The 115,343-nt window shown below is 73.3% G+C and carries 20 protein-coding genes (2 of these 20 cut by a window edge); 4 read left to right on the top strand and 16 right to left on the bottom strand.

The annotated features are described in order from the left end of the window. The 9 genes from AC07B0_RS07480 to AC07B0_RS07440 form a co-directional block, all read right to left on the bottom strand. Positions 1–9,868, bottom strand: partial view of a type I polyketide synthase gene (locus AC07B0_RS07480; protein ID WP_478897220.1) — the 5' portion only. Its footprint begins 6,320 nt before the window's first position; 9,868 of the gene's 16,188 nt are visible here — the first part of the coding sequence; it begins with the start codon at positions 9,866–9,868; its stop codon lies off the left edge, out of view. Between the two features lie 97 nt (positions 9,869–9,965). Further along, the gene (locus AC07B0_RS07475) at positions 9,966–25,616 is read right to left on the bottom strand and encodes a type I polyketide synthase (RefSeq protein WP_478897218.1); all 15,651 of its coding nucleotides are present in this window, start codon (positions 25,614–25,616) and stop codon (positions 9,966–9,968) included. A 243-nt stretch (positions 25,617–25,859) separates the two neighbouring features. Next, positions 25,860–30,830: a type I polyketide synthase gene (locus AC07B0_RS07470; RefSeq protein ID WP_478897216.1), complete on the bottom strand. Its 4,971-nt coding sequence runs from the start codon at positions 30,828–30,830 to the stop codon at positions 25,860–25,862. Positions 30,831–30,996: 166 nt separating this feature from the next. Beyond that, positions 30,997–51,156: a type I polyketide synthase gene (locus AC07B0_RS07465; protein WP_478897214.1), complete on the bottom strand. Its 20,160-nt coding sequence runs from the start codon at positions 51,154–51,156 to the stop codon at positions 30,997–30,999. 24 nt (positions 51,157–51,180) lie between these two features. Beyond that, entirely contained in the window at positions 51,181–61,608 is a 10,428-nt protein-coding gene (locus tag AC07B0_RS07460; protein WP_478897212.1) for a type I polyketide synthase, read from the bottom strand. Positions 61,609–61,712: 104 nt separating this feature from the next. After that, positions 61,713–96,035, bottom strand: a complete 34,323-nt coding sequence (locus tag AC07B0_RS07455) for a type I polyketide synthase (RefSeq protein WP_478897210.1) — start codon at positions 96,033–96,035, stop codon at positions 61,713–61,715. Positions 96,036–96,364: 329 nt separating this feature from the next. Next, on the bottom strand, positions 96,365–97,924 hold the full coding sequence (locus AC07B0_RS07450) for a PH domain-containing protein (protein WP_478897208.1): 1,560 nt from the start codon (positions 97,922–97,924) through the stop codon (positions 96,365–96,367). Next, positions 97,921–98,421 carry a PH domain-containing protein gene (locus tag AC07B0_RS07445; protein WP_478897206.1) on the bottom strand — a complete coding sequence of 167 codons (501 nt, stop codon included), beginning with the start codon at positions 98,419–98,421 and terminating at the stop codon, positions 97,921–97,923. The genes AC07B0_RS07450 and AC07B0_RS07445 overlap by 4 nt, the downstream gene beginning before the upstream one ends. A 67-nt stretch (positions 98,422–98,488) precedes the next feature. Further along, entirely contained in the window at positions 98,489–99,109 is a 621-nt protein-coding gene (locus AC07B0_RS07440) for a hypothetical protein (protein WP_478897204.1), read from the bottom strand. 167 nt (positions 99,110–99,276) lie between these two features. On the opposite strand from AC07B0_RS07440, the gene AC07B0_RS07435 reads away from it, so the two are divergent. Both AC07B0_RS07435 and AC07B0_RS07430 read left to right on the top strand, forming a co-directional pair. After that, entirely contained in the window at positions 99,277–100,575 is a 1,299-nt protein-coding gene (locus AC07B0_RS07435) for a sensor histidine kinase (protein ID WP_478897202.1), read from the top strand. Between the two features lie 19 nt (positions 100,576–100,594). After that, a complete protein-coding gene (locus AC07B0_RS07430; protein ID WP_478897256.1) occupies positions 100,595–101,200 on the top strand; it encodes a response regulator in 606 nt (201 codons plus the stop codon). Between the two features lie 54 nt (positions 101,201–101,254). Here the strand turns inward: AC07B0_RS07430 and AC07B0_RS07425 are convergent, their stop codons facing one another. The 4 genes from AC07B0_RS07425 to AC07B0_RS07410 all read right to left on the bottom strand — a co-directional run bounded on the left by AC07B0_RS07425 (position 101,255) and on the right by AC07B0_RS07410 (position 107,468). Next, complete coding sequence (locus AC07B0_RS07425) at positions 101,255–104,146, bottom strand: helix-turn-helix transcriptional regulator (RefSeq protein ID WP_469378056.1); 2,892 nt, start codon at positions 104,144–104,146, stop codon at positions 101,255–101,257. 249 nt (positions 104,147–104,395) lie between these two features. After that, positions 104,396–105,154, bottom strand: coding sequence for a thioesterase II family protein (locus tag AC07B0_RS07420; RefSeq protein ID WP_356876491.1), 759 nt, complete (start codon positions 105,152–105,154; stop codon positions 104,396–104,398). A gap of 471 nt (positions 105,155–105,625) precedes the next feature. Beyond that, positions 105,626–106,405 (bottom strand): crotonase/enoyl-CoA hydratase family protein, encoded by a 780-nt coding sequence (locus AC07B0_RS07415; RefSeq protein ID WP_478897199.1) that lies wholly within the window; start codon positions 106,403–106,405, stop codon positions 105,626–105,628. A 142-nt stretch (positions 106,406–106,547) separates the two neighbouring features. Continuing rightward, positions 106,548–107,468, bottom strand: a complete 921-nt coding sequence (locus AC07B0_RS07410; RefSeq protein ID WP_478897196.1) for a LysR family transcriptional regulator — start codon at positions 107,466–107,468, stop codon at positions 106,548–106,550. 73 nt (positions 107,469–107,541) lie between these two features. Between AC07B0_RS07410 and AC07B0_RS07405 the strand changes: the two genes are divergently transcribed. Beyond that, positions 107,542–109,041 carry an aminotransferase class I/II-fold pyridoxal phosphate-dependent enzyme gene (locus tag AC07B0_RS07405; protein WP_478897194.1) on the top strand — a complete coding sequence of 500 codons (1,500 nt, stop codon included), beginning with the start codon at positions 107,542–107,544 and terminating at the stop codon, positions 109,039–109,041. 78 nt (positions 109,042–109,119) lie between these two features. Next, positions 109,120–110,043 carry a class A beta-lactamase gene (bla, locus tag AC07B0_RS07400; protein WP_469378050.1) on the top strand — a complete coding sequence of 308 codons (924 nt, stop codon included), beginning with the start codon at positions 109,120–109,122 and terminating at the stop codon, positions 110,041–110,043. Here the strand turns inward: bla and AC07B0_RS07395 are convergent. The 3 genes from AC07B0_RS07395 to AC07B0_RS07385 all read right to left on the bottom strand — a co-directional run. Beyond that, positions 110,040–114,281, bottom strand: coding sequence for a molybdopterin-dependent oxidoreductase (locus tag AC07B0_RS07395; protein WP_478897192.1), 4,242 nt, complete (start codon positions 114,279–114,281; stop codon positions 110,040–110,042). The two genes, bla and AC07B0_RS07395, sit on opposite strands and share 4 nt — an antisense overlap. Before the next feature lie 275 nt (positions 114,282–114,556). After that, positions 114,557–114,973, bottom strand: a complete 417-nt coding sequence (locus tag AC07B0_RS07390) for a TOBE domain-containing protein (RefSeq protein WP_478897190.1) — start codon at positions 114,971–114,973, stop codon at positions 114,557–114,559. 151 nt (positions 114,974–115,124) lie between these two features. Further along, a protein-coding gene (locus tag AC07B0_RS07385; RefSeq protein WP_478897188.1) for an HAD hydrolase family protein crosses the window boundary here: on the bottom strand, positions 115,125–115,343 show its 3' end. Its footprint extends 639 nt past the window's final position; 219 of the gene's 858 nt are visible here — the last part of the coding sequence; the start codon falls outside the window, past its right edge; its stop codon occupies positions 115,125–115,127.

Genomic DNA, 115,343 nt, shown 5'->3' with positions numbered 1-115,343 from the left:
AGGCCGCGTCCACCTTCGGACGCAGGACTGTCGACAACCGCTCGGCGGTGAGCGAACCGACCACACCGTCATCCAGCACACCGGCCGTGTGCACCACGGCAGACAGCGGACGGTCAGCGGGAACGTTCGCCAGTACGGCCTTCAAGGATTCCCTGTCGGCCACATCACACGCCGCCCACGACACCTCGGCACCCAGGGCCGAAAGCTCAGCCGTCAGAACCGACGCGCCCTCCGCGCCAGAGCCACGACGGCTCACCAGCAGCAGACGCCGCACACCGTGCTCGGTCACCAGATGACGCGCGAACAGCCCACCCAGCGAACCACTCGCACCCGTCACCAACACCGTGCCGTCGGCATCCCAGGCGGCAGCCGGCTCATCAGCCGCGAGCACGGCACGTGCCAGCCTCGGCACCAGAGCCGAACCGCCCCGGACCGCCACCTCGGACTCACCCGAAGCCAACGCAACCGACAGACCCGACTCCAGCTCACCCTCGATGTCGACCAGGACGAACCGGCCCGGATTCTCCGACTGCGCCGACCGCACCAGGCCCCACACCGCAGCATGCACCAGATCCGAGACGCCCTCGCCCGGCCGGGCGGCAACCGCACCCCGCGTCAAGAACACCAAACGCGCATCCACGAACCGGTCATCCGCCAACCACCCCTGGACCAGCTCCAGCACACGAGCCGTAGCCCCATGCACCGCACCCGCCACGTCATCAACAGCCGGCCGGACACACGGCACCACCACCACCGGCGGCACCACACCAGGCACATCCGCCAGCGACGACACGTCCTCCCCGAGCATCAGCCAGTCATCGAAGGACTCCCCCGACGCCGCCGACGCCAACTCGGTCCACTCCACACGGAACAAGGAGTCACGAAGACCACCCGCCTGCTGACCGAGCTGCTCGGGCGAGAACGCGCGCAGGGCCAGCGATGCGACCGAGGCGAGCGGGAGGCCCGCCGGGTCGGCGAGCTCCAGCGATACGGCGCCGCGGCCGGCTGCGGCCAGGCGGACCCGGGCGGCCGAGGCGCCGGTCGCGTGCAGCCGTACGCCGTTCCACGCGAAGGGCAGCCGCGCCGTGCCGGCCTCGGTGTCCGGGGCCGCCAGGAGGTCCGCTCCGAGCGCGAGGGTGTGCAGTGCGGAGTCGAGCAGCGCGGGGTGGAGGCCGAACGCCTCGGCGTCCGATTGTGCGCGTCCGGTCAGGGCGAGCTCGGCGAACAGTTCGCCGTCGCGCCGCCAGGCGGCCCGCAGCCCCTGGAACAGGGGGCCGTAGGAGAGCCCCGAGGCGCCGAGCAGTTCGTATGCCTGGTCCACCGGGACGGGGGTCGTGCCGGTCGGCGGCCACACGCCGAGGTCGGCGGTCGCGGCCCGTACCTCGTGCGTCAGCAGTCCGGCGGCGTGCTGGACCCACGGCTCGTCGTCGGCGTCGGCCGCGCGGGAGTACACGGCGACCGTGCGGCGCCCCGAGGGGTCCGGTGCTCCGACGGTGACCTGGACCTGTACGGCGGTGCCGTCTTCCGGCAGGACCAGTGGTGTCCGGAGGGTGAGTTCGTCGAGGGCCGGGGCTCCGACCCGGACGCCGGCGTGCAGGGCCAGTTCGACGAAGGCCGTTCCGGGGACCAAGGCGGAGCCCATGACGGTGTGGTCCGCGAGCCAGGGATGGGTGTGCAGCGAGAGCCGGCCGGTGAGGACGCAGCCGTCGGCGTCCGCGAGGGACACGGCCGCGCCCAGGAGCGGGTGTCCGGCGGCGGCGAGGCCGAGGCCGGTGGCGTCGCCGGGCAGGGGGGTGCCGGTCTCCGGCCAGTAGCGCTGGCGCTGGAAGGCGTACGTGGGCAGGTCGACGCGTCGTACGGCCGTTCCGGCGAAGTAGGCGTGCCAGTCGGCTTCGGCGCCGTGGACGTGGGCCAGGCCGAGCGCGGTGGCGACGGTCTCGGCCTCCGGGCGGTCCGCGCGCAGCGTCGGGGCGAACGCGGTGGTGGACGTGTCGGTGACGCAGTCCTGGGCGAGGGTGGACAGGGTGCCGTCGGGGCCGAGTTCGAGGTAGGTGGTGGCTCCGGCGGCTTCGAGGGCGCGGACGCCGTCGAGGAAGCGCACGGTCTCGCGGACGTGGCGTACCCAGAAGTCCGGCGAGCCCATCTCGTCCGAGACCAGGGCGCCGGTGAGGTTCGAGACGACCGGGATGCGCGGGGCCTCGAACGAGAGCCGTTCGGCCACCCGGCGGAAGTCGTCGAGCATGCCGTCCATGTGCGGGGAGTGGAAGGCGTGGCTGACGGTGAGGCGCTTGCTCTTGCGGTCGGGGAAGGACTCCACGACCGCCATCGCCGCGTCCTCGTCTCCGGCGATGACCACCGAACGCGGGCCGTTGACCGCGGCGATGCTCACCCGGGTCGTGAGCAGGGGCAGGACCTCGGCCTCCGCGGCCTGGAGGGCGATCATCACGCCGCCGGCCGGGAGGGCTTGCATCAACCGGCCGCGCGCGGCGACGAGTTCGCAGGCGTCGGCCAGGGTCAGCACTCCGGCCGCGTGCGCGGCGGCCAGTTCGCCGATGGAGTGACCGGACAGGAAGTCCGGTGTCACGCCCCAGCTCTCCAGCAGCCGGAAGAGGGCCACTTCGACGGCGAACAGCGCGGGCTGCGCGTATTCCGTCCGGTCGAGCGCTTCCCGGTCGGCTCCGAACATGACGTCGCGCAGCGGGAGTTCGAGGCGCGCGTCGAGTTCGGCGCAGACGGCGTCCAGGGCCGACACGAAGGCCGGGTGGGTGTCGTACAGTTCGCGGCCAGCGCCCGGGCGCTGGGTGCCCTGTCCGGTGAACAGGAACGCGGTGCGGCCCCCCTTGGCCACCGTGCCCCGGGTCAGGCCGGGGGCCGTCCGTCCGGCGGCGAGGGCGTCGAGGGCGGTGGCGGCCGTGTCGCGGTCCTTCGCCACGATCACCGCGCGGTGGTCGAAACCGGCGCGGGTCGTGGCCAGGGAGTGGGCGAGGTCCGCGAGCGGGAGGCCGGGCCGGGCGTCCAGGTGGGCGCCGAGGGCGCGGGCCTGCGCGGCGAGCGCGTCTCCGGTGCGGGCCGAGAGGCGGAGCGGGAACGCCCCCGGCGCCGTACCGGTGCCGGGACCGGCCGGATCGACGTCGGCATCGGCATCGGCATCGGCTCCGGCATCGGCGGGTGCCTGTTCGATGATCGTGTGGGCGTTGGTGCCGCTGATGCCGAACGACGACACGCCCGCGCGCCGCGGCCTGCCCGTCTCGGGCCAGGGAACCGGGTCCGTCAGGAGGGTGACGGCGCCCGTCGACCAGTCCACGTGGGGCGACGGCCGCTGCGCGTGCAGGGTGCGGGGCAGCGTTCCGTGCTGGATGGCCAGCACCATCTTGATGACTCCGGCGACACCGGCCGCGGCCTGCGTGTGGCCGAGGTTCGATTTGACGGAGCCGAGCAGCAGCGGCTGGTCGGCCGGCCGGTCCTGGCCGTACGTGGCCAGCAGGGCCTGCGCCTCGATGGGGTCGCCCAGGGTCGTGCCGGTGCCGTGGGCCTCCACGGCGTCCACGTCCGCGGCGGAGAGTCCGGCGCTCGCGAGGGCGGCCCGGATGACGCGCTGCTGCGAGGGTCCGTTGGGGGCGGTGAGCCCGTTGCTCGCACCGTCCTGGTTGATCGCCGAGCCGCGGACGACGGCGAGGACCGGGTGTCCGTTGCGGCGGGCGTCGGAGAGCCGCTCCACGAGGAGCATGCCGACGCCCTCGCCCCAGCCCGTTCCGTCGGCGTCGGCCGAGAAGGCGCGGCAGCGGCCGTCGGCGGAGAGGCCGCGCTGGCGGCTGAAGCCCACGAACGTGCCCGGGGTGGCCATGACGGTGACGCCGCCGGCGAGGGCGAGGTCGCATTCGCGGGTGCGCAGGGCCTGGATGGCCATGTGGAGGGCGACCAGCGAGGACGAGCAGGCCGTGTCGATGGTGACGGCGGGGCCCTCGAGGCCGAAGGTGTACGAGACGCGTCCCGAGGCGATGCTGCCGGTGCTGCCGGAGCCGAGCGAGCCGTCGGCTCCGTCGGCCGAGCGTTCCAGCAGGGTGGCGTAGTCGTGGTACATGACGCCGGCGAAGACGCCGGTCCGGCTGCCGCGCACGGTGGCGGGGTCGATGCCGGCCCGTTCGAAGGCCTCCCAGGTGGTCTCCAGCAGGAGCCGCTGCTGGGGGTCGGTGCCGACCGCCTCGCGCGGGCTGATGCCGAAGAACGTCGGGTCGAAGCCTGCGGCGTCGTGGAGGAAGCCGCCGTGGCGGGTGTACGAGGTTCCGGCGTGGTCGGGGTCGGGGTGGTAGAGCGACGCGACGTCCCAGCCCCGGTCGGACGGGAAGCCGGTGATGGCGTCGCCGCCGCTCTCCAGGAGCCGCCACAGCTCCTCGGGGGTGGTCACTCCGCCCGGGTAGCGGCAGCTCATCGCCACGATCGCGATCGGGTCGTCGTCACCGCCCGCCGGGGCGCCGGAGGCGGGGCCGTGGGACGTGCGGGGGGCCTGGTCGCCGCCGAGTTCGGCGGCGAGGTGGCGGGCCAGGGTGAGGGAGGTCGGGTGGTCGAAGACGAGCGTGGCGGGCAGGCGGCGGCCGACGGCCGCGCCGAGCCGGTTGCGGAGTTCGACCGCGGTGAGGGAGTCGAAGCCCAGCTCGTTGAAGGCCTGTCCGGGTTCGACGGCGTCGGGGGTGCCGTGGCCGAGCACCTCGGCGACGTGGCTTCGGACGAGGTCGAGGAGCAGGCGTTCCCGTGCGGGGGCGTCGAGCCCGAGGAGGCGCTGTTCGAGGGCGGACGGCTCCGTCCCGCTGCCGGCGGCCGCAGCGGTGCGGCGTACGGGGGTGCGGACCAGCCCGCGCAGCAGCGGCGGCACGTCCGTGCCGGCGGCGGGCGGGGTCAGCCGCATCGGCACGAGCAGGGCCCGGCGCACACCGCCGTCATCACCGTCGCCGCCATCGGCGTCGGCGAGGTCGAGGAGGGCGAGGCCGTCGGAGGCGGTGAGCCCCAGTACGCCGCCGCGCTTCATCCGGTCGAGGTCGGCGCGGTCCAGGGCGCCGGCCATGCCGTCGGCTTCCTCCCACAGGCCCCAGGCCAGGGAGACGGCCGGGAGGCCCTGGGCGCGGCGGTGCTGGGCGAGGGCGTCCAGGAAGGAGTTGGCCGCAGCGTAGTTGCCCTGGCCCGGTGCGCCGAACACGCCGGCGGCCGAGGAGAAGAGGACGAACGCCGACAGGTCGAGGTCGCGGGTCAGCTCGTGGAGGTGGAGGGCGGCGTCGGCCTTGGGGCGCAGGACGGTGTCGATGCGTCCGGGCGTGAGCGATTCGATGACGCCGTCGTCGAGGACACCGGCGGTGTGGACGACCGCGCGGAGCGGGTGGGCGGCGGGTACGGCTGCCAGGGCGGCGGCGAGCGCCTCCCGGTCGGCGGCGTCGCACGCCGCCCAGGTGACGTCGGCGCCGAGGGCGTGCAGGTCGCGGGTCAGTTCCGCGGCTCCGGGTGCCGTGCCGCCGCGGCGGCCCAGCAGCAGCAGGTGGCGTACGCCGCGTTCGGCGACGAGGTGGCGTGCGACGAGCCGGCCGAGGGTGCCGGCGGCTCCGGTGACGAGGACGGTGCCGTCGGCGTCGTACGGGGGCGCCCCGGCCGGGGTTCCGGCGTGGGCGGGGAGCCGGGCGAGCCGGGGGGCGTGCGCGGCGCCCCCGCGCAGGGCGAGTTGCGGTTCCCGGGTGGCGAGTACCGCGTCGAGGGCGGCCTCGGGGAGCTCGTCCAGGGGTGTGTCGGTGTCGACGAGGACGAAGCGGCCCGGGTGCTCGGACTGCGCGGAGCGCACCAGGCCCCAGACGGCGGCGTGGACGGGGTCGGGCAGCCGGTCGCCGGTACGGACGGCCACCGAGCCCCGGGTCAGGAGGACGAGCCGGCTGTCAGTGAGGCGGTCGTCGGCGAGCCAGTGCCGCAGCAGGCCGAGGGCGTCGTGGGCGGCGGTGCGGACGGCCCCGGGAGTGGGCTGCGGTGGGGCGGGGAGGCGTACGAGGACGGTGTCCGGTACGGGGGCGTCGGTGTCGAGGGCCGCGCGCAGCGCCCCGGTGGCGGACGGCCCGTCGAGGACCAGCCGGGGCGCGTCGGGGGTACCGGGGGTGCGGGGCGTGTCGGGGAGGGTCAGCGGGGTCCACGTCACCTGGAACAGCGAGTCGTGGGGAGCTGCGGCGGCGGTGTCCGGGTGGTCGACGTAGAGGGTGCGGAGCGTGAGCGCGGCGATGTCGGCGACGGGCTGTCCGGTGCCGTCGGCGAGCGCGAGGGACACGGTGTCCGGTCCGGTCCGGGTCAGGCGTACGCGCAGCGTGGAGGCGCCCGTGGCGTGCAGGGCGACGCCGGTCCAGGAGAACGGCAGCCGGCCGCGGCCGGTGTCGTCGACGAGTCCGGCGATGCCGATGGTGTGCAGGGCGGCGTCGAGGAGTGCGGGGTGCAGCCCGAACGGGGTGGTGTCGGTCCGCTGTCCGTCGGCGGCGTCGAGGGCGATGTCGACGTAGGTGGCCTCGCCGGTCACCCAGGCGGCTCGGACGCCCCGGAAGGCGGGCCCGTAGTCGAGGCCCGCTTCCGCCAGTCCGGCGTACAGGGTGTCGACGGGCAGGGGGGTGGCGTCGGCCGGGGGCCAGGTGTGGGGGGTGAACGTCGGCCGGGGGGCGCCGACGGCGAGGACGCCGTCGGCGTGCCGGGTCCACGGCAGCTCGGCCGGTTCGGTGTCGGGTCCGGGGGTGTCGGTGGGGGGCTCGGGCCGGGAGTGCACGCCGAGGGTGCGGCGGCCGGTGGCGTCGGGGGCGCCGACCCACAGCTGGAGCTGGACGCCGCCGTGCGGGGGCAGGACGAGCGGGGCGTGGAGGGTGAGTTCCTCCAGGAGGTCGCAGCCGACCTGGTCGCCGGCGCGTATCGCCAGTTCCACGAAGGCGCTGCCGGGCAGGACGACGGAGCCCGCGACGGTGTGGTCGGCGAGCCAGGGGTGGGTGTCCAGCGAGAGCCGGCCGGTGTAGAGGAACCCGTCGAGGTCGGCCAGGGCGACGGCGGCACCGAGCAACGGGTGGCCCGCGGTTCCCAGGCCGGCGGCGGAGACGTCACCCGGAGGGCGTCCGGCGTCGAGCCAGTACGGCTCGCGCTGGAAGGCGTAGGTGGGCAGGTCGACGCGCTGTGCGCCGGTGCCGGCGTGGTAGGCGTTCCAGTCGACGGGCGTGCCGCGGACGTGGAGCCGTGCGAGGGCTGCGGCCAGGGTCTCGGTCTCCGGGCGGCCGGTGCGCAGTACGGGCACGAAGGCGGTGTCGGCCGTGTCGCCGGTGTCGTCCGTCAGGCAGTCCTGGGCGAGGGCGGACAGGACGGCGTCCGGGCCGACCTCCAGGAAGTGGACGACGTTGCGGGCGGCGAGGGCGCGGACCCCGTCGAGGAAGCGGACGGCTTCGCGGACGTGCCGGACCCAGAAGTCCGCCGAGCCCATCTCGTCGGTGACGGGGGCGCCGGTCAGGTTGGAGACGACGGGGATGCGCGGGGCGGCGAAGGACAGCCCCTCCACCACCCGCCGGAAGTCGTCCAGCATGCCGTCCATGTGCGGCGAGTGGAAGGCGTGGCTGACGGTGAGGCGCTTGCTCTTGCGGTCGGGGAAGGACCCCGCGACCGCCATCGCCGCGTCCTCGTCACCGGCGATGACCACCGCACGCGGGCCGTTGACCGCGGCCACGCTCACCCGGGCCGTCAGCAGGGGCAGGACCTCGGCCTCCGAAGCCTGGAGGGCGATCATCGCGCCGCCGGCCGGGAGCGCCTGCATCAGACGGCCGCGGGCGGCCACGAGGGTGCACGCGTCCTCCAGCGAGAACACTCCGGCCACGTGCGCGGCGGTGATCTCGCCGAGGGAGTGCCCGGACAGGAAGTCCGGTGTCACGCCCCAGTGTTCCAGTAGCCGGAACAGCGCGACCTCGATGGCGAACAGGGCGGGCTGGGCGTACTCGGTGCGGTCCAGCGGATCGGCGTCGGCGCCGAACAGCACGCTCTTCAGTGGGAGTTCGAGGAGGCCGTCGAAGTGTGCGCACACCTCGTCCAGGGCGGCGGCGAACACCGGGTGGGCGGCGTACAGTTCGCGGCCCGCGCCCGGGCGCTGGCTGCCCTGTCCGGTGAACAGGAACGCCAGCTTGCCCGCCACGGGACGGCCCCGGGTGATGCCCGGCGCCGGCTGCTCCGGGTCGGCTGTGGCGAGCCGTTCCAGCGCGTGCAGGAGTCCGGGCCGGTCGGGGGCCGTGAGGACGGCCCGGTGCTCGAAGTCGGTGCGTCCGTGCGCGAGCGAGTGGGCGATGTCCCGTGGGCGCGGGGCCGGGTGGGCGGTCAGGTGCGCGTGCAGCTTCCCGGCCTGGGCGCGCAGGGCGGCCGGGGATTTGGCCGAGAGGGTCCACAGGGGCGGCGCCACCGGGTCCGCCGGCGGGTCCGCCGCGGGGGCGGACGGTTCGGTGTCGGCCGGTTCCGGGGCCTGTTCGACGATGGTGTGGGCGTTGGTGCCGCTGATGCCGAACGAGGAGACGCCCGCGCGGCGGGGTGCGCCGGTCTCGGGCCAGGGTACGGACTCGGTGAGCAGCCGGACGGCGCCCTCGGACCAGTCGACGTTCGGGGTGGGTTCGTCGACGTGCAGGGTTTTGGGCAGTACGCCGTGGCGCATGGCCATGACCATCTTGATGATCCCGGCGACGCCGGCGGCGGCCTGCGTGTGTCCGAGGTTCGACTTGACGGAGCCGAGGAGCAGCGGGCGGTCGTCCGGCCGGTCCTGGCCGTACGTGGCCAGCAGGGCCTGGGCTTCGATGGGGTCGCCGAGGGTCGTGCCGGTGCCGTGGGCCTCGACGGCGTCGATCTGGGTGGGTGAGAGGCGGGCCGCGGCGAGGGCCTCGCGGATGACGCGCTGCTGGGAGGGCCCGTTGGGGGCGGTCAGGCCGCTGCTGGCGCCGTCCTGGTTGACGGCGGTGCCCCGGATGACGGCGAGGACGGGGTGGCCGTTCGCGCGGGCGGCGGAGAGCCGTTCCAGGACGAGCATGCCGGCGCCCTCGCCCCAGCCGGTGCCGTCGGCGGCGGCGGCGAAGGACTTGCAACGGCCGTCGCCGGCGAGGCCGCGGTGGCGGCTGAACTCGGTGAACGTGCCGGGTGTCGACATGACGGTGACGCCGCCGGCGAGGGCGAGGGTGCACTCGCCGCCGCGCAGGGCCTGGGCGGCGAGGTGGACGGCGACGAGGGAGGAGGAGCAGGCCGTGTCGACGGTGACGGCGGGGCCCTCCAGGCCGAGCGTGTAGGCGATGCGGCCGGAGGCGATGCTGCCGGAGCTGCCGTTGCCGAGGAAGCCCTCGATCTCCTCGGGGACGCTGAACAGCCGTGCCGCGTAGTCGTGGTACATGAGGCCGGCGAAGACGCCGGTGCGGCTGCCGCGCAGGGCGGTCGGGTCGATGCCGGCGCGTTCGAAGGCCTCCCAGGAGGTTTCGAGGAGGAGCCGCTGCTGCGGGTCCATGGCGAGGGCCTCGCGCGGGGAGATCCCGAAGAACGCGGGGTCGAAGTGGTGGGCGTCGTGCAGGAATCCGCCGACCTGCTCGTACGCCTCGATGCCGCTGTCGGGATCGGGGTCGAAGAGGACCTCGGCGGGCCATCCCCGGTCGGCGGGGTACGGGGTGACGGCGTCGGCGCCGCTCGCGACGAGCTCCCAAAGGCGTTCGGGGGTGTCGATGCCTCCGGGGTAGCGGCAGCTCATCGCCACGACCGCGATCGGCTCCTGGTCCCGCTCCTCCACCTCGCGCAGCCGGCGCCGTGCCTCGCGGAGATCTGCCGTCGCCCGCTTGAGGTAATCGAGGTACTTCTCCTCGTTCACCATTCTTTACGCCATCCCCGTGCTCGAATTGATCAAAGTGGTCAAGGTGGCCGGAGCCGTCAGGGCCGTGGGGCCCGTCGCCGGCGGCCGCGTCCGGTGGTCAGGACAGGCCGAGTTCGTCGTCGAGGAGGTCGAAGAGTTCGTCGGCCGTGGCGGACTGGATGTCGCGCTCTTCGGCGGCGCCTTCGCTGGTGTCCTGTGCACTGTGCGTGTCGTTCCACTTCGCCAGAAGGTCGCGCAGCCGGGCGGTGATGCCCGCGCGTTCGGCGTCGTCGGGGGCGACGGCCGAGAGGATCGTTTCGAGCTTGTCGAGTTCCGCGTGGACGGGCGGCCGGCTGTTCCCGCCCTGGCCGAGCCGTTCCCCGACGTACGCGGCGAGCGCCGCGGGCGACGGGTAGTCGAAGATCAGCGTGACGGGCAGTCGCAGCCCGGAGGCGGCGGTGAGCCGGTTGCGCAGGTCGACGGCGGTGAGGGAGTCGAAGCCCAGGTCGAGGAAGCCCCGGCCGGCGTCGACGTCGTCGGGGGTGCCGTGGCCGAGGACGGCCGCGACCTGGGTGCGGACCAGGTCCCGCAGTGTCCGCTCGCGTTCGGTGGCCGGGAGGCCGGCCAGCCGCTCCCGGAGGGAGTCCGCGGGTTCGGCGGCGGTCCGGGCGGCGGTCCGGGCCGTGGTGTCCGCGGCCCGGCGGGCGGGGGTGCGTACGAGGGAGCGCAGCAGCGGTGGCAGCGTTCCGTCGGCGGCCTGGGCGCGCAGTACGGCCGGTTCGATCCGCATGGGGACGAGGACGGCCTCGTCCAGGGTGCGGGAGGTGTCGAAGAGGGCGAGTCCCTCGGCGGGGGTGAGCGCGCCGACTCCGGAGCGGGCCATGCGGGTCAGGTCGGCCGCGTCGAGGGCTCCGGCCATGCCGTCGTCGGTGGCCCACAGGCCCCAGGCGAGGGAGCTGCCGGCCAGGCCGCGGGCCGTGCGGTGCTGGGCGAGGGCGTCCAGGAAGGCGTTCGCGGCGGCGTAGTTGGCCTGTCCGGCGGCGCCGAAGCAGCCGGCGACCGAGGAGAACAGCACGAACGCGGAGAGGGCGCTGCCCTCGGTCAGTTCGTGCAGGTTCCAGGCCGCGTCGACCTTGGGCCGCAGGACGGTGTCGAGGCGTTCGGGCGTGAGGGAGTCGATGATCCCGTCGTCCAGGACGCCCGCGGTGTGGACGACCGCGGTCAGCGGCCGGTCGGCGGGTACCGCGGCCAGTACGGCGGCCAGGGCGTCCCGGTCGGCGGCGTCGCACGCCGCCCAGGTGACGTCCGTGCCGGACGCGCGCAGGGCGCGCGTCAGGCGGGCCGCGCCGGGTGCCGCGTCGCCGCGGCGGCTGAGCAGCAGCAGGTTCCGTACGCCGTGCGCTTCGGCCAGGTGGCGGGCGAAGAGCCCGCCGAGGGTACCGCTCGCTCCGGTGACGAGGACCGTGCCCGTGGGGTCGATCGCCGGGTGTTCGCGGCCGGGGTCGGTACCGGCGGTGCCGTCCGGGTCCGGTGCGGAGGCGGTGCGGGTGATGCGGCGCAGGCGGAAGGCGTACGCCTCACCGGCCCGCAGGGCCAGCTGCGGTTCGTCGCCCGCCAGGGCGGCGGCCAGCGCTCCGAGGGAGGCGTCGGAGCCGTCGGTGTCGGCGAGGACGAACCGGCCGGGGTTCTCCGACTGCGCCGACCGCACCAGTCCCCACACGGGGGCGTGGGCCAGGTCGGTGACGTGTTCGCCGGGTACGGCGGCCACCGTGCCCTCGGTGAGGAGGACCAGCCGGGACGCGTCGAGGTGTTCGTCGGCCAGCCACTCCTTGACGAGGGCGAGCGCGTGGTGGGCCGCGGTCCTGGCGGCGGCCGCCCGGCCGCCCGCGGTGGCCACCGCGGACAGCGGGACGATCACGACGTCCGGGGCCGGGGCCCCGGCGGCGAGTGCCCCGCGCAGCGCGGCCAGGCCGGGGTGGACGTCGAGGGGGGCGCCCGCGATGCGGAAGCCCGCCTGGTCCTCGCCCAGTACCGCCCACCGCTCGCCGGCCGGAAGGGCGCCCGGGGCGAGGGGCAGCTTCGCCCATTCCACACCGAACAGGGACTCGTGGTGGGCGGTACGGTCGGCGCCGAGCTGCGCGGCGGAGACCGGGCGCAGGATCAGGGAGTCGACCGAGGCCACCGGGGCGCCGGTGGAGTCCGCGACGTCCAGGGCGACCCCGCCGGACCCCGCGCTGGTGATCCGGACGCGCAGGCCGGTCGCTCCGGCGGCGTACAGGCGTACGCCGGTCCAGGCGAAGGGCAGTCGAGCCCCTTCCGCGGAGTCGCCGCCGGGGGTGGCGGGCAGACCGAGGCCGATGGCGTGCAGGGCGGCGTCCAGGAGCGCCGGGTGCAGTCCGTAGGCGTCGGCGTCGCCCGAGGAGGCTTCGTCGAGGGCGACCTCGGCGAACAGTTCGCCGTCGCGCCGCCAGGCCGCGCGCAGCCCCTGGAACACCGGCCCGTAGCCGAGGCCCGCCGCGGCCGCGGCCGGGTAGAAGCCTTCGGTGGGTACGGGTTCGGCGCCGGCCGGCGGCCACTGGGCCAGGTCGAAGGTACGGGGAGGTGCGGCGGGGGCGAGCACTCCGGTGGCGTGGCGCGTCCACGGCTCTTCCGCGGGGGCGTCGGCCGGGCGGGAGTGCAGGGCCAGGGGGCGCCGGCCCGTCCCGTCGGCGGCGTCGACGGCCAGCTGGAGCTGGACTCCGCCCTGCTCGGCGAGGGTGAGCGGGGCCTCGATGGCCAGTTCCTCGACGGTGTCGCAGCCGACCTCCGCGCCGGCCCGCAGGGCCAGTTCGACGAAGGCGGTGCCGGGCAGCAGGACGGTGTCCATGACCGTGTGGTCGGCCAGCCAGGGGTGGGTGGTGAGGGCGAGGCGCCCGGTGAGGACGAGGCCGTCGGAGGCGGGCAGGGGGAGGGTGGCGCCGAGGAGCGGGTGGCCGGGCGTGTCGAGGCCGGCCGCGAGCACGTCCTCGACGGAGACGCCGACGTCGAGCCAGTAGCGCTTGCGCTGGAAGGCGTAGGTGGGCAGGTCGACGCGGCGGGCGCCGGTGCCGGCGAAGTACGCCGGCCAGTCGGGGGTGACGCCGTGGACGTGTGCCCGGGCGAGGGCGGCCGTGAGCGCTTCCGTTTCGGGGCGGCCCTTGCGGAGCAGGGGCACGCACACGGCCGGCTCGGCCGGCTCGGCGGGTGCCGCGGGGTCGGCGGGGTCGGTCAGGCAGTCCTGGACGAGTGCGGACAGGGTGCCGTCGGGGCCGAGTTCGACGTACGTGGTCACGCCGGTGGCGTCGAGGGCGCGCACTCCGTCGAGGAAGCGGACGGGCTCGCGGACGTGGCGGACCCAGAAGTCGGCGGAGCCCATCTCGTCGGTGACGAGGGCGCCGGTGAGGTTCGAGACGACGGGGATGCTCGGGGCGGCGTAGAGGAGGCCCTCGGCGACCTTGCGGAAGTCGGCCAGCATGCCGTCCATGTGCGGCGAGTGGAAGGCGTGACTGACCGTGAGCCTCTTGGTCTTGCGGCCCCGCGCTTCGAAGGCCGCGGCGATGGCGGCCACGGCGTCCTCGTCGCCGGCCACCACGACCGAGCGGGGGCCGTTGACCGCGGCGATGCCCACCCGGTCGGTGAGCAGCGGCAGGACCTCCTCCTCCGTGGCCTGGAGTGCGGTCATCGCGCCGCCGGCGGGGAGCTCCTGCATCAACCGGCCGCGGGCTGCGACCAGTTCGGCGGCGTCCTGGAGGGAGAGGACTCCCGCGACGTGGGCGGCGGCGATCTCGCCGACGGAGTGTCCGGCCAGGACGTCGGGCCGCAGCCCCCAGCTCGTGAGGAGCCGGAACAGGGCCACTTCCAGTGCGAAGAGGGCGGGCTGGGTGTGGGCGGTCCGGTCCAGGAGGGCCGGATCGGAGCCGAACACCACGTCCTTCAGGGGACGTTCGAGGTGGCGGTCCAGTTCGGCGCAGACCTCGTCGAAGGCGTCCGCGAACGCGGGGTGGGTGTCGTGGAGTTCACGTCCCATGCCGAGGCGCTGACTGCCCTGCCCGGTGAACAGGAACGCGACCTGGCCCTCGCGTGCGGTCCCCCGGACCAGTGCGGGGGCGTCCTCGCCACGGGCGAGCGCGTCCAGCGCGCGGAGCAGTTCCGTACGGTCCGCCGCCACCAGCGCGGCGCGCTGTTCGAGGGCGGAGCGGGTCGTCGCCAGGGAGAGCGCGACGTCGGCGGTGCGCAGGTCCGCGTCGGCGTGGACGCGGGTGTGGAGCCGGCGGGCCTGGGCGCGCAGCGCGTCCCCGTCCCGGGCCGACAGCACGACGGGGACGAACGGTGCCCCTGCCACAGCCGGTTCGGGCCGCGGGGCCTGCTGCGGGGCCAGTTGGCGGGCCTCCTCCGGGGCCTGTTCGATGACGGCGTGCGCGTTCGTCCCGCTGATGCCGAAGGAGGAGACGCCCGCGCGGCGCGGCCGGCCGGTGTCGGGCCAGTCCACCTGCTCGGTGAGGAGGGACACCGCGCCCGCCGACCAGTCGACGTGCGGGGTCGGCTCGTCGACGTGGAGGGTCTTGGGCAGGACTCCGTGGCGCATCGCCATGACCATCTTGATGACGCCTGCGACGCCGGCGGCGGCCTGGGTGTGGCCGAGGTTGGACTTGACGGAGCCGAGCAGCAGCGGCCGGTCGCCGGTGTGCTCGCGGCCGTACGTGGCCAGCAGCGCCTGGGCTTCGATGGGGTCGCCGAGCGTCGTGCCGGTGCCGTGGGCCTCGACGGCGTCGACGTCGGCGGCGGTCAGGCCGGCGTTGGCGAGGGCCTGCCGGATGACGCGCTGCTGCGAGGGCCCGTTCGGGGCGGTGAGGCCGTTGCTGGCGCCGTCCTGGTTGACGGCGGAGCCGCGGAGCACGGCCAGGACCTGGTGGCCGTTGCGGCGGGCGTCGGAGAGCCGCTCCAGGAGCAGCATGCCCGCGCCCTCGCCCCAGCCCGTGCCGTCGGCGGCCGCCGCGAAGGACTTGCAGCGGCCGTCCGCGGCGAGCCCGCGCTGGCGGCTGAACTCGATGAAGGTACCGGGCGTGAACATCACGGTGACTCCGCCCGCGAGGGCGAGGGAGCATTCGCCGCCGCGCAGGGCCTGGGCGGCGAGGTGCAGGGCGACGAGCGAGGAGGAGCAGGCCGTGTCGACGGTGACCGCCGGGCCCTCCAGACCGAAGGTGTAGGCGACGCGGCCCGACACGATGCTGCTGGAGCTGCCGGTGCCGAGGTAGCCCTCGACCCCGTCGGGTACGGCGTGCAGGCGGGCGCCGTAGTCGTGGTACATGACGCCCGCGAAGACGCCCGTACGACTGCCGCGCACCGATGACGGTGCGATGCCGGCCCGTTCGAAGACCTCCCAGGTGGTCTCCAGCAGGAGGCGCTGCTGGGGGTCCATGGCGAGGGCCTCGCGCGGGGAGATCCCGAAGAACGAGGCGTCGAATTCGGCGGCGTCGTGGAGGAAGCCGCCCTCGCGGGCGTACGAGGTGCCCGGGTGCTCGGGGTCGGGGTGGTAGAGGGCGTCGGTGTCCCAGCCGCGGTTCTCGGGGAGGCGGGTGATGCCGTCCTCGCCGGCGGTCAGGAGCTGCCAGAGGTCCTCGGGGGTGCGGAGGTCGCCGGGGTAGCGGCAGCTCATGGCGACGATGGCGATGGGCTCGTCGTCGGCTCCGGCGGTGGGCGCCGCGGGTCCGGCGGCGGCCGCGTCGGGTTCCGGCTCGCCGTCGCCGGTCAGCTCGGTGCGCAGGTGCCGGGCGAGGACGGTCGGGTCCGGGTAGTCGAAGATCAGGGTGGCGGGCAGGCGCAGCGCGGTGGCGGCGGCCAGCCGGTTGCGCAGTTCAACGGCGGTGAGGGAGTCGAAGCCCAGTTCCTTGAAGGCCCGGCCCGACTCGACGGCGCCGGGGCCGGCGTGTCCGAGTACGGCCGCTACCTGCGTACGGACCAGATCCAGCAGGGTGCGGTCCCGTTCGGCGGCGGACAGTCCGGCCAGGCGGGCCCGCAGCTCGGACTCGGTGCCGGCGGCGGCGGTGGCCGCGGACCGGCGGGCGACGCCCCGTACGAGGCCGCGGAGCAGCGGAGCGATGGTGCCCGCGGCCGCCTGGGGGCGGAGGGCTTCGGTGTCGACGCGCATGAGGGCCACGGCGGCCTCGTCGAGGCGGACCGCGGTGTCGAACAGGCCGAGGCCGTCGGCGGCGGTCAGCGGGGGCAGTCCGGCCCGGCGCATGCGGTTGACGTCGGCGGCGTCCAGGGCGCCGGCCATGCCGTCGGCCACGGACCACAGGCCCCAGGCGAGGGCCGAGGCCGGGAGGCCCCGGGCGCGCCGGTGCTGGGCGAGGGCGTCCAGGAAGGAGTTCGCGGCGGCGTAGTTACCCTGGCCGGGGCCTCCGAACAGGCCGGAGGTGGAGGAGAACAGCACGAACGCGGAGAGGTCCCGGTCCCGGGTGAGTTCGTGCAGGTTCCAGGCCGCGTCGACCTTGGGGCGCAGGACCGCGGAGAGCCGGTCGGGGGTCAGCGAGGAGAGGATCCCGTCGTCGAGGATCCCGGCGGTGTGGACGACCGCGGTGAGCGGCTGCTCCGCGGGGATCGCGGCGAGGACGGCGGCGAGGGCGTCCCGGTCGGCGACGTCGCAGGCCGCCCAGGTGGCCGTGGCGCCGGACTCGGCGAGTGCGGCGGTGAGTTCGGCGGCGCCGGGGGCTTCGGCGCCGCGCCGGCCGACGAGGAGCAGGCGGCGCACGCCGTGGCCGGCGGCGAGGTGCCGGGCGACGAGCCCGCCCAGGGCGCCGGTGGCGCCGGTGACCAGTACCGTGCCGTCGGGCCCGAAGGCCGGGGCGGTTGCTTCCCGTCCGGTCTCGACGCGGGCGAGGCGGGGGACGAGTACGGCGCCTTCGCGCAGGGCGAAGCGTTCCTCCTCGTCGGAGGTGAGCGCGGCGGGCAGCGCGGGACCGTTCCCGGTGGCCGGGTCGGTGTCGATCAGGACGATCCGGCCGGGGTTCTCGGTCTGCGCGGACCGCAGCAGGCCCCACACGGTGGCGGCGGCGAGGTCGTTCACGTCCTCGTCCGGCGCGGCGGCCACGGCGCCACGGGTGACGTACACCAGCCGGGCGGCGGCGAACCGTTCGTCGGCGAGCCATGCCCGGGCCAGGGCGAGGGCGTCGTGCGCGGCCCCGTGCACGGCGGCGGCGGTCAGGGGGGCGGCCGTCTGGGTGAGGTGGACGAGGACCTCGTCCGGTACGGGCTCTCCCCCGTCGACGGCGGCGGCCAGCGCGGCCAGGTCCGGGTAGTGGGCGGCGTCGGCCCAGGGGGTCGCGTCCGCGGTGCCGGGCGGTTGCGCTGCGGTGTCGCCGAGGAGCGCGTACCGGGTCGTGGGCGCCGGGTCCGGGATGCCGAGGCCGGTGAGTTCGGTCCACTGCTGCCGGAACACGGACTCGTGGTAGGTGGCGCGTGCCGCGCGCAGCTGGTCGGCGGAGACCGGGCGCAGCCCGAGCGACTCGACGGCCGCGACGGGGGCGCCGGAGGCGTCGCAGATCTCCAGTCGGACCCCTTCGGCGCCGGCCGGGGTGAGGCGGACGCGCAGCTCGCTCGCCCCGCCCGCGTACAGCGACACCCCGGACCAGGCGAAGGGCAGTCGGCCCCGGCCGTCGTCGGCTCCGATGCCGTCCAGGCCGATGGCGTGCAGGGCCGAGTCGAGCAGTGCGGGGTGCAGGCCGAAGCCGCCCGCCCGGTCCCCGGCGCCCTCGGGGAGTGCGACTTCGGCGTACACCGCGCCGTCGAGCTGCCATGCGCTGCGCAGGCCGCGGAAGGTGGGTCCGTAGGCGAATCCGATGTCGTCGAGGGCGTCGTAGCGGCCGTCGAGCGGGATGTCGGTGGCGCCGGCCGGGGGCCAGGCGGTCAGGTCGAAGTCGGCTGCGGGGCGGGCGCCTTCGGCCAGCACGCCGGCGGCGTGCCGCGTCCAGGGTTCCTCGGCTGCCAGGCCGTCGGCCCGGGAGTGCAGGGCGAACGGCCGGCGGCCGGTTCCGTCGGCGGCGCCGACCCATACGCGCAGTCGTACGCCGCCCCGTTCGGGGAGTACGAGGGGTGCTTCGAGGGTGAGTTCCTCGAGGTGGTCGCAGCCGACCTGGTCGCCGGCGCGGGTAGCGAGTTCCACGAAGGCGGTGCCGGGGAGCAGGACGCTGCCGAGGATGGCGTGGTCGGCGAGCCAGGGGTGGGTGGACAGGGCGAGGCGTCCGGCGAACACCATGGCGTCGGACTCGGGGAGGGCGACGCCGGCGCTGAGGAGCGGGTGGGCGGTGTCGTCGAGGCCCAGAGCCTCGACGTCCCCGAGGTAGAGGGAGGAGATCGCCGGCCAGTAGCGCTGCCGTTGGAAGGGGTAGGTGGGCAGGTCGACGCGGCGGGTGCCGGTCCCGGCGAAGAATCCATGCCAGTCGACACGGACACCGTGCACATGAGCCCGCGCGAGCGCGGCGACGACCGCCTCCGCCTCAGGACGCCCCTTGCGGAGCAACGGCACGAACACGGCGCCGTCCTGCTCGACACAGCCCTGAGCCAGCGCGGACAGCACCCCGTCCGGACCCAGCTCGACGAACGCACTGACTCCGGCCGCCTCCAGAACACGAACACCATCAAGGAACCGGACCGCCTCGCGGACGTGCCGGACCCAGAACTCCGCCGAACCCATCTCGTCCGACACCAGGCCACCGGTCAGGTTCGACACCACCGGAACGTGCGGCGCCGAGAACGAAAGTCCCTCCACGACCTGGCGGAAGTCGTCCAACATGCCGTCCATGTGCGGCGAATGGAACGCGTGGCTGACCGTCAGCTTCTTGGTCTTGCGGCCGGGGAAGGACTCCGCGACCGCGGTCACCGCGTCCTCGTCACCCGCGACGACCACCGACCGCGGTCCGTTGACCGCCGCGATGCTCACCCGGTCCGTCAGCAGCGGCAGGACCTCGTCCTCCGACGCCTCCACCGCGACCATCACACCACCGGACGGCAACGCCTGCATCAGCCGACCGCGCGCCGCCACCAGCGTGCACGCGTCCTCCAGCGTCAGCACACCCGCGACGTGCGCGGCTGCGATCTCACCGATGGAGTGCCCCGACAGGAAGTCCGGCCGCACACCCCACGACTCGAGCAGACGGAACAGCGCCACCTCGACGGCGAACAGCGCGGGCTGCGCATACTCCGTCCGGTCCAGCAGACCGGCGTCCGCGCCGAACAGCACCTCCTTCAGCGGAAGTTCTAGCCCGCTGTCCATCCGGGCACAGACCGCGTCGAGCGCGTCCGCGAACACCGACTGGGTGTCGTACAGTTCCCGCCCCGTCCCGAGGCGCTGGCTGCCCTGCCCGGTGAACAGGAAGGCGGTCTTGCCCCCGGTCGGGGTACCTTCCACGAGTCCAGCGGCCGATCCCCCGGCGGCCAGCGTTTCCAGTGCCGCGAGGAGCACGGTACGGTCCGCGGCCACTACGGCGGCGCGGTGCTCGAAGGCGGCGCGGCCGACGGCGAGGGAGAAGCCGATTTCGGCGGGGCGCAGTTCGGGGTGCCGGGCGGCGTGGGCGTGCAGGCGGCGGGCCTGGTCGCGGAGGGCATCCGGGTTCTTGGCGGAGAGGATCCAGGGCAGCGGGGCGGTGTCCGGGGATGCGGGCGGTGCGGGCGGTGCGGTGTCCGGTGCCTGTTCGATGATGGTGTGGGCGTTGGTGCCGCTAATGCCGAACGAGGAGACGCCCGCCCGGCGCGGGCGTCCGGTCTCGGGCCATTCCACCCGTTCGGTGAGCAGGGCGACGTCACCGGCCGTCCAGTCGACGTGCGGGGTCGGCCCGTCGACGTGCAGGGTCCGCGGCAGCAGCCCGTGCTGCATGGCGAGCACCATCTTCATCACGCCGGCGACACCGGCGGCGGCCTGCGTGTGGCCCATGTTCGACTTGATGGAGCCGAGCAGCAGGGGCCGCCCGTCGGGGCGGTTCTGCCCGTACGTGGCGAGCAGTGCCTGCGCTTCGATGGGGTCGCCGAGCCGGGTGCCGGTGCCGTGGGCCTCGACGGCGTCCACGTCGGCGGCGGACAGGCCCGCGCTGTGGAGGGCCTGCCGGATGACGCGCTGCTGCGAGGGGCCGTTCGGGGCGGTGAGGCCGTTGCTGGCGCCGTCCTGGTTGACCGCGGAGCCCCGTACCAGGGCGAGGACGGGGTGGCCATTGCGGCGGGCGTCGGAGAGCCGTTCGACGAGGAGCATGCCGAGGCCCTCGCCCCAGCCGGTGCCGTCGGCGGCCGCGGCGAACGCCTTGATGCGGCCGTCCTCCGCCAGTCCGCGCTGGCGGCTGAAGTCGATGAACGAGGCGGGTGTGGACATGACGGTCACGCCGCCGGCGAGGGCCATGGTGCATTCGCCCTGCCGCAGTGCCTGGATCGCCCAGTGCAGGGCGACCAGCGAGGACGAGCAGGCGGTGTCGACGGTGACCGCCGGGCCCTCCAGGCCGAGGACGTAGCTGACGCGGCCGGAGACTACGCTCGCGGCGTTGCCGGTGCCCAGGAAGCCCTCGGTGCCGTCGGGGGCGGCGAGGATGACGTCGAGGTAGTCCTGCCCGTTGGTGCCGGTGAACACGCCGATGCGTTCGCCGCGGACGGTGGCGGGGTCGATGCCCGCCCGTTCGAACGCCTCCCAGGAGGTTTCCAGCAGCAGGCGCTGCTGCGGGTCCATGGCGAGGGCCTCGCGCGGCGAGATCCCGAAGAAGCCGGGGTCGAAGGTGGTGGCGTCGGTGAGGAAGCCGCCCTCGCGGACGTAGGTGGTGTTCGCGGTGACGGACTCGGGGTCGTACAGGCCGTCGAGGTCCCAGCCGCGGTCGGCGGGGAAGCCGGATATCGCGTCCCGGCCGTCGGCGAGGAGCTGCCACAGGTCCTCGGGGGTGCGCACCCCTCCGGGGAAGCGGCAGCTCATGGCGACGATCGCGATGGGGTCGTCGTCGGTCGCGGCGCCGCCGGCCGGGCCGGTGCCGGTGGTCCCGGCCGGTTCGGCGGCCCGGGCCCCGAGGAGTTCGTCCTGGAGGAAGGCGGCCAGGGACAGGGAGTTGGGGTAGTCGAAGATCAGGGTGGCGGGCAGGCGCAGGCCGGTCCGGGCGGTGAGGAGGTTGCGGATCTCCACCGCGGTCAGGGAGTCGAAGCCGAGGTCCCGGAAGGCGGTGGCCGGGTCCACGGAGCCGGGGCCCGGGTAGCCGAGTACGAGGGCCGTCTGGGTGCGGACGAACTCCAGGGCCAGCGCGTCGCGTTCGGCGGCCGGGGCCTGCGCGAGCTGCCGGGCGAGGGTGTCGGTGGCCCCGGCGGCCGTGTCCGGTGCGGTGGCGGTGGCGAGGGCGTGCGCGGCCTCGGGGAGGTCGGAGATCAGCGGGCAGGGGCGTACGGCGGTGAGGCCGGGTGCGAGGACGTCCCAGTCGATGTCGGCGACGACGGAGGAGGTTTCGTCCAGCGTGAGCGCCGTGTGCAGGGCCGACAGGGCGAGTTCGGGGGCGAGGGCCGGCAGTCCGGCGGCCCGCAGGCGTTCGGCGACGAGTCCGTCGGCGGCCATGCCGCCCTCGGCCCAGGCGCCCCAGGAGATGACGGTGGCGGGCAGGCCGTCGGCGCGGCGCTGCTCGGCGAGGGCGTCCAGGGAGGCGTTCGCGGCGGCGTAGTTGGCCTGTCCGGCGGCGCCGAAGGCGGCGGCGAGGGAGGAGAACAGGACGAACGCGGAGAGGTCCTGGTCGCGGGTCAGCTCGTGCAGGACGTTCGCCGCGTGCGCCTTGGGGCGCAGGACGTGTGCCAGACGGCGGGGCGTCTGCGCGTCGAGGACGCCGTCGTCGAGGATTCCCGCGGCGTGGATGACGGTGGTCAGGGGGAGTTCGGCCGGGACGGTGGCGAGGAGTTCGGCCATGGCGTCGCGGTCGGCGGCGTCGCATGCCGCGAGGGTGACCAGGACGCCCGTCTCGCGGAGTTCGGCGACGAGTTCGGCGGCGCCGTCGGCGTCGGGGCCGCTCCTGCTCACCAGCAGCAGGTGCTCGGCTCCGGTCCGGACGAGCCAGCGGGCCACGTGGCGGCCGAGCGCTCCGGTGGCGCCGGTGACCAGGGCCGTGCCGGAGGTGGTCCATTCCCCCGCGGGGGCCTGTTCCCGGGGGGCGCGGGTGAGCCTGCGGACGAAGACGCCGGTGGAGCGCACGGCGAGGTGGTCCTCGGTGCCGATGCCGCCGAGGACGTCGGCGAGACGGCCTGCGGCGCGCTCGTCGGGCGCCGGGGGCAGGTCGACGAGGCCGCCCCAGCGGCCGGGCAGTTCGAGGGCGACCGTACGGCCGAGGCCCCACAGCGGTGCCTGGGCGGGGCTGGTGAGCCGGTCGGTCCGGCCGGTGGACACCGCGCCCCGGGTGGCGGCCCACAGGGGGGCGTCCACGTCCGCGTCGCCCAGTGCCTGGACGAGGGCGAGGGTGGCGGCCAGTCCGGAGGTCAGTGCCGGGTCCTCGGGGTGCGGCCGCTCGTCGAGGGCGAGCAGCGAGAGCACCCCGGCGACCGTCCCTGCCGCGGCCGGACCGGTGAGGGTGTCGGTGATGCGGTGGGCGAGGGCGGCCCGGTCGTCGAGCGCCCCGTCGACCGTCAGCGTGGTGAGGGTGACTCCGCGCGCGGTCAGGGCCCGGGCGGCCGCGAGGGTCCAGGGGGCGTCGGTGTGACCGGTGGGCACGGCGAGGAGCCAGTGCCCGGCCGGGGGTGCGGGCGCGGGGTCGGTGGGGGGCTTCCAGGTGATGCGGTAGCGCCAGCCGCCCACGGTGTCGCGGTCGCGGTGGCGGCGGTGCCAGGCGGAGAGCGCGGGCAGCACGCCGCTGAGGGGTTCTTCGCCGTCGACGCCGAGGGTCTCGGCGAGCGCGGCCAGGTCCTCGCTGTCGACGACCTCCCAGAACTTGGCGTCGGTGACGCCCAGTTCGCGGCCGTCGGCGGGTCCGCCCAGGTCGGTGAAGGGGTCGCGGGGCCAGTACAGGTCACGCTGGAAGGCGTACGTCGGCAGCTCGACGGTACGCGCGCCGGCGGCGGTGGCGGCGAAGCGGGTGGCCCAGTCCGGGGAGAGCCCGCGGACGTGGGCGCCGGCGACGGCGGCGGTCAGGGAGCGTGCTTCGGGCCGTCCGGTGCGCAGCGCGGGCAGGAAGGCGGCGGCGCGGGGTCCGGTCGCGGTCTGGCAGTCCTGGCCGAGGGCGGAGAGGACGCCGCCGGGGCCGATCTCCACGTACGCGGTGACGCCGCGGCTCTCCAGCCAGCGGATGCCGTCGAGGTAGCGGACGGTGTCGCGGACGTGCCGGACCCAGTAGTCGGCGGAGCCCATCTCGTCGGTGACGAGGGCGCCGGTCAGGTTGGAGACGACGGGGATGCGGGGGGCGGCGAAGGACAGCCCCTCCACGACCCGGCGGAAGCCGTCCAGCATCCCGTCCATGTGCGGGGAGTGGAAGGCGTGGCTGACGGTCAGTCGCTTGGTCTTGCGGCCCTGCGCCTCGAAGGCCCGCGCGACGGCGGTCGCGGCGTCCTCGTCGCCGGCGATGACGACGGCCCGCGGACCGTTGACGGCGGCGATGCCCACCCGGTCGGTGAGCAGCGGCAGGACCTCGTCCTCCGACGCCTCCACGGCGATCATCACGCCACCGGCGGGCAGTGCCTGCATCAGCCGGCCGCGCGCCGCGACCAGCGTGCACGCGTCGTCCAGCGAGAACACCCCCGCGACGTGCGCGGCGGCGATCTCACCGATCGAGTGCCCGGACAGGAAGTCCGGCGTGAGGCCCCAGCTCTCCACCAGCCGGTACAGCGCCACCTCGACGGCGAACAGTGCGGGCTGGGTGTACTCGGTCCGGTCCAGCGGTCCGGCGTCCGCCCCGAACAGGACGTCCTTCAGCGGCAGTTCGAGGTGGAGGCGTGCGCACACCGCGTCCAGGGCGGCGGCGAACACCGGGTAGGTGTCGTACAGTTCACGGCCCATGCCGAGGCGCTGGCTGCCCTGTCCGGTGAACAGGAACGCCAGCTTGCCCTCCGTGGCCGTCCCTTCGACCACGTCGGCCGAGGGGAGGCCTCCGGCGAGCGCCGCGAGCCCGGCCAGCAGCTCGTCGCGGTCTTCCGCGACGACCGCCGCACGACGGTCCAGGGCGGCGCGGGTGAGTGCCTGGGCGGGAGCGACGTCTTCGACGCGGAGACCGGGCCGGGCCGTGAGGTGGACGTGCAGTGCGGCCGCCTGCGCGCGCAGCGCGGCCTCGGTCTTGCCGGACAGTACGACCGGCAGGACGGCCGGCTCGGTCGCGGGGCCGCCGTCGGGGGCCCCTTGGTCGGCGGCGGGCTCGTCGGCGCCCTCCAGGATGACGTGCGCGTTGGTGCCGCTCATGCCGAAGGAGGAGACGCCGATCCGGCGGGGTCCGGCGTGCGGCGGCCAGGGCTGCGCCTCGGTGAGCAGGGACACCTCGCCCGCCGACCAGTCGACGTGCGGGGTCGGCTCGTCCACGTGCAGGGTCCGCGGCAGGATGCCGTGCCGCATCGCCATGACGCTCTTGATGACGCCCGCGACACCGGCGGCGGCCTGCGCGTGGCCGATGTTGGTCTTGAGGGAGCCCAGCCACAGCGGCCGCCCGTCGGGCCGGTCCTGACCGTACGTGGCGATGATGGCCTGCGCCTCGATGGGGTCGCCGAGGCCGGTGCCCGTGCCGTGCGCCTCGACGGCGTCGACCTGGTCGGGCGCGAGGCGGGCGTTGGACAGTGCCTGGAGGATGACGCGCTGCTGCGAGGGGCCGTTGGGTGCGGTCAGACCGTTGCTGGCGCCGTCCTGGTTGACGGCGGTGCCACGGATGACGGCGAGGACGGGGTGGCCCTTGCGGCGGGCGTCGGAGAGCCGCTCCACGAGGAGGACGCCGACGCCTTCGGAGAGGCTGAAACCGTCGGCGTCGGGCGAGAACGCCTTGCAGCGGCCGTCGGTCGCCAGGCCCCGCTGCTTGCTGTAGTCGATGAACGTGCCGGGCGCCGACATCAGGGTGGCGCCGCCGGCGAGGGCGAGCGAGCACTCGCCGTTGCGCAGTGCCTGAACGGCCAGGTGCAGGGCGACGAGGGAGGACGAGCAGGCGGTGTCGACGGTGACGGCGGGGCCTTCGAGTCCGAAGGTGTACGACAGGCGGCCGGAGGCGACGCTCGCCGCGTTTCCGGTGCCGAGGTAGCCCTCCACGTTCTCGGAGGAACTCAGCAGCGCCGTCAGGTAGTCGTGGTTGCTGGTGCCGACGAACACGCCGACCTGCTTGCCGCGCATCGAGGTCGGGTCCATGCCCGCGCGCTCGAACGCCTCCCACGTGGTCTCCAGGAGGAGCCGCTGCTGCGGGTCCATCGCCAGGGCCTCGCGCGGCGAGATCCCGAAGAGCGAGGGGTCGAAGCGTGCGAAGTCCTGGACGAAGCCGCCCTGGTTGGCGTAACTGGTGCCCGGGTGCTCGGGGTCCGGGTGGTAGACGGTCTCCATGTCCCAGCCGCGCTCGGCGGGGAACCCGGTGATGGCGTCGACGCCGTCGGCCACCAGCTGCCACAGCTCCTCCGGGGAGGTCGCACCCCCGGGGTAGCGGCAGCCCATGCCCACGATGGCGATGGGGTCCTGGTTCTTCGCCTCGATCTCGCGAAGCCGCTGACGCGTCTGCTGCAGATCCGCTGTCGCCAGCTTCAGGTAGTCCCGCAGCGTCTCTTCATTCGCCATGTAACGCAACCACCCATTTGCAGCAGACGGCATCGGAAAACTGTGTGCAGAGCCGAGAGATTTCTCGGAAGGGCAGCCGCCGCACATCCGGATCCACTTGTCGGATCACATGCCGGGCGAAGCGACTGCTCGGCGGCAGGCTATTTCTCGTGCAATCTTCCCGACAACCCCTAACTGCCCCCTATGCACCCCTGGGTGGTGGGGCGCATAGGGGGCAGTATCCCCCGGGGGAATTGCTCAGGGGCTGGCCATCTTCACCAATGGAACGGCAAGCCGTCAATAACGCCCGAGGCCGTCATTGATAAACGCGAACAGCTCTTCGTCGCTCGCGTCCTGGAGCTGCCCGGCTCCGTCGGCGGCGGCGTCCGGAGTCCCGGCGCCGCCGTCGGGCCCGGGGGCCGCCGCGGAGCCGTCCAGGGCGGCCGGGCCCGGCTGCCTGACGGCCGGGTCCTCGCTGTCGTTCCACTTCGCCAGCAGCGACTGGAGCCGCATCGTCACCCGGGCCCGGACCACGTTGTCGGCGGTACCCCGTTCGAGTACGGCCTCCAGCTTGTCGATCTCCTCCAGCAGCGGTGCCCCGCCCGCCGCCGCGTCGGGCACGATCCCGGCGCGCAGGTACGCGGCGACGGCGGCGGGGGTGGGGTGGTCGAAGACCAGGCTGGCGGGCAGTTTCAGGCCGCTGACCGCGCCGAGGCGGTTGCGGAGCTCGACGGAGGTGAGGGAGTCGAACCCGAGCTCCTTGAAGGCCCGGCCGGCCTCGACGGCCGTGAGGTCGGGATGGCCGAGGACGGCGGCGACGGCCGTACGGACCAGGTCCAGCAGCAGACGTTCCTGCTCGACGTCGGGGAGCCCGGCGAGCTGCCGGCCGAGCGGTACTCCCCCGGCGAGGTCCTCCGCGGACTCCCGTTCCGCGCTGTCGATGATCCGCCGGGCTTCGGGGAGCTCCAGCAGCAGGGGTCGCGGCCGGTCGGCGGTGAAGGCGAGCGTGAACCGCTTCCAGTCCATGTCGACGACGGTCAGGGTGCTCTCGTCACGGTCCAGGGCGTGCTGGAGCGCGGCCAGGGCCCGCCGCGGCGGCATCGCGAGGATGCCGTGACGGCGCATCCGGTCCCCCGCCGCGCTGTCGTCCCCGTCGGCGCTGCCCCAGGGCCCCCAGGCGAGGGAGGTCGCGGGCAGACCGGCGGCGCGCCGGTACTCGGCGAACGCGTCGAGGAACGCGTTCCCGGGCGCCTGGTTCCCCTGGCCGGGGGCGCCGAAGGTGGCGGCGAAGGAGGAGAACAGCACGAACGCGGACAGGCCGAGGTCGCGGGTCAGCTCGTGCAGGTGGCGGGTCGCGTCGACCTTGACCCGTAGGACGTCGGCGACCTGCTCGGGGGCGAGCGTCTCGATGACCCCGTCGTCGAGGACGGCCGCGGTGTGGACGACGGCGGTGAGGGGCTGGTCGGCGGGAATGGTGGCGAGGAGCGCGGCGAGGGCGTCGCGGTCGGCGACGTCGCAGGCGGCGAGGGTGACCCGGGTCCCGAGCGCGGTGAGTTCCTCCCGCAGCGCCTCGGCGCCGGGCGCGTCGGGCCCGCGGCGGCTGGTCAGAACCAGGTGCTCGGCGCCGTTCTCGGCGAGCCAGCGGGCCACGTGTGCGCCCAGCGCCCCCGTACCCCCGGTGACCAGCGTCGTCCCGCCGGGCCGCCAGTCCCGTACGGCCGGCGTCTCGGCGAGCCGGGCCCGCACGAGACGCCGTACGAACAACCCCGAGGACCGAACGGCGACCTGGTCCTCGGCGGCGTCACCGGCCAGGACGCCCGCGAGGCGTTCCAGGGCCCGGTCGTCGGCCTGCGCGGGCAGGTCGATCAGACCGCCCCAACGGCCCCCCTGCTCCATGGAGGCGACGCGTCCGAGGCCCCAGAGGAGCGCCTGGTCCGGGTCCGCGATCCGGTCGGACCGGCCGGCGGCGACCGCGCCCCGGGTGACGCACCACAGCGGGGCGGCCACATCGGCGTCCCCGAGGGCCTGGGACAGCGCGAGCCCGGCGGTGTAGGCGTCCGCGCCGCCGAGGGAGAGGAGGGAGAGGACTCCGGCGGGGTCGTCCTGACCGTCGGTGGCGGCCTTGAGGGTGGCGGCGACCGCGTCCCGGCCGGCCGCGTCGGCGGCCACGGTGACGGTACGGACCTCGGCGCCGCGGTCGGCGAGTGTACGCAGGATCCCGTCCGCGGAGTCGCAGGCCGGCCCGGCGAGGGCCGCGGGCACGACGACCAGCCAGGCCCCGGAGAGCCGGGAGACGGCGGGCTCGGGGGCCGGCTTCCAGGTGACCCGGTAGCGCCAGCCGTCGACGGTGGACTGCTCTCGGCTCTGCTTCCGCCAGGAGGACAGGCCGGGCAGGACGGTGCCGAGGGAGTGGATCGCGTCGGGGGCGTCGAGGGCCAGCGCCTCGGCCAGGGCGGTGACGTCCTCGCGTTCGACGGCTTCCCAGAAGCGTGCGTCGACGGCGCTCTCCGCGGCCGGAGCCTCCGCCCCGACGGGCGCGGCCTCCGGCCAGAACCGCTGCGACTGGAACGCGTAGGTCGGCAGGTCGACCCGGCGGGCACCCGTCCCCGCGAACACGGCCTCCCAGTCCACGGTGACGCCGCGTACATAGGCCTCGCCCAGGGACAGCCAGAACCGCTCCAGACCCCCCTCGTTACGGCGGAGCGAACCGAGCACCGCCGCCTCACGGCCCGCGTCCTCCACCGTCTCCTGCATGCCGACGGTGAGGACGGGGTGGGGGCTGGACTCGATGAACACGCCGAAGCCCTGACCGAGGAGCGTCCGAGTGGCGTCCTCCAGCTCCACCGTCCGGCGAAGGTTCCGGAACCAGTAGGCGCCGTCCAGCTCCGGCCCCTTCACCCACTCGCCCGTGACGGTCGAGAGGAACGGCACCTCGGCCGCCCGGGGGGTGACGGGTGCCAGCAGTTCGTCGAGCTCCTCACGGAGCAGCTCGACCTGCGCGGAGTGCGAGGCGTAGTCCACCGCGATCCGCTTGGCACGTATCCCGTCCGCCTCGCAGGCGGCCAGAAGTTCTTCCAGGGCCTCCACCTCGCCCGATACGACCACGGAAGATGGGCCGTTGACGGCGGCGACGGAGATCCGCTCCTCACCCCAGGGCGCGATCCGCTCCCGGACTTCGGCGGCCGGCAGGGGCACGGAGACCATGCCGCCGAGACCGGCCAGGACCCTGCCGATCGCCTGACTCCGCAGAGCCACCACCCGGGCCGCGTCCTCCAACGACAGGATCCCGGCGACACACGCGGCAGCGATCTCACCCTGCGAATGCCCGATCACCGCACCCGGACGCACACCCGCCGCACGCCACACCTCGGCCAGGGACACCATCACCGCGAACAGCGCAGGCTGCACCACATCCACCCGGTCCAACGACGGCGCACCCTCGGCGCCGCGCAGCACCTCAACCAACGACCAGTCGGTGAAGGGCTCCAGGGCCTTCGCGCACTCATCGATCCGCGACGCGAACACGGGCGAGGTGTCCAGCAGCCCGGCCGCCATACCCACCCACTGCGAACCCTGCCCCGGGAACACGAACACCGTCTTGCCACCCACGACCGACCCGGTCACCACACCCGCAGCCAGCGCACCCGACGCCACCGCACCCACACCAGCAGCATGGTCACCCAGCACCACCGCCCGGTGATCCAGCCCCGCCCGAGTCGACGCCAAAGACCAGCCCACATCCAACGGATCAACCGACGGCACACCCGCCAGCCACCCCGACAACCGCTCCGCCTGCGCCCGCAACGCCCCCGCACTCTTACCCGACAGCACCCACGGCACCACCGGCAACGCCACATCCCCGGCCGCCTCAGCCACCTCACGCTCGGGCGCCTGCTCCACGATCACGTGCGCGTTCGTCCCGCTGAACCCGAACGACGACACCCCCGCACGACGGGGATGCGTCGTCTCGGGCCAGGCCGTCCGCTCGGTGAGCAGTTCGACGCCGCCGGACGTCCAGTCCACGTGCGGCGAAGGCTCGTCGATGTGGAGGCTCTTCGGCAGGACGCCGTGCCGCATGGCCAGCACCATCTTGATCACCCCGGCGACGCCGGCCGCGGCCTGGGTGTGGCCGATGTTCGACTTGACCGAGCCCAGGAGCAGGGGCCGGTCGGCCGGTCGGTCGTTCCCGTACGTCGCCAGCAGCGCCTGGGCCTCGATCGGGTCGCCCAGCGAGGTGCCGGTGCCGTGGGCCTCGACCACGTCCACCTGGTCGGTGGAGAGCCGGGCGTTGGCGAGGGCCTGTCGGATGACGCGCTGCTGCGAGGGACCGTTCGGGGCGGTCAGGCCGTTGCTCGCGCCGTCCTGGTTGATCGCCGAGCCCCGGACGACGGCCAGGACCGGGCGTCCGTTCTTGCGTGCGTCGGAGAGCCGCTCCAGGAGCAGGACGCCGACGCCTTCCGCCGGACCGAAGCCGTCGGCTGCCGCCGCGAAGGCCTTGCAGCGCCCGTCGGAGGACAGTCCGCGCTGCTTGCTGAACTCCACGAACAGCCCGGGGGTGGACATCACGTGTACGCCGCCGGCGACGGCCAGCGAGCATTCCCCGGCCCGCAGGGCCTGGACCGCCAGGTGGAGGGCGACGAGTGACGCCGAGCAGGCGGTGTCGACGGTGACGGCGGGGCCTTCGAGGCCGAAGGTGTAGGAGAGGCGGCCGGACAGGACGCTGGAGGCGTTGCCGGTGCCGAGGTGCCCGGCGTAGTCCTCGGGCGCTTCGAGGAGCGGGGTGAGGTAGTCCGAGCCGTTCATGCCGACGAACACGCCGCACTGGCTGCCGCGGAGGGTGTGCGGGTCCACGCCGGCCCGTTCGAAGGCCTCCCAAGTGGTCTCCAGGAGGAGCCGCTGCTGCGGGTCCATCGCCATGGCCTCACGCGGGGAGATCCCGAAGAAATGGGCGTCGAACGCGGAGGCGCCGCTGAGGAAGCCGCCCTCACGGGTGGTCGACGTGCCCTGGCCGTCGGGGTCGTCCGAGAACAGGTGCTCCAGGTCCCATCCCCGGTCCGTGGGGAATTCAGTGAGGGCGTCCCCGCCGGAACCGAGCAGTTCCCACAGTTCTTCCGGGGACCTCACGCCGCCCGGGAACCGGCAACTCATGGCCGTGATGGCGATGGGTTCGTGGGCCTGGCTCTCGATGTCCCGCAGACGTCCGTACGCCTCGTCGAGATCCGTCGTGACCTTCTTGAGGTATTCGCGGAGCTTTGCTTCGTTCGCCACTGGCGCTTCACCTATTCGCGTGGTCGAGATCTTGGCGGGAATTCTAGGGAATCCACCGGGACCCGGAGTACGGGGAATGTCCTGGATAGGGGTCCGTACCGCCGGAAACGGGTTCCGGCGGTACGGTCCTTGGGGCCTAGGGGTTCGCGGTCCTAGGGGGTGGGGTTCAGCCCTGGCCGAACTTCTTGTCGATGAGCGCGAACAGTTCGTCGTCGCTCGCGTCCTCGATCTCGTCGGCGGCGGTTTCCCCGTCCGGCTGTCGGACCTCGTTCCACTGGGCCAGCAGCGTCTGGAGGCGCACCGCGACGCGTGCGTGCGCCGCGTCGTCGCCGGCCGCGGCGGACAGCTCCGCCGGGTCCAGCGAGGAGAAGCTGCTTTCGAGGCGGTCGAGTTCCTCCAGTACGGACAGCTTGCGGTCCGCGGCGCCGTCCGGGGCCACCTCGCTCAGCAGGTGCCGGGCGAGGGCGGCCGGGGTCGGGTAGTCGTAGACCAGCGTGGCCGGCAGTCGGAGTCCGGCGGCCGCGCCGAGCCGGTTGCGCAGTTCGACCGCGGTCAGCGAGTCGAAGCCCAGCTCCTTGAACGCCTGCTCCTCACCGATGTGTTCGGCCGACTTGTAGCCGAGTACGGCGGCCACCTCGCCCCGCACCAGGTCCAGTACGGTCCGCTCGCGCTCCGCGGCCGACAGTTCGGCGAGCCGCTGCGCCAGCGTCACCCGACCCGCCCCGGTGGGCCCGGCCGTGGCCGTGTCCTCCGGGCGGTCGGCGCCGGACGCCGTGGCCGCCGTCCGCCGCCCCTGCTGCGCCGACGTGCGCACCAGTCCGCGGAACACGGGCAGGAGTCCGCCGTCCGCGGCCCGCGCCCGCAGGGTCGGCAGGTCGACGGCGACGGGCAGCAGGACCGGCTCGTCCTCCGCCGCGAGGGCCAGGTCGAACAGCGCCAGGCCGTCCGCCGCCGACAGGGGGGCGACCCCGCCGCGCGCGGCGCGTTCCCGCTCCGCCCCGGTGAGCCGGCCCGCCATTCCGCGTTCCTCGCCCCACATGCCCCACACCAGGGAGAGTGCGGTGAGACCCGCGGCCCGCCGGTGCCGGGCGAGTGCGTCGAGGAAGACGTTCGCCGCCGCGTAGTTGGCCTGGCCGGCGCCACCGAGGGCACCGGCGGCGGCGGAGAACAGGACGAACGCCGACAGGTCCAGGTGACGCGTCAACTCGTGCAGATGGAGCGCCCCTTCGACCTTGGGCCGCATCACGCGGTCGACGCGCTCGGGGGTGAGCAGGTCCACGACACCGTCGTCGAGCACGGCCGCGGTGTGGACGACCGCCGTCAGCGGGCGGTCGGCGGGCACGGACTCCAGGACCGCGGCCAGCGCGTCCCGGTCGGCGACGTCACAGGCCGCCCAGGTGACCTCGGCGCCCAACGCGACCAACTGCGCCGTGAGTTCGGCTGCCGTGTCCGTGTCGGCTCCCCTGCGGCCGGTGAGCAGCAGGTGCCGTACGCCGTGTTCGGCGACCAGGTGACGGGTGAGGAGGCCGGCGAGGCCGCCGCCCGCCCCCGTGACCAGGACCGTTCCGCGCGTGTCGATCCGGCTCTTCGTGTCAGCGCCCGCCACCGGCGCGGCGACGGCCGCCCTCGCGAGTCGGGGTGCGTACAGCGCCCCTGCGCGTACGGCCAGTTCGGGTTCGGCGGACGCGAGGGCGCGCGGGAGGGCCCGTCCGGAGGCGTCGGTGTCGTCGAGGTCGACGAGGACGAACCGGTCGGGGTTCTCCGTCTGCGCGGACCGCACCAGACCCCACACGGGGGTGTGGACGAGGTCGGCCGGCTCGGTGTCCGTGTGGGCCGCCACCGCGCCCCGGGTGACGACGGCGAGGCGCGCACCGGCGAAGCGGCCGTCGTCCAGCCAGCTCTGCACGGTCGCGAGCGCCCGGTGCGTCACCTCGCGGGTTTCCTGCGCGAGGCGAGTGGCCCCGTACGCGGTGGTGGTACCCGTGGCCGCCATGAACGGCACGACCACGGTGTCCGGTACCGGCTGCCGGCCGGCCGTGACGGCCGCGTCCAGCGCCGCGAGGTCGTCGTACGCCGTGACCGGGACTCCCGCGCGGCCCAGGGCCGCCGTGAGGAGCGCATGGCCGTCGGTGGCTCCGCCGATGACGACGAGGTTCGCGGCATCCGGCCGGGCCGGGACCGCGGTGCGCACCCAGTCGAGCCGGAACAGCGAGTCGTGCACCCCCTCAGGAGCCACCGAGAACTTCTCGGTGTCCCACTCCCTCGTCACCAGGGACGCGACGGACGCGACGGGCGCGCCCTGCCCGTCGGCCAGTTCGACGGACACGGTGTCCGCTCCGTCGGCGGTGATCCGCAGCCGCAGCGCGTCAGCCCCGACCGCGTGCAGCCGTACGCGGCGCCACGCGAGGGCTTCCCGCCCGGCGGCGCGGCCGTTGCCGCCCGCCGCCGCCAGCGCCTGCACCGCGGCGTCCAGCAGGGCCGGGTGGAGGGCGTATCCGTTCGCCCGTGCGGTGCGCAGTTCGTCGGACAGGAGGGCCTGGGCGAACACCTCCTCGCCACGGACCCAGACCCGCGTCAGGGTCCGCAGGGCCGGACCGTGGTAGAGGCCCGCGGCCATGAGCCGGTCGCGGACCTCCTCGACGGAGACCTCTTCGGCTCCGGCGGGCGGCCAGGGGGTGGCGCCGGCGCCGATGGCTTCGGCGACGGAGTCGGAGGCGGCTTCGGAGTCGGAGGCGGCTTCGGCTTCGGCTTCGGCTCCGGTGAGGAAGCCGGTGGCGTGCCGGGACCAGGATCCGCCGTTCGGCGCATCCGCTTCGGCAGCCTCCGGACGGCTGTGCACCTGTACGGTCCGGCGTCCGGCGTCGGCTCCGCCCACGGTGACGCGGAGCTGTACCGCCCCTTCCTCGGGGAGCACGAGCGGAGCCTCCAGGGTCAGCTCGTCCACCGTCGCGCAGCCGACCTCGTCCCCGGCCCGTAGGGCCAGTTCGACGAAGACCGCACCGGGCACGACCACGGAGTCGGCCACGACGTGGTCCGTCAGCCACGGGTGCGTACGACGGGAGATCCGGCCCGTGAAGAGGAGTCCTCCGGTGTCCGGGAGTTCGACCGCGGCACCCAGCAGGGGGTGACCGGCGGCCTCGATGCCGAGCGAAGCGGCGTCCTCGACTGCGGCGAAGGAGTCGACCCAGTAGCGCTCGTGCTGGAAGGCGTACGTCGGCAGGTCGACCCGCCGGGCGCCGGTACCGGCGAAGTACGCGGCCCAGTCGACGCCGACGCCCTGCGTGTGCGCCCTGCCGAGCGCGGCGATCAGCACCTCGGCCTCCGGACGGCCCTTGCGGAGCAGGGGCACGAAAGCGGCACCTTCCCCGGTGACGCAGTCCTGCGCGAGCGCGGACAGGACCCCGTCGGGGCCGAGTTCCACGTACCTCGTCACCCCGGCGGCCTCCAGGGCCCGGATCCCGTCGAGGAAGCGGACCGCCTCGCGGACGTGCCGGACCCAGAAGTCCGCCGAGCCCATCTCGTCGGAGACGAGCGCACCGGTCAGGTTCGACACGACCGGAATCCGCGGGGCCCCGTAGGCGAGCCCCTCGGCCACCTTCCGGAAGTCGGCCAGCATCCCGTCCATGTGCGGCGAATGGAACGCGTGACTGACCGACAGCCGCTTCGTCTTGCGGCCGGGGAAGGACTCCGCGACCGCGGTCACCGCGTCCTCGTCACCCGCGACGACCACCGAACGCGGGCCGTTGACCGCAGCGACGCTCACCCGGTCCGTCAGCAGCGGCAGGACCTCGTCCTCCGACGCCTCCACCGCAACCATCACCCCACCGGACGGCAACGCCTGCATCAGCCGACCACGCGCCGCCACCAGCGTGCACGCATCCTCCAACGAGAACACCCCGGCCACATGCGCGGCCGCGACCTCACCGATCGAATGCCCCGACAGGAAGTCCGGCCGCACACCCCACGATTCGAGCAGCCGGAACAGCGCCACCTCGACGGCGAACAGCGCGGGCTGCGCATACTCCGTCCGGTCCAGCAGACCGGCGTCCGCGCCGAACAGCACCTCCTTCAGCGGAAGTTCGAAGCTCTCGCCCACGGCGTCCAGTGCCCGCGCGAACACCGGGAACGCGTCGTACAGTTCGCGCCCCATGCCCGGCCGCTGGCTCCCCTGGCCGGTGAACAGGAACGCCACCTGCGGTTCCCCGCTCGCGACGCCCTGGGTGAGACGGGCTGTGGATTCACCCGCCGCCAATGCGGCCAGAGCCTCGCGGTACTCAGTCCGCTCACCGGCGACGATCACGGCCCGGTGGTCGAGTACCGCACGACCGGTCGCGAGGGAGTGGCCGACATCCACCGGCCGCAGACCGTCGTCTCCGTCTTCTTCTCCGTCTTCTTGTCCGTCGAGGTGTGCGAGGAGTCGGGCCGCCTGGTCACGCAGGGCGGCTTCCGTCCTGCCCGAGAGGATCCACGGCCACGCGCCGAGGTCGCCGTCCTGCGGCTGCTCGGCGTCGGGTGCCGTCGCCTGCCGCGCCACCGGTGCCTGCTCCAGGATGGTGTGCGCGTTCGTGCCGCTCACACCGAACGAGGAGATGCCTGCCCGGCGCGGCCGGCCGGTCTCCGGCCATACCGTGGCCTCCGTCAGGAGGGTGATGTCGCCCGCCGTCCAGTCCACGTGCGGGGTCGGCTCGTCCACGTGCAGGGTCTGCGGCAGCACTCCGTGGCGCATCGCCATGACCATCTTGATCACACCGGCCACACCGGCCGCGGCCTGCGTGTGCCCGATGTTCGACTTGACCGAACCCAGCAGCAGCGGCTGGTCCGCGGAACGCTCCTGCCCGTACGTCGCCAACAGCGCCTGCGCCTCGATCGGGTCCCCTAGCCGGGTACCCGTACCGTGCGCCTCCACCGCGTCCACCTCGGCGGCCGACAGCCCGGCACTCGCGAGAGCAGCCCGGATGACCCGCTGCTGCGACGGACCGTTCGGAGCCGTCAGACCATTGCTCGCACCGTCCTGGTTGACCGCAGAACCACGCACCACCGCCAGCACCGGATGCCCGTTGCGACGGGCGTCCGACAGCCGCTCCACGAGCAGCATGCCGACCCCCTCACCCCAGCCCGTACCGTCGGCACCCGCGGCGAACGCCTTGATGCGGCCGTCCGCGGCGAGCCCGCCCTGACGGCTGAACTCGACGAACGCACCCGGCGTCGACATCACGGTGACGCCACCTGCCAGGGCGATCGAGCACTCGCCGTTGCGGAGCGCCTGCACCGCGAGGTGCAGGGCCACGAGCGACGCCGAGCAGGCGGTGTCGACCGTGACCGCCGGACCTTCGAGCCCGAAGACGTACGAGAGCCGGCCCGAGACGACGCTCGCGGAGTTTCCGGTGCTCATGAAGCCGTCGCCGCCGTCGGCGGAGTTCAGTACGAGCGAGAGGTAGTCCTGGCCGTTGGTGCCGACGAAGACGCCGGCCTGGCTGCCGCGCAGCGACGAGGGGTCGATGCCGGCCCGCTCGAACGCCTCCCAGGACGTTTCGAGAAGGAGCCGCTGCTGCGGGTCCATGGCCAGGGCCTCACGCGGTGAGATCCCGAAGAAGCCGGCGTCGAAGTCCGCGACGTCGTACAGGAAGCCGCCTTCGCGGGCGTACGAGGTGTCCTGCTCGGACTGCGGTCCGAACAGCTCCTCGGCGTCCCAGCCGCGGTCGGCCGGGAACTCACCGATGGCGTCGCCACCGGTGGCCAGCAGCTGCCAGAGGTCCTCGGGGGTACGGACTCCGCCGGGGAAGCGGCAGCTCATCGCGACGATCGCGATCGGATCGTCGTCGGCCGTCCTGGCCGCCGCCGGGGCGGCGGTGGCATCCGCGGTTTCCGTGCCGAGCAGTTCGCCCCTCAGGTGGTCCGCCAGGTCGGCGGACGTCGGGTAGTCGTAGATCAGTGTCGCCGGAAGGCTCAGCCCGGTGGCGGCACCGAGACGGTTGCGCAGCTCGATCGCCGTGAGCGAGTCGAAGCCGAGCTCCTTGAACGCCCTTCCCGCGCCGACGCTCTCCGCTCCGGTGTGGCCGAGGACCGCGGCGACCTCCTTGCGCACGAGGTCGAGCAGCAGCCGGTCCCGTTCGGCGGCGGAGAGGCACGCCAGCCGCTGGGCCAGGGAGCGGCGGCCGTCGGAGGGCCCGTCGGCCCGGCCCTCGTCGTCCGCGTGTGCGGTGAGCGCGCTCCGGGCCTCGGGAAGTTCGGCGAAGAGGCTGCTGGGGCGCACGGCCGTGAAGGTGGGGGCGAACCGGTTCCAGTCCACGTCCACGACGGTGACGACGGTGTCGTCCGCTCCGAGGGCCCGATGGAGGGCGGCGATCGCCGGCTCCGCGGCCATGGGCGGTACGCCGCCCTTGCGCATGCGGGCGTCCATCGCCTCGTCGGCGGCCATGCCGCCTTCGGCCCAGGGACCCCATGCGAGGGAGGTCGCGGCCAGTCCGGCGGCACGCCGCTGCTCGGCCAGGGCGTCCAAGTAAGCATTGGCGGCTGCATAGTTGGCCTGTCCGGCCGTGCCCCACGTGCCGGTGACGGACGAGAAGAGCACGAACGCGGAGAGCTCGATGCCCAGCTCGACGGTCAGCTCGTGCAGGTTGAGGGCGGACGTCGCCTTCGCCCGCAGCACGCTCTCGAACCGCTCCGGTGTCAGCGCGTCGAGGACGCCGTCGTCCAGCACGCCAGCCGTGTGCACGACCGCCGTGAGCCCGGTGGCTTCGGCCGCGAGCAGCGTCCGCAGGGCATCACGGTCGGCGGCGTCGCAGGCGACGACCGACACTTCCACGCCGAGCTCCGACAGTTCCGCGACCAGCTCGGCAGCACCGGGAGCCTCCGGGCCCCGGCGGCTGGTCAGCACCAGACGCTCGGCGCCCGCTCCGGCCAGCCAACGCGCGACCCGCCCACCGAGGGCACCCGTACCACCGGTCACCAGCACGGTCCCCGACGGCGCCCAGGAGCCGGAACCGCCGGCAGCCCGGACCAGACGACGCCCAAAGACCCCGGAGGAACGGACCGCGACCTGGTCCTCACCAGAACCGCCGGACAGGACCCCGACCAGACGGCCCATGGCCCGCTCATCCCACACCTCGGGCAGATCGACCAGACCACCCCAACGTGCGGGAGCCTCCAGAGCCACCACCCGGCCCAGCCCCCACACCTGAGCCTGCACCGCAGATATCAGACGGTCGGACCGGCCCACGCTCACCGCACCACGGGTCAGGCACCACAACGGCGCCTCCACCCCGGCATCACCCAACGCCTGCACCAGACCAGCCGACGCCACAACCCCAGCAGCCTCGTCCAAGGCCAGCAGAGACGCCACACCCGCCACCGAACCAGCAGCCACCAACAGCTCGGCCAGCCCGGCACGATCCGTACCCGGCTCGACCACCACCCGTCGAACCTCGGCACCACGGCCCGTCAGCGCATCCACCACAGCCGTGTCATCCACACCGGCGGCGGGGACCACGAGCAGCCACTCCCCCGACAACCGCACACCGGACGCGACCGCGACCGCGTCCGTCAACGGCTTCCACGACACCCGGTAGCGCCAGCCGTCGGCCTCCGGCTGCACGGCCGGGTCCCCGCCGCGTCGGGCGAGCACCGCTTCCGGCCAGTAGCGCCGGCGCTGGAAGGGGTACGTGGGCAGGTCGACGCGTACAGGGCCCGTTCCGTAGAGCGACTGCCAGTCGACGGAGATCCCGCGGACATGACTCTGGGCCAGCGCGGCCATGACCGTTTCGGTCTCGGCGCGGCCCTTCCGGATGGCGGGCACGAATGCGGCCGCTCCTTCGCCGCCGCATGCCTGGCCGAGCGCCGAGAGGACGCCGTCGGGGCCGAGTTCGACGTACGTCGTCACTCCAGCGGCCTCCAGGGCCCGCACACCGTCCAGGAAGCGGACCGTTTCGCGGACGTGGCGGACCCAGAAGTCCGCCGAGCCCATCTCGTCGGAGACGAGCGCACCGGTCAGGTTCGACACGACCGGAATCCGCGGGGCCGCGAAGGACAGCCCCTCCACCACCTGACGGAAACCGTCCAGCATCCCGTCCATGTGCGGCGAATGGAACGCGTGGCTCACGGTCAGCCGCTTGCTCTTGCGGTCCGCGAACGCTTCCGCGACCGCGGTCACCGCGTCCTCGTCACCGGCGATCACCACCGACCGCGGTCCGTTGATCGCGGCAATGCTCACCCGGTCGGTCAGCAACGGCAGGACCTCGTCCTCCGAAGCCTCCACCGCGACCATCACACCGCCCGCCGGCAGCTCCTGCATGAGCCGACCGCGGGCAGCGACGAGCGTGCACGCATCGTCCAGGGTCAGTACCCCGCCGACATGCGCGGCGGCGATCTCGCCGATCGAGTGCCCGGACAGGAAGTCCGGCCGCACACCCCAGCCCTCCAGGAGCCGGTACAACGCCACCTCGACGGCGAACAGGGCCGGCTGGGTGAACCGCGTCTCGTCGAGCAGAGCCGCGTCCGATCCGAACAGGACGTCCTTCAGCGGCATTTCGAGGTCGAGTCGGGCGCAGACGGCGTCCAGCGCGTCGGCGAACAGCGGGTAGGCGTCGTACAGTTCGCGCCCCATCCCCAGCCGCTGACTCCCCTGCCCCGTGAACAGGAAAGCCGTCTTCCCACCGACGGGCGAACCCTCGACCACTCCCGGCGCCGAGTCGCCGTCCGCCAGCGCGGCCAGGCCCGCCAGCAGACCCTCACGGTCCGCGGCCACCACCGCCGCACGCTCCTCGAACGTGGAACGGCCGGTCGCCAGGGTCCTTCCGACGTCAGACGGTCGGAGTTCGGGGTCCGCGAGGAGCCGTGCGCGCAGGCCGGCGGCCTGGGCCCGGAGCCCGGCGTCGCTCTTCGCCGAGATCACGACGGGCAGGGGCAGGTCGAGGGGGCCCGGATCCACGGATCCGGAGTCGTCCCGGCCGGCCTCCGCCGGCTCGGGGGCCTGCTCGATGATCGTGTGGGCGTTGGTGCCGCTGAACCCGAACGAGGAGACACCCGCGCGGCGCGGGCGGCCCGTTACGGGCCATTCCCGCTGCTCGGTCAGCAGGGTGATCTCGCCCGCCTCCCACTCCACGCGCGGCGAGGGCTCGTCGATGTGGAGGCTCTGCGGCAGGACTCCGTGCTGCATGGCCAGCACCATCTTGATCACGCCGGCGACACCGGCCGCGGCCTGGGTGTGACCGATGTTCGACTTGATCGAACCCAGCAGCAGCGGCTGATCGGCCGACCGGTCCTGGCCGTACGTCGCCAGCAGCGCCTGCGCCTCGATCGGGTCGCCGAGGGTGGTGCCCGTGCCGTGTGCTTCGACCGCGTCGACGTCGGCGGCCGACAGCCCGGCGCTCGCGAGGGCGGCTCGGATCACGCGTTGCTGCGAGGGCCCGTTGGGGGCGGTGAGTCCGTTGCTCGCACCGTCCTGGTTGACCGCCGAACCCCGTACCACCGCCAGGACCGGGTGCCCGTTGCGGCGGGCGTCCGACAGCCGCTCCACGAGCAGCATGCCGACACCCTCACCCCAGCCCGTACCGTCGGCACCCGCGGCGAACGCCTTGATGCGGCCGTCCTCCGCCAGCCCGCGCTGGCGGCTGAATTCGATGAACGTGCCGGGCGTCGACATGACGGTGACGCCGCCTGCCAGGGCGATCGAGCACTCGCCGTTGCGGAGCGCCTGGACCGCCCAGTGCAGGGCTACCAGTGAAGACGAGCAGGCGGTGTCAATGGTGACCGCCGGGCCTTCGAGTCCGAACACGTAGGACAGCCGGCCGGACACGACGCTGGCGGCGTTACCCGTCCCCAAGTGTCCTTCGAGGCCTGCCGGTTCCTCCAGGAGCACGGAGAGGTAGTCCTGGCCGTTGGTTCCGACGAAGACACCGGCCTGGCTGCCGCGCAGCGTCGCCGGGTCGATCCCGGCCCGCTCGAACGCCTCCCACGAGGTTTCCAGCAGCAGCCGCTGCTGCGGATCCATGGCGAGGGCCTCGCGCGGCGAGATCCCGAAGAAGTCCGCGTCGAAGTCGGCGGCGTCGTAGACGAAGCCGCCTTCGCGGGCGTACGAGGTGCCCTGCGCGCCCGGGTCGGCGTCGTACAGGGCGTCGAGGTCCCAGCCGCGGTCCAGGGGGAGGTCCGAGATCGCGTCGGCGCCCGAGGCAAGGAGCTGCCAGAGGTCTTCCGGGGTACGGACTCCGCCGGGGAAGCGGCAGCTCATCGCGACGATCACGATCGGGTCGTCGTCCTCCGCCGCCGTCGTGGTGGCCGAGCCGGTCACCGCGAGCTGTGTGCCGAGGAGTTCCGAATTCAGGTGGGCCGCGAGCGCGGCCGGTGTCGGGTAGTCGTAGACGAGCGTGGCCGGGAGGCGCAGCTCCGTGGCGGCGCCGAGCCGGTTTCGGAGTTCGACCGCGGTCAGCGAATCGAAGCCGATCTCGCGGAAAGCGCGTCCCGCCTCGATGTCCCGGGCGCCGGAGTGCCCCAGGACTTCGGCGACGTGCGTGCGCACGAGGTCGAGGAGGAACGGGTCGCGGTCGCCGGCGGAGAGGCCCCGCAGGTGGGCGACGAGTGACGAGCCGGCCCGGTCGGTACGGTCGCCCGCGGGCTCCGCACCGCGGGTGGCGGCCTCGGCCTCCGGCAGTTCGGTGAGGAGTTTTCCGGTGCGGACCGCCGTGAACCCGGGGACGAACCTCGCCCAGTCGAAGTCCGCGATGGTCAGGGCCGCTTCGTACGAGCCGATGGCCTGGCGGAGGGCCGTGATGGCGAGCTCGGCGTTCATGGGCGGTACGCCGCCCCGGCGCATGCGGGCGTCCAGTGCCTCGTCGGCGGCCATGCCGCCTTCGGCCCACGGACCCCACGCGAGGGAGGTCGCGGCCAGCCCGACGGCACGCCGCTGCTCGGCCAGGGCGTCCAGGTAGGCGTTGGCGGCGGCGTAGTTGGCCTGTCCGGCCGCGCCGATCGTGCCGCTCACCGAGGAGAACAGTACGAACGCGGAGAGTTCGATGCCGAGTTCGGCCGTGAGCTCGTGCAGGTGCAGGGCGGAGGTCGCCTTGGCGCGGAGCACGCTCTCAAAGCGTTCGGGTGTCAGGGCGTCGAGGATTCCGTCGTCCAGTACACCGGCCGTGTGCACGACCGCCGTGAGCCCGGTGGCTTCGGCGGCAAGCAGCGTCCGCAGGGCATCCCGGTCGGAGACATCGCAAGCGGCGACCGACACGTCCACACCCTGCCCGGTCAGCTCCGCGACCAGCTCGGCGGCACCAGGAGCCTCCGAGCCCCGGCGGCTGGTCAGCACCAGACGCTCGGCGCCCGCCCCGGCCAGCCAACGGGCGACCCGGCTGCCCAGCGCACCCGTACCACCGGTCACCAGCACGGTCCCGGACGGCACCCAGGAGCCGGAGGCCCCGGCCGCACGGACCAGACGACGCCCGAACACACCGGAGGAACGAACCGCGACCTGATCCTCACCAGAACCACCGGCCAGGACCCCAACCAGACGGCCCATGGCCCGCTCGTCCCACACCTCGGGCAGATCGACCAGACCACCCCACCGGCCGGGAGCCTCCAGAGCCGCAACCCGACCCAGCCCCCACACCTGAGCCTGCACCGCAGACACCAGACGATCGGACCGGCCCACGCTCACCGCGCCACGCGTCAGGCACCACAACGGCACCTCCACCCCGGCATCACCCAACGCCTGCACCAAACCAGCCGTCGCCACAACCCCAGCGGCCTCGTCCAAGGCCAGCAGAGACACCACACCCGCCACCGAACCAGCAGCCACCAACAGCTCGGCCAGCCCGGCACGATCCGTACCTGGCTCGACCACCACCCGTCGAACCCCGGCACCACAGCCGGCCAGGGCGTCCACAACGGCCACGTCGTCCACCCCGGCCGGGGACACGACCAGCCACGCCCCGGACAGTCGCGCACCGGAGGAAGTGACATCCGTGAGCGGCTTCCACGACACCCGGTAGCGCCAGCCGTCGACCTCCGATTGCTCCTGGCTCTGCCGACGCCATGCCGACAGGGCGGGGACGAGCTCGCTGAAGCGGGCGTCGTCGGCCACCTCCAGTTCGGTCGCCAGGGACGTGAGGTCGCCGCGCTCCACCGCTTCCCAGAACCGGGCGTCCGCCACGTCGGCCGCCGGGGCGGCTACGGGGCTGCCGTCCGACCGGATCGTCTCCGGCCAGTAGCGCTGCCGCTGGAAGGCGTACGTCGGCAGTTCCACCCGGCGGGCACCCGAACCGGCGTAGAGAGCGGGCCAGTTCACTTCCACACCGCGTACGTGGGCGAGGGCCAGGGCGGTGACGACCGTCTCCGCCTCCCCGCGCCCGGCACGCAGCACCGGTACGAACGCGGCATCCACGTCACCCGACACGCAGTCCTGGGCCAGTGCGGACAGCACCCCGTCCGGGCCCAGTTCCACGAACGTGGTCACACCGGCCGTCTCCAGGGCGCGCACACCGTCCAGGAAGCGGACCGTTTCCCGGACGTGCCGGACCCAGAACTCCGCCGAACCCATCTCGTCGGTGACGGCGGTGCCGGTGAGGTTCGAGACGACCTGGATGCGCGGCGCGGCGAAGGACAGGCCTTCCACCACCCGGCGGAAGTCGTCGAGCATGCCGTCCATGTGCGGGGAGTGGAAGGCGTGGCTGACGGTCAGCCGCTTGGTCTTGCGGCCCTGCGCCTCGAAGGTCGTGGCGATCGCGGCCGCAGCGTCCTCGTCACCGGCGATCACGACCGACAGCGGTCCGTTGGCGGCGGCGATACTCACCCGGTCGGTCAGCAGCGGCAGGACCTCGTCTTCCGAAGCCTGCACCGCGATCATCGCGCCACCGGACGGCAGCGCCTGCATCAGCCGGCCGCGCGCCGCGACCAGCGTGCACGCGTCGTCCAGCGAGAACACCCCGGCCACGTGCGCGGCGACGATCTCACCGATCGAATGCCCCGACAGGAAGTCCGGCCGCACACCCCACGATTCGAGGAGTCGGAACAGGGCCACCTCCACGGCGAACAGCGCGGGCTGCGCGTACTCCGTCCGGTCCAGCAGACCGGCGTCCGCACCGAACAGCACCTCCTTCAGCGGCAGTTCGAGGCCCTGGAAGCGTTCGCAGACCGCGTCCAGGGCATCCGCGAACACCGGGTACGCGGCGTACAGTTCGCGCCCCGCGCCCAGGCGCTGGCTGCCCTGGCCGGTGAAGAGGAAGGCGAGCCCGCCCGCGGTCACCGTGCCCTGGAGCAGCCCCGGTACCCGCTCTCCGGCGGCGAGGGCCGCCAGGCGGGCGACGAGGGTTTCGCCGTCCGTCGGTTCACCGATCACCACCGCGCGGTGTTCGAGGGCGGCGCGGTGGGTGGCGAGGGTGTGGCCGAGGTCGAGTGCTCCGCGCCCTCCGGGTACGGCCACCGCGTCGGCCGCGGTCGGGCGCAGTCGGTCCGCCTGGGCCCGCAGGGCGGCCTCGGTGCGGCCGGAGACGAGCCACGGCAGCACCGGGAGACCAGCTCCTGACGGGGCCTGCGGCGTGGTGTCCGTGTGCTGCGGTGCCTGTTCGAGGACGGCGTGGGCGTTGGTGCCGCTGTAGCCGAACGAGGAGACGCCGGCCCGGCGGGGACGGCCGGTCTCGGGCCACTGGCGCCGCTCGGTCAGGAGCTCGATGTCGCCGGCCGACCAGTCCACGAAGGGGGTCGGCTCGTCGACGTGCAGGGTCTGCGGGAGCACCCCGTGCCGCATCGCCATGACCATCTTGACGACGCCGGCGACACCGGCGACGGCCTGCGTGTGCCCGATGTTCGACTTGACGGAGCCGAGTAGCAGCGGACGGTCCTCGGGGCGGCCCTGGCCGTACGTGGCCAGCAGGGCCTGGGCCTCGATCGGGTCCCCGAGCCGGGTGCCCGTGCCGTGCGCCTCCACGGCGTCGACGTCCCCTGCGCTGAGCCCGGCGTCGGCGAGGGCTTCGCGGATGACGCGCTGCTGTGAGGGGCCGTTGGGGGCGGTGAGGCCGTTGCTGGCGCCGTCCTGGTTGACGGCCGTGCCCCGGACGACCGCGAGGACCGGGTGTCCGTTGCGGCGGGCGTCGGACAGCCGTTCCAGGAGCAGCAGGCCGACGCCTTCGGACCAGACGGTGCCGTCGGCGGCCGCGGCGAAGGCCTTGATGCGGCCGTTCTCCGCGAGGCCGCGCTGGCGGCTGAACTCGGTGAACGCGCCGGGCGTGGACATGATGGTCACCGCGCCCGCGAGCGCCATCGCGCATTCCCCCCGGCGCAGGGCCTGGGCGGCGAGGTGCAGGGCGACGAGCGAGGAGGAGCAGGCCGTGTCGAGGGTGACCGCGGGCCCCTCCAGGCCGAACGTGTAGGAGAGGCGGCCGGAGACGACGCTGGCCGCGTTGCCGGTGCCGAGGTGGCCTTCGAGGCCGTCGGCGTCGTCCAGCCACAGCTGGAGGTAGTCCTGGGCGTTGGAGCCGACGAACACGCCGGTGCGGCTGCCGCCGAGGGTGGTCGGGTCGATGCCGGCGCGCTCGAACGTCTCCCAGGCCGTTTCCAGCAGCAGCCGCTGCTGGGGGTCCATGGCGAGGGCTTCGCGCGGGGAGATCCCGAAGAACGCGGCGTCGAAGTCGGCCGCTTCGTGCAGGAAGCCGCCCTCGCGGAGGTAGCTGGTGCCCTCGCGGTCGGGGTCGTCGCTGTACAGGGTGTCGAGGTCCCAGCCGCGGTCGGCGGGGAAGGCGGTGATGCCGTCGCGGCCCTCGGCGAGCAGCTGCCACAGGTCTTCGGGGGAGGTGATGCCGCCGGGGAAGCGGCAGCTCATCGCGACGATGGCGATCGGGTCGTCGTCCTCGGCGGGTCCGCTGGCGGCGCCCGCCGCCACGTCCGTGCCGGTGGCGGTGTCGTCCGGGAGGTCGCCGACGATCTCCTGGCGCAGGTACTGGGCCAGGGCGGTCGCCGTCGGGTAGTCGAAGACGAGGGTGGCCGGCAGGCGGCGGCCGGTGGCGTCGCCGAGCAGGTTGCGCAGTTCGACGGCGGTGAGCGAGTCGAAGCCCAGCTCCTTGAAGGAGCGGCCCGGTTCGACGGAGGCGGCGCCCGGGTAGCCGAGCGCGGCCGCGACCTGCTTGCGGACCAGGTCGAGCAGCGTGCGGTCCTGTTCGGCGGCCGGGAGGCCGGCCAGGCGCTGCCGCAGCCCGGACGCGCCCGTAGCGGCGGCCGTGCCGCCCGCGGACCGGCGGGCGGGAACCCGTACGAGCCCGCGGAGCAGCGGGGACAGGGTGCCGGCCCGGGCCTGCGTGCGCAGGCCCGCGAGGTCGACGCGCATCAGGGCGGGGACGGTCTCGTCGATGCGGTGGACGAGGTCGAAGAGGCCGAGGCCCTCTTCGGAGGTGAGCGGGGGCAGTCCGCCGCGGGTCATGCGGCTGATGTCGGTGTCGGTGAGGCTGCCTGCCATGCCCGCGCCGTCGGCCCACAGGGTCCAGGCCAGGGAGGTGGCGGGGAGTCCGAGGGAGCGGCGGTGCTGGGCGAGCGCGTCGAGGAACACGTTGGCCGCGGCGTAGTTGCCCTGTCCGGCGCCGCCGAGGAGGCCGCCGACGGACGAGAACAGCAGGAACGCGGAGAGGTCGAGGTGCCGGGTCAGCTCGTGGAGGTGGCAGGCCGCGTCGGCCTTGGGGCGCAGTACGGCCGACAGGCGTTCGGGGGTGAGCGAGGTGATCACGCCGTCGTCGAGGACTCCGGCGGTGTGGACGACAGCGCCGAGCGGGTGCGCGGCGGGTACCGCGTCCAGTACGGCGGCCAGCGCGTCACGGTCGGCGACGTCGCACGCGGCCCAGGTCACCGAGGCTCCCGCGGCGGCGAGTTCGGCTTCGAGCCGCTGTGCGCCGGGGGTGGATCCGCCGCGGCGGCCGACGAGCAGCAGGTGGCGTACGCCGTGCTCGGCGACGAGACGGCGGGCGATCAGACCGCCGAGGAGGCCGCCGGCGCCGGTGATCAGCACGGTCGACCCGGGCGCGTACGCCGGTCCGGCCGGGGCCGGGGCGTCGGTGCTGTCCCGGGCCACGCGGGTGAGGCGCGGCACGTGGACGGTTCCGGCACGTACGGCGAGCTGCGGCTCGCCCGCGGCGACGGCCGTGGCGAGGGCGGCGGGCAGGGCGCGTACGGAGTCCTCGGCGCCGTCGGTGTCGAGGAGCAGCAGCCGGTCGGGGTGCTCGGCCTGCGCGGAGCGCAGCAGGCCGCGGACGGCCGCGTGGGCCGGGTCGGTGAGCGTGTCGGCGGCCGTACCGGTGTCGCCGGCCTCGACGGCGCCGCGGGTCAGGACGACCAGGCGGGTGGTGGCGAAGCGGTCGTCGCCGGTGAAGGGTGCTTCGCCCAGCCAGGTCCTGGCGAGGGCGAGGGCGTGGTGGGCGGCCCGGTGGACCGCCTCGGCGGACAGTTCCGGGGCCGGGCCGTCCTCGGGGGTGGCGGCCTGGCCGTAGGCCGCGAACACGGCGTCGGGCACGGGCGCTCCGGCGTCGACCGCCGCCGCGAGCCCGGCCAGGTCGGCGTACACGGCGATGTTCTCCGTGCCTACGCCGGTGCCGGTGCCGGTGCCGGGGGTGCCGGTGAGGAGGGCGGCCGGAACCCGCGTCCCGAGGACCGCCCAGTGGTCGCCGCCGGACGCCGTGCCGGGACCGGCGGGGGCGGGCAGTGCCGTCCACTCGGTCCGGAACACCGACTCGTGGTGGGCGGTGCGTGCCGCCTGGACCTGTTCGGCGGACACGGTCCGCAGGACGAGCGAGTCGACGGTCGCGACGGGCGCGCCCGTCGCGTCCGCGATCTCCAGGCGTACGCCGCCGGTTCCCTTCGGGGTCAGGTGCACGCGCAGGGCGTCGGCCCCGGCGGCGTGGAGGGTCACTCCGCTCCAGGCGAACGGGAGCCGGCCCTCGCCCTCGGTGCCGCCCAGGACGCCGAGGCCCAGCGTGTGGAGGGCGGCGTCCAGGAGGGCGGGGTGGAGGCCGAAGTCACCTGCGGCGGCGGCGAATTCCTCGGGGAGCCCCACCTCGGCGTACACGCTGTCGCCGTGCCGCCAGGCGGCGGTGAGGCCGCGGAACGCCGGTCCGTAGCCCATGCCGACTTCGGCGAGGTCGGCGTAGAGGCTGTCGGTGGCGAGGGGCTCGGCACCCGCCGGGGGCCACTGCCCGGACGTGAACCGCTGCGCGGCCGGGACGGCGGGTCCGTGGGTCAGTACGCCGGCGGCGTGGCGGGTCCAGGGCTCGTCGGCCGTGCTGTCCTTCGGGCGGGAGGAGAGGGTGAAGGCGCGCCGGCCCGAACCGTCGGCGTCGGGTGCGCTCACGTGCATCTGTAGCTGTACGCCGCCCCGTTCGGGCAGGACGAGCGGTGCTTCGAGCGTCAGTTCCTCGACGAGGTCGCAGCCGACCTGGTCACCGGCCCGTACCGCCAGGTCCACGAAGGCCGTGCCGGGGAGAAGGATGCTGTCCATGACCTTGTGGTCGGCGAGCCAGGGGTGGGTGGTGGGTGACAGCAGGCCGGTGAAGAGGAAGCCCTCGGAGTCGGCGAGGGCGACGGCCGCGCCGAGCAGGGGGTGCGCTGCCTCGTCGAGTCCCGCCGCGCCCACGTCGCCGGTCCGGGCTCCCGGGCCGATCCAGTAGCGCTGCCGTTGGAAGGGGTAGGTGGGCAGGTCGACGCGGCGGGTGCCGGTCCCGGCGAAGAATCCCTGCCAGTCGACGCGGACACCGTGCACGTGAGCCCGTGCGAGGGCGGTGACGACCGCTTCCGCCTCCGGACGCCCCTTGCGGAGCAACGGCACGAACACGGCGCCGTTCTGCTCGACACAGCCCTGAGCGAGCGCGGACAGTACCCCGTCCGGACCCAGCTCGACGAACGCACTGACGCCGGCCGCCTCCAGAACACGGACACCATCAAGGAAGCGGACCGCCTCGCGGACGTGCCGGACCCAGAACTCCGCCGAACCCATCTCGTCCGACACCAGGCCACCGGTCAGGTTCGACACCACCGGGATCACCGGCGCGGCGAAGGACAACCCCTCCACGACGTGGCGGAAATCGTCCAGCATTCCGTCCATGTGCGGCGAATGGAACGCGTGACTGACCGTCAACCGCTTGCTCTTGCGGCCGGGGAAGGACTCCGCGACCGCGGTCACCGCGTCCTCGTCACCCGCGATCACCACCGACCGCGGGCCGTTGACCGCAGCGATACTCACCCGGTCCGTCAGCAGCGGCAGGACCTCGTCCTCCGACGCCTCCACCGCCACCATCACACCACCGGACGGCAACGCCTGCATCAGCCGCCCACGCGCCGCCACCAACGTGCACGCGTCCTCCAGCGACAACACCCCGGCCACGTGCGCAGCCGCGATCTCACCGACCGAATGCCCCGACAGGAAGTCCGGCCGCACACCCCACGATTCGAGCAGCCGGAACAGCGCCACCTCGACGGCGAACAGCGCGGGCTGCGCATACTCCGTCCGGTCCAGAAGCTCGGCATCGTCTCCGAACAGCACGTCTTTCAGGGGCAGTTGCAGCCGCTCGCACACCGCGTCCAGGGCGGCCGCGAACACCGGGTAGGCGTCGTACAGTTCACGGCCCATTCCCAGCCGCTGACTGCCCTGTCCCGTGAACAGGAAAGCCGTCTTCCCACCGACGGGCGAACCCTCGACCACTCCCGGCGCCGAGTCCCCGTCCGCCAGTGCGGTCAGGCCCGCCAGCAGACCCTCACGGTCCGCGGCCACCACCGCCGCACGCTCCTCGAACGCGGCCCTGCCGACGGCCAGCGAGCGGGCGGTGTCGACGGGGCTCTGCGCGGGGAGTTCCCCGGCGTGCGCGAGGAGGCGCTCCGCCTGCTCGCGCAGGGCGTCGCGGGTCTTCGCCGACAGGAGCCACGGCACGGCCGGCGGGTTCGGCCGCGCGGCCCCGTCGGGCCGCTCCGGTGCCCGGTCGGTTTCGGGGGCCTGCTCGATGATCGTGTGGACGTTGGTGCCGCTGACGCCGAACGCCGAGACGCCGACCCGGTACGGGCGCCCGGTCTCCGGCCAGGCCCGCTGCTCGGTGAGCAGGGAGACCGCGCCGGCCGACCAGTCGACGTGCGTGGTGGGCTCGTCCACGTGCAGGGTCTTGGGCAGTACGCCGTGCCGCATCGCCATGACCATCTTGATGATCCCGGCGACGCCGGCGGCGTTCTGGGTGTGGCCGATGTTCGACTTGAGGGAGCCCAGCCACAGCGGCCGGTCCGCCGGCCGGTCCTGCCCGTACGTGGCGAGCAGCGCCTGCGCCTCGATCGGGTCGCCCAGGGTCGTGCCCGTGCCGTGGGCCTCGACGGCGTCGACGTCGGCGGCGGTCAGGCGGGCGCCTTCGAGGGCCTGCCGGATGACGCGCTGCTGCGCGGGTCCGTTGGGGGCGGTCAGGCCGTTGCTGGCGCCGTCCTGGTTGACGGCGGAGCCGCGGACGACGGCCAGGACGCGGTGGCCGTTGCGGCGGGCGTCGGAGAGGCGCTCCACCAGCAGGACGCCGACGCCCTCCGACCAGCCGGTGCCGTCGGCCGCTTCGGCGAAGGACTTGCAGCGGCCGTCGGCCGACAGGCCGCGCTGGCGGCTGAACTCGACGAAGACGTCCGGGCCGGCGAGGACCGTGACGCCCGCGGCCAGGGCCAGCGAGCACTCCCCCTGGCGCAGGGCCTGGACGGCCATGTGCAGGGCGACGGACGAGGACGAGCAGGCCGTGTCGATGGTGGCGGCGGGGCCTTCGAGGCCGAACACGTAGGCGAGGCGGCCGGAGACCACGCTGGAGGCGGTGCCGGTGAGGAGGTGGCCCTCGACTCCGTCGGGCAGGTCGTAGGAGCCGGCCCCGTAGGCGTTGGCGGACGCGCCGACGAAGACGCCGGCGCGGCTGCCGCGCAGGGTCGCCGGGTCGATCCCGGCCCGTTCGAAGACCTCCCAGGTGGTCTCCAGCAGCAGGCGCTGCTGCGGGTCCATGGCGAGGGCTTCGCGCGGGGAGATGCCGAAGAAGGCGGGGTCGAACTCGGGTGCCTCGTACAGGAATCCGCCGTCGCGGGCGTACGTGGTTCCGGGGTGGTCGGGGTCGGGGTCGTACAGCGACTCGATGTCCCAGCCGCGGTCGGCGGGGAAGCCGGAGATGGCGTCGCCGCCGCTCTCGACTAGCTTCCACAGGTCCTCGGGTGAGCGGACTCCGCCGGGGAAGCGGCAGCTCATGCCGACGATCGCGATCGGTTCGCGCGCGGCGTCGGTGAGCTCCTGGTTCCGGCGGCGCAGCCGCTCGGTTTCCTTGAGGGAGGCCCGCAGCGCTTCAACGACTTTTTCGTTCGGGGTGGTCATCACTTACTCCGCACTTCGGGCACGTCAAGAGTTGCTGTTGCTGGTGGTGGTGTCGGCGGGGGCGCCGTCGTCGATGCCGCCGCCGTCGAGGGCGAGGTCGAGGAGGTCCTGGAGGTCCATCGTGTCGATGGACCCGCCGGTGTCGGTGTCTTCCTGACCGGGTTCCGTGGCCGGGGTGTCCGGTCCGGCGAGCCGCAGGAGGGTGTCGAGGAGTCCCGCTTCGCGGATCCGGCCCAGGGGGATGGTGGCGAGGGTCCGGCGCAGTTCCACGTCCTGCGGGTCGGTGTCGAGGTCCGCCGCGTTGGGGCCGGCGGTACCGGCGCCGCCGTCGGGGAAGAGGGCGCGCAGCAGGTGGCGGGTCAGGGCCTGCGGGTTGGGGTAGTCGAAGACGAGGCTGGACGGCAGCCGCAGGCCGACCGCGGCGCCGAGGCGGTTGCGGAGTTCGACCGCGGTCAGCGAGTCGAAGCCCAGGTCCTTGAAGGCCCGGTCCGGTGCGACGGCGTCCGCGGACGGGTGGCCGAGCGCCGTCGCCGCGTGCTCGCGCACGAGGTCGAGGAGTGCGGTGTCCCGGTCGTCCCCGGACAGTGCGGCCAGCCGGCCGAGGACCGCCGCGGACGGGTCCGCGTGCTCTGTGGTGCCGGCGGCCGCGGCCTCCTCGCGGAGTGCGCCGCGTACTTCGGGCAGGTCGGCGATGAGCGGGCGGGGGCGCGCCGCCGTGAACAGCGGTGCGAACCGTGCCCAGTCGACGGAGGCCACGGTCACCGCGGCGTCCCGGCCTGCGAGGGCACGTTCCAGGGCCAGCAGGTTCGTCGCGGGGTCCACGGGCGGCAGTCCGCGTCGGCTGAGCTGTTCCTCCGCGTCGCCCTCGGCGGCCATGCCGCCGTCGGCCCACGGTCCCCAGGCGATCGCCGTGGCGGCGAGCCCGCGGGCCGCGCGGCGTTCCGCGAGCGCGTCGAGGAAGGTGTTCGCCGCGGCGTAGGCCCCTTGGCCGCCGCTGCCCCAGGTGCCGGCGATGGACGAGAAGAGGACGAACGCGTCGAGGGAGTCGGGTGCGTCGAACAGGGCGTCGAGGTGCACGGCCCCGGCGGTCTTGGCGGTGACGACCCGGGCGAAGCCGGGCAGGTCGGTACCCGTGCCGGGCGGCTGGGAGACGCCCGCGGCGTGCACCACGGCGCGTACCGGGGTGCCGTCGGCCGCCAGGCCCGCGACGAGTGCCTCCAGCGCGTCCCGGTCGGTGACGTCGCAGGCGGCCAGGGTGACGGCCGCGCCGAGCGCTTCGAGTTCCGTACGTGCCTCGGCGGCGCCGGGCGCGTCCGGGCCGCTGCGGCTGACGAGTACGAGGTGCCGTGCGCCGCGTTCGGCGAGGCGCCGGGCGACGTGGCGGCCGAGCGCGCCGGTGCCTCCGGTGACGAGGACCGTGCCGCGCGGGGTCCAGCCGGGCTCGGGGCGGGTGCCGGGCGGGGTGGCGCGTACGAGGCGTCGTACGAGCGTGCCCGCGGGGCGGACGGCGATCTGGTCCTCGTCGCCGGCGCCGGTGAGGATGCCCGGCAGGCGGGACAGGACGCGTTCGTCGTACGCCTCGGGCAGGTCGACGAGTCCGCCCCAGCGGTCGGGGTGCTCCAGGGCGATCACCCGGCCCAGGCCCCATACCTGCGCCTGGGCGGCGCCGCCGAGCGTGTCGGTGGGGACGGCGGCGACGGCGTCGCGGGTGATGCACCACAGGGGTGCCCCGGCGCAGCCGGCCGGCGCGTCCGGGCCGGTGAGTACGGAGGTGAGGGCGGCGGTGAGGGCGAGTCCGGCGGGCACCCCCGGGTGTTCGGGGTGCGGCCGCTCGTCGAGTGCCAGGAGCGACAGGACGCCGGTGAACGGTCCGGTGGCCGTCGCGGTGGCCGCTGCTTCGCGCAGCCGTTCGTCCAGGCGGGCGCGCAGGGCGGCCGGGTCGCCGTGGGTGACGTCGAGCGGGAGGGTGAGGAGCCGGGCCCCGGCTTCGCCGAGGCGGTCGGTCACCGTCCGGATCCAGGGGTCCTCCGCGTGCGCGGCGGGTACGGCGACCAGCCAGGTCCCGGCGGCCTTGCTCCCGTCCTGGCCGGACCACGGCTGCCAGGTGACGCGGTAGAGGAGGGAGTCGGCCCGCGTCTGTGCCTGCTGGTCGCGGCGCCATGCGGAGAGTGCGGGCAGGGCGGCGCTGAGCGGCTGGTCCCCGTCGACGGCGAACTCGTCGGCGAGGGCGGCGAGGTCGGCCCGGTCGACGACGTCCCAGAACCGGGCGTCGGTCTCGTTCCCGGTGCTGCCGGCCCGCGTCACGCCGTCGTGCGCGGCGGCGGGCTCGGGCCAGTAACGCCGGGTCTGGAAGGGGTAGGTGGGCAGGTCGACGCGCTGTGCGCCGGTACCGGCGAAGTGCGCGGCCCAGTCGACGCCGACGCCCTGCGTGTGCGCCCTGCCGAGCGCGGCGATCAGCACCTCGGTTTCGGGACGGCCGGATCGCAGGACCGGTACGAAGGCCGCGCCTTCACCGGTGACGCAGTCCTGGGCGAGCGCGGACAGGACGCCGTCGGGGCCGAGTTCGAGGTAGGTGGTGGCCCCCGCAGCCTCCAGGGCGCGGATCCCGTCGAAGAAGCGGACCGCTTCGCGGACGTGGCGGACCCAGAAGTCCGCCGAACCCATCTCGTCGGAGACCAGGGCCCCGGTCAGGTTCGACACGACCGGAATGCGCGGGGCCTGGTAGGTGAGTTCCTCGGCCACCTTCCGGAAGTCGGCCAGCATGCCGTCCATGTGCGGCGAATGGAACGCGTGACTGACCGCCAGCCGCTTGGTCTTGCGGCCGGGGAAGGACTCCGCGACCGCGGTCACCGCGCCCTCGTCACCGGCTATCACCACCGACGTCGGCCCGTTGACGGCGGCAATGCTCACCCGGTCCGTCAGCAGCGGCAGGACCTCGTCCTCCGACGCCTCCACCGCGACCATCACACCACCGGACGGCAACGCCTGCATCAGCCGGCCACGCGCCGCCACCAGCGTGCACGCGTCCTCCAGCGAGAACACGCCGGCCACGTGCGCGGCGACGACCTCACCGACCGAATGCCCCGACAGGAAGTCCGGCCGCACACCCCACGATTCGAGCAGCCGGAACAGCGCCACCTCGACGGCGAACAGCGCGGGCTGCGCGTACTCCGTCCGGTCCAGCAGACCGGCGTCCGCGCCGAACAGCACTTCCCTCAGGGGCAGTTCGAGGTCCTGGAAGCGTTCGCAGACCGTGTCCAGCGTGGCGGCGAACACCGGGTGGGCCGCGTACAGTTCGCGCCCCATGCCCGGCCGCTGGCTGCCCTGGCCGGTGAAGAGGAACGCCGGCCCCCCACCGGACACCGTCCCGCGGACGACGCCCGTGGGCTGTTCGTCGGCGGCGAGGGCGGTGAGCGCGTGCAGGACGCCCTCGCGGTCGACGGCGGTGAACGCGGCGCGGTGTTCGTGGCCCGCGCGGCCGGTGGCCAGGGAGTAGGCGAGGTCCACGAGGCCGGAGCCGTCCTCGGCGATCACGGCTCGGGCCGCGGGGAGCAGTTGTGCCGCCTGGGCGCGGAGCGCCTGCGGGCTCCGCGCCGACAGGACGTACGGGACGGGTCCGGCGGCCGCGGTCGTCGGCGTCGGCCGGTCCGTGGGCTCCGGGGCCTGCTCGATGATCGTGTGGGCGTTGGTGCCGCTGACGCCGAACGAGGAGATGCCGGCCCGGCGCGGGTGGCGGGTCTCGGGCCACGCCGTGGCCTCCGTCAGGAGGGTGATGTCGCCCGCCGTCCAGTCGACGTGCGGGGTCGGCTCGTCCACGTGCAGGGTCTGCGGAAGCACGCCGTGGCGCATCGCCATGACCATCTTGATGATCCCGGCGACACCGGCAGCGGCCTGCGTGTGTCCGATGTTCGACTTGACTGAGCCCAGCAGCAGCGGCTGGTCCTCCGGCCGGTCCTGCCCGTACGTCGCCAGCAGCGCCTGCGCCTCGATCGGGTCCCCGAGCCGGGTACCCGTACCGTGCGCCTCCACCGCGTCCACCTCGGCGGCCGACAGCCCGGCACTCGCGAGAGCGGCCCGGATGACCCGCTGCTGCGAAGGCCCATTAGGGGCGGTCAGACCATTGCTCGCACCGTCCTGGTTGACCGCAGAACCCCGCACCACCGCCAGTACCGGATGCCCGTTGCGGCGCGCGTCCGACAGCCGTTCCACGAGCAGCATGCCGACACCCTCACCCCAGCCCGTACCGTCCGCCGCGCCGGCGAAGGCCTTGCAGCGGCCGTCGGGCGCGAGGCCGCCCTGGTGGCTGAACTCGCTGAACGTCCCGGGCGTGGACATGACGGTCACGCCGCCCGCGAGGGCCATGGTGCACTCGCCCTGCCGCAGTGCCTGGACGGCCCAGTGCAGGGCGACCAGGGACGACGAGCAGGCCGTGTCGACGGTGACCGCCGGGCCCTCCAGGCCCAGGGCGTAGGAGACGCGTCCCGAGACGACGCTGCCCGCGTTGCCGGTCATCACGTGGCCGAGGAGGCCGTCCAGGTCGCCGGACCTTTCCAGCTGGGCGTCGTAGCCGCCGGACGAGGCGCCGACGAAGACGCCGGCCCGGGTGCCGCGCAGCGACGACGGGTCGATGCCCGCCCGTTCGAACGCCTCCCAGGACGTTTCCAGCAGCAGGCGCTGCTGCGGGTCCATGGCGAGGGCCTCGCGGGGTGAGATCCCGAAGAAGTCGGCGTCGAAGGAGTCGGCGTCGTAGAGGAAGCCGCCCTCGAAGGTCCGGTCGCCGTCCTGCCCGGCGTACAGCTCGCCGAGGTCCCAGCCGCGGTTGCCGGGGAGTCCGGCGATCGCGTCGCCTCCGGACTCCACGAGCCGCCACAGTTCGTCGGCGCTGCGGACGCCGCCGGGGTACCGGCAGCTCATGGCGATGATCGCGACGGGGTCGTCGGCGCCGCCCGCGGCCGCCGCGGTGCCGTGCGAGTCCTGCGCGTCCGACTCGTCGGCTTCACCGAGGAGTTGGGTGCGCAGCTGCCGTGCGAGCGCCGTGGGCGAGGGGTGGTCGAAGACGAGCGTCGTGGCCAGGCGCAGTCCGGTGGCGGTGGCGAGGCGGTTGCGCAGCTCGACGGCGGTCAGGGAGTCGAAGCCGAGGTCCTTGAACGCCTTGGCGGGCTCGACGGGTTCGGCGGAGCTGTGGCCGAGGACGGTGGCGGCCTGCGACCGTACGAGGTCCAGCAGGGTCCGGTCCTGTTCGGGGCGGGTGAGGCCGGTCAGCCGTTCGGCCAGCGGGGTGCCGGCGTCGGCGCGGGTGCGGGCGGTGCGGCGTCCGGCCGGGCCCAGGAGGTCCCGGAACACGGGGGCGACGGGGCCGGGCTCGGCGGCGGCGCGCAGGGCGGCCGGGTTCAGGCGGGCGGGGACGAGGACGGGCCGGCCGGAGGCCAGCGCCGCGTCGAGCAGGGTCGTGCCGTCGGTGGCGGTGAGGGCGCCCATGCCGTGCTGTTCCATGCGGCGCAGCTGGGTCTCGTCCAGGGCGCCGGTGATGCCGCTGGCGTCGGCCCACAGGCCCCAGGCCAGGGCCGTGGCCGGCAGGCCCTGGTGGTGGCGGTACTGGGCGAGGGCGTCGAGGAAGACGTTGGCGCAGGCGTAGTTGGCCTGGCCGGCCGCGCCGAGGGTGCCGGCGATGGCGGAGAAGAGGACGAACGCCGTGACGGGTAGGTCGCGGGTCAGCTCGTGCAGGTGGAGGGCGGCGACGGCCTTCGGCCGCAGGACGGTGTCCAGGCGTTCGGGGGTGAGGGCGTCGATGACGCCGTCGTCGATGACGCCCGCCGTGTGGACCACGGTGGTGAGGGGGTGCTCATCGGGTACCGCGGACAGGATGGCGGCCAGGGCGTCGCGGTCGGCGGCGTCGCACGCGGCCCAGGTGACGTCGGCGCCCAACGCGGCCAGTTCGGCGGTGCGTTCGGTGGCTCCCGGCGCGTCCAGGCCGCTCCGGCTGAGGAGCAGCAGGTGGCGTACGCCGTGGGCGGTGACCAGGTGTCGGGCGACGATTCCGGCGAGGGTGCCGGAGCCGCCGGTGATCAGGGCGGTGCCGTTCGCGTCGATGACGGCGGCGCGGGTGCCGTCCGGGCGGGTCGTGCCCGCCTCGGGCACGAGCCCGTTTCCGGTCGTGCGGATCCGGCGCAGCCGCGGCACGTGTACGGCTCCGTCGCGCAGTAGCAGTTCCGGCTCCCCGGAGGCGAGGGCCGCCGCGAGGAGGGCCGCCCCGGCCGGATCGGACAGGTCGTGGAGGTCGGCGAGGTCGGCGAGGTCGGCGAGGTCGGCGAGGTCGGCGAGGACGAACCGGCCGGGGTTCTCGGTCTCCGCGGAGCGCACCAGCCCGCGGACGGCGGCGTTCGGCAGGTCCTCGGCGGCTTCGCCGGGCCCGGCCACCGCGCCGCTGGTCACGACGACCAGGCGGGAGGCGTCGAACCGGCCGTCGGCCAGCCAGGCCCGCACCAGGGCGAGCGCCCGCTGCGCGGCCCCGCGCAGGGTGTCCGGTCCGGGCCCGGCGGGCTGCCGGGGGAAGGGGGCCAGGACGTACGCCGGCAGGGGGGCTCCGGCGTCGAGCGCCGCGCCCAGCTCCGCCAGGTCGGCGTAGCGGGCGGCAGGACCGGATCCGGGCGCGCCCAGCACGGCCCATCCGCCGGCGGGCTCGGCCGGGGCTGCGTCGGCGGCCGGCTGGCGCGGCGGCAGCGGGACCCAGTCGAGCTGGAACAGGGCCTCGCGCAGGACGGCCGGTACCGGCTGCGGGGCGGCGGCGGGGCCGGCGGTGTACGGCTGCGGGGCCAGCAGGCCGACGGTGGCCACCGGGTCCCCGAGGTCGTCGGCGAGGTCCAGGGCGAACGTCCCGTCGGCGGCGGGCCGGATGCGGACGCGCAGGGCTCCGGCGCCCACCGCGTGCAGGGCCACGTCCGACCAGACGCTGCCGGGTCCGACACCCGTGCCGTCGGCTTCCGGGGCCGCCAGTGCGAGCGCGGTGTGCGCGGCGGCGTCCAGCAGGGCCGGGTGCAGACCGAAGCCGGCCGCCCCGGGGGCGCCCTCGGGCAGGCGGACCTGCGCGAAGTACTCGCCGTCACGGTGCCAGGCCGCCTCCACGGTACGGAACAGCGGGCCGCGCACCGGGCCGTGGACGTCGTGGGGGACGTCGCCGTCGGCAGGGGCGTAGAGGTGGCCGATGTCGACGGTCTCCGCCCCGGTGGGCGGCCAGACGGTGAGGTCGGACGGGGCGGCCGGCGTGGCGGGGGCGAGGACGCCCCGGGCGTGGCACGTCCACGCGGTTTCCGCCGCGTCCGCATCCTCCGGGCGGGCCGACACGGTGAAGGTGCGACGGCCCTGCGCGTCGGGGTCCTCGACGAGCACCTGGACCCGTACGCCTCCCTCGGCCGGCAGCGCGAGCGGTGTGCCGAGGACCAGTTCCTCTACGTGCCCGCAGCTGGCCTGGTCGCCCGCGCGGACGGCGAGTTCGACGAACGCGGCGCCCGGCAGCACGGCCGTACCGGCCACGGTGTGGTCGGCGAGCCAGGGCTGGGTGCGCAGCGAGAGCCGGCCGGTGCACAGCACGCGGCCGGAGCCGGCCAGGGTGAGGGCCGCGCCGAGCAGCGGGTGCGCGGCCGGGTCGAGTCCGGCGACGCGTACGTCACCGGCCCCGTCGGTGGGCTCCAGCCAGTAGCGCTCGTGCTGGAAGGCGTAGGTGGGCAGGTCGACGCGCCGGGCTCCGGTGCCGGAGAAGTACGCCGACCAGTCGACGGTCGCGCCGCGGGTGTGGGCGCGGGCCAGTGCGGAGAGGGCCGTCTCGGGCTCGGGCCGGCCTCCGCGCAGGGCCGGGACGAAAACGGCGTCTTCGCGGGTGACGCAGTCCTGGGCGAGGGCGGACAGCACGCCGTCGGGGCCGAGTTCGACGTACGTGGTCACGCCCGCGGCCTCCAGGGCGCGCACGCCGTCGAGGAAGCGGACGGCCTCCCGGACGTGGCGGACCCAGAACTCCACCGACACCATCTCGTCCGAGACGAGGCCACCGGTCAGGTTCGACACGACGGGGATGCGCGGGACCTCGTACGTGATCCGCTGTGCCACGCGGCGGAAGGCGTCGAGCATGCCGTCCATGCGGGGCGAGTGGGAGGCGTGGCTGACGGCGAGCCGCTTGGTCTTGCGGCCCTGTGCCACGAACCGGTCGGCGATCGCGGTCGCGGGTGCCTCGTCGCCCGTGATGACCACGGAACGCGGGCCGTTGACGGCGGCGATGCCCACCCGGTCGGTCAACAGCGGCAGGACCTCGTCCTCCGACGCCTGGACGGCGATCATGGCGCCGCCGGCGGGAAGCTCCTGCATCAGGCGGCCCCGCGCGGCGACCAGCGTGCACGCGTCGTCCAGCGAGAACACCCCGGCCACGTGCGCGGCCGCGATCTCACCGACCGAATGACCGCACAGGAAGTCCGGCCGCAGGCCCCAGCTCTCCATCAGCCGGAACAGGGCGACCTCGATCGCGAACAGGGCCGGCTGGGTGTGGCCCGTACGGTCCAGCGGGTCCGGGTCGTCCCCGAACATGACCTCCTTCAGCGGCAGTTCGAGAAGCGGGTCCAGGCGTTCGCACACGGCGTCGAGCGCGGCGGCGAACACCGGCTGGGTCGCGTACAGTTCACGCCCCATACCGGGGCGCTGGCTGCCCTGGCCGGTGAAGAGGAACGCGGTCCTGCCCTCGGCCACGGTGTCCGTGACCAGGTGTGCGGACTCCTCCCCGGAGGCGAGCGCGGCGAGGGCGGTGTCGAGGTCGGCGTCGGTGCGTCCCAGGAGCACCGCGCGGTGTTCCAGCGCGGCCCGGGTGGTGGCGAGCGAGTGCCCGAGGTCCAGGGCCGAGGCCTGGGCGGCCCCTCCGGCTCGGGCGGCGATCAGCCGGGCGGCCTGGGCGCGCAGCGCGGCGGCGCTCCGGCCCGACAGCGTCCAGGGCAGCACGGCGGGCCGGACGGCCTCCGCCGGCCCCGCGTTCCCCGCCGCACCGGCACCGTCACGACCGGCTTCGGCGTCACCGTCGCCGTCGCCGTCGCCGTCCGGGGCCTGTTCGAGGATGGTGTGCGCGTTGGTGCCGCTCACGCCGAACGCGGAGACGGCCGCGCGGCGCGGTGCCCCGGTCTCCGGCCACGCCATGGGCTCCGTGAGCAGCGACACGGCTCCGCCCGACCAGTCGACGTCGGGGGTCGGCTCGTCGACGTGGAGGGTCTGCGGAAGCACCCCGTGGCGCATCGCCATGACCATCTTGATGATCCCGGCGACGCCGGCGGCGGCCTGGGTGTGCCCGATGTTCGACTTGAGGGATCCCAGACGGAGCGGTCGGCCGGCCGGCCGGTCCTGCCCGTACGTGGCGAGCAGCGCCTGCGCCTCGATGGGGTCCCCGAGCCGGGTGCCGGTGCCGTGGGCCTCGACGGCGTCGACCTCGGCGGCCGAGAGCCGGGCGCTCTCCAGCGCCTGGCGGATCACGCGCTGCTGGGCGGGCCCGTTGGGGGCGGTCAGGCCGTTGCTGGCGCCGTCCTGGTTGACGGCGGAGCCGCGGACGACGGCGAGGACGGGGTGGCCGTTGCGGCGGGCGTCCGAGAGGCGCTCCACCAGCAGGACGCCGACGCCCTCGGACCAGCCGGTGCCGTCGGCGGCCGCCGCGAAGGACTTGCAGCGCCCGTCGGCGGCGAGGCCGCGCTGGCGGCTGAACTCGACGAACACGTCGGGGCTGGGCATCACGCACACGCCGCCGACCAGGGCGAGCGAGCACTCGCGCTGGCGCAGCGCCTGGGTGGCCCAGTGCAGGGCGACGAGGGAGGAGGAGCAGGCCGTGTCGACGGTGGCGGCGGGCCCTTCCAGACCGAGGGCGTAGCTGACCCGGCCGGACAGCACGCTCGTCGCACCACCCGTCAGGAGCAGCCCTTCGAGGCCTTCGGGGACCTCCCGCAGGTCGGCCCCGTACCCCATGGCGCCCGCGCCGATGTACACGCCGGTGCGGCTGCCGCGCACGGAGGCCGGATCGATGCCGGCCCGTTCGAACACCTCCCACGAGGTTTCCAGGATCTGGCGCTGCTGCGGGTCCATGGCGAGGGCTTCGCGCGGCGATATGCCGAAGAATCCGGGGTCGAAGAGGGTCGCGTCGGTGAGGAATCCGCCGCCGGTGTTGTAGAAGGTGCCCTTGCGGTCGGGGTCGGGGTCGGCGAGGGAGGCGATGTCCCAGCCGCGGTCGGCGGGGAATCCCGTGATGGCGTCACCGCCCTCGGAGACCAGCCGCCACAGGTCCTCGGGCGACCGTACTCCGTCGGGGAAACGGCAGCTCATCGCGACGATGGCGATGGGCTCGTGGGCGTCCTCCTCGACCTCCTGGAGGCGGCGGCGGGTCCGCCGCAGCTCCGTGGTCATCCACTTCAGGTTTTCGAGAAGCTTTTCTTCGTTCACGCCGGCCACTGGAACGTCACCTCCTGGAGAAATGCGGAATGCATACGGGAATTCGGGTGGGGAATCAGATCCGGAGTCGGATCGGGCATCGGATCGGGCATCAGTCAGGATTTTCCGAATTCGTTGTTGATGATGTCGAAGAGGTCCTCGGCGGACGCCGATTCGATGGCTGTTTCCTCGTCCTGCGGGGCCTGCGCGGCCCGTTCCGTCCTGTTCCAGTTCGCCAGGAGCGCTTCGAGGCGTGCCGTCACGCGGCCGCGTTCGGCGGCATCGTCCTCGGGGACCGACGAGAGGAGGAACTCCAGCTTGTCGATCTCGGCGAGGGCCGGGAGCGCGGGCGCCGCGTCCTCGCCGAGGAGTTCCGCCCGGACGTGTGCGGCGAGGGCGGCGGGCGTGGGGTGGTCGAAGACGAGGCTGGCGGGCAGGCGCAGTCCCGTGGCGGAGCCGAGGCGGGTGCGGAGTTCGACGGCGGTGAGGGAGTCGAAGCCCAGCTCCTTGAAGGCACGGCCCGCTTCCACGGTGGTGGTCCCGTCGTGTCCGAGGACCGCGGCGACGTGCGTACGGACCAGGCCGAGCAGGGTCCGTTCGGCCTCGTCGGCGCTCATCCCCCGCAGTTCGGCCGCCAGCCGGTCCGCCGCGCCGGCGGTGTCGTCGCCTCCGTCGCCGCCTCGCTGTTCCGCGGCCGACAGGCGGCGTACCTCGGGGAGGTCCGCGATCAGCGGGCGCGGGCGGGCGGCGGTGAAGGCCGGTACGAACAGGTCCCAGTCGACGGCGGCGACCGTCACGGTCGTGTCGTCCGCGTCCAGCGCCTGCTGGAGCGCGGTGACCGACAGCTCGGGTGCCATCACGGGCAGGCCGCGGCGGCGCAGTTGGGCGGCCGCCTCGTCGTCGGCGACGAGACCGCCTCCGCCCCACGGCCCCCAGGCGACGGAGGTCGCCGTCAGGCCGTGGTCGCGGCGCCGCCGGGCCAGCGCGTCGAGGTGGGCGTTGGCCGCGGCGTAGGCGGCCTGGCCGCCGCTGCCCCAGACCCCGGCGATCGACGAGAAGAGGACGAAGGCGTCCAGTTCCGTGTCGCCGAGCAGCTCGTCGAGGTGCTCGGCGCCCGCGACCTTGGCAGCGAGGACGGCGGCGACGTCGTCCGGGCCGGTCTCGGCGAGCGGCGCGAACTGGCCGGCGCCCGCCGTGTGGAAGACGGCGGTCAGAGCCGGAACGGAGGGGTCGTCGCGAAGTCCGGCGAGGAGCCGGCCGACGGACTGCCGGTCGGTCACGTCGCAGGCGACGGCCGTGGCCCGCGTTCCGAGCGCGGCGAGCTCCGCGACCAGGGCCTCCGCGCCGGGCGCCAGCGGCCCGCGCCGGCCGGCCAGCAGCAGGTGCTCGGCGCCGTTCGCGGCGAGCCAGCGGGCCACGTGCGCGCCGAGCGCACCCGTACCGCCGGTGACCAGGACGGTGCCGCGGGGCCGCCAGGGAGCACGCTCCGCCGCCGCGCCGCTTCCGGCGGTGGCGGCCGGGGCGGCGGCATGCCCGATCCGGCGGACGAGGATTCCCGCGGAACGCACCGCGATCTGGTCCTCGTAGCCGTGCCCGGTTCCGTGCCCGGTTCCGTCTTCGGTTCCGCCGAGTGCGGCGAGCAGTTGGTCGAGCGCGCGCCCGTCCACGGTGGCGGGCAGGTCGACGAGACCGCCCCAGCGCTCGGGGTGCTCCAGGGCCACCACCCGTCCGAGTCCCCAGACCTGCGCCTGCGCGGCACTCCGGATCCGGTCGCCGGGCCCGGTCGCCACGGCTCCGGCGGTCACGCACCACAGCGGCGCGTCGACGTCGGCGTCACCGAGGGTCTGTACGAGGGTCCCGGTGAGCAGCAGCCCGGCCGGGGCGGCCGGATGCGCCGGGTGCGGAGCCTCGGCGAGCGCCAGCAGCGACAGCACGCCGTCGGCGCGGTCCCCGCCGAGCGCCGTACGCAGCCGGTCGGCCAGGTCGGCCCGGTCGGTCGTGGCCGCGTCCAGGACGATCTCCCGTACGTCCACGCCCTGCGCCCGGAGCGCGTCCGCGATCCCGGGGATGCCGGGGACGTCGAGGTCGGCGCTCGCGGCGGTGACCAGGAGCCAGGTCCCGGAGGGACGGGTGGCGGCGGCCGGGCCGGCCGGCTGCTTCCAGGTGACCTCGTAGCGCCAGCCGTCGACGACCGACCGGTCCGCGCGCTGCCGCCGCCAGGCGGACAGCGCCGGCAGCAGGGCGCTCAGCGGCTGGTCGGCGTCGATCTCCAGGGTGGCGGTGAGGGCGGCGAGGTCCGCGTTGTCGACGGCGTCCCAGAACGGGGCGTCCACCGCGTCGGCGTGCCCGGCGACCGACTGTGTCGCGTCCGCGGCCGGACGGGGCGCCTCCTCCAGCCAGTAGCGCTTGCGCTGGAAGGCGTACGTCGGCAGGTCGACGCGCCGTGCGCCGGTACCGGCGAAGTACGCGGCCCAGTCGACGCCGACGCCCTGCGTGTGCGCCCTGCCGAGCGCGGCGATCAGCGCCTCGGCCTCGGGACGGCCCTTGCGGAGCAGGGGCACGAAAGCGGCACCTTCGCCGGTGACGCAGTCCTGCGCGAGCGCGGACAGAACCCCGTCGGGGCCGAGTTCCACGTACGTCGTCACCCCGGCGGCCTCCAGGGCCCGGATCCCGTCAAGGAAGCGGACCGCTTCGCGGACGTGGCGGACCCAGAAGTCCGCCGAGCCCATCTCGTCGGAGACGAGCGCACCGGTCAGGTTCGACACGACCGGAATGCGCGGGGCCTCGTAGGCGAGCCCCTCGGCCACCTTCCGGAAGTCGGCCAGCATCCCGTCCATGTGCGGGGAATGGAACGCGTGACTGACCGTCAGCCGCTTGGTCTTGCGGCCCTGCACCTCGAAGAACTCCGCGACCGTCAGTGCGGCGTCCTCGTCACCCGCGACGACCACCGATCGCGGGCCGTTGACGGCGGCGATGCTCACCCGGTCGGTCAGCAGCGGCAGGACCTCGTCTTCCGACGCCTCCACCGCGACCATCACCCCACCGGACGGCAGCGCCTGCATCAGCCGACCGCGGGCCGCCACCAGCGTGCAGGCGTCGTCCAGGGACAGCACTCCGGCGACGTGTGCGGCGGCGATCTCACCGATGGAATGCCCGGACAGGAAGTCCGGCGTCACGCCCCATGACTCGACCAGGCGGAACAGGGCCACCTCGATGGCGAACAGGGCCGGCTGAGTGTAGGCCGTCTCGTTCAGTGAATCCACGTCGGATCCGAACAGCACGTCCCTCAGCGGCAGTTCGAGTAGGCCATCCATCCGGGCGCAGATCGCGTCCAGCGCGTCCGTGAACGCCGGGTGGGTGTCGTACAGTTCGCGGCCCATTCCGAGACGCTGGCTGCCCTGCCCGGTGAACAGGAAGGCCAGCCCGCCGACGGACGCCCTGCCCTGCGCCACCCCCGGAACCTGCTGACCGGCGGCCAGGGCTTCCAGGGCGGCCAGGAACTCGTCCCGTTCGCCCGCGACGACCACGGCCCGGTGTTCGAGGGCCGACCTCGACGTCGCCAAAGAGTAGGCGACGTCGACGGGTTCGAGCGCCACGTCGGCGGCGAGCCTGGCCGTCAGGCGTTCGGCCTGGACCCGCAGAGCCGCCTCGTTCTTCGCGGACAGCACCCACGGCACCACACCACCGCGCCGCTCCGGTACCACGTCTGCGACGTCCGGTGCCTGCTCGATGATCGTGTGGGCGTTGGTACCACTGAAACCGAACGAGGAGATGCCCGCCCGGCGCGGACGGCCGGTCTCCGGCCAGGCACGCTGCTCGGTCAGCAGGGCGATCTCCCCCGCCGACCAGTCCACGTGCGGGGTCGGCTCATCCACGTGAAGCGTCTGCGGAAGCACCCCCTCCCGCATCGCCATCACCATCTTGATCACGCCGGCCACACCGGCCGCGGCCTGGGTGTGACCGATGTTCGACTTGACGGACCCGAGGAACAGCGGCTGGTCGGCCGGCCGGTCCTGGCCGTACGTGGCCAACAGTGCCTGCGCCTCGATCGGGTCGCCCAGGGTCGTGCCCGTGCCGTGGGCCTCGACCGCGTCGACCTCGGCGGCCGACAGTCCGGCACTGGCGAGAGCGGCCCGGATGACGCGCTGCTGCGAGGGCCCGTTGGGGGCGGTGAGCCCGTTGCTCGCACCGTCCTGGTTGATCGCCGAACCCCGGATGACGGCGAGGACCGGGTGTCCGTTGCGGCGGGCGTCCGACAGCCGCTCCACGAGCAGCATGCCGACACCCTCGCCCCAGCCGGTGCCGTCCGCGCCGGCCGCGAAGGCCTTGATGCGGCCGTCCTCCGCCAGACCCCGCTGGCGGCTGAAGTCGATGAACGCCCCGGGCGACGACATGACGGTCACGCCGCCGGCGAGGGCCATGGAGCACTCCCCGTTGCGCAGCGCCTGGACGGCCCAGTGCAGCGCGACCAGGGACGCGGAGCAGGCCGTGTCGACGGTGACGGCCGGACCTTCCAGTCCGAACGCGTAGGAGAGGCGCCCGGACACGACGCTCGCCGCGTTCCCCGTACCGAGGAACCCCTCGATGCCGTCCGGAACGGCCTGGAGCATGGCTCCGTAGTCCTGGCCGTTGGTGCCGATGAAGACGCCGGCCTGACTGCCGCGCACGGTGGCGGGATCGATGCCCGCCCGCTCGAACGCCTCCCAGGTGGTCTCCAGCAACAGCCGCTGCTGCGGATCCATCGCCAGGGCCTCGCGCGGCGAGATCCCGAAGAAGTCGGCGTCGAAGTCCGCCACGTCGTAGAGGAAACCGCCCTCGCGGGCGTAGAAGGTGCCCTGCTGATCAGGGTCAGGGTTGTACAGGCGGTCCAAGTCCCAGCCGCGGTCTACGGGGAATTCACCGATGGCGTCCCCGCCGGTGGCCAGCAGGTGCCAGAGGTCCTCCGGGGTCCGTACCCCGCCGGGGAAGCGGCAGCTCATCGCGACGATCGCGATCGGGTCACCGTCGACCGCCGTCGTCACCGGGCCCGTGACCTCAGCCCGCGTGCCGAGCAGTTCATCACGCAGATACGCGGTAAGGGCGGAGGCCGTCGGATAGTCGAAGATCAACGTGGCCGGCAGGGTCACGCCCGTGGCCGCACCCAGCCGGTTGCGCAGCTCCACCGCGGTCAGCGAGTCGAACCCCAGCTCCTTGAACGCACGCTCCGCACCCACCGCCTCCGAACCCTCGTGCCCCAGGACCGCCGCAACGTGCACACGCACCAGAGCGAGCAGCTCCCGCTCCAGCTCCGCCGCACCAAGACCGGCCAGCCGCCCCACCGGCGACCCGGCAACCTCAACACCAGCAGCCGGAACAACCGTCCCGGACTCGACCAGCTCAGCGAAGAGAACACTGGGACGCACCACCGTGAAGGCCGGCCCGAAACGCCCCCAGTCCACGTCCGCGACCAGCACCACCGCATCGGTAGCCGAAGCCACACTCTGCCGCAGAACAGCCATCGCCGTATCGGGAGCCATCGGCGGCAGCCCCTCACGCCGCATCCGCGCGTCCATCGCCTCATCAGCGGCCATACCACCCTCGGCCCACGGACCCCACGCGAGCGAGGTCGCAGCCAGCCCGACGGCACGCCGCTGCTCAGCCAGAGCATCCAGATAGGCGTTCGCGGCAGCGTAGTTGGCCTGACCTGCCGCACCGACCATGCCACTCATCGACGAGAACAGCACGAACGCGGAGAGCTCGATACCCAGCTCGACAGTCAGCTCGTGCAGGTTCAGGGCGGACGTCGCCTTCGCCAGCAACACGCTCTCGAACCGCTCCGGCGTCAACGCGTCGAGGACGCCGTCGTCCAGCACACCAGCCGTGTGCACGACCGCCGTGAGCCCGGCGGCCTCGGCCGCGAGCAGCATCCGCAGGGCATCACGGTCGGCGGCGTCACAGGCGACCACCGACACCTCCACCCCGAGCTCCGACAGCTCCGCGACCAGCTCGGCAGCACCGGGAGCCTCCGGGCCCCGGCGGCTGGTCAGCACCAGCCGCTCGGCCCCAGCCCCGGCCAGCCAACGCGCGACCCGACCACCCAGCGCACCCGTACCACCGGTCACCAGCACCGTCCCCGACGGCGCCCAAGAGCCCGAGCCACCCCCGGCAGCCCGGACCAGACGACGCCCGAACACACCGGAGGAACGAACAGCGATCTGATCCTCACCGGAACCGCCGGCCAGGACCCCGACCAGACGGCCCATGGCCCGCTCGTCCCACACCTCGGGCAGGTCCACCAGACCACCCCACCGGCCGGGAGCCTCCAGAGCCGCAACCCGACCCAGGCCCCAGACCTGAGCCTGCACCGCAGACACCAGACGGTCGGACCGGCCCACGCTCACCGCGCCACGGGTCAGGCACCATAGCGGCGCCTGTACCCCGGCATCGCCAACCGCCTGCACCAGTGCCACTGTCAGGTCGACCGCAGCGGCCTCGTCCAGTGCGAGAAGGGACACGACCCCCTCGACGGGGCCGGCTTCCGTCACCAGCTCAGTCAGCGCGGCACGATCCGTACCCGGCTCGACCACCGTCCTCCGAACCTCGGCGCCACGCGCGGCCAGCGCGTCCACGACCGCCGCGTCATCCACACCCGCGGCAGACACGACCATCCACGCCCCGGACAGCCGTACACCGGACGCGACCGCATCCGACAGCGGCTTCCACGACACCTGGTAGCGCCAGGCATCGACCTCGGACCGGGTCCGCAGACCACGGCGCCAGGCCGACAGAGCGGGCAGGGCCGGCAGGACCGTGCCCCAGGCGTTCTCGTCGTCCATGTCCAGGGTGGCGGCTAGCGACTCCAGGTCCTCGCGCTCCACCGCGTCCCAGAAGCGGGAGTCCACCTCGTCGGCGGCGCCGCTCCGCGTCGTACCCGCCATCTGGAGCCAGTAGCGCTGCCGCTGGAAGGCGTACGTTGGCAGCTCCACCCGCCCGGCGCCCGAACCGGCGAAGAGCCCCTGCCAGTTCACCTCCACACCTCGCACGTGTGCCAGGGCCACAGCGGTGACAGCCGTCTCCGCTTCACCGCGACCGGCCCGCAGCACCGGCACGAAGGCGGCGTCCTGCTCGATGCAGTCCTGTGCGAGCGCGGACAGCACGCCGTCCGGCCCGAGTTCGAGGAACGTCCTCACTCCGGCTGCCTCCAGGGCCCGCACACCGTCAAGGAAGCGGACAGCTTCGCGGACGTGGCGGACCCAGAAGTCCGCAGAGCCCATCTCGTCGGAGACGAGCGCACCGGTCAGGTTCGACACGACCGGAATACGCGGGGCCGCGAAGGACAGCCCCTCGGCCACCTGACGGAAGTCGTCCAGCATCCCGTCCATGTGAGGCGAATGGAACGCGTGGCTCACGGTCAGCCGCTTGCTCTTGCGGTCCGCGAACGCTTCCGCGACCGCAGTCACCGCGTCCTCGTCACCGGCGATCACCACCGACGTCGGCCCGTTGATCGCGGCGATGCTCACCCGGTTGGTCAGCAACGGCAGGACCTCGTCCTCCGACGCCTGCACGGCGACCATCACCCCGCCCACCGGCAGCGCCTGCATCAGCCGGCCGCGCGCCGCCACCAGCGTGCACGCGTCCTCCAGCGTGAGCACACCCGCGACGTGCGCGGCCGTGATCTCACCGATGGAGTGCCCCGACAGGAAGTCCGGCTTCACACCCCATGACTCGACCAGCCGGAACAGCGCCACCTCCACCGCGAACAACGCCGGCTGCGCGTACTCCGTCCGATTCAGCAGCTCGGCATCGTCTCCGAACAGCACGTCCTTCAGCGGCAGTTCCAGCCGCTCGCACACCGCGTCCAGAGCCTGCGCGAACACCGGGTAGGCGGCACACAGTTCACGCCCCATCCCCAGCCGCTGACTCCCCTGCCCCGTGAACAGGAAAGCCGTCTTCCCACCGACCGGCGAACCCTTGGTCAGCGTGGTCGTCGTCCCGCCGTCCGCCAGCGCGGCCAGGCCCGCCAGCAGACCCTCACGGTCCGCGGCCACCACGGCCGCACGCTCCTCGAACGTCGAACGTCCGGTCGCCAAGGACCACGCGACGTCGACCGCCCGCAGGTCCGGCGCCGACAGCACAGCCGACCGGAGCTCACGCGCCTGCGCCCGAAGGGCGTCTTCACCCTTCGCCGAAAGCACCCAGGGCACCACCGGCAACTGCGCGGCCGGCGCCTGCTCAGCGCTCACATCCACGGCCGGCGGCTGCTCGATGATCGTGTGCGCGTTCGTCCCGCTGATACCGAAGGACGAGACACCCGCCCGTCGCGGACGTCCGGTCTCCGGCCAGTCCACCGCCTCCGTCAGCAGGCGGACGTCACCGGCCTCCCAGTCGATCTGGGCCGACGGCTCATCCACGTGCAGGGTCTGCGGCAGCACTCCGTGCCGCATCGCCATGACCATCTTGATGATCCCGGCGACACCGGCCGCGGCCTGCGTGTGCCCGATGTTCGACTTGATCGACCCCAGCAGCAGCGGACGGCCCTCCGGCCGCTCCTGCCCGTACGTCGCCAGCAGCGCCTGCGCTTCGATCGGGTCCCCGAGCCGGGTGCCCGTACCGTGCGCCTCCACCGCGTCCACGTCCAGCGGGGAAAGTCCCGCCCCGGCCAGGGCCTCTCGGATGACCCGCTGCTGCGACGGGCCGTTCGGAGCGGTGAGTCCATTGCTGGCACCGTCCTGGTTGACCGACGAGCCGCGGACCACGGCCAGGATCGGGTGGCCGTTCCGTATCGCGTCCGACTGCCGCTCCACGAGCAGCATGCCCGCGCCCTCGGCCCAGCCCGTGCCGTCGGCAGCCGCGGCGAAGGACTTGCAGCGGCCGTCCGCAGAAAGGCCCCGCTGACGGCTGAAGTCGATGAAGGTGCCCGGCGTGGCCATCACCGTGACACCGCCGGCCAGTGCCATGTCGCACTCGCCGCCCCGCAGTGCCTGGATCGCCCAGTGCAGGGCGACCAGCGACGACGAGCAGGCCGTGTCGACGGTGACCGCCGGGCCCTCCAGGCCGAAGGCGTACGAGACGCGGCCCGAGGCGATGCTGCCGGAGGTACCGGTGCCGAGGTATCCCTCGACGCCCTCGGGCAGTTCGTCCCCACCTCCGGTTCCGTCTCCGATACCGGTCGCGTAGTCGTGGTACATGACGCCGGCGAAGACGCCGGTCCGGCTGCCGCGCAGGGTGGTCGGGTCGATCCCGGCCCGCTCGAACGCCTCCCACGAGGTCTCCAGCAACAGCCGCTGCTGCGGGTCCATCGCCAGGGCCTCACGCGGCGAGATCCCGAAGAACGCCGCATCGAACTCGGCCGCCTCGTGCAGGAAACCGCCCTCACGGGTGTACGTCGTGCCCGTGTGGTCGGGGTCGGGGTGGTACAGCTCCTCGACGTTCCAGCCCCGGTCTGCGGGGAAGCCGGTGATGCCGTCGCCGCCCGTGGCGACGAGCTGCCACAGGTCCTCGGGCGTCCGCACCCCACCGGGGTACCGGCAGCCCATGCCCACGATCACGATCGGGTCGTCGGCGACGGCGGTGCCGATGCCGGTGGCAGAGCGGACGGGCGTCCGCAGGCCGCGTACCGCCTCCTCCTGGCCGACGGTCACCGCCAGCTCGCTGAGCAGGTGCCCGGCGAGCGCCGCCGGTGTCGGATAGTCGAAGACGAGGGTCGGGGGGAGCCTGAGGCCGGTCTCCGCCTTGAGTGCGTTCCGCAGTTCCACTGCGGTGAGGGAGTCGAAGCCGAGGTCCTTGAAGGCGCGGTCTGCGTCGACGGCCTCCGCACCCGTGTGGCCGAGGACCGCCGCGACGCGTTCGGCCACCAAGTCCAGCAGTACGCCCTCGCGCTCCGCCGTAGGCAGGGCGAGCAGGCGGGCGGTCAGGGGGGATCCCGTGTCCGTGCCGCCGCCGCTCCGCTCGACGGTCCGGCGTGCCGGTACCCGTACGAGGGCACGCAGCAGTGGCGGCGTCGCACCGGCGGAAGCGGCCTGCGTGCGCAGGACCGCGAGATCCAGGTGCATCGGCAGGAGCACCGCCGAGTCCACTGTCATGGCGGTGTCGAAGAGCGAGAGTCCCTCTTCGACGGCCAGTGCGCCGACACCTTCCCGGGCGATGCGCCGCAGGTCGGCCTCGTCGAGGCGCGCCGCCATGCCGCCGTCGCCGCTGGCGCCTGCCTGGGGGGCCCACAGGCCCCAGGCCAGGGAGGTGGCAGCCAGTCCCTCAGCCCGGCGGCGTTCGGCCAGAGCCTCCAGGAACGCGTTCGCCGCAGCATAGTTGGCCTGCCCGGCCGCACCGAACGCGGCCGCCGCACCCGAGAACAGCACGAAAGCCGACAGGTCCAGCTCCCGCGTCAGCTCATGCAGGTTCCACGCCGCATCCACCTTCGGCCGCAACACCGCCGCCACCCGCTCCGGGGTGAGGGAAGCCAGCACACCATCGTCCAAGACCCCCGCCGTGTGCACCACGGCCGTCAACGGATACTCAGCCGCAATCCCCGCCAGCAGCTCCGCCAACGCCCCCCGGTCCGCAAGGTCACAAGCCACAAGCTCCGCATGAGCACCCAGCCCACGCAGCTCCGCAACCAGCTCCGCAGCCCCGTCCGCCGCCGGACCCCGACGACTCGTCAGCAGCAGACGCTCCACACCGTAGACGGACACCAGATGACGGGCGAACAACCGGCCCAGACCACCCGTCGCACCCGTGACGAGCACCGTCCCGGACGCGTCCCCGCGCACAGCCGTCGCCCGCTCCGAGTTGCTGTCCGACGAAGCCACACGCACCAGACGCGGAACGGTGACCACACCACCCCGGATCGCCAACTCCGGCTCCCCGGACGCCAACGCCGCAGGAACCGCCGCGAGCGACGCCTCCTCACCGTCCAGGTCGAGCATGAACAACTGCCCCGGGTTCTCCGACTGCGCCGAACGCAACAGCCCGCGAACCGCACTCCCCGCAAGATCCCCGACACCAGCACCGGCCTCGACGGCCACCGCACCAGAGGTCACCCACACCAACCGGGTTCCGGCGAACCGCTCATCAGCCAGCCACTCCTGCACCACCGCAAGCGCACCGTTCACCGCCGCATGCACGGAACCCACCACGTCACCGGCATCAACGCCAGCCGACGGCACGACGAACACCGCATCCGGCACCGGCTCACCCGCCGCCAACGCCACACCGAGCGCGACCGCATCCGGGTACTCCGCGACCTCGGCACCCGTGGCACGCAAACCGATCTCGTCGCGGCCCAGGACCGCCCACCGCAGGCCGTCGGCAGCAAGGCCCGCACCGACCACACCGGGCGTCCACTCCACGCGGAAGAGCGACTCCACATGACCGCCACCCGCCGCGTGCACCTGATCGGCGGAAGCCGGACGGAGCATCAACGACTCCACGGCCGCCACCGGACGCCCCGCCTCATCCGCGACCAACAGCGCGAAGCCGTGCGAGCTTTCGGCGGAGTTCGGGGTCAGGCGCATGCGAATCGACGACGCACCCGACGCGTACAGCGAGACGCCGGCCCAAGAGAAGGGAAGCAGCGGACCGGAAGAGGCTCGTCCCGCGTCGTCGCCGTGGCCGATGGCGTGGAGGCCCGCGTCGAGCAGGGCCGGGTGCAGACCGAACCGCGCCGCGTCCCGGCGACCGTCGTCCGGCAGCGCGACCTCGGTGAACAGTTCCGTGTCACGACGCCAGGCCGCCTTCAGCCCCTGGAACAGCGGCCCGTAGGCCATCCCGTCCCCGGCCAGCTCCCCGTACAGCTCTGTGATGTCGACCGGTACGGCGCCGGCCGGCGGCCACGCCGCCAGTTCGCCGAACTCCAGCTCCGCCTCCGGCCGGGCCCCGACCGCCAGCACACCGGACCCGTGACGCGTCCACAGCTCCTCGACCCCGCCGTCCTGACGACGCGAGTACACACTGAACGGCCGACGCCCGGACTCCGAAACCGCCTCCACCACCAGCTGGAGCTGCACACCGCCCCGCTCCGGCAGCACCAGCGGCGCCTCCAGCGTCAGCTCCTCCACCACATCGCAACCGACCTGGTCACCAGCACGCACCGCCAGATCCACAAAGGCCGTACCCGGCAGCAGCACACTGCCATGGATCATGTGATCCACCAGCCAGGGGTGAGTATCGAGCGACAGCCGGCCGGCAAGGAGCACACCCTCGGAATCGGCGAGCGCGACCGCCGCACCCAGCAGCGGATGACCCGCGTCACCGAGCCCGATCGCCTCCGGATCCCCCGTGGCGAACGCGGCCGCGCCGGGCCAGTACCGCTGCCGCTGGAACGCGTACGTCGGCAAATCGACACGACGTGCACCCGAACCGGCGAAGAACGCCACCCAGTCGACGGTGACCCCATGGAGATGAGCCTGCGCCAGCGCCGCAACGGCGGCGTCCGTCTCCGGGCGACCCTTGCGGAGCAGCGGAACGAAGGCGGCGTCGTGCTCGACGCAGTCCTGAGCGAGCGCCGACAGCACGCCGTCCGGGCCGAGTTCGACGTACGTCGTCACGCCGGCGGCCTCAAGGGCGCGCACACCGTCGAGGAATCGCACGGCCTCGCGGACGTGCCGGACCCAAAACTCCGCCGAACCCATCTCATCGGAGACGAAGGAACCAGTCAGGTTCGACACGACGGGAACGCTCGCGGTGCCGAAGGTCAATCCCTCCACGACCTGGCGGAAGTCTTCCAACATGCCGTCCATGTGCGGCGAATGGAACGCGTGACTGACCGCCAGCCGCTTCGTCTTGCGGTCCGCGAACGCTTCGACGACCGCGGCCACCGCGTCCTCGTCACCCGCGACCACCACCGACCGCGGTCCGTTGACCGCCGCGATGCTCACCCGGCCGGTCAGCAACGGCAGGACCTCGTCCTCCGAAGCCTCCACCGCAACCATCACCCCACCGGACGGCAACGCCTGCATCAGCCGACCACGCGCCGCCACCAACGTGCACGCGTCCTCCAGCGACAACACCCCGGCCACATGCGCGGCCGCGATCTCACCGATGGAGTGCCCCGACAGGAAGTCCGGGCGTACACCCCACGACGTCACCAGACGGAACAGCGCCACCTCGACTGCGAACAACGCCGGCTGCGCGTACTCCGTCCGATCCAGAGAGTCAGGTTCGCCGTCGAACAGCACGTCCATCAGGGGTAGTTCGAGGAGTGCGTCCATCCGGGCGCAGATCGCGTCCAGCGCGTCCGCGAACACCGGGTAGGCGTCGTACAGTTCTCGGCCCATCCCGATGCGCTGACTGCCCTGACCGGTGAACAGGAAGGCCAATGCACCGTCGGAAGCCGTGCCGTGCGACAGCCCTGCCGCTCGCTCACCGGCGGCCAGGGCTTCCAGGGCGGCCAGGAACTCGTGCCGTTCGCCCGCGACGACCACGGCCCGGTGTTCGAGGGTCGACCTCGACGTGGCCAACGAGTAGGCGACGTCGGCGGGTTCGAGCGCCTTGTCGGCGTCGAGCCTGGCCGTCAGGCGTGCGGCCTGTACCCGCAGGGCAGTCTCGTTCTTCGCGGACAGCACCCACGGGACGACGACACCGCCGCGCCGCTCCGGAGCCACGTCTGCGACGTCCGGTGCCTGCTCGATGATCGTGTGGGCGTTGGTACCACTGAAACCGAACGAGGAGATGCCCGCCCGGCGGGGACGGCCGGTCTCCGGCCAGGCACGCTGCTCGGTCAGCAGAGCGATCTCCCCCGCCGACCAGTCGACATGCGGGGTCGGCTCGTCCACGTGAAGCGTCTGCGGGAGCAGACCCTCTCGCATCGCCATGACCATCTTGATGATCCCGGCTACACCGGCCGCGGCCTGGGTGTGTCCGATGTTCGACTTGACCGAACCCAGCAGCAGCGGCTGGTCCGCGGAACGCTCCTGCCCGTACGTCGCCAGCAGCGCCTGGACCTCGATCGGGTCCCCTAGCCGGGTACCCGTACCATGCGCCTCGACCGCGTCCACGTCCTTCGGGGACAGTCCCGCGCTGGCCAGGGCCTGGCGGATGACCCGCTGCTGCGACGGACCGTTCGGAGCCGTCAGGCCGTTGCTCGCACCGTCCTGGTTGATCGCAGAACCCCGCACCACCGCCAGCACCGGATGCCCGTTGCGACGCGCGTCGGACAGCCGCTGCACGAGCAGCATGCCGACACCCTCGCCCCAGCCGGTGCCGTCGGCGCCGGCCGCGAAGGCCTTGATGCGGCCGTCCTCCGCCAGACCCCGCTGACGGCTGAAGTCGATGAACGCCCCGGGCGACGACATGACGGTCACGCCACCGGCGAGCGCCATGGAGCACTCGCCCTGCCGCAGCGCCTGAACGGCCAGGTGCAGGGCGACCAGCGAGGACGAGCAGGCGGTGTCGACGGTGACCGCCGGGCCCTCCAGGCCGAGGACGTAGCTGACGCGACCGGAAACGACGCTCGCCGCGTTGCCCGTGCCGACGAATCCCTCGATGCCGTCGGGAGCGGCAAGCGCGAGGTTGAGGTAGTCCTGGCCGTTGGTGCCGGTGAAGACGCCGACCCGCTCGCCGCGCACGGTGGCGGGATCGATACCGGCCCGCTCGAACGCCTCCCAGGTGGTCTCCAGCAACAGCCGCTGCTGCGGATCCATCGCCAGGGCCTCGCGAGGGGCGATGCCGAAGAAGTCGGCGTCGAAGTCCGCCACGTCGTAGAGGAAACCGCCCTCGCGGGCGTAGAAGGTGCCCTGCTGATCAGGGTCAGGGTTGTACAGGCGGTCCAAGTCCCAGCCGCGGTCTACGGGGAATTCACCGATGGCGTCCCCGCCGGTGGCCAGCAGGTGCCAGAGGTCCTCGGGGGTCCGTACGCCGCCGGGGAAGCGGCAGCTCATCGCGACGATCGCGATGGGGTCACCGTCGACCGCCGTCGTCACCGGGCCCGTGACCTCAGCCCGCGTGCCGAGCAGTTCATCACGCAGATACGCGGTAAGGGCGGAGGCCGTCGGATAGTCGAAGATCAACGTGGCCGGCAGGGTCACGCCCGTGGCCGCACCCAGCCGGTTGCGCAGCTCCACCGCGGTCAGCGAGTCGAACCCCAGCTCCTTGAACGCACGCTCCGCACCCACCGCCTCCGAACCCTCGTGCCCCAGGACCGCCGCAACGTGCGCACGCACCAGAGCGAGCAGCTCCCGCTCCAGCTCCGCCGCACCAAGACCGGCCAGCCGCCCCACCGGCGACCCGGCAACCTCAACACCAGCAGCCGGAACAGCCAGCCCGGACTCGACCAGTTCCGTGAACAGAACACTGGGACGCACCACCGTGAAGGCCGGCCCGAAACGCCCCCAGTCCACGTCCGCGACCAGCACCACCGCATCGGTAGCCGAAGCCACACTCTGCCGCAGAACAGCCATCGCCGTATCGGGAGCCATCGGCGGCAGCCCCTCACGCCGCATCCGCGCGTCCATCGCCTCATCAGCGGCCATACCACCCTCGGCCCACGGACCCCACGCGAGCGAGGTCGCAGCCAGCCCGACGGCACGCCGCTGCTCAGCCAGAGCATCCAGATAGGCGTTCGCGGCAGCGTAGTTGGCCTGACCAGCCGCGCCCACCATGCCACTCATCGACGAGAACAACACGAATGCGGAGAGCTCGATACCCAGCTCGACGGTCAGCTCGTGCAGGTTAAGGGCGGACGTCGCCTTCGCCCGCAACACACTCTCGAACCGCTCGGGCGTCAGCGCGTCGAGGACGCCGTCATCCAGTACACCCGCCGTGTGGACCACAGCGGTCAGCGTCTCCGCCTCGGCAACCAGCAGCTTCCGCAGGGCATCACGGTCGGAGACGTCGCAAGCGACGACCGACACCTCCACACCCTGCCCGGCCAGCTCCGCCACCAGCTCGGCAGCACCAGGAGCATCAGCGCCCCGGCGGCTGGTCAGCACCAGCCGCTCGGCGCCCGCTCCGGCCAGCCAACGCGCGACCCGCCCACCCAGCGCACCCGTACCACCGGTCACCAGCACGGTCCCCGACGGCGCCCAGGAACCCGAGCCACCACCGGCAGCCCGGACCAGACGACGCCCAAAGACCCCGGAGGAACGAACCGCGACCTGATCCTCACCGGAACCGCCGGCCAGCACCCCGACCAGACGGCCCATGGCCCGCTCATCCCACACCTCGGGCAGGTCCACCAGACCACCCCACCGGCCGGGAGCCTCGAGAGCCGCAACCCGACCCAGGCCCCAGACCTGAGCCTGCACCGCAGACACCAGACGATCCGACCGGCCCACACTCACCGCACCACGCGTCAGGCACCACAACGGCGCCTCCACCCCGGCATCACCCAACGCCTGCACCAAACCAGCCGACGCCACAACCCCAGCGGACTCATCCAAGGCCAGCAGAGACACCACACCCGCCACCGAACCAGCAGCCACCAACAGCTCGGCCAGCCCGGCACGATCCGTACCCGGCTCGACCACCACCCGCCGGACCTCAGCCCCACAGCCGGCCAGGGCGTCCACAACGGCCACGTCGTCCACCCCGGCCGGGGACACGACCAGCCACGCCCCGGACAGTCGCGCACCGGACGCGGCGACGTGCGCCAGCGGCATCCAGGACACCCGGTAGCGCCAGGCATCGACAGCCGTCTGGGTGCGCAGGCCACGGCGCCAGGCCGACAGGGCCGGCAGGACCGTGCCCCAGGCGTTCTCGTCGTCCATGTCCAGGGTGGTGGCGAGAGACTCCAGGTCCTCGCGCTCCACCGCGTCCCAGAAGCGGGAGTCCGCCTCATGGGCGGCGCTGCTTCGAGCAATGCCCTTCAACTGCAGCCAGTAGCGCTGCCGCTGGAAGGCGTACGTCGGCAGCTCCACCCGTGCGGCGCCGGTGCCGGCGAAGAAGGAACTCCAGTCCGCCTCCATACCCCGCACGTGCAGCAGGGCGAGGGCGGTCACGACGGTCTCGGCCTCGGGACGCCCGTTGCGCAGGACGGGCACGAAGCTGACGCCCTCTTCCGTCACGCACTCCTGGCCCATCGCCGAAAGCACACCACCCGGCCCGAGTTCGAGGTACGTGGTGACGCCAGATCCCTCCAAGGCCCGCATGCCGTCGAGGAACCGTACGGACTCGCGGACGTGGCGGACCCAGAACTCCGCCGAGCCCATCTCGTCCGACACCAGGCCACCGGTCAGGTTCGATACCACCGGAACGACCGGGGCCACGAAAGACAGCCCCTCCACCACCTGACGGAAGTCGTCCAGCATCCCGTCCATGTGCGGCGAATGGAACGCGTGGCTCACGGTCAGCCGCTTGAACTTGCGGTCCACGAACGCTTCCGCGACCGCGGTCACCGCGTCCTCGTCACCGGCGATCACCACCGACGTCGGCCCATTGATCGCGGCGATGCTCACCCGGTCGGTCAGCAACGGCAGGACCTCGTCCTCCGACGCCTGCACGGCGACCATCACGCCACCGGACGGCAGCGCCTGCATCAGCCGACCGCGCGCAGCGACCAGCGTGCACGCGTCGTCCAGCGAGAACACCCCGGCCACATGCGCGGCCGTGATCTCACCGATCGAGTGCCCGGTAACGAAGTCGGGCGTGATGCCCCACGACTCGACCAGCCGGAACAGCGCCACCTCCACCGCGAACAGGGCGGGCTGCGCATACTCGGTCCGATTCAGCAGCTCGGCATCGTCTCCGAACAGCACGTCCTTCAGCGGCAGTTCAAGCCGCTCGCACACCGCGTCCAGAGCCTCCGCGAACACCGGGTAGGCGTCGTACAGTTCACGCCCCATCCCCAGCCGCTGGCTTCCCTGTCCCGTGAACAGGAAAGCCGTCTTCCCACCGACGGGCGTGCCCTCGACCACTCCCGGCGCCGAGTCCCCGTCCGCCAGCGCGGCCAGGCCCGCCAGCAGACCCTCACGGTCCGCGGCCACCACCGCCGCACGCTCCTCGAACGCAGCCCTGCCGACCGCCAGCGACCACGCGACGTCGACCGCCCGCAGGTCCGGCGCCGCCAGCACAGCCGACCGGAGCTCACGCGCCTGCGCCCGAAAGGCGTCTTCACCCTTCGCCGAAAGCACCCAGGGCACCACCGGCACACCAGCCTGCGGTTCCGTGGCGGCGCCCAGAACCGGCGGCTGCTCGATGATCGTGTGCGCGTTCGTCCCGCTGATACCGAAGGACGAGACACCCGCCCGTCGCGGACGCCCGGTCTCCGGCCACTCCACCGCCTCCGTCAGCAGACGGACGTCACCAGCTTCCCAGTCGATCTGGGCCGACGGCTCATCCACGTGCAGGGTCTGCGGCAGCACTCCGTGCCGCATCGCCATGACCATCTTGATGATCCCGGCGACACCGGCCGCGGCCTGCGTGTGACCGATGTTCGACTTGATCGACCCCAGCAGCAGCGGCTGATCGGCCGGTCGGTCCTGGCCGTACGTCGCCAGCAGCGCCTGAGCCTCGATCGGGTCCCCGAGACGGGTACCCGTACCGTGCGCCTCCACCGCGTCCACATCCGCGGTCGACAGACCGGCACTCACCAGGGCCTCGCGGATCACCCGCTGCTGCGACGGGCCGTTCGGAGCCGTCAAGCCGTTGCTCGCACCGTCCTGGTTGACCGCCGAACCCCGCACCACGGCCAGGATCGGGTGGCCGTTCCGTATCGCGTCCGACTGCCGCTCCACGAGCAGCATGCCCGCGCCCTCGGCCCAGCCCGTACCGTCGGCAGCCGCCGCGAAGGACTTGCAGCGGCCGTCCTCCGCCAGGCCGCGCTGACGGCTGAAGTCGATGAACGTCTCCGGGGTGGCCATGACGGCCACACCGCCGGCCAGTGCCATGTCGCACTCGCCATTGCGCAGTGCCTGGATGGCCCAGTGCAGGGCGACCAGTGACGACGAGCAGGCCGTGTCGACGGTGACCGCCGGGCCCTCCAGGCCGAAGGTGTAGGCGATCCTGCCGGAGGCGATGCTGCCGGCGTTGCCGGTGCCGAGGTATCCCTCGACGCCCTCGGGCAGTTCCTCACCGTTTCCGGCGCCGTCCCCGATGCCGATGCCCGTCACGTAGTCGTGGTACATGACGCCGGCGAAGACGCCCGTCCGGCTGCCGCGCTGGGTGGTCGGGTCGATCCCGGCCCGCTCGAACGCCTCCCACGAGGTCTCCAGCAACAGCCGCTGCTGCGGGTCCATCGCCAGGGCCTCACGCGGCGAAATCCCGAAGAACGCCGCATCGAACTCCGCCGCCTCGTGCAGGAAACCGCCCTCACGGGTGTACGAGGTACCCGCGTGGTCCGGGTCCGGGTGGTAGAGGGCGTCGACGTTCCAGCCCCGGTCGGCCGGGAAGGCAGTGATGCCGTCGCCGCCGGCGGCGACGAGCTGCCACAGGTCCTCGGGCGTCCGCACCCCACCGGGGAACCGGCATCCCATGCCGACGATGACGATCGGATCGTCCGTCACGCCCACTGCGGACCGTACGGGCGCCGTCAGACTGGTCGACGGCTCTTCGCCGACGGTCACGGCGAGCTCGTTCAGCAGGTGCCGGGCCAGTGCGGCCGGCGTCGGGTAGTCGAAGACCAGGGTCGGCGACAGCCGCAGCCCGGTCTCCGCCTTGAGTACGTTCCGCAGTTCCACGGCCGTGAGGGAATCGAAGCCGAGATCCCGGAAGGCCCGGTCCGCGTCGACCGCCCCGGAACCCGAGTGGCCGAGGACGGCAGCCACGTGTCCGGCCACCAGGTCCAGCAGTACGCCCTCGTGCTCCGCCGTAGGCAGGGCGAGCAGGCGGGCGGTCAGGGGCGATGCGTCGCCCGCCCCGGTGTAGCGTCGGTCCACGGTCCGGCGTGCCGGTACCCGTACGAGGGCACGGAGCAGCGGCGGCGTGGTACCGGCGGAAGCGGCCTGCGCGCGCAGGACCGCGAGGTCCAGGTGCATCGGCAGGAGCACCGCCGAGTCCACCGTCATGGCGGTGTCGAAGAGGGAGAGTCCTTCGTCAGTGGTGAGTGCGCCGACGCCGTCCCGGGCGATGCGCCGCAGGTCGACCTCGTCGAGGCGACCTGCCATGCCACTGCCCGCCTGGGGGGCCCACAGGCCCCAGGCCAGGGAGGTGGCAGCCAGTCCCTCAGCCCGGCGGTGTTCGGCCAGAGCCTCCAGGAACGCGTTCGCCGCAGCGTAGTTGGCCTGCCCGGCCGCACCGAACGCGGCCGCCGCACCCGAGAAGAGCACGAACGCCGACAGGTCCAGCTCGCGCGTCAGCTCATGCAGGTTCCACGCCGCATCCACCTTCGGCCGCAGCACTGCCGCCACCCGCTCGGGGGTGAGGGAAGCCAGGACACCATCGTCCAGGACCCCGGCTGTGTGCACCACGGCCGTCAACGGATGCTCGGCCGCAATCCCCGCCAGCAGCTCCTCCAACGCCCCCCGGTCCGCGAGATCACAAGCCACGAGCTCCGCGTGCGCACCCAGTCCACGCAGCTCCGCAACCAGCTCCGCTGCCCCGTCCGCCGCCGGACCCCGACGGCTCGTCAGCAGCAGACGCTCCACCCCGTACACAGACACCAGATGACGGGCGAACAACCGGCCCAGACCACCCGTGGCACCCGTGACGAGCACGGTCCCGCCAGGCTCGCCAAGGGCCATCTGCAGTTCGGTCGCGCGGTCCGAGTTGCTGTCCGAAGAAGCCACACGCACCAGACGCGGAACGGTGACCACACCACCCCGGATCGCCAACTCCGGCTCCCCGGACGCCAACGCCGCAGGAGCCGCCGCGAGCGACGCTTCCTCGCCGTCCAGGTCGAGCATGAACAACTGCCCCGGGTTCTCCGACTGCGCCGAACGCAACAGCCCGCGAACCGCACTCCCCGCAAGATCCCCGACACCAGCACCGGCCTCGACGGCCACCGCACCAGAGGTCACCCACACCAACCGGGTGCCGGCGAACCGCTCATCGGCCAGCCACTCCTGCACCACCGCAAGCGCACCGTTCACCGCCGCATGCACGGAACCCACCACGTCACCGGCATCAACGCCAGCCGACGGCACGACGAACACCGCATCCGGCACCGGCTCACCCGCCGCCAACGCCACACCGAGCGCGACCGCATCCGGGTAGCGGATGACATGGGCTCCCGTGGTGTCCAGGCCGATCTCGTCCCCGCCCAGCACCGCCCACCGCAGGCCGGCAGCGGCACCCGCCGAAGACACCGCACCGGGTACCCACTCCACGCGGAAGAGCGACTCCACATGACCGCCACCCGCCGCGTGCACCTGATCGGCGGAAGCCGGACGGAGCATCAACGACTCCACGGCCGCCACCGGACGCCCCGCCTCATCCGCGACCAGCAGTGCGAGCGTGTGCGGATCGTCCGAAGAGAGCGGGGTCAGCCGCATGCGCAGTGAAGACGCGCCGGCCGCGTAGAGCGAGACGCCGGCCCATGAGAACGGCAGCAGAGCACCGGAAGACGTCCGTGCAGCGTCGTCGCCGTGGCCGATGGCGTGGAGGCCCGCATCGAGCAGGGCCGGGTGCAGACCGAACCGCGCCGCATCCCGGCGTACGTCGTCCGGCAGCGCGACCTCGGTGAACAGCTCGGCGCCGCGCCGCCAGGCGGCCTTGAGGCCCTGGAACAGCGGCCCGTACGCAACGCCTTCCTCGGCGAGTTCCGTGTAGAGGCCGTGGACGTCGACCGGTACGGCGTCGGCCGGCGGCCACGCCGCCAGCTCGCCGAACTCCAGCTCTGCCTCCGGCCGCGCCCCGACCGCCAGCACACCGGACCCGTGACGCGTCCACAGCTCCTCGGCCCCGCCGTCCTGACGACGCGAGTACACACTGAACGGCCGACGCCCGGACTCCGAAACCGCCTCCACCACCAGCTGGAGCTGCACACCGCCCCGCTCCGGCAGCACCAGCGGCGCCTCCAGCGTCAGCTCCTCCACCACATCGCAACCGACCTGGTCACCAGCACGCACCGCCAGATCCACAAAGGCCGTACCCGGCAGCAGCACACTGCCGAGGATGGCGTGGTCAGCGAGCCAGGGGTGGGTGTCGAGCGACAGCCGGCCGGCGAGGAGCACACCCTCGGAATCGGCGAGCGCGACCGCCGCACCCAGCAGCGGATGACCCGCGTCACCGAGCCCGATCGCCTCCGGATCCCCGGTGGCGAACGCGGCCGCGCCGGGCCAGTACCGCTGCCGCTGGAACGCGTACGTCGGCAGATCGACACGACGGGCACCCGAACCGGCGAAGAACGCCGCCCAGTCGACGGTGACCCCACGGGCGTGGACCTGGACGAGGCCGGTGACGAGGGACTCGTCCTCGGAACGACCGGTACGCAGGACGGGGATGAAGGCGGCGTCATGCTCGACGCAGTCCTGAGCGAGCGCGGACAGCACGCCGTCCGGGCCGAGTTCGACGTACGTCGTCACGCCGGCGGCCTCAAGGGCGCGCACACCGTCGAGGAACCGCACGGCCTCGCGGACGTGCCGGACCCAGAACTCCGCCGAACCCATCTCGTCCGACACCAGCGCACCGGTCAGGTTCGACACCACCGGAACGTGCGGCGCCGAGAACGAAAGCCCTTCCACGACCTGGCGGAAGTCGTCCAACATGCCGTCCATGTGCGGCGAATGGAACGCGTGGCTGACCGCCAGCCGCTTCGTCTTGCGGCCCGGGAAGGACTCCGCGACCGCGGCCACCGCGTCCTCGTCACCCGCGACGACCACCGACCGCGGGCCGTTGACCGCGGCAATGCTCACCCGGCCGGTCAGCAGCGGCAGGACCTCGCCCTCCGACGCCTCCACCGCCACCATCACACCACCGGACGGCAGCGCCTGCATCAGCCGACCACGCGCCGCCACCAGCACACACGCGTCCTCCAACGAGAACACCCCGGCCACATGCGCGGCCGCGATCTCACCGACCGAATGACCCGACAGGAAGTCCGGCCGCACACCCCACGACGTCACCAGACGGAACAGGGCGACCTCGACGGCGAACAACGCCGGCTGCGCGTACTCCGTCTCGTTCAGCCGATCAGTGTCGGATCCGAACAGCACCTCCTTGAGCGGCCTGTCGAGCACCGCGTCCAGGTGTGCGCAGACCTCGTCCAGTGCGTCCGCGAACACCGGGTGGGCGTCGTACAGTTCACGGCCCATCCCGATGCGCTGACTGCCCTGACCGGTGAACAGGAAGGCGGCGCCGCCTTCACCGGCCGTGCCGGTGGTGGTCCGGGGCGCGGACTCGCCGGTGGCGAGCCGGGTCAGGGCCTCCCGCAGCTCCTGAAGGTCCGGGGTGGTGTGGTCGACGGTCAGGACGGCGGCCGCCCGGTGGTCGAGGTGCGCGCGGCTCGTGGCGAGGGAGTAGGCCACGTCGAGCGGGTCCTCTCCCCGGTTCTCGGCGGCGTCCAAGTGGGCGCTGAGGGCTGCTGCTTGGACTCGGAGCGCTTCGCGGGTCTTGCCCGAGAGGAGGTACGGGAGCACGCGCGCCGGTCGTGCGGTCGGCCGCGCGGCAGCCTCCGCCGACGGTTCGGCGTCCGGTGCCTGCTCGATGATCGTGTGGGCGTTGGTGCCACTGATGCCGAACGAGGAGATGCCAGCCCGTCGCGGACGGCCCGTCTCCGGCCAGGCACGCTGCTCGGTCAGCAGAGCGATCTCCCCCGCCGACCAGTCCACGTGCGGGGTCGGCTCGTCCACGTGAAGCGTCTGCGGAAGCACCCCCTCCCGCATCGCCATGACCATCTTGATGATCCCGGCGACACCGGCCGCGGCCTGCGTGTGACCGATGTTCGACTTCACGGAACCCAGCAGCAGCGGCTGGTCCGCAGAACGCTCCTGCCCGTACGTCGCCAGCAGCGCCTGCGCCTCGATCGGATCCCCGAGCCGGGTACCCGTACCGTGCGCCTCCACCGCGTCCACCTCGGCGGCCGACAGCCCGGCACTCGCGAGAGCAGCCCGGATGACCCGCTGCTGCGAAGGCCCGTTCGGAGCCGTCAGACCGTTGCTCGCACCGTCCTGGTTGATCGCAGAACCCCGCACCACCGCCAGGACCGGGTGTCCGTTGCGGCGGGCGTCCGACAGCCGCTCCACGAGCAGCATGCCGACACCCTCACCCCAGCCCGTACCGTCGGCCGCTGCGGCGAAGGCCTTGATCCGGCCGTCCTCCGCCAGACCCCGCTGACGGCTGAAGTCGATGAAGTTCTCCGGCGTCGACATCACGGTGACACCGCCGGCCAGTGCCATGTCGCACTCGCCGCCCCGCAGCGCCTGGATCGCCCAGTGCAGCGCGACCAGGGACGAGGAGCAGGCCGTGTCGACCGTGACCGCCGGGCCCTCGAGCCCGAACACGTACGAGACTCGCCCGGACATGACGCTGCCCGCGTTGCCCGTGCCGACGTGGCCTTCGAGGCCGTCCTGTTCGCGGGTGACGAGGGAGAGGTAGTCCTGGCCGTTGGTGCCGACGAAGACACCCGCCCGGCTGCCGCGCATCGACGACGGGTCGATGCCGGCCCGCTCGAACGCCTCCCAGGACGTCTCCAGGAGGAGCCGCTGCTGCGGGTCCATCGCCAGGGCCTCGCGCGGCGAGATCCCGAAGAAGCCGGCGTCGAACTCCGCTGCTCCGGTGACGAATCCGCCTTCGCGGGTGTACGAGGTACCGGGCTGGTCGGGGTCGGGGCTGTAGAGGCGGTCCAGGTTCCAGCCGCGGTCCGACGGGAATCCGGCGACCGCGTCCGTACCGTGTGCGAGCAGCTGCCACAGGTCCTCGGGGGACGTGATGCCGCCGGGGAAGCGGCAGCTCATCGCCACGATGGCGATCGGGTCACCGTCGACGGCCGCGGCGACGGGAAGCAGGGCACCGGATACGGGAACACTGCCGACGAGTTCCTCACGGAGGTGCCCGGCCAGCGCGGCGGACGTCGGGTAGTCGTAGACGAGGGTGACGGGCAGGCGCAGTTCGGTCGCCGCACTCAGGCGGTTACGCAGCTCGACGGCCGTCAGGGAGTCGAAGCCGAGCTCCTTGAAGGCCCGTTCGGCGCCCACCGCGTCCGCGCTGCCGTGCCCGAGGACGGCGGCGACGTGCGTACGGACCAGGGCGAGCAGTTCGCGCGCCTGCTCGGCGGGCGCGAGCGCGGCCAGCCGGCCGGAGAGGGTACCCAGGCGGTCCGCCTGGGGGGCCGCCGGGCTGTGGGCGGATGTCGCGGCACGCATCGCGCGTACCTCGGCGAGCTCGCTGAACAGTTCGCTGGGGCGCACGGCCGTGTGGCCGGAGAGGTACCGCTCCCATTCGACGTCGGCGATGGTGAGGGAGCCGTCGTCGGCGCCAACGGCCTGCCGGAGAGCGCGGATCGCCGGCTGCGCGTCCATGGGGGGCACGCCGTCCCGGCGCATCCGGGCGTCCAGCGCCTCGTCGGCGGCCATGCCGCCCTCGGCCCACGGACCCCACGCGAGCGAGGTCGCGGCCAGCCCGGCGGCCCGCCGCTGCTCAGCCAGAGCATCCAAATAGGCGTTGGCGGCGGCGTAGTTGGCCTGACCGGCCGCGCCGACCGTCCCGCTCATCGACGAGAACAGCACGAACGCGGAGAGCTCGATACCCAGCTCGACGGTCAGCTCGTGCAGGTTCAGGGCGGACGTCGCCTTCGCCCGCAGCACACTCTCGAACCGCTCCGGCGTCAACGCGTCGAGCACACCGTCGTCCAGCACACCAGCCGTGTGGACCACAGCGGTCAGCGTCTCAGCCTCGGCAACCAGCAGCGCCCGCAGGGCATCACGGTCGGAGACGTCACAAGCGACGACCGACGCCTCCACGCCGAGCCCCGACAGTTCCGCCACCAGCTCGGCAGCACCAGGAGCATCAGCGCCCCGGCGGCTGGTCAGCACCAGACGCTCGGCACCCGCTCCGGCCAGCCAACGCGCGACCCGCCCACCGAGAGCACCCGTACCACCGGTCACCAGAACCGTCCCCGACGGCACCCAAGAACCCGAGCCACCACCAGCAGCCCGAACCAGACGACGCCCGAACACACCGGAAGAACGAACCGCGACCTGATCCTCACCAGCGGCAGAACCCGCCAGCACCCCGACCAGACGACCCATGGCCCGCCCGTCCCACACCTCAGGCAGGTCGACCAGACCACCCCAACGCCCAGGCGCCTCCAGAGCCGCAACCCGGCCCAGCCCCCACACCTGGGCCTGCACCGCGGACACCAGACGATCCGACCGGCCCACACTCACCGCGCCACGGGTCAGGCACCACAACGGCGCCTCCACCCCGGCATCACCCAACGCCTGCACCAGACCAGCCGTCGCCACGACCCCAGCGGACTCGTCCAGCGCAAGAAGGGACACCACACCGGAGACGGCTCGCGCCCCGGTGAGCAGTCCGGCCAGCGCGGCACGATCGGCGCCGGGCTCGACCACGACGAGCCGAACTTCCACACCTCGCCCGGCCAGCGCATCCGCCACGGCTGCGGTCTGCGGGTCGTCCTCCCCCGTGGCCGGAACGACGACGGCCCACTCGCCGCCCAGTACGCCGGACGGCGTCGACGCCGCCGCGAGCGGCTTCCACGACACCCGGTAGCGCCAGCCGTCGGCCTGCGCCTGCTCCTGGCTCTGCCGGCGCCATGCCGACAGGGCGGGGACGAGCTCGCTGAAGCGGGCGTCGTCGGCCACCTCCAGTTCGGCCAGCAGGGACGTGAGGTCGCCGCGCTCCACCGCTTCCCAGAACCGGGCGTCCACCGCGTCGACCGCCGGGGCGGCGACAGGGGCGCCGTGAGACAGGTTCGTCTCCGGCCAGAAACGCTGTCGCTGGAAGGCGTACGTCGGCAGCTGCACCCGCCCGACGCCCGCGCCCTCGGAGACGGAACTGAAGAAGGAACTCCAGTCCGCCTCCACGCCCCGCACGTGCGCCACGGCAAGAGCGGTGACGACCGTCTCCGCCTCGGAACGGTCACTGCGCAGGGCCGGCACGAACACGGCGCCTTCGCCCGTCACGCACTGCTGGCCCATCGCCGAGAGCACGCCACCGGGGCCGAGTTCGAGGTACGTCGTGACCCCCGCTGCCTCCAGGGCGCGCATGCCGTCGAGGAACCGCACCGCCTCGCGGACGTGCCGCACCCAGAAGTCCGCGGACGCCATCTCGTCCGACACCAGCGCACCGGTCAGGTTCGACACCACCGGAAGGGTCGGGGCCGAGAAGGAGAACCCTTCCACCACTCGGCGGAAGCCGTCCAGCATCCCGTCCATGTGCGGGGAGTGGAAGGCGTGGCTCACGGTCAGCCGCTTGGTCTTGCGGTCGGTGAACGAGTCCACGACCGTGCTCACGGCGTCCTCGTCGCCGGCGACCACGACCGACGTCGGCCCGTTGACCGCGGCGATGCTCACCCGGTCGGTCAGCAGCGGCAGGACCTCGTCCTCCGAGGCCTCCAGCGCGACCATCGCGCCACCGGCGGGCAGCTCCTGCATCAGGCGTCCACGGGCCGCGACCAGCGCACACGCGTCGTCGAGGGTCAGCACACCCGCCACGTGCGCGGCCGTGATCTCACCGATCGAGTGCCCTGACAGGAAGTCCGGCTTCACACCCCAGCTCTCCACGAGGCGGAACAACGCCACCTCGACGGCGAACAGCGCGGGCTGGGTGAACCGCGTCTCGTCCAGCAGGTCCGAGTCAGGCGCGGCGAAAAGTACGTCCTTCAGGGGCAGTTCGAGGTGGGCGTCCATCCGGGCGCAGACCGCGTCCAGCGTGTCCGCGAACACCGGGTAGGTGTCGTGGAGTTCGCGCCCCATCCCCAGCCGCTGGCTGCCCTGTCCCGTGAACAGGAAGGCCAGCCCGCCGCCCGAGACGGTGTCCTGGACCAGCCCCGGCACCTGCTCGCCGGCGGTGAGGCCGCGCAGGCCGGCCGTCAGCGCATCACGGTTCGTCGCTTCCGCGACGAGAACGGCCCGTGTTTCGAACGTGGAGCGTCCGGCGGCGAGCGCGTACGCGATGTCGGCGGTAGCGGCCTGCGGGTTCTCGGCCAGCCACGCGACGAGCTGCTCGGCCTGGGCTCGCACGGCGGCGGCGTTCTTGCCGGTGACGACGAACGGCAGGACCGGAGCACCTGCACCGGAACCGCTGTCGTGACGCGGTGCCGTCGCCTCGTCCGCGAGCGGGGCCTCTTCGATGATCGTGTGGGCGTTGGTGCCGCTCAGGCCGAACGAGGAGATGCCGGCCCGGCGCGGACGGCCGGTCTCCGGCCAGGCACGCTGCTCGGTCAGCAGAGCGATCTCCCCCGCCGACCAGTCCACGTGCGGGGTCGGCTCGTCCACGTGAAGCGTCTGCGGAAGCACCCCCTCCCGCATCGCCATGACCATCTTGATGATCCCGGCGACACCGGCCGCGGCCTGCGTGTGACCGATGTTCGACTTCACGGAACCCAGCAGCAGCGGCTGGTCCGCAGAACGCTCCTGCCCGTACGTCGCCAGCAGCGCCTGCGCCTCGATCGGGTCCCCGAGCCGCGTGCCCGTACCGTGCGCCTCCACCGCGTCCACCTCGGCGGCCGACAGCCCGGCACTCGCGAGAGCGGCCCGGATGACCCGCTGCTGCGACGGACCGTTCGGAGCCGTCAGACCGTTGCTCGCACCGTCCTGGTTGACCGCCGAACCCCGCACCACCGCCAGCACCGGATGCCCGTTGCGGCGGGCGTCCGACAGCCGCTCCACGAGCAGCATGCCGACACCCTCACCCCAGCCCGTACCGTCCGCGCCCGCGGCGAAGGCCTTGATGCGGCCGTCCTCCGCCAGTCCCCGCTGACGGCTGAAGTCGATGAAGGCATCGGGGGTGGACATGACGGTTACGCCACCGGCGAGCGCCATGGAGCATTCGCCCTGCCGCAGCGCCTGTACCGCCAGGTGGAGGGCGACGAGCGACGACGAGCAGGCCGTGTCGACCGTGATCGCCGGCCCTTCGAGCCCGAAGACGTACGAGAGCCGGCCGGAGACGACGCTCGCCGCGTTGCCCGTGGCCACATGGCCTTCGAGGCCGTCGGCTTCGCCCGCGACCAGGGAGAGGTAGTCCTGGCCGTTGGTGCCGACGAAGACACCGGCCCGGCTGCCGCGCAGCGACGAGGGGTCGATGCCGGCCCGCTCGAACGCCTCCCACGAGGTCTCCAGGAGGAGCCGCTGCTGCGGGTCCATGGCCAGGGCCTCACGCGGCGAGATCCCGAAGAAGTCGGCGTCGAAGTCCGCGACGTCGTACAGGAAGCCGCCTTCGCGCGTGTACGAGGTGCCGGGCCGGGCCGGGTCCGCGTCGTAGAGGCGGTCCAGGTCCCAGCCGCGGTCCGACGGGAACCCGGCGACGGCGTCCCTGCCCTGAGCGAGCAGCTGCCAGAGTGCTTCGGGGCTCTGTACGCCGCCGGGGAAACGGCAGGTCATCGCCACGATCGCGATCGGATCGTCCTCGTCGGCGACCGCCGCGCGGGTTGATGCCTCCGCTGCCGGCGCACGGCCCACCAGTTCCCCGCGCAGGAATTCCGCGAGGGCCGACGAGGTCGGGTAGTCGTACACGAGGGTGGTGGGAAGGCGCAGCGCGGTGGCCGCGCCGAGGCGGTTGCGCAGGTCGACGGCGGTCAGGGAGTCGAAGCCGAGCTCCTTGAAGGCGCGTTCGGCACCGACGGAGTCCGAGCCGTCGTGTCCGAGGACGGCGGCGACGTGCGTCCGGACCAGGCTGAGGAGTTCCCGCTCCTGCTCGGCCCACGGGAGCTCGGCCAGCTTCGCGAACGCGGCGCCCGCGACGTCGGCACCCGTCACCACGGTCCCGTGACCGGCGGCCGGGGTGTCGTGTCCGGACCCGCCGGTGGTGGTGAGGTCGGCGACCGACGGGTTGGGGCGGACGGCCGCCACGACCGTCGCGAACCGGTCCCAGCTGATGTCCGCGACGGTCAGGGCGGCGTCGCCGGCGCCAACGGCCTGTACGAGCGCGGCGATCGCGGCGTCGGGAGCCATCGGCGGCACGCCTTCGCGCCGCATCCGCGCGTCCATCGCCTCATCAGCGGCCATACCGCCCTCGGCCCACGGACCCCACGCGAGGGACGTCGCGGCCAGCCCGGCGGCCCGCCGCTGCTCAGCCAGCGCATCCAAATAGGCGTTCGCGGCAGCGTAGTTGGCCTGACCAGCCGCACCAACCGTCCCGCTCATCGACGAGAACAGCACGAACGCGGAGAGCTCGATACCCAGCTCAACGGTCAACTCGTGCACATGCAAAGCGGACGTCGCCTTCGCCCGCAGCACGCTCTCGAACCGCTCCGGCGTCAGAGCGTCGAGCACACCGTCGTCCAGCACACCGGCCGTGTGCACGACCGCCGTGAGCGCGGTGGCTTCGGCGGCGAGCAGCCCCCGCAGGGCATCCCGGTCGGAGACGTCACAAGCGACGACCGACACCTCCACACCCTGCCCGGACAGCTCCGCCACCAGCTCGGCAGCACCAGGAGCATCAGCGCCCCGGCGGCTGGTCAGCACCAGCCGCTCCGCACCAGCCCCGGCCAGCCAACGCGCGACCCGACCACCCAGCGCACCCGTACCACCGGTCACCAGCACCGTCCCCGACGGCACCCAGGAACCCGAGCCACCACCGGCAGCCCGAACGAGACGACGCCCGAACACACCGGAGGAACGAACCGCGACCTGATCCTCACCAGCGGCAGAACCCGCCAGCACCCCGACCAGACGACCCATGGCCCGCCCGTCCCACACCTCAGGCAGATCGACCAGACCACCCCACCGCCCAGGCGCCTCCAGAGCCACCACCCGGCCCAGACCCCACACCTGAGCCTGCACCGCAGACACCAGACGATCCGACCGGCCCACACTCACCGCACCACGCGTCAGGCACCACAACGGCGCCTCCACCCCGGCATCACCCAACGCCTGCACCAAACCAGCCGTAGCCACAACCCCAGCGGCCTCGTCCAGCGCAAGAAGGGACACCACACCCGCCAACGAACCGGCATCGGCCAGAAGCTCGGCCAGCCCGGCACGATCCGTACCCGGCTCGAGGGCCACCCGCCGAACCTCGGCACCACAGCCGGCCAGGGCGTCCACAACGGCCACGTCGTCCACCTCGGCCGGGGACACGACCAGCCACGCCCCGGACAGTCGCGCACCCGAGGCGGTGACATCCGTGAGCGGGGTCCACGACACCCGGTAGCGCCAGCCGTCGATCTCCGACTGGGTCCGTACGCGGCGGCGCCACGCCGAGAGGGCGGGGACGACCTCGCTCAGCGGCTGTTCGCCGTCCGCGTCCAGTTCGAGGGTGGCGGCGAGGGCGGCCACGTCCTGGTGTTCGACCGCGTCCCAGAACTCGCTGTCGGCGGGGTCGGTGTGGTGTGCGGATGTCGTGGCCGACTCTGCGGCCGGGGTGCGGGCGTTCATCCAGTACCGCTGCCGCTGGAAGGCGTACGTCGGCAGTTCGACCCGTGCGGCGCCCGTGCCGGCGAAGAAGGGGGCCCAGTCCACGTCCACGCCGCGGACGAACATCCGCGCGACGGCGTCGACGAGCGTGGCGGCCTCGGGGCGGCCGGAGCGCAGCGCGGCGGTGAACACGGGCGGGGTGGTGGGCTGCGGGTCGGTGCTCAGGCAGTCCTGTGCCATGGCCGTGAGGACGGGGTCGGGGCCGAGTTCGAGGAAGGAGTCGGCTCCGCGTGTGCGGAGGGTGCGTACGCCGTCGAGGAACCGTACGGCGTCGCGGACGTGGCGGACCCAGTGTTCGGGGGTGGCGAGTTCGGCGGCGGTGGCCGTGGTGCCGGTGAGGAGGGAGACGACGGGCAGGGTGGGCGTGCCGTACTCCACGACCTGCGCGACCCGGCGGAACTCGGCCAGCATGGCGTCCATGTGGGGCGAGTGGAAGGCGTGGCTGACCGTCAGCCGCTTGGTCTTGCGGCCCCGGGTTTCGAGTTCCCGGGCGACTGCGGCCACGGCGTCCTCGTCGCCGGCCACCACGACGGACGTCGGGCCGTTGACGGCGGCGATGCTCACCCGGTCGGTGAGCAGCGGCAGGACCTCGTCCTCCGACGCCTGTACGGCGGTCATGACGCCACCGGCGGGCAGGGCCTGCATGAGCCGGCCGCGTGCGGCGACCAGTGCGCACGCGTCCTCCAGCGTGAACACGCCGGCGATGTGCGCGGCGGCGATCTCGCCCACGGAGTGGCCGGCGACGAATGCGGGCCGTACGCCCCAGGACTCGACGAGCCGGAAGAGTGCCACCTCCAGGGCGAACAGTGCGGGCTGGGTGTAGGCGGTCTGGTGGAGGAGGGCGGCTTCGGGGGTGTCGTCGTCGGCGAACAGGACGTCGAGGAGAGGGTGTTCGAGTTGTTCGTCGAGGTACCAGGAGGCGTTGTCGAGGGCGTCGGCGAACACCGGGTAGGTGTCGTACAGTTCGCGGCCCATGCCGAGGCGTTGGCTGCCCTGGCCGGTGAAGAGGACGGCGAGGCGTCCGGCGGTGGGGGTGCCGTGGATGACGGCGGGGGTGTCGGCTCCGTCGGCGAGGGCGTGCAGGGCGTGCTGGAGGGCGGTGCGGTCCTGGCCGAGGACGACGGCCCGCTGTTCGAAGCGGTCCCGGGTGACGGCGAGGGAGCGGCCGATGTCGTGGGCGGTGGTGTGCGGGTGGGTGTCGAGCCAGTCGCCGAGGCGGCGGGCGGCGGCGCGCAGGGCTTCGGGGGTCTTGGCGGAGAGGGTCCAGGGCAGTGGTCCCGTTTCGTAGCCGTGCCGGTCCGTGTCGGGCAGGGCGGCCGTGTCGTCCTGGCGGTCTTCGGCCGGGGGTTCTTCGATGATGGCGTGGGCGTTGGTGCCGCTCATGCCGAAGGAGGAGATGCCCGCGCGGCGCGGGGTGGGGGACGCCGGCCAGTCGACGGCTTCGGTGAGGAGGGAGACGGCTCCGGCCTCCCAGTCGACGTGGGGGGTCGGGGCGTCGACGTGCAGGGTGCGGGGCAGCACCTCGTGCTGCATGGCCATGACCATCTTGATGATGCCGGCGACGCCGGCGGCGGCCTGGGTGTGGCCGATGTTCGACTTCAGGGAGCCCAGCCACAGCGGCCGGTCCTGCGGCCGGTCCTGGCCGTACGTGGCGAGGAGGGCCTGTGCTTCGATCGGGTCGCCGAGGGTGGTGCCCGTGCCGTGTGCTTCGACCGCGTCGACGTCGGCGGGCGTCAGGCCGGCGTTGGCGAGTGCCTGGCGGATGACGCGCTGCTGGGCGGGGCCGCTGGGGGCGGTCAGGCCGTTGCTGGCGCCGTCCTGGTTGATGGCGGTGCCGCGGACGACGGCGAGGACACGGTGGCCGTTGGCGCGTGCGTCGGAGAGCCGTTCGACGAGGAGCATGCCGGCGCCTTCGCCCCAGGCGGTTCCGTCGGCGGCGGCGGCGAAGGGCTTGCAGCGGCCGTCGGGGGCGAGGCCGCGCTGGCGGCTGAAGGAGACGAACGAGCCGGGGCTCGCCATGATCGCGATGCCGCCGGCGAGGGCGAGGGTGCATTCGCCGCTGCGCAGGGCCTGGACGGCGAGGTGCAGTGCGGCGAGTGAGGAGGAGCAGGCCGTGTCGACGGTGACGGTGGGGCCTTCGAAGCCGAAGGTGTAGGCGATGCGGCCGGAGGCGACACTCGCGGCGTTGCCGGTGACGAGGTAGCCCTCGAACCCGTCGGTGGCTTCTTCGAGGCGGGGGCCGTATTCCTGGGTTTCGGCGCCGACGAATACGCCAACGCGGTCGCCGCGGAGTCCGGTGGGGGTGATGCCGGCCCGGTCGAATGCTTCCCAGGAGGTTTCCAGGAGGATGCGCTGCTGGGGGTCCATGGCGAGTGCTTCGCGCGGGGATATTCCGAAGAACGCGGCGTCGAATTGGTCGGCGTCGTGGAGGAATCCGCCTTCGCGGGCGTAGGTGGTGCCGGCCCGGTCGGGGTCGGGGTCGTAAAGGGAGTCGAGGTTCCAGCCGCGTCCGGTGGGGAATGCGGAAATGGCGTCGGTGCCGGTGGCGACGAGGTCCCAGAGGGCTTCGGGGGAATGTACGTCGCCGGGGAACCGGCAGCCTATGCCGACGATGGCGATCGGTTCGTCGCTGCTGACGGCGGCTGCGACGGGTTCCTCGGCCGGGGTGGTCAGGCCCAGGAGCAGGGCGTGGACGCGGTGGGCGAGGCGGGTGGGGGTGGGGTGGTCGAAGGCCAGGGTGACGGGAAGGCGCAGGCCGGTGCCGGCGACGAGCCGGGCGTGCAGGTCGACGGCGGCGAGCGAGTCGAAGCCCAGGTCGAGGAAGGAGCGGTCCGGGTCGAGGATGGCGGGTGCGGCGTCGCGCAGGGCCGCGGTGACCAGTGCGGCGACCCAGTCGAGGAGTGCGGTGCGCTGTTCGTTCTCGGTGAGGCCGGCCAGGCGCTCGCGCCACCCGTCGGGGGTGTCGGTGGGGGCGGCGCCGGCGGTGCGGTCCTGGATTCCGCCGGCCTGGGAGGAGCCGTCGGTTTCGGCTGCGAAATCCTGGGACTCGTTCAACATCGCGCGCTCCATCACTCCGTGCAGAGAAACCTAAGACCAGAGATGACCTTGGCACGGGGGGGGCTGCCGCAGAAACCCCTAACAATCCCCTATGGACCCCTAGGTGAGGGGCTGTGGGGAATGCGTCCTGATTCTGCGGGCGCGATTGAATCACTATGCCCTCGGGGTGCGCGCGATGGCAACAATTACGGGGGCTTTTGTCTGCCGAATTCCGCCGGGCGGGGCGGGCGGGCGGCCGGCCAACAGGGCGGCCAACCGGGCGGGCGAACAGAAGCGGAGGGACGGTCGTCAGGACCGTCCCTCCGCTTCCCGGGGGTTCGCCAGTTGGTCTATCGGGGGGTGGTGCGCGGGGTCCGTTCGATGAAGGGGGCGAGGATGCCGGGTACGGCCTCTTCGGCGAGGGCGAGGCCGTCCGAGACGCGTACGTCGCGGATCTTGTAGACGCCGTTGCCGGAGGCGGTGGCGGCGCCCAGGGTGAGCAGGTCCGCGCGGCGCTGGAAGACGGAGCGGGTGATCGACCAGCCGATGACGCCGTCCCGGTGGAAGGCGACGGTGCGGCGGGTGAAGGTGCCCGCGCGGGTGACCAGGTAGCGGCCGTGGAGGGCGTGGCCGAGGTTGCGGTAGGCGTCGTGGGCGAGGGCCAGGCCCGCGGGCAGCAGGATCAGGGCGGTGATCCAGCCGGTGTGGACGAGTGCGGGCGTGAGCCACAGGCCGAGGCCGACGAAGGGGGCGGCGATCAGGACGGTCCAGATCAGGGCGCGGTTGATCCTGCGGCGCAGGGCGGCGCGGGGGTGCGGTGCGAGGGTGGCTTCGACCGTCGGGGAGGTGGTTTCGCCCAGGACGTCCGCGGCGATCCGGCGGGCCACGGCCATCGGTACGGGCGGGGTGAGGCGGCTGCGGCTGCTGTTCTCGTCGGCGTCGCCGAGGCCGCTGGCGACGGCCTTGACGCGGGCGCCTCCGGCCCAGCGCAGCAGCAGCGGTTCGGCCACTTCGGCGCCGCGCAGCCGCTGTTCCTCGATGCTGACGGAGCGGGTGATGAGCAGGCCGCGGCGGACGCGGAGCATGCCGGCTTCTTCGCGGTCGAGGCGGTAGCCGCCCCAGCCCTCGATGAAGGTGGCCGTCGATCCGAGGACGCCGATCAGGATGATGACGGCGAGGGTGACCAGCAGGCCGTACCAGAGCGGTACGGAGCCGAAGCGGGCCTCGATGTCCTTGACGATGCCGAGTTCCAGCGGGTCGATCTTCAGCTCGTGCAGGGTGCGGTAGGTGCTGCCGACGGCGATGAAGACACCGCCGACGCCCCAGAGGGTGAGGGGTGCGTACCGCAGCCACGCCCAGTCGAGTTCGGCTATGGCGGCATCGGTGTCGTCGGTGGTGTGCGTCAGGCCGCGGCGGGTCCGGCGGAGTTCGGTCAGCCGGCCGCGGAGCGCGGTGGCGTCGCGGACGCTGAGGCCGTCCAGGGAGAGGCCTCCGTCGGTGGAGCCCTGGTCGCCGGTGCCGATCTTCAGGGAGGTGAGGCCGAAGAGGCGGTGGAGGGGGTTGGCGGTGAGGTCGACGCTGCGGATGCGGTCGACGGGCACCGAGCGCTGGCTGCGGAAGAACTTGCCCTTGTGCACCTCCATCCGGTCCTCGGTGATGCGGTACCGGGTGGTGATGAGCCGCATCAGGCTGATGCCGGCGATGACGAGGCAGGTGATGAGGAACGAGCCGAGGGTGATCAGGACCTGGAGGTTGAACTCGCCGCCGTTGATGAGGGAGGTGGCGGCGAACATGGCCAGCGGGGTGGCCACGACGCTCAGGTTGACGAGGAAGAGGCGCGGGTTGAGCCGGCCCCAGGCGTCGTCCGGGGCGGGGTTCTCGTGGCTGCGTACCGCGGTGTCGGCCGTCACGTCGCGTCTCCCGGTACGGCCTGGGTGGACCTGGTGAGGTGTTCGACGAGTTCGGAGGCGATCCGGTGGTCGAGCCCCTTGATCTTCACGGCGCCGGCGGAGGAGGCGCTGGTGACGGTGACGCCGGAGAGCCTGAACATCTGCTGGAGGGGGCCGCGGAGCATGTCGACGGTCTGGATGCGGGAGAGGGGGACGACCCGCCACCGCTGCCAGAGCCATCCGGAGGCGGCGTAGACGGCCTCGTCGGTGGTCTCCCAGCGGTGCACCCGGTAGCGCCAGATGGGCATGATGCCCATGTAGAGGAGCCCGGGGACGAGGGCGGCGAGGAAGAGCCAGCCGAAGACGAACCGCGCCGGCGGGATGGTGAGGTAGAGCACCCCGAACACGAGCGGGAGCGGGAGGGCGAACAGGGAGGACTGGAGGGTCCACCAGCCGATCGCCCGGCTCTCGACCCGGTTGCGAGGCGGACGGAGCCTCAGTTCTTCGTTGTCTGGCACTGCCTCACCCTGGTTCCTGAACGATGTCGCGTCTTCGCCGGTCAACTCGTGTCGCATCACTGTCGGTTCACTCCCCGCCCGTCGCCCTTCCGCTGTTCGCCGTCCGCCGGGCTCCGCCGTCCGGCCGCCCGCCGTTCCGGCCGGGGGCCGGTGGGTCGGTGTCGGGTACGTCGGTGGCGGGTGCCGTCGCGGCCCGTACGGCACGGAGCCTGGACAGCAGGACCGCCGTCCGGGCCAAGACCATCGACAGCGACGTCAGGGCGAGCGAGCTCACGAGGACCTCGCTGCCACTGAGCTGGTAGTCGGTGGTGAACCGGGTCATGCGGGCACCGAACCAGTGCTCGCAGCCGTATGCGAAGAGGATCTGGGCTCCGAGGAGGAGGACCCAGACGGCCGCGTGGCCCGGTCCGCCGGCGCTGCGGATGTCCCCCGCAGGGTCCCGGTGCGCGGAGAGCAGGGAGCCCGCGACGAGTCCGCAGATGCCCCCCGCGCCGATGCCGGCGAGGTGCAGCGACGTGTCGTTGCCGGCCGTCGGGAAGGAGTGTACGCAGACTCCGATGACGAGGACGGCCACCAGTGTGGGGGCGGCGATCCTCAGGGGGGTGATGCGCCGGTTGCCGGAGTCGGTCGCGAGGATGACGGCCAGGAGCGATCCGCTGGTGATGAGTGCCGTCGTGAACTGACCCACGTGCCCGAACCCGCCCTTTCCCGCTTCCTTCGGAATCCTTCTCGCGGCTCTCCTCGCCGCTGTGTCCAAAGTAGGGCGGGTGGGCGGACCCCGGTGCCGACTGATCGGTGGGACCGGCTGTCAACCGATCGACGGACACGGGCTCGAGTCGTGGTAGGACTGGTCACGTGCACATACACACACAGGAGGGGGAGGTTCCGCGGTCGGCCGCGAACTACGGCCCCGACTCGGGGAGCCGCTGGTTCGGTCTGTGGGACGGCTACTTCGCGATCTCCTACCTCGTCACCGTCATCCTGCTCTTCACCTCCGACGAGGACCAGGTGCACCGGGCGTTCGCCATCGGCGCGCTGACGCTGATCGTGCCCTGGTACGCGGGTCTCGGCCGCAGGCTGATGATCCACCGGACGACGGGCCGGCGGAACATCGTGTTCTCCGTCGGGCTCTTCGTGCTGTTCGGGTCGTCCAGTCTGCTCGACTTCGCGGGTTCCTTCGCGCTGTTCGCGGTCGTCCCCATGCTCATGATGAGCCTGTCGATGCCGCCCGCGATCGTGCTGGTGGTCCTGGCCAACCTGTGGCCGGTGACGGTGGTGTGGCTGCGGGGCGGGGAGTTCGACCCCCACATCCTGGGGGTGCTGCCCATCTCCCTGCTGGGCATCGCCCTGTCGGTGCTGCTCGGCGTGTGGATCACCCGGGTGGTGCGGCAGAGCGCCGACCGGGGCGAGCTGATCAACGAACTGCGGCGCAGCCGGGAGCGCGAGGCCCGGCTGTCGCACCAGGCCGGCATCTCGGCCGAGCGCGAACGTCTCGCCCGGGAGATCCACGACACCCTGGCGCAGAGCCTGACCAGCATCATCAGCCTGGTGCAGGCGGCGGAGTCGGAGGTGGTGGACAACCCCGAGCGGGCGCGCAGCCGCCTCGGGCTGGCCGGGCGGGTCGCCCAGGACAGCCTGGCCGAGGCCCGCGGGTTCGTCTCCGCGCTCACCCCGCCGGCGCTCCGGGAGAGCTCGCTGGTGCAGGCCGTACGCCGGCAGGCCGACCTGCTGATGGAGGAGACGGGGCTCACCGTGCGGTGCACGGCCCGGGGTGCGGAACGGCCGCTGCCGATGGCGGTCAGCGTGGTGCTGCTCCGCTCGGCGCAGGAGGCCTTCGCCAACGTGCGCAAGCACGCGCGGCACGCCCGTAGGGTGGAGGTGCTGGTGGCGTACGCGCCGGACGCGGTACGGCTCGTGGTCCGCGATGACGGCGCGGGCTTCCGTACGGACCTCCCGGAGTCGCAGGACGGCCCGGACGAGGTGCGGGACGGCGGGCCGGACGGCGAACGGAACGGTTTCGGGCTGCGCGGGATGCGCGCCCGGGTGGAGGAGATCGGCGGAATGGCAGAGGTCAGCAGCAGCCCTGGGGCGGGCACGGTCATCGAGGTGACGGTGCCGCTGGGCCCCGTGGCAGGGGAGTCGGCCGGTGAGTGAGCGCGGACCGATCGGGGTGATGCTGGTCGACGACCATCCGGTGGTCCGGGAGGGCCTGAGCGCCATGCTGGAGCTCGACGCGGGCATCACGGTGGTGGGGCAGGCCGGTTCCGGTGAGGAGGCGGTGCTGCAGGCCGCCCGGCTGAAGCCCGACATCGTCCTGCTCGACCTGCGGATGGGCGGTATGGACGGGGTGGCCGCGACCGGGCACATCCTGCGGGAGTCGCCGCGTACCAAGGTGGTCATCGTGACCACGTACGAGGACGACGCCGACATCCTGCGCGCGGTGGAGGCGGGCGCGGCGGGCTACCTGCTGAAGGGCAGCTCCCGCGAGGAGCTCGTCAACGCGGTGAAGGCGGCGGCGCGCGGGGAGACGGTGCTGACGCCGTCGCTGGCACCGAAGCTGTTCCGGGCGCGGGTGGTGGAGACGCCGGTGCTGTCCGAGCGGGAGCGCGAGGTGCTCCAGCTGGTCAGACAGGGCATGACCAACGCGGACATCGGGCGGCGGCTGTTCATCAGCGAGGCGACGGTGAAGACGCACCTGCTGAGGTCGTTCAAGAAGCTGTCGGTGTCCGACCGCACGGCGGCGGTGATCACGGCCCTGGAGCGGGGCCTGCTGACCTGAGGCCGGGCCCGCCGGCCGGGGCGGGGGTGCCGGGCGGCTGCCCGGCACCCCCGCTCAGGCGATGCCGGGCAGGCTCAGGTCCCACAGCTGCGCGGGCAGGTCCCGGCGCCGTTTGACCTTCAGCTTGCGGTAGATCCGGGTCAGGTGCTGTTCGACGGTGGAGACGGTCACGTACAGCTTGGTGGCGATCTCCCGGTTGGTGTGACCGCGGGCCGCGAGGAGCGCCACGCGCGCCTCGGCCTCGGACAGCGCCTCGGCCTCCTTGGCCGGTTCGGCCTCGCGTCCGGTGACGACGGGTTCGCCGTCGCCCTGCCCCGGCGTGAACTGCTGGCACAGCGGCTGCGCCCCGCAGGACTTGGCGACGTGCCAGGCCTTGCGTACGAGCATCCGGGCCCGGTTGAAGTCCCCGGCCGCGCGGTAGCAGCTACCCAACTCCCCTAGTGCCCGCGCGAGTTGGAGCCGGTCCTCGTGTTCTTCGAGGAGTTCCACGGCTTCGGTGAGCCGCTTCAGCCGGTACGTGAGGTCTCCGCTGGTCAGGGCGAGTGCGAACAGCAGGGATCCGCGCGGCCGGCTGCCGGCCGGGCCCGCCTCGCGCTGCTTCTGCTGTTCGACGTACTCGCGGGCCCTCGGGACGTTGCCGATGGCCAGCCACGCCTCGGCGGCGTCGAGCCGCCACGGCGCGAGCTCCACGGCGTCCATGCCCCAGGCCTGCATCAGTTCCCCGCAGGTGAGGAAGTCGCGCAGGGCGGCGTGGTAGCGGCCCGCGGCGAGGTGGCAACGGCCCCGGGCCCGCAGGTAGTGGAGCCCGATCTGGGTCTCCAGCATGGTGTCGGGCACCGGCTGTTCCAGCAGGCCCATCGCCTCTTCGAGGTTGCCCATCTGGGTCTCGGCCTCGATGAGGATGGCCAGCGGCATCGCGATGCCGACGCCCCAGCTCTGCACGGATATCAGGGACATGGCCTGCCGGGCCTGGGCGGCCGCGCCCGGCAGGTCGCCCTGGCGCAGGGCCACCTCGGCGCGGACCGCCCCGAGGGCCGCCTGCCAGGTGGGCGCGTTGCGGGCGGAGCATTCGCCGAGGAGCCGGTCGGTCCAGGTGAGCGCGAGGTCGAGGCGGCCCGCGTAGACGAGGGCCAGTACGGCGAAGACGAGGGGCGTGAGGGTGTGGTCGCTGAGGTGGTAGCGCTGCAGGACCCGGGTGGCCGCGGAGACGGCCGCTTCGCCCTGCCCGCCGCGCAGCGCGGTCCGCATGGCCTCGACGGCGGGGACGTGGGCGTCGTCGGGCATGGCGTAGGGGGCGGTGTCGCCGGCGTCGGCCGGTGCGGCGCCCGGCGTGCGCGGGGCGCCGGGGCGGGTGCCGTACGGCGCGCCGGTGGTGGTGAACGCCTCCCCGACCGCGGGGCTGACGAGCGAGAGCCAGCTCTGTGCGGCGGCGAGGGTGCCGGGGTCGTAGGCGAGGGGCTGCCCCGTGTCGCGGGCCTGCCGGGCGGCGTCCTGGAGGCGGCGTACGGCCGCTCCCGCCTGCCGGGCCTCCCCCATCCAGGCGAGGCAGGTCACGGCGTGGAGGAGGTCCCGGTCGGTGAGCCGGCCCGCGGCGAACTCCCGGGAGAGCTGGCGCAGATGGCCCTCGGCGGCGACCGGGCTGCTGCGCCAGACGATGCTCACCAGGCGGGACTTCAGAGCGGTGCGGCGGGGTCCTTCGGGGCTGGAGGCGACGGCCAGTTCCCCGCAGCGCAGGGCGAGTTCGGGGTCGTCCTCGACGAGGGCGTACTCGGCGGCCTGCTGGAGGACGGGGATCGCCCAGTCCTCGACCTGCTTGCGGGCGGCCAGGAGGTGGCGGGCGACGTCGAGGGCGGCCGCTCCGTCCTGGTGCAGCAGGCGCGCGGCGCGCTGGTGGAGCGCGGACAGGGCCCCGGTGGGGGCGGCGGCCAGTACGGCGTCGCGGGTCGCCGTGTCGCGGAAGGCGCCGTCGCGCATGACGCCGCACCGCTCCAGGTCCTGGACGGCCAGTTCGGCGGACTTGACGTGGACGTCGGTGATGCGGCTGAGGAGGGCGGGCCGGTCCGCGTCACCGAGGACGGCGATGCCCCGGGCGACCGCCAGCATCTGGGGGTCGCCCCGGTGGAGGCAGTCCAGTACGGCGCGTTCGAAGGTCTCGGCGGGGACGAGCGGCTGGAACGGTTCGCTGTCTCCGAGGGCCGCGAGGCCGTCCTCCAGCAGGGCCTTGACCAGCAGCGGGTTCCCGCCGGTGGTCTGCTGGCAGTCGGCGGACAGGCGCTGGGCGGCGGCGGTGGAGAAGCGGCCGGCCAGCAGGCGTCCGGTGCCGTCAGCGCTGAGCAGGGGCAGCCGGATGCTGGTGCAGTTGGGCTGGCGTTGCAGTTCGGCGTGGAAGGCGAGCTGGGCGGGCAGCAGCCGCACGGCCTCGGTGAGGACGATCAGGACTCCGGCCTGCCGGACCCGGCGGGCCAGGCACAGCAGGAAGGCGCGGGAGAGTTCGTCCCCGTGGTGGACGTCGTCGACGGCGATGACGAGGGTGCGCTCCCGGGCGATCCGCAGGAGCGCGGCGCAGACGTGGGGCAGGACCCGCATGCCCGCCTCGACGGCGCCGTCGGCGTCCCCCCGGTCCCCGGCTTCCAGGGCCTGCGCGCCGACGCCGTCGAGCAGTGCGGTGGTCTCGGCGTGGACCGCGGGGTCCAGGGGCGCGGTCGTGTCGAGCAGGCGGCGCAGGATGCCGAAGGGCAGGTAGCGCTCCGCCCGGGATCCGGCGGCCTCCAGGACCAGTGCCCCTTCGGAGAGGGCCGCTTCGGTGAAGTGTTCCAGCAGCGTCGTCTTGCCGCCCGCGATCGGTCCGCTGATGACGGCGACGCGCCCTCGGCCCCGCCGGGCGCTGCCGAGCAGGTCGTTGAGGGTGTCCCACTGCTTTTCACGCTCGATCAGCGTCGCCGCCACTGCGTTTCCTTCCCCCGGGCTGCCTGAACTTGCCCTGAACTGCACTGTGTCGCGCCTCCTCGCGCCGCCCCGCGCTCCGTCGGGCGGGGGCGGGGCGGTTCCGGGGCGGGCGGGGTCCGGTTCCCTCCGTGCGGGGAGGGCGTCCGGCCCGGCCTCGGTACCCGTCTCGTCCGTTCGTCGCCTGCGGGCCGTTGGTCGTGCGGCCGGCGCGGCGGGCGTGCGCCTGGGTCGTGTCCCTGGGTCGTGTCCCTAGCGGGTGGCCGCCGCGAGCTCCTCGGAGACGATCTTCAGGATCTGGGCTTGTTGCCGGGCCAGGAAGAAATGGCCGCCCGGGAAACGGTGGATGTCGAATCCGCCGCTGGTGTGCCCTTCCCAGGCTTCGGCTTCCTCCCGGCTGGTGCGGGGGTCGGACTCGCCGGTGAGCACGGTGATGGGGGCCTTCACCGTGTCGTCGGACGCGGCCCGGTAGTTCTCGATGGCGGTGTAGTCGCTCCGAATGGCGGGGAGCACCATGCGGAGGATCTCCTCGTTTCCGAGAATCGAGGCGTCGGTCCCGCTGAGTTCCCGCATTTCGGCCACGATGCCGTCGTCATCGCGCAGGTGCACGGTTTCGTGGCGGAAACTCGACGGCGAGCGGCGTCCCGACGCGAAGACGCGGACGGGGCTGATGCCGTGGTCGCGTTCCAGCCTGCGCGTCACCTCGAAGGCGAGGACGGCGCCCATGCTGTGGCCGAACAGGGCCAGGGGCCGGTCCAGCCATGGCACGAGTGCGCTGGTCAGCGCGTCGGCGTAGACGTGGATGTCCGTGATCCCGGGCTCGTGCCGGCGGTCTTGGCGTCCCGGGTACTGCACGGAGAGGACGTCCACGGCCGGGGCGAGTGCCTGGGCCATGGGGAAGTAGAAGGAGGCGGATCCGCCGGCGTGGGGCAGGCAGACCAGCCGGATCGGGCTTTCGTCCGCGGCGTGATAGCGGCGGACCCAGGCGTCGGCATTTTGTTTATCGCTCAAGGGGATGAAAACTCCGTGTTCCGGTCCGGACGCGGCCGCCGGTTCGGGGGTCCGAACCTTTTCACCGCTTCCGTACACGCGTTCCGTTGTCACCATGTTTAGCAGAGCCCCAATGGGGTCAGTACCCCTACATTGCACCCCTACCCCGGCCGAAAATCTTCGCTCGCCGGGATCCGGATGGGCGTTCTCCACGCCGATGCCCTAGGGTCCGGTACTCACCGGAAAGCAGGCCCGGATCGCATGCCATGGCCCGGAAATCAGGGAATGCGGGGCCTCCTGCCCGGTCCGCCGCGACCGCCCGCACCCGACCGGCCGGGCGCGTCAACGGCCCCCGGACCCAACCGTTTTCGGTCATCTACCGATCCTTGAGCGAACCTCAAGTTCCGGCCAGGTTCGGGGTTCCGGTTAGGGGTTTCGGCTGGTGTCGCACCCCCGCCTCCCGGCCTCGGGCCGACGGGCGGGGAGCCCCGTTCAGTCCTCGAACGAACCGTGCCGGCCCGCCCCGGACGCGAACCGGTCGGCTCCCGACTGCGTCTCGCCGGCCCCGAGCGGAACCGCGCCGTGCCGGAACTCGACGGCCAGCGCCTCCGGCTCGCTCAGGCCGTGCTGCTCCCGGACGGAGAGCCGGTCGTGGCGCAGGCACAGCTGGGGGAACCCCGCGATCTGCCGGGCCAGCTCCTCCGCCGCGTGGCGGGCCCGGCCCGGCGGCACCAGCCGGTTCGCGAGTCCGATGGCGTACGCCTCGGCGGCGTCGACCGCCCGGCCGGTGAGGATCATGTCCATGGCCCGGCTCTCCCCGATGAGCCGCGGCAGCCGCACCGTACCGCCGTCCACGAGCGGGACGCCCCAGCGCCGGCAGAACACCCCGAAGACCGCGTCCTCCTCCGCGACCCGCAGGTCGCACCACAGGGCCAGCTCCAGGCCGCCGGCGACCGCGTGTCCCGCGACCGCCGCGATGACGGGCTTGCCCAGCCGCATCCGGGTGGGTCCCATCGGGCCGTCCCCGGTCTCCAGCACCTGGTTGCCGCGTGCGGTCCCGACGGCCTTGAGATCGGCGCCGGCGCAGAACGTCCCGCCCTCGCCCCAGAGCACGGCGACGGCCGCGCCGTCGTCGGCCTCGAACGTACGGAAGGCCTGGGCCAGTTGGGACGCCGTGGGGCCGTCGACGGCGTTGCGGACCTCCGGCCGGCTCAGCACCACCGTGAACACCGGGCCGTCCCGCTCGATCCGCACGGCCGACTTCTCGTCCACCCCGCACCCCTCCCGCTCGCCCGCGCACCGGGCCCGCGCCCGTGTCCGTGTCGGTGTCCGTGTCCGTGTCCGGCCGTCACGTTACTCGCGGGTGACGCTCCCGGGTGCGGAGACGGCAGGCGGCTTCCCGGCGGGCCGCGCCTCAGCCCGTACCGGCCCAGCGGCCGGTGACCAGCCCGGCCTGCTCCTGGAGCGCCGAGACCACTTCGCGGGCGCTGCGGGCCGCGGTGGAGCGGAGGACGGCGACGCTGATCTCGCGGGCGAGCTCGGGCCCGGCCACAGGACGTACGGCCAGGTCGGGGTGGGGGGCTCCGAGGGCGAGCCGGGGCACGAGCGCGACGCCCGTGCCGGCGGCCACGAGGCCCTGGACGACGGCGTAGTCGTCGGTGCGCATGGCGTGGACCGGTTCGAAGCCCTGCTGGGCGCAGGCCCAGGTCAGCACGCGGTCGCAGGGGTCGTGGGGGTCGGCGGCGCCCACCCACGCGGTGTCGCGCAGCGCGGTGAGCGGGACCCGGTCCAGGGCCGCGCAGGGGTGGTCCCGGGGCATGACGAGGAGGAGCGGATCGGCCAGGAGGGGGTGGAGTTCGAAGGCGTCGTCCAGGTCGAGGCGGTCACCGGGCTGGGAGAAGACGAGGGCGGCCTGGAGTTCGCGGGCCCGCAGTCCCCTCAGCAGCCGGGGGAGTTCGCCTTCGGTGAGGGAGATGTGGACGCCCTGCTGGTGGAGGCGTTTGACGGCGGGTGCCAGCAGCAGGGCGCCCGCGGTGGGGAAGGTGCCGATGTGGAGGGTGCGGGTGCCGCGCTCGGCGAGGTCACGGACCTCCAGTTCGGCGTGGCGCAGGCGCTCCAGCACGGCCTCGGCGTGGGGCAGCAGTGCTTCGCCGAGTTCGGTGAGCGTGGCGCCGCGCGGGCCGCGCGTGACGAGGCGGGCGTCGAAGTGGCTCTCCAGTGCGGCCAGGTGGTGGGTGATCGTGGGCTGGCTGTAGTGCAGGGCGCGGGCGGCGCCGGCGAGCGAGCCCTCCTGGGCGATGGAGCGGAGCACCTGGAGATGACGTACCTCAAGCATATAGACAGGGTATGGAGGGGTACAGAAAAGTCCACTCTTCCTCGATGGGTGGCCGGAGTGTCACGCTCGCCGGGTGAAGACGCGAACCGCCCCTCCCCCCGGCCGCTCCCCCGCTCCCGATCAGGCGCGCGCCCCGTACGCCGAGGCCCTCCTGGCGCAGGCGGGGCGGGACTGGCTGCGCCTGAACGTGCCCGGGCACGCGGCCGCCCCCGGTTCGGACCTCGCCGGCTGGTTCGGCTCCCGGGTCACGGACCTGGACTTCCCTCCGCTGCTGGACGGCATCGACCTCGGGTCTGACACCCCGCTGGACGAGGCTCTGGCCCTGGCCGCCCGGGCCTGGGGTGCGCGGCGCACCTGGTTCCTGACGAACGGGGCCTCGCAGGGCAACCAGATCGCCTCGATGGTCGCTCCCGCCCTGGGGCGGACCCTGGTGGTGCAGCGCAGTGTGCACTCCAGCGTCGTCGACGGGCTGGTGCTGTCCGGGCTGGACGCCGCCTTCGTCCAGCCGTCGGTCGACCCCGTGCAGGGCATCGCCCACGGGGTGACGGCCGCCGACGTGGCGGCGGTGCTCGCGCGGACACCGGACGCGGCGGCCGTGTACATCGTCTCCCCGAGCTACTTCGGGGCGGTGGCCGACGTGCGCGCCATCGCCGACGCCGCGCACGCCGCCGGGGTCCCCCTGATCGTCGACGAGGCGTGGGGCTCCCACTTCGGTTTCCATCCCGCGCTGCCCGCGGGGGCGCTGTCGCTCGGCGCGGACCTGGTGACCTCCAGTACGCACAAGCTGGCCGGGAGCCTGACGCAGTCGGCGATGCTGCACCTGGGCGACGGGCCGTTCGCGGACCTGCTGGAACCGCTCGTGGAGCGGGCCTTCCGGCTGGTGCAGTCGACCAGCGCGAGCGCCCTGCTGACCGGTTCCCTGGACCTCGCCCGCCGCGCGCTCGTCGCGGGCGCCGACCGGATCACCGGCTCGATCGAGGCGGCGGACAAGGTGCGGGGCGTGCTGCGGGCGCTGGGCCGCTTCGAGGTGGTCAGCGACGGGTTCCCCGCGTTCCCCGACGTCACCGCCGCCGATCCGCTGCGGATCGCCATCGGCACGCGCGCCGGCGGCATCACGGGGCACGAGGCCCGGCGGCTGCTGTTCCGCGACCACCGGGTCATGGTCGAGGTAGCCACCGACGCGGCGGTCGTCGCCGTGCTGGGTGCCGGGTCGGCCCCGGACACCGACCGCTTCGTCGAGGCGCTGCACCGGCTGCCCGCGCCGCTCGCCCGCTCCGGCGCCCCCGGACCGGCCCCGCTGCCGCTGCCGCTGCCGCGTCCGGGCCCGGCCCGGCTCACGGCCCGCGAGGCGTTCCTCAGCCCGGCCCGTGTGGTGCCCGCGCGGGAGGCCGTCGGGCGGGTCAGCGCCGACACGCTGGCCGCGTACCCGCCGGGCATCCCGAACGTGCTGCCCGGTGAGGTCATCACGGCCGAGACCGTCGAGTTCCTGCGCCGGACGGCCGCCGCCCCGGGGGGCCACGTGCGCGGGGCCGTGGACGCCGCCGTGTCCCGTCTGCGCGTCGTGTCGGCCTGACGCGGAACCAAGTTGATCACTTCGGGCGTCTCGGGGAAGACACCAGCACGCAGGACGGACAGAAGAGGAGAGGCTGACGTGAATTCCCCTGGGGCGATCCCGTCCCGTCGCACACTGCTGACCGTGGGAGCCGGAGCGGCACTGGCCGTGGCGCTGCCGGCGGGCACGGCCCGCGCCGCGTCGTCGCCGGGCGAGGGCGGTGTCGTGCGGCGGCTGCGCGCACTGGAACGCGAGCACGGCGCCCGGCTGGGGGTGTACGCGTACGACACGGCCACGGGCCGGACGGTGCTGCACCGCGCCGACGAACTGTTCCCCATGTGCTCCCTGTTCAAGACGGTCGCCGCGGCGGCCGTGATGCGCGACCTCGACCGGGACGGCACCTACCTCGCCCGGCGCATCCACTACACCCTGCAGGACGTCACGGATGCGGGCGGCGGAGAGATCACGCGGCGGCCCGAGAACATCGCCGGCGGCCTGACCGTGGCGGAACTGTGTTCCGCGGCCATCGCCCAGAGCGACAACTGCGCCGGCAACCTCCTGCTCCGCGAGCTGGGCGGCCCGACCGCGGTCACCCGGTTCTGCCGCTCGCTGGGGGACCGTACGACCCGGCTCGACCGGTGGGAGCCGGCGCTGAACTCGGCGGAACCCTCCCGGGTGACCGACACCACCAGCCCCCGCGCGATCGGGCAGACGTACGCGCGGCTCGTGCTCGGCGACGCGCTGGCCCCCGGACACCGGGAACGGCTGACCGGGTGGCTGCTGGCCAACACCACCAGCGGTGCCCGTTTCCGGGCCGGCCTGCCCCGCGACTGGGTGCTCGGGGACAAGACCGGCACCGGGTCGTACGGCACCACCAACAACGTGGGCATCGCCTGGCCGCCGCACCGGCCGCCGGTCGTCCTGTCCGTGGTCAGCACCAAGCCGGACGCCACGGCGCCCCGCGACGACGCGCTCGTGGCCGATGCCGCGAGGCTGCTGGCCGAGGCGTTCGGCGGGCACTAGTAGACGTCGCGGACGTAGCGCTTGTCGGCGGCCATCTGGCGTACGTGGGCGGCCGCGGCTTCGGCGTCCATCCGGCCCTGCACGGCGACGATCTCGTGCAGGGCCCGGTCGACGTCCTTGGCCATGCGGCCGGCGTCGCCGCAGACGTAGAAGTGGGCGCCGTCCCGCAGCCACCGCCACAGGCGCGGGCCGTGCTCGCGCATCCGGTCCTGTACGTAGACCTTGTTGCGCTGGTCCCGGGAGAAGGCGACGTCGAGGCGGTCCAGGTGGCCGGAGGTCAGGAAGTCCTCCAGGTCCTTGCGGTAGTAGAAGTCGGTGGCTTCGCGCTGCTCGCCGAAGAACAGCCAGTTGGGTCCCGTGTGTCCCTTGGCCCGGCGGTCCTCCAGGAACCCGATGAACGGGGCGACGCCGGTACCCGGACCCACCATGATCATCGGTGTGGTGGGGGCCGCGGGCGGGCGGAAGTGCGGGGAGCGCTGGACGAACACCTGGACCGGGCCGTCGTCGGCGCAGTCCGCGAGGTAGGTGGAGCAGACGCCGTTGCGGTCCCGGCCCAGACCGTTGGTGTAGCGGACGACGGACACGGTCAGGCGGACCTCGCCCGGGTGCGCGAGCGGGCTGGAGGAGATCGAGTACAGGCGGGGCTGGAGCCGCTTGAGGACCGCGGCCCATTCGTCCGCGGAGGCGCGGACGGGGAAGGTTCCGATGACGTCGGCGGCCTGCCGGCCCCAGCTCCACTTGGCCAGCTCGCCCTTGTTGTCCGGGCGCAACAGCCGTTGGAGGTCGCGGTCGCCGGTGCGGGCGACGACGAACCTGAGGAGGTCCGGGGTGATGCGGGCGATGTCGAAGCGGGTCCGCAGGGCTTCGCCGAACGGGATGCCGGAACTGTCGGGGCTGCCGGGGCCGTCGGGAAGGGCGATGCGCTCTTCGGGGTCGAGGCCGGTGAGGGCGAGCCATTCGGAGACGAGTCCGGAGCTGTTGGCCGGCCATACGCCGAGCGCGTCTCCGGCCTCGTAGGCGAGTTCGCCGCCTCGGGTGTCGAAGGCGAACTGCCGTGTCTCCTTGTGTGAGCCGGGCAGGCTGAGGAGCCGGTTCCCGATCAGGAGCGTCGCGAACGGGGACGCCTTGGTGTAGCGGGCGGCGGGGGCCGGCCGCTCTGCGGGGCGCGGGGCGGCCGGTGCTGCCGCCGGGGTCGGGGGCGTGTCCTGCGCGTCCGGCGCCGGCCGCGGGCCGGCCGTCGTGGTGAGGGCGGTGGCGATCCGGTCGAGCCACCGCCCGGCGGGCTCGTCGTAGTCGGGCTCGCAGTCGGTACGCGGGTGCAGGCGGGTGGCGCCGAGTTCCGCGAGGCGTTCGTCGAGGCGGCGGCCGTGGCCGCAGAAGTCGTCGTAGCTGGAGTCGCCGAAGGCCAGTACCGCGTAGCGCAGGCCGTCCAGCCGGCCGGCGTCGGGGGCGGTGAGGCCCTGCCAGAAGCCGGCACCGTTGTCGGGGCTGTCGCCGTCGCCGAAGGTACTGGTGACGATCAGCAGGTCGGTGTCCGCGGTGAGCCGGGCGGGGTCGGCGTCGGCCATGGCGAGCAGGGCCGGGGTGTGGCCGGCCTCGGTGAGGCGGGCGGCCGCGGCGCGGGCGAACTCCTCGGCGTTGCCGGTCTGCGAGGCCCACAGCACGATCAGCTGCCGGCCCGTGACCGCCGCGGGGGCCGGAGGTCCGGCCGCGGGCACGGCGGGCGGGGCGGTACGGGAGAAGGTGCCCGCCAGTACGCCGTCCACCCACCGGGCCGTGCCGGGGGCGAAGGGCGCGGTGGCGGGCAGTACCGGGACGCCGCCGGGCGGGGCCTGGGCGAGGCCGGACAGGTAGCCGGAGAGGTACGTGCGCTCCGGTTGTGTCAGCGGCGGACCGGTGAGGTCGGTCAGGCCGAAGAGGGTGGCCAGGGCGGAGACGGCCGTGGCGACGCCGCCGTCCGCGGCCGGGGCCGTGCCGGTGGCCTGCTGCTGCGTCGGGAGGGCGGGGCCTGCGGTCGCGGGCACGGGGCGGGTCTCCTCGGGTTCGGGTGCGGCGACCACGCGCAGGGCCACGGCGCAGGCTTTGAACCCGGGCTGGAACGAGACCGGGTCGACGGCGTCGTTGGTGACGGCGTTGATGCTGAGGTACTCCCCGAACAGGTCGTTCCAGTGGAAGGGCGCGAAGCAGTTCCCCGGGCGCACCCGGTCGGTGACGACGGCGGGCAGGACGGCGCGGCCGCGCCGCGAGGCGACCTCGATGTGGTCCCCGTCCCGGGCTTCCATGGCGGCGGCGTCGTCCGGATGGAGCTCCACGAACGGGCCGGGGTCGAGCCTGCCCAGTCTGGGGATCTTGCCGGTCTTGGTGAGGGTGTGCCACTGGTGTTGCAGGCGGCCGGTGTTCAGGACGAACGGGTAGTCGTCGTCGGGGAGTTCCGCGGCGGGCAGGTGGGGGCGGGCGAAGAACCGGGCGCGGCCGGAGGGGGTGGGGAACGCCAGCCGGGGCCTGGTCCCGTCGGCGCGTTCCAGCAGGGTCTGGCTCACGCCGTCGTTGAGGTAGCGGACGGGGTTGCGGTCAGCGCCGTCCGGAGACGGGGCCGGCCATTGCACGGGGGTCTCGCGCAGGCGCCGGTAGGTGACGCCGCGCAGGTCCCAGCCGGTCTTCGGGTTCCAGGCGCGCTTGAGTTCCTCGAAGACGTCCTCGGCGCTCGCGTAGGTGAAGGCGTCGGCGAAGCCCATCTCGCACGCGACGCGGGCGATGAGCTGCCAGTCGGGCAGTGCCTGTCCGGGGGGATCGAGGACGCCCTGGACGAGGGTGAGGTTCCGCTCCGAGTTGATCATGATCCCGTCGGACTCCGCCCACAGCGTGGCGGGCAGCACGACGTCGGCGTAGGCGTTCGTCTCGGTTTCGGCGAACACGTCCTGCGTGACGACCAGTTCGGCGGCCTCCAGGCCGGCGATGACGGTCTTGCGGTTGGCGACGGAGGCGACCGGGTTGGTGCAGATGATCCAGCACGCCTTGATGTCACCGGCGGCGAGCCGCTCGAACATCTCCACCGTCCCGCGCCCCACCTCGGTGCGCAGCGTTCCCGCTTCGACGCCCCACAGCTCCTCGGTGAACGCGCGTTCCTCGTCCACGAGGACGGAGCGCTGGCCGGGCAGGCCAGGGCCCATGTAGCCCATCTCGCGTCCGCCCATCGCGTTCGGCTGGCCGGTCAGCGAGAACGGGCCGGAGCCGGGGCGGCAGATCGCCCCGGTGGCGAGGTGCAGGTTGACCAAGGCGTTGGTGTTCCAGGTGCCGTGGGTGGACTGGTTGAGCCCCATCGTCCAGCAGCTCGTCCATTCGCCCGCCTCGCCGATCCAGCGGGCGGCCTGCCGGAGGTCGGCCTCCGGGATGCCGGTGATCTCGGCGACCCTCGCGGGCGGGTGGTCGGCGAGGAAGGAGGGCATCTCCTCCCAGCCTTCGGTGAATTCGGCGATGAACGCCTCGTCGGTGTGCCCGTTCTCCACGAGGAGGTGGAGGATGCCGTTGAGGAGGGCCAGGTCCGTACCGGGCTTGATCTGGAGGAACAGGTCGGCCTTGTCGGCGGTGGCGGTGCGCCGCGGGTCGACGACGATGAGTTTCGCTCCGGCGGACTTGATCCGGTCCGTCATCCGCAGGAAGAGGATGGGATGGCAGTCGGCCATGTTCGCGCCGATCACGAAGAAGACGTCGGCCCGGTCGAAGTCCCGGTAGGAGCCGGGAGGTCCGTCCGCACCGAGCGAGAGTTTGTATCCGGAGCCCGCGCTGGCCATGCACAGGCGGGAGTTGGACTCGATCTGGTTGGTGCGTACGAATCCCTTGGCGAGCTTGTTCGCCAGGTACTGCGCCTCCAGGGACATCTGCCCGGAGACGTAGAAGGCGAGGGCGTCGGGGCCGTGCTCGTCGAGGATCGCGCGCAGCCGGCCGGCCACCGTGGCGATCGCCGTGTCCACGTCCGTTTCGGCGGGTCCGGCGCCGCGCCGGGCGCGGATCAGGGCCTTGGCGGCGCGTCCGGGCGCGGCCATCATGTCCGCACTGGTCGCGCCCTTCGTGCAGAGCCGCCCGGAGTTCGTCGGGTGCCGTTTGTCCCCGGAGGCCTTCAGGGCGGTGCGCCTGCCGGTGGTGGCGTCCCGGCCGACGTCGAGCACGATGCCGCAGCCGACACCGCAGTACGAGCAGACCGTCCGGATGCCCTCCGCCTTCGCGTCCGGCGTCGTCACCGAGCTCCCTCCCTCAGGTCGCGCTCCTCGCCCCGCGCGCGGCGGGTGAGCGGCGGCGGGGGTGGGAAGGTCCCACGCCCCAGACCGTAGGAAGAGCGCGTTTCCGGCCCGTCACGTCCTGCGGACACGGCGTGTAAACCGGCCCGCACAGCGTGGTGGCCCGTGGTGTGAGCGCGGAGGCGGTGTCGACCGCACACAGGGGCCGCACGGGGGCGCGCACGCCCGAGGGCCCCGCACCGGCTGGTGAGGGGCCCTCGGGCGTGGATGCGGCCGGATCAGAGGGAGAGGGAGATCTCGGTCGACTTGATCAGGGCGACGACGGAGGTGCCGGTGGTGAGGCCGAGGGCCTCGACGGCGTCCTTGGTGATGGCGGCGGTCAGCTCGCCGCCCTCGACGGAAACCTTGACGGAGCCCATGGCGCCACCGGTCGCGACGTCGGTGACGGTGCCCGCGATCTGGTTGCGGATGGAGATGCCCTCGACCGGGGCGGTCGCGAGGGAGACCTCGGTGGACTTCACGAGCGCCTTGACCGCGGTGCCCTCGGCGAAGCCGAGGTCCTTGACGGCGTCGGTGGTGATCGCGGCGGTGATGTCCTGACCGCCGGCCAGCCGGACCTTCACCGTGGACATGGCCTCACCGGCCGTGACGGAGGTGATGGTGCCGGGGATCTGGTTGCGGATGCTCAGGCTCATGGACGTAACGCCTCACTCTGATCGGGGGGAAAGGCGGCCTGCCGGCCGCCCCACTGATCACGCTAGCCCCGGTCGTCACGCTCCGTGTGGAGCCGTTCTCATCCGCCAGGCGAAAGGCCCACCCGGCGCCGCAATTCCGTCCCGCCGGCCGTCACGCCCGTGCGGGAGGGGTGCGCAGGACCGTCCCGGACGGCAGGAGGGCGTTGGCCGGCAGGACGGTGTCCGACGGCAGGACGGCCTCGGCCGGCGGGACCGTCTCGGCCAGCAGGGCGATCTCGGCCGCGACGGCCTCCGGGTCGGCCGCGACGGTGACGTGGGCGACGCCATCCAGACTCGGGTGCGCCCCGACGCGTACCGCCCGCTCGGCGTT

Source organism: Streptomyces sp. NPDC044704 (assembly GCF_056433525.1).
This window is presented reverse-complemented; position numbering and strand designations above follow the sequence as displayed.

What these genes read in the sequence shown, in the direction of transcription:
- AC07B0_RS07475 (WP_478897218.1), bottom strand. Translation starts at nt 25,616, where the DNA reads ATGCCGTCTGCTGCAAATGGGTGGTTGCGTTACATGGCGAATGAAGAG.
- AC07B0_RS07465 (WP_478897214.1), bottom strand. Translation starts at nt 51,156, where the DNA reads ATGACCACCCCGAACGAAAAAGTCGTTGAAGCGCTGCGGGCCTCCCTC.
- AC07B0_RS07455 (WP_478897210.1), bottom strand. Translation starts at nt 96,035, where the DNA reads ATGTTGAACGAGTCCCAGGATTTCGCAGCCGAAACCGACGGCTCCTCC.
- AC07B0_RS07430 (WP_478897256.1), top strand. Translation starts at nt 100,595, where the DNA reads ATGCTGGTCGACGACCATCCGGTGGTCCGGGAGGGCCTGAGCGCCATG.
- AC07B0_RS07410 (WP_478897196.1), bottom strand. Translation starts at nt 107,468, where the DNA reads ATGCTTGAGGTACGTCATCTCCAGGTGCTCCGCTCCATCGCCCAGGAG.
- AC07B0_RS07390 (WP_478897190.1), bottom strand. Translation starts at nt 114,973, where the DNA reads ATGAGCCTGAGCATCCGCAACCAGATCCCCGGCACCATCACCTCCGTC.